Raw genomic sequence first — 115,343 nt, forward strand, 5'->3', positions numbered from 1 at the left:
ATCAATTGAAACAGGCTGCCGCCACGAATGGCCCATGACTGCACGAACAGCGCCAGCCCCAGCAGCAGACCCATCATGCCGATCAGGAAGGGCATGGTGCCGGCGCCATATTTCTGCCCGGGCAGGGCAGGGTAGTCATGGGAGGAAATGATCAGCGCCACCCCGCCAAGCATGACCATCAGCGCAATCGCTAGCCTGTTGATTTTCATGGGTATCACATATCGCGGCTGGAAAGGGGTGCCGGCGACAATCCTGCCGCCGGCGGGCGGTCATTTTGCAAGACCTGCGGCTTCGAGGATCTTGCCAAAGTCCTCGTCGGACTGCGCGATGAAGGCCACGGCATCATCGCTGCCCAACCAGGTCGCGCCCAATCCGCGTTCCTTCATGAAGTCCTGATATTCGTCTGAATTGAAGGCGGTTTCCACGGCTTCGGTCAGGCGCGCGCGCACATCATCGGGCAGACCCTTGGGCGCCATAACGCCACGCCATGAACTCAGCGTCCAGTCAACGCCGGATTCCTTCAGCGTCGGAACGTCAGGATAGGCGGGATTGCGTTCATCGCCCATGCTCGCCAGGGGCTTGATACGCCCGGCGTCGATCATCGAACTGCCTTCGGGCAGCGAGGCGGTCACAAAGTCCAGGCTGCCCGCCACCATCTCGGTGATGGCCGAGGCCGAACCTTCGCTGGGAACCCATTTGACGTGATCGGCCCCCTTGCCCAATGCCATCGTCCAGCCCGCCATGGCAACATGCCAGATGCCGCCCTGGCCGGTGCCCGAAGCAGAGAGCGTGCCGGGTTCGGCTGCGGAAATCGCGGCGTTCAGTTCCTCGATGGTGGTATAGTCGCTGTCGGTCGGCACCATGACCCCGGCGGCGTCCTGGTTCACCAATGCGATGACATCGTAATCCTTGTAGGTCAGATCGGTCAGGCCCTGCCAATGCATCATGGTGACCTCGACGGTGCCAAGACCGATAGTGTAGCCATCGGGATCGGCCGTGGCGATCGCGGAATGGCCGACAACGCCCGAACCACCGGTCCGGTTGACGACATTGACGGGTTGTCCAAGGTCTTCCTGCATCACCGATGCCAGAATCCGCGCCACGGCGTCGGTGCCTCCCCCGGCACCCCATGGCACGATGAACTGGATCGGCCGATCAGGATATTCGGCCATCGCAGGCGCTGCGGCCAGCACCCCGGCAGAGAGCGCGGCGGCGAGTCCGGTTGCAAGTCTGATCATGTTGGTTCCCCCCATTTTGATTCAGTCTGTCTTGATTTGCGTCCTGCGAATTTCTGTTTGGCAGGACCAGAAATGCCAATAGTTCACGTGAACATCTGGCAGAGCGGGTTTCGGCTGTCAAGCTGTCGCCGTCCCGGTGGCCGACGGCTGCGCGCCTTCCTGTTGTGGCGCAACCGCAGGATTCGTCTGTCAGGATCTCTGTTGTCCGGGCCGGATTCCGGATGTCATGTCGGTGTCAGACCTCCTTCAGGTTTACGGGAAAGTGCCGGGCATCAATGTCCGGGGCAGCCACAGGGCCAGATCCGGGAAGACGATGACCAGGATGAGGATCAGCAGCATGGGCACCAGAATGATGACCACATCCCGCATGACCTGCACGACATTCATGCCCCCGATGGCTGCCGATATCAGCAGGCATAAGCCATAGGGTGGCGTGACCAGTCCGAAGGCCAGCGAGATGATCCCGATGATTGCAAAGACGACAGGGTGGATGTCCGCGGCATTGGCGACCGGCAGCAGGACTGTGCCCAGAATGATGATCGTCGGAATGGCATCGATGAACAGGCCGAAGAACAGGAACAGCGCGGCAATCACCAGCGCGGTGCCAAAGCTGCCGAACTCCATCGCCGTCATGAAGCCGACAATCAGGCGAGGCACCTGGAAAAAGGCCAGCATCCAGCCAAAGGCCGACGCTGTACCGATGGCAAACAGCGAAATCGCGGCAAAGCGCCCCGTGTCGTAAAAGACATGCCCCAGATCGCGGATGCTTACGGTGCGATAGACGAACATGCCCAGAAACAGCGCATAGGCGGCGGCGATGATGGCGCTTTCGGTCGGGGTCACGATGCCGCCGACGATGCCGCCAACCACAAGAACCGGGGTCAACAGCGCCAGAAACGAGCCGCGGATCGCCTGCCACAGGTCCAGCAGGGTCGGGCGGCCCTCGGTGGGATAGTCATAGACCCTGGCATAGCCATAGACCGTGCACATCAGTGCCAGTCCGATCATCAGTCCCGGAATTGCGCCGGCCAGGAACAAGGCGCCGACCGAAACCTGCATGACGCCTCCCCAGACGACCATCAGGATGCTGGGCGGAATGATGACCCCCATCACGGATGAGCAGGCTGTCAGGGCAATCGCGAAACGCCGGTCATAGCCTTCCTTGACCATGGCCGGGATCAGGATCTTTCCACAGCCCGCCGCATCTGCGGTCGAGGACCCGGAAATACCGGCAAACAGCATCGAGACGGCGACATTCACATGGCCCAGCCCGCCCGGCATCCAGCCGGTCAGAACGCGCGCCAGCTGAATCAGCCGATCGGTGATCTTGCCCGAATTCATCAGGTTCGCGGCCAGCAGAAAGAAGGGAACGGCCAGCAGGATGAAGGAATTGTAGGATTGGAACATCCGGTCCAGGACGATGAAGGGCGTCAGCCGCAGGTCCATCACGACCAGAGGAACCGTTGCGATGCCCAGGGCAAAGGCAACCGGCACCCGGATCAGCACCAGAAAGATGAAGCTGCCCACCAGAATGGCGCAGGCCAGCGCGGTTGAAACGATCATGATGTCACCTTGGTGCTGTCGCGGTAGACGCCGATGACCTGTTTCAGCCGTACCAGTGCAAAGACGGCCCAGACCGCCCCGGCCAGCGGAACGGAAACAAAGGTTACCAGCTTGTTGGCGCGCATCATGGTGGAATGCTGCAGCGCTCCGAATTTTGCGTATTCGATGCCATACCAGGCAAAGACCAGTGCGAAGGCAATGATCAGGACCAGAACCACACCCTTTTGCAGCAATATGCCCAAGGGGCTGGTGGCATCGGGCAGAACCTGCACATCAAAATGCGTGCCATCCCAGACCGCGACCATCGAGCCGATCATCACGATCCAGACAAAGATGAAGGTCGCAAGCTCTTCGGTCCACAGATAGACTGGCAGGAAACCGGAATATCGCGCAATCACCTGCATGCCGACCGGGATTGCCAGGGCTGCAACCAGCACCCCCAAAGTGACTCTCAGACAGTTGCAAAACGTGTCGATCGCCTTTTCCATCGTCTTTCGCCTTATATGGGGAGCAGACCAGTCACCGGCCGCAGCCGTCCCCTGTCCAGAGGATTTGCGTGAACAGGGGGGCTGTCCGGCCGGGGCTTACTTGGCGCGGATTGCTTCCAGCAGTTCCGTCGCGCCCAACTCGGCGGCATAAGCGTCCTGAACCGGTGCGACCATCTCCAGCAGTTGCTCGCGATTGGCAAATTCATGCACGGTCAGCTGGCCGGCATCGACCATTTCCTGCAGCTTTTGCCCGTCTTCGCGGGATTCCAGCTCGCGTCCGAATGCACCGGCTTCGACGCCAGCCTTCAGAACGGCCTGTTGCAGCGGATCGGGCAGCTTGCGGAAGGTCTTGCCGCTCATGACGATGGGCCGCACCGTAATGGCATGTTTGGTCAGGGTGACATGGGGGGCGACTTCGTAGAACTTGAGGTTCTGGATGCTGGCCGCTTCGTTTTCGAACCCAGCGATCACGCCGGTCTGGATGGCGTTATAGACCTCGTTGTAGGCAATCGCCGAGGGTGCTGCCGTCAGCGCCGAGAAGATCTGTGCCTGTATCGGGGCACCCATGACACGCATCTTGAAACCTGCCAGCTGTTCCAGATTCTCTATGGGCTCCTTCGAGATCACATTGCGCACGCCGCCGCCGGTATAGCCGATCACCATGATGTCTGCCTTTTCGAGCAGTTCATCTTCAAGCGGCTTCAGGACATCGCTGGACAGCGTGGCTTCCCAGTGGTCCTGATCGCGAAACAGGAAGGGCATGTCCATCAACGGTATCGAGGGCGCAAAGGTGGCCATGTTCGAAGGTGCCATGATCGTATAATCGATCGCCACACCTTGCTGCAGGAATGTGACGTAATCGGCTTCGACACCCAGTTCGCCATTCAGGCGGAGGTCAAAGACCACATCGCCGTCATAATATTCATCGACCAGTTCGGCGAATTTTTCCATGGTCTTGGTAAAGGCATGCTGTTCATCGAACATGCTGGCACCGCGAAGGGTGATCTCCTGCGCCGAAACTGCGGTCGTGCCCGCCATGCAAAGGCCGACCAATGTGGCCGCGCGTGTCAGATTCCTTGCCGATTTGAAGATTGTCATATGTTCCTCCCTGAAACATGTCGCTGGCGCGAAATGCATTCGTCACCATTTGTGGAAGGGGCAGGGCACATGTCCTTGGCGGATCGTTGTTGATATGTCCTGCCACCCGGATTGCCGTTCGGATCATCGGCATTCAGTCGCGGAACCGGTCTCTCCTCCCGGTTCCACCCCTTGCAGGTCCTAGCTGAACAGGACGCCGCCATTGATGTCGACATTCACGCCGGTCATGAAGGATGATTCTTCCGAGGCCAGGAACGCGACAAGATTGGCGATGTCTTCAGGGCGTCCCTGACGCTTGACCGGGGCCGAGGCCTCAAAGCCTCTTCTGGCTTCATCCTTGGTGTGGATGTTGTGAAAATCGGTATCGACCATGCCGGGGCACAGCGCATTGACGCGGATATCAGGGCCAAGCTCCTTGGCCAGCCCGCGCGTCATGGTCATGACCGCGCCTTTCGACGTGGCATAGGCCACCGATCCCGGTCCACCGCCGTCGCGACCTGCCTGGCTGGCCAGATTGACGATGGCACCGGTTTTCATATGCGGCAGCACCGCCTGGGTCATCATGAAGACGCTGGTCAGGTTCAGATCCATCACCGCCTGCCAATGCGACAATGGCATTTCCGCTATGGTCTTGCGCGCGATCATGCCGCCCGAATTATTGACCAGGATCTCGATGCTGCCGAAACGTTCCACTGCGGCCCCGACCAGCGCGTCCACACCGTCCTGCGCACTCAGATCAGCCTGCAGGGCAATCGCATTGCCGCCCGCTTCGGTGATCTGGGCAACCGTGGCATCGGCGCCATCGCTGCTGGCGAAATAGCTGATGACGACATTCGCGCCTTCTTGGGCCAACCTAATGGCGCAGGCGCGCCCAATGTCGCGACCGCCACCGGTCACAATCGCTGTCTTGCCGCCCAGTTTCATATGACTTCCCTTTTCCCTGTGCTCCGGATGGAACCCCACCCGAATCGCTCCTCGTCAAACTGGTATACTAGTAATTGAACTGGAATACTAGTCTTTCTTGCATCTTCCATGCTATGGCTGGGGCAGCGGTTGGCTTGCTGGAATTCTTGAGTCCAAGCGCCTATATGTTCGCGACTTTAGAGGATGATGGCATGGAGCAGCTGAAACTGACCGGTGAGCGACGAACCAGTGTCGACGAGATTTTCGAGTATCTGCATGAAGAAATCGTCACGCTGAACCTGCGCCCCGGAGACAAGATTTCCGAAGCCGAGATCGCGGCCAAATTCGGCGTGTCGCGCCAGCCGGTGCGCGACGCATTCAGCCGTCTGTCCAACCTTGACCTGCTGCTGATCCGCCCTCAGCGCGCAACCGAGGTCAAACGCTTTTCGGCCAAGGCAATCCGGAAATCGCGTTTCGTGCGTGCCGCAGTCGAGGCCGAAGTGCTGCGCCGCGCCGCAGCGCTTTGCACCGATGAGGATGCCCGGCTGCTGGATCAGGCCCTGGCGGAACAGCGCAATGCCATGGAGGCAGGTGATTTCGAGACCTTCGGCAATCTGGACTATGCGTTTCACCACCGGCTGTGTCAGATCGCGCAAACCGAATTCGCCTTTGACATCATCTCGACCGAAAAGGCCAAGGTGGATCGGTTGTGCATGCTTGGATTGTCCAAGGAGAACCGGATGCCGCAATTGCTGCGGGACCACCAGGCCATTGCCGATGCGGTCAAGGATGGCGACAGCGAAAGGGCGGTCAAGGCCGCGATGCATCATCTGTCGCGACTGGATTCCACCATCGCCGAAATCTCTGCAACCAACGCCAGCTATTTTGACCACGAGGTCGATTGACCCCGCCCTTCAGTCGCAGCGCTCACAGCTCTGCAAGGGCGTAACGGTTCGAGTGAATGTCCATAGAATGTCAGATATATCGTCCACAATCAAAGAGCTGTCCGATCATCTTGACAATCTGTATGAACAGTCCGGGCGGCATGTCGTCGCCATAGCAGGTGCGCCCGCCAGCGGGAAGTCCACGCTGGCCGAACGTCTGGCCTCGCATCTGAATAGGATGGGCCGCGCCGCCCGTGTTGTGCCAATGGACGGTTTTCATCTGGACAATGCCATCCTTGAAAGGCGTGGCATTCTGGACCGAAAGGGATCTCCGGACAGTTTTGATTCTTGCGGTTTTCTTCATCTTGTCAAAAGATTGAAGAAAGAAACTGATGTGGTTTATCCGATTTTTGACCGCAGCCTTGATCTCTCCATTGCCGGGGCAGGCCATCTTGACGCGGATTGCCGCACGGTAATCGTTGAAGGCAACTACCTGCTGTATGATGCGCCGGTCTGGCGTGATCTGGCGAACTGTTGGGATCTCTCTGTCTTTGTCGATGTCGATCCCGAGATCCTGAAATCCCGGCTGATAGATCGCTGGCTGTCATTCGGGCTTACGCCCGCTCAGGCCATTCGCCGCGCCGAGGGCAATGACATGCCGAATGCCCGGCTGATCCAGCAATACCGACTGCCCGCGGATCTGATCCTTTAAGTCTTGTGCTGCCGGTTTCGACGCTGCGCGAAGCAGGGGCCTCGCGCACGACATTCAGGCGATTCAGCGGCGCTTTCCGGCAGGCTTCATGATCTTGTTGCCGCGCGGGCCTGTTGCGACCGGGGTATTGCTGCGGTTTTCGTCGGCCAGTTTGCGCCAGCGCTCCAGCCGCGCGGGATCCACGGTTTCCGCCGCAATGGCGGCCTGAACCGCACAGCCCGGTTCATGGTCATGGGTGCAGTCATTGAAGCGGCAATGGGGCGCCAGTTCCGAGATTTCCGCAAAGACCATGTCCAGCCCGCTGGAGATGTCGCTCATGTGCAGGGTGCGCATGCCCGGCGTGTCGATCACCCATCCACCACCCTTGATCGGATGCAGTGAGCGTGAGGTGGTCGTGTGCCGGCCCTTGGCGTCATCCTCGCGTATGCTGCCTGTCGGCTGGGCTTCATCGCCTTGCTTGGAGGTCAGGGTGTTCAGCAGGGTCGATTTTCCGACGCCAGAAGAACCGACAAGCGCGACGGTCTGCCCGGTTCCACACCAGGGGGCCAGAACTTGCGCGGCCTCGGGCGACCTGGCGTTGACCCGAACCACCTGCAGCCCGGGCTGCAGGGCAGCCGCCTGATCGGCAAAGGGCTGGGGGTCTGCGGTCTTGTCTATCTTGGTCAGCACGATCACCGGCTTGGTTCCGGCCTCATTCGCGAGCGCCAGATAGCGTTCAAGCCGGGCCGGATTGAAGTCATCATTGCATGAGGTGACAATGAACAGCGTGTCGACATTCGCCGCGATCAACTGCTGAAAACGCGCGCCCTCTGTCCGGCGCTGCAGCAAGGCCTGCCTGTCCAGCCGGCGCACCAGAAGCCGCGTCTCGGGGTCAATGAGAATCCAGTCCCCGACCGCAAAATCCGTCGTCTTGACCTGTGGCGGCAGGGTTGGCCGCAAGGGGCCGACAACGCTTTGGGCCGTCAACTTGGCGCGATGCACGGTCGCCACGCGCGCCGGCATCAACCCTTTCTCGTCCGGGGCGATCTGGTCGCGGAAAAACTCTGACCATCCTAGCGGTGCCAGCAAGGGCGATGTTGTATCTGTATGTGTCACATTTGCCTGAATGGCCGTGACATCGTATCGGTGCAAGCCCTTTTGAGGCCCGGAGGTCGCTTTCCTGAAAAACGCTGCGTGCTTTCGAAGACAGGATACCCTCGAAAATCCTGCCGCGCGGCTTTGACATGGTCGCACGGGTGACGGGTATGGAAAGCAGCAGGATCGGCACAACGCCGACAAGTGATGTCACCCCAATCCTGCCGCCAATGTGGGGGTGCGCCCATGGCTACCCTTTGACAGCCCGCGCTTCCGGAGCAAAATCTCTTGCTTGAAAGCGATATCCCATGCCCCCTGTCAATATGCGAGAATTCCGATTGGCGTTGTCACGGCCTTTGAAGAGGCTGTCATCGGCAATATCGTTGGATGCCAGAAAATGGTCCGCCCAGAGTTGGGGTGGATAGAAACCATCCCGTGCCAGATGAAGCGTCATGCAGATGAATTCCTTGCGGCGCTCGGCAAGAAGTTCCTTCATCCGGGTTGCGGCCAGATGGTCCACATCAATCGCATATCTGAACATGCCTCGGGACACTTCGTCGGGCAATGGTGCGCATCCGATCAGGCAATCGACGGATCTCAGGATCCCCTCGCAGGAGATGACCCCGTAGCAGAGGCGATCAAAAAGGCTGTAGAATTCATGGGCCGTATCCGCAAGACCAAGGTCATCCTGTTTGCAGGCACATCGATGGACCAAGGTAGCTGCATTGGGATAAATGCACTCTCCGTCGCATGTGATGCTCGGGACAAGGTCAGCTTGGCTTCTCGTATCTGTGGATATCATGCATCACCGTCGGACTTGCGTAATCAACGTAAGGGATAAAAATATCAGGAACATTACAACTAATGCGTGTGTAGATGACACCGAAAATTGGGCCTTACGTGCAGTTATTGGGCATCCATGCAGGGATTTGACCGGATTCTGGCCCTAGGCTGACTTTCTGTCAGCGCGTGATCGATGGGGCGGGGTGGCGCATCTTGCGATCCCATCTCACCATGACATGTTTCAGGCGCAGGCTTGATTTTTGATCGCCACAGCGCAAGGTTTTCAAATGCCTTGCCGTTTCAGCAAGCCTCTTGTTGCTGCGGCCAGGGCTATTCCTGCACCGTGCCGCAAGGTTCGGTGGAAAGCCGAGGAGCATTTCCCATGAATGGCAAACCAGAATTCAATACGTCCCGCAGATCCTTCATGGGACTTGTGGCCGGGGGGCTGGCGACAGCCGCCGCGGTCCGTCCCGGACAGGCCCAAAAGATCGCCACAAAGGCGCGCATCGTCATCATCGGCGCGGGGGCGGCGGGCACATCATTGGCCAATCGGCTGGTCGAGCGGCTGGAGGGCGCGGATATCACCATTCTCGATCCCAGCGCCGAGCATCTGTATCAGCCGGGGCTGTCTCTGGTGGCCGCGGGGTTGAAACCGGCCTCATACACGCAGTCACAGACCGCCGACTGGTTGCCCGAGGGTGTCAGGCTGATCACGCTGGCCGCCGCGGCGGTAGACCCCCTGGCAAGAACCGTCGATCTGACGGATGGTCAGACGATCCCCTATGATTTCCTTGTTGTTGCCCCCGGTCTGGTTCTGGACCATGACGCGATCGAAGGGTTCTCGCTGGATCTGGTCGGCACTGGCGGCATCGGTGCGCTATATGCCGGTCCGCTTTACGCGGCCAGAACATGGGAGGCGGCGTCGAAATTCAGCGAAGAGGGTGGTGTCGGTGTGTTTACCCGCCCGGCGACCGAAATGAAATGCGCGGGCGCGCCGCTGAAACATACCTTTCTGATCGAGGATATCGCCACCCGGACCGCCGGGGCGGGCAAGCACAAGATGCATTATGCCGCGCATGACAACACGTTGTTCGGGGTGCCCATCGTTTCTGAAAAGGTCCGCATGCTGTTTCAGGATCGCGGGATCACGCCACATTACAGCCATGTTCTGAAGGCAGTGGACCCTGGGCGCAAGCTGGCCAGATTTGCCACGCCGCAGGGCGAGACCGAAATGGAATATGACTATCTGCATGTCATCCCACCCCAACGCGCCCCGGATTTCGTGCGCCAGTCGGGGCTGAGCTGGGCAAACAAATGGACCGATCAGGGCTGGGTCGAGGTCGACATGCAGAACCTGCGCCATTTGCGCTACCCGGAGATATTTGCCCTGGGAGATGTCGCCGGCGTGCCCAAGGGCAAGACGGCGGCCTCGGTGAAATGGCAGGTGCCGGTGGTCGAGGATCATCTGATTGCCGCCATCGAAGGGGGCGAGGGAACCGCCATCTATGATGGCTATACCTCATGTCCGTTGATCACGCGGGTCGGTCGGGCGATGCTGGTCGAATTCGACTATCACAACAATCTGACCCCGTCCTTCCCCGGTGTGATCGCGCCGCTGGAAGAGCTTTGGATCAGCTGGTTGATGAAAGAGGTGGCGCTGAAGGCCACCTATAACGCCATGCTGCGCGGCAAGGCCTGAGGAGGGATCATCATGGAACAACTGACACCCGAAACGATGATCGCCGTTTTTGAGGAGATTTTTGGCCGGACCTTGTTCTGGATCATGGTCGCCGCAGCGGTTCTTGTCACAATTGCCTATCTGTATGTTCTGATCCGGGATCGCTCGATGTCGATGCGAAAATTCCTGCTGGCACAATTGTCCATGCCATTCGGTGCCGTGGCTGCGGTGGTCTTTGTCATGGCGATGACGCATTCGCATCTGCGCGATATCGGTGGACCCATCGATGTGATCGTTCTGCTGGGGATAGCGGCGATGGGCGCGGTCGGTGCGGCCATTCTGGTTTATACCGTGCAGTCGCTGTTTCGTGGGGGAAAGCATTCGTGACGCGACATCGACATGCATGATTCCGTGATGACAGGGCAGGATGTGGCCGAATGCCAGCGAAAGGAATGATGTCCGAGTGAGCGACCAGAACACCCAGGGATTGCCGCTTGAAATTCCCCTTCAGGGGGAAGGGCGAAAGACAGGAGGACGAAGGTTTCGCAAGGCCTATCTGCTGGTTCTTCTGGTCCCGCTGTTGTTGTTCGCGGGTGCCGTGATCGGCATGTATTTCCAGCCGCCGGGCTTGCAGAAATTCTATGCGCTGACGGGATTGCAGCCCGGCGGGGGATCAAGCTCTCCGATTGCCCTGCCTCCGGAAATGGAACTGCCCCGGGACATGGTCGAGACGATGCGCAAGACCGATGTGCTGGGGTTGGCCCGGCTGATGCCGTTGGGTGATGTTTCGATCGTCGCCGCCCCCTATGGGGCGGGCGACGCCCGCGTGGCCGAGATCTTCGTGAGTGAAGGCGACAAGGTGGAAAAGGGCACCCCGGTCGCGCGGCTGGACAATTACGAGGTTCTGCAAAGCGCCGTATTGCTGGCCGAGGCCAATGTGGCCATCCATGAAGCAACGCTGATGCAGACCCGCGCCGCCGTGCTGAACAGCCGCAACGAGGCTCAGGCCGCACTGGATCAGGCGCTGAGCGCCGCCTCTGAAGCGCGGCTCGAGCTGGATCGCGCGCGCGAGTTGCATGCGCGCGGCGTGACCACCCGGGCCACGCTTGATACGCTGACAGCCGCTGAACAACAGGCGCAACTTGCGGTCACCAAGGCGCAGGCGACGCTTGCGCGTTTTGCCTCGGTCGATGTGGATCAACAGCCTGACGTGCAGGTTGCGTCGCGCAATCTGGATGCAATGAAGGCTGAATTGATCCGGGCGCAGCGCGATCTGGACCGCGCCGATGTGCTGGCGCCCGTGTCGGGAACGATCCTTGAGATCCACGCCACGCCCGGTCAACGCCCGCCATCCGAGGGCATCATGGAGATGGGGAACACCGATCAGATGATGGCCGAGGTCGAGATCTATCAGGACCGCATCATCCAGGTGAAACCCGGCCAGCCGGTCGAGCTTGTCGCAACGGCCTTGGGGCAGACCTTTCAGGGGCGGGTCAGTTTCGTCGGATTGACCGTGGGCCGCCAGGGGCTGGTGTCAGACGATGTGGCGGCAAATACCGATGCGCGGGTGATCCGGGTCATGGTCAGGCTGGACGAGGCATCATCCAGTCTGGCCGCTCGATTTACCAATCTGGAGGTCATTGCGCGCATCGACACTGACGCGGCATCCCAACCATGAAACGCTTTCTGCAAGCGCTGTTGGGAAGACTGCCGATTGGCTGGTTGCAGCTGATCCACAGCCGCCCGCGCTTTGCCGCGGCGCTGGCCGGGGTGGCTTTCGCCAACGTTCTGGTCTTCGTTCAACTGGGGATCATGAACTCGATGGGGACGGCGACGCTGAAACCCTATGGCTTCTTTGACGCCGATATCATGATCTCGGCCCCGGACGCGAATTCCATGACCGAAGGCGGAAATGTCGCGCGGCAATGGCTGCTGCAGGCACTGGCCGATCCCGATGTGATCTCCGGATCAGGTCTTTTCATTGGCAATGTCTCCTGGCAGCGTTCGGACAAGACGCTCAGCCTGACGACCTATGGTCTTGACCCCACCTTGCCCGAATATTTTGCGCCAGAGATTGCCGCGAAGATCGGCATCCTGCAGCTTCAGGGCGCTGCGCTGGTCGACCGCTTCAGCCGCGGCCTGCCGCAAGAGGTCGCGGCCGCGATCCGCCCTCAAACCCCGCTGGATTTCGAAAGCTCGGGCGAGACGCTGACGCTCTATGACACGTTTGCCGGGGGCGGGGGCTTTGGCGGGGACGGCTATATGATCCTCTCTGACCAGACATTTCTGTCGCTCTTCCCGGCGCGCAGTTCTTCGGCACCCGACCACATCCTGCTCAAGACTGCGCCGGGGACGGATCCCGATGTGGTTGCCGCACGTTTGCGCGAGTTGATTTCCGACAAGACATTGCGCATCCGCAGCTATGCCGCCGCAGGGCAAGAGGATCTGTCCTACCAACAGACCAAACGCCCCACCGGCATCATCTTCGGTTTTGGCGTGGTCATCGGCGTTCTGGTGGGCATCGTGATCGTCTATCAGGTGCTGTCGACCGATGTATCCGATCACATGCGCGAATATGCGACCTTCAAGGCGATGGGCTATGATCACATGTTCTTTCTGGGGATCATTCTGGAAGAGGCGCTGATCCTTGCGGTGTTCGGCTTTGTACCCGGCATCATTGTCGCGACGGCGATCCTTGCCGGAATGGCGGCGGCGACGACCTTGCCGCTGCAGATGACGCTTGCCATGGCAGTGATGGTCTTTGTCGGCACGCTGCTGGCCTGTGCCCTGTCGGGGGCGGTGGCGACGCGGCGTCTTGCGGCGGCCGATCCGGCGGATCTGTTCTGATATGGTGGCCGCTATGGATGATCCCATCGTTGCACGGGGACTGAACCATTGGTTCGGAAGCGGAGAGGCCCGCAAACAGGCGTTGTTCGATATCGATCTGACGGTCGCGCGGGGCAGCCTCACGGTTCTGATGGGGCCTTCCGGCTCGGGCAAGACAACGCTTCTGACCCTGTTGGGCTGTCTGCGCGACGTGCAGGAGGGTTCGGTTCGTCTGTTGGGGAATGAATTGCATGGCGCCACGAATGCGACGCTGATCGCCCTGCGACGCAGGCTAGGTTTCATCTTTCAGGCGCATAATCTGCATGAAAGCCTGACCGCGCGGCAGAATGTGATCATGGGGCTGGAGGTGCATGGCAAGATTCCCGCCGCGCTGGCCGAACAGGCCGCAAGCCATGTGTTGAAACTTGTCGGGCTGGGCGATCGTCTGGACTACCTGCCTGCGAATCTGTCAGGCGGGCAGAAACAACGTGTTGCGATTGCGCGGGCATTGGTTGGCAACCCGGATGTGATATTCGCCGATGAGCCGACCGCAGCGCTGGACAAGGAAACCGGCGCAAACGTGGTGGCCCTGATAAAGAGGCTGGGCCGCGAGCGCGGGACGACGACGCTGATGGTGACCCATGACAACCGCATTCTGGATCAGGCAGATCGTATCGTCACGATTGAGGATGGAAGGATCGTCAGCGACAGGAACAAGGGCGCGGGAACCGACGCGGGTTAGGATATCCGGTTTTCATCTCTTGCTGTGATCAGGCCGGGCGGGTCACCCGGAAATCGGCAGCAGGGCAGGGGGCAGTTGCGGAAGAACAGATCGGGAAAGGCGGCTTTTCGTGACGTCTCTTTGTAAGGCTCCGGCGGCGGCCGTCCGATCTCGGGATCGATCCGATGGTAAGTCCGGCCTTATGTCCGACTTTATTGACCGCCCCCAAATCGAAATTCTTTCAGCTTCCGATGGTGATCGCCGCCGGCATTGGTCAGATGATGATAAACTGCGCATTGTGGAGGAGAGCCTTATCGGCCACCGACAAGCGGCAGCCACAGCGCGGGGGCATGGCATTTGCCGGTCGCTCCTGACCACCTGGCGGCGGCAGTATCGAAACGGCGAGCTTGGGTCTTCTCGCCCTGTGTCGTTCGCGCCGGTGACCGTGGCAAAGGGAGCTCCCGCGTCGCAAGCAAATCCGGTTGATCCGTGTCCGCCTTCGGACTGTCAGGTTGAGATAACCCTGCCGATGCGCGGCGTGGAATTGAGGCGGTGGCAAATCGACCTCAAATATCGATTTGTCAGCGCCGTCGCTTCGGTCGAGCGGGGCAGCTACCTTCGCAGCCTGTTGTTGGTGTTCTCGACCGTGCCTTTCTGCCACGGCGCCTGGGGGTCACAAAACCAGCTGTCGGCGCGGTTCCCGTCCTTCAGCTTGCGCCAGGCCGAGAACTCGGTGCCGCGGTCGAAAGTGATCGACTGGCGCGCATCGGCGGGTAGCGGCGCGACCCGGCCGATCGGCAATCTCCGGCACAGGCATTTTCGCGTCATGTCATTGGTCGATCTTGCGACGCTCTTCGAATGTCAGGTGAGAGTAGTGGCTTCCCATTCAGAAATCTCCATGCAAACCTCTGTTTAGATACGGAATTTGCACTTCGTTCGTGAACCTGCTCGGCGCTCTGCTGATTAAACCTGTAATCAGAATTATGGAACATGACTCTATTGGGTGATCATATCAATGGAGCTAGCCACCGGTTTCAAGTTGATCACGACAGTCAGGGCACTGGCATCTCTGTCATGTGTCAGCAGGCATCAAGACGCATGAACCGGTCCTGACAAGCTGTTGTCAGGGCCGGTCTCAACATCCGGGGTGAAAGCTTCGCGGTCTCGGGGTGCTCAACTCAGCGCGGCAAGCACCTCGAGATCGACCTGACGCTCCAATGCGTTACCTTCTTGATCGAACAGATGCACCTTCGATGGCTCGAAGGAGACAGCTACCGTCTGACCCGAACGGATATTGGCGGCACCATCCGCGACCATGCAGAGCGACGTGCCATCCGGCGTGGCGCCATAGATCACCGATTGATTGCCCAGCCGTTCAATGACTTCGGGAATGAAGGATATCTGCGCCGGGCCCTGACCAAGCGCCATGTCGTCGGGCCGCAGCCCCAGAACCAGCGCATCGCCAGCCCGTATGGATCCCGGCGGCACCGGAACGGTCATGGTTCGTTCGCTGGCGGGCAATGTCACCGCAACGCCTTCGGGACCGCATGCCACGCAGGTCACGGGCAGGAAGTTCATGTTGGGATTTCCGATGAACCCGGCGACGAACTGGTTGCGCGGTTTGTGGAACAGTTCCAGCGGCGATCCGACCTGTTCGATGCGACCGGCGCGAAGCACCACGATCTTGTCGGCCATGGTCATCGCCTCGACCTGATCATGGGTGACATAGATCATCGTGTTTTTCAGTTTGCCATGCAGACGCGACAGTTCGACCCGCATTTCGGCACGCAGCGCGGCATCCAGATTGGACAGGGGTTCGTCAAACAGGAAGATTTGTGGCTCGCGCACGATGGCGCGTCCGATGGCCACGCGCTGACGTTGCCCGCCGGACAGTGCACCGGGACGGTGGTCCAGCCGGTCGCGCAACTGCAGGACGTCCGCCGCCTTGTGCACCAGTTCTTCGACCCGGGCCTGGGACATGCGGGCGACGCGCAGGGGAAAGGCGATATTCTCGAAGACGGTCATATGCGGATAGAGCGCATAGGACTGGAACACCATCGAGATGCCCCTTTTGACCGGGGCCAGATCATTCACGACCTGGCCGTCGATCTCGATCGTTCCCGAGGTCACTTCTTCAAGCCCCGCGATCATGCGCAGCATCGTGCTTTTGCCACATCCCGACGGGCCGACAAAGACCGCGAATTCGCCTTCATTGATCGTCAGGTCCGTCGGCCTGATGACATCTGCCGTGCCAAAGCGCTTGGTCACGCCGGTCAGCTTGAGTTGTCCCATGTGTTCTCCTGATGGATGGACGGGGCGGTTCCTGCCGCCCCGCTCCGACGTTCATGCTCAGTCGATCAGATCGTTCAGTTCGTCCGCCACTTCCTCGGCGGCTTCCTGCGGGGTCAGTTCGCCCAGAATGACACCTTGAATGCTCTCATTCATGACATCCTGCAGCGCGTTGTAGTCGACGACCTGGGGCTCCGGACCACCTTCTGCAACCGAGCCAAGGAAATAGGACCAGTTCGGGTCTTTTTCTGGCAAGGCGCGCGTCAGTTCGGTGTCGCGCACCGGCGTCCAGCCACCGACATCGTCAAATTCGGCCTGCCGCTCGGTAGCGGTCAGGTATTTGGCCAGAGACATCGCGGCCTCTTCCACGCCCGAGCCGGAGAAAACCGCAAGGCTGTCAGTGATCAGCAAGGTCGAATGGCCCTCGCCGCTGGGACCGGTGGGCACCCAGGTCACGCCGTAATTCGCATCGCCTGTGCGCGCACGAAAGCCAAAGCTCTGCTGCATCATCGCGATCTTGCCCTCGGCGAAAAGCGGTTCCAGCTTGCCACGGTCATAGGCGACCGGGCCTTCCTGCGCATAGGGGACCATATCGGCGTAAAATTGCAGCGTCTCGATGGTCTCGGGGCTGTTGAACACCACCTCGCCATCGGAATTGATGACCTCGCCGCCATTGGCGTACAGCCAGCTGAGGAACTGGTGCATGGTATTGTCGAAGGAGGCGGCGGCAATGCCCAGACCGCGTGCATCGGTCTTTTCGGTGATGGCCTTGGCGGCGGTCATCACGTCATCCCAGGTCTGTGGCCCGTCGGGCATATCCAGCCCGGCCTGTTCGAACAGATCCTTGTTGTAGAACAGCGCCCGGGTCGAAAAGGCCCGCGGCACGCCCCAGTACTGGCCATTGAAGCTGATCGTGCCAAGAACCGAGGGTTCATAGCTGGCGGCCTCTTCCTCGCTCAACTCGACCGGTTCGATCAGCCCGGCATCCGCCAGTTGCGGCAGGACACGGCTACCCAGATAGGCCAGAGCTGCCGGCGATCCGGCCGAGGCCAGCGTGATCGCCTTCTCCTGGCATTGTCCCCAGGGGACATATTCCATGTTGACCTTGAATTCGGGATTTTCCGCTTCCCAGGCCGCGACATGTTTTGCCTGCACGGCCGCTTCGGCGGCATCATTGCTGCCGCAGTTGATGAAATGCAGGTCTTCCTGTGCCGCTGCGCCCTGTGCCATGCAGGCCATGGCCGCGCCGGCAAGAAGGATTGTTCTGGTTTTCATGTCTTGCTCCTTGTTGGGTGATTTATTCCTTGACCGCACCGGCCGTCAGGCCTGCGACGATGTATCGTTGCAAAAAGATATACAGCAGCAGCACCGGCAGGATGCCCACAAGGCTGGCAGCCATCAACTGATTGTAGACCACCTGCTCACGTCCAAAGAACTGGTAGAGTCCCATGGCCAGCGGGTGGTAATCATCAATCGAATTGAAGGTCAGCGCGAACAGGAATTGTTGCGCATAGGCGGTGATGAAGACCGTGATCGACACCACCACGATGCCCGGTGCGGCGACCGGCAGGATCACCCGCCACAGGGTATACAGCCGCCCTGCACCATCGACGATGGCGGCCTCTTCCAGTTCCCTGGGAATACGCAGGAAGTAGCTGCGCATCAGGAAGATGCCGGTGGGCACTGAAAAGGCCGCGCCGGGAATGATCATCGACCAATAGGTGTTCAGCAGTCCCAATGTCAGCATCAGCTTGTAAAGCGGCACGATCAGCACGGCTGCCCCGATCATGTTGATCGCCAGGAATGTGGTCAGGATGCCATCACGGAATCGATATTCGAAACGTGACACCGAATAGGCCGCCGGAATGATGCACAGCAGCGCCAGCAGCGTCACCGCACATGACATGAAGAACGAGTTGAAGATATAGCGCGGCAATTTCGGCACGCTGCTCCACATCTCGATATAGGCATCAAAGGTCATATCCGGCGTATAGAATCGGTAGGGCGCGCGGAACACGGCATCCAGTGGACGCAGCGAAACCATGATGGCCTCGGCGAAGGGGGCAAGAATGAAGATCAGGAAGACCAGGATTCCTGCGTAAAGCCCCAGCTTTTCCCACCATTTGTATTTGTCGATCATCACTTGCCTCCGGCTTTGCGGCCAGCGCGGGCCATCAGCATCAGGTTCACGGCCGAAAACGCCGTGAGACACAGCAGGATCATCACCGCGCGCGCTGACCCCTCGCCAAAGCGGAACCGGCTGATCGCGGTCTTGTAGGTGTCGATGATCATGGTGGTGGTCGCGCCGCGCGGCCCGCCTTCGGTCAGGATCCAGATGATATCGAACGAGTTGAAGGTCCAGATGGCCGAGAGCAGCCCCATGGTAAAGATCGAGGGTGCCAGAAGCGGCAGGGTGATCCGGCGAAAGCGGTAGAACCGGCTGGCCCCGTCGACCCAGGCGGCTTCATGCAGCTCACGCGGGATCGATTGCATTGCTGCCAGAAGATACAGGGCCACCAGCGGCGTGCCGACCCAGACATCTGTCACGATTGTCGCAAGGAAGGCCGAATTCTTGTGGGCAAGAAACTCGAAGGGACCCGAAAGCAGGCCGATCTTCTGGGCCACGCCCGAGATCATCCCGAACTGGCCGTTATACATCCATGACCACATGAACACCCCGATCGCGATCGGCACGATCCAGGGCGGCATGATCAGGATCCGGAACAGATTGCGCCCCGGCAGCGCGGCATTCAGCAGCACCGCGCCGATCGTGCCCACGATCAGCTTCAGCGCGACCCCGACAAGCATCCATGCAAAGGTGCGCCGGATGACCTCGAAGAAATCATCCTCGAAGATTTCGACATAATTCTTGAGGCCGATATATTCCTCGCCCGGACGCAGCGAGGCATTGGTCAGCGACAGTCGAAATGTCTCGAACAACGGCCATGCCACGATGGTCAGGGTCAGCAGCAGCGCCGGCAGCAGCAGAAGATAGGGAAAGAAGTCGAAACGCCGGGTCATGCCGGCACCCTTGCGGCCAGCGCCTCGTCCAGTTGCGCCCAGATCGGTGACAGATCGACCACGCGGGTTTCGGCCATCGCCTGATCCATGGCCATGGCGGTTAATCCGGCTTCCAGCGCATCCAGGCAGCTCAGCGGCAGGCGGGCAAGCTCGTGCCGCATATAGGCCACCACATCGCGCACCATCGCCCGATCGGCACCGTAATGCCCCTGGCTCGATGTCTCGGCATCGGTGACAGACGCAAGATCGCATATGGTCTTGCCACTGTCCGACAGGGTCACGCGAAAGTTGTTGCGGATGAAGTCACCCTCGGCCATGCCGTCGCGCCCGATCACGGCAAAGCGGCGGAACTCGTCCGGCACGTTCAGATTGGTGTGAAAGGCCATGGTTGCGCCATTTTCATATTGCACAAGCGCGGTCTGGTAGTCGACGATATCGCCCTGCCCGGAAAAGGCGTCATCCGTGCCACCCCAGCGCGGGCTCATTCGCGTCAGATAGTCTGGGTTGCCGGCGGGGCGATGCCGAGGCAGGTATTTCTTGCGTCCGCCGAAGCTGGCCACATGGCTGGGACGGGCGCCGACCACACCTTGATAAAGATCGATGTCGTGGCAGCATTTTTCCAGCATGAAGCCGCCTGACAGTGCCCGGTCGCGCCGCCAGTCGCGCATGAAGAAACTGCCGTGATAGGGCGCGATATGCTCCGAGGCCTCGATCGACATGATCTCGCCCAGATGACCATCCGCCTGCGCCTGCTGCAAGGCGCGGTACAGCGGCGAATAGCGCAGCACCAGTCCCACCATCAAGCGGCGCATTCCGTCATGCTCGGCAATCAGCCGCGCCAGTTCCAGCGATTGCTCGACCGAGATGACCAGCGGCTTCTCGACAAAAATGTAGGGTGTGTCGGATTGCAGCGCGAGGCGCAGATGATCCAGATGCAGGTGATTGGGCGATCCGATCATCAGCATGTCGAACGGTCCTGCCGCCAGCATTCGGGACGCATCCTCATATCGGGCGGGCATCGCGCCGGGAAAGGCCGACATGCGTGCATCCGAGGGATCGGCAACCGCGGAAAATTGCAGATCCGGATCAGCGCCTGCAAATTCGGGCAGCAATGCCGCGATCCGCGCCCCCAGCCCGATAATCCCTACCTTCATCTCGCCGCGCTCCAATCTGCCATGGTTTTCTTCAGTTCCCTGATCCTGTCGGGGGATGTGATGCGGCGCGTCTCGATGCCGATGCCACGACAATCCTGTTGTTCCGCATCCGCGATGCTGCAAGAGGCATGCAGCGCATCGACCCCTGCCCCCAGCAACTGCCCGGCGGATTCTGCGCCAATCCCGCCACCAGCCATGACCTCGATGCGCCCCGCAGCGTGATTGCACAGCGCCGCGATGCGCGAGACACCTTCCGGGGCCGATGGGGCACCCCCCGATGTCAGAACCCGCGCCACGCCCAGCTCGATGGCAAGATCAAGGGCTGCAAATTGATCGCGGCACAGGTCGAAGGCGCGATGAAGGGTAACCTGCATGTTCCCGGCTGCGGCGATCAGTTCGGACAGCGCCGCGGCATCCAGCTTGCGATCTGGCGACATGACGCCAATGACGATCCCGGCCAGCCCCGCATCGTTGGCCGCCAGAATATCGCCCAGCATCGCCTCCATCCCGCCCTCGCGCAGGACAAAGTCCCCGGCTGCGGGCCGGATCATCGCATGACAGGGAACCTGGGCAAGTGCCGCCTGCCGCATCAGCCCCATGGAGGGAGTCAGCCCCCCCAGCGCCAGCGCCGAGCAGAGTTCGATCCGATCCGCACCCCCGGCAACCGCAAGGGATAGCCCGTCGGCACTGTCGACGCATATTTCAAGCTGCTGAGAGTGACGCATCGTCTCCGCCGTGATCCGATTCCTTGAAACTTTAGCAAAGCAAAACTCAAACGCAAGGAATTTTATGTGAACTAAAGCAGTTGCGTTGGTTTGTTTATTTTGCCACAATGATTCCATAGCGTGCATTTAGGTTGACTAAGGTTTTGCGCATATGCCTTCCAGCACCCCACCAGCAGACCTGGTCGCCGCCATTTCCGAACGGCGTGCCACCCTCAGCCCCAAACTGGCAGGGATTGCCGCCTATGCATTGCAGAATCCCGAAGCCTTCATTCGCAAGACCAGCCGGGAAATCTGTGCCGAACTGCAGACCTCAGAGCCGACTCTGATCCGCTTTTGCCAGGTCTTCGGCTATGCGGGCCTGTCGGATTTTCGCATCGACCTTGCGCTGGGGCTGGCGGGCAGCCGGCAGGGATTTGTCGAACCTCTGGCCGGTGACCGAAGGCTGGCCAATGCCGAGGCCAAACAGGCCATTGCCCGACGCGCGGCGCAGCTTGTCAGGGATGACCGCAGCCTGCTGGTCGACAATGGTTCTACCGCCGAGATATTTGCCGCCGCGTTGCGCGACGCACCGGCGATGACGATCATGACGACGGGGATCTGGGTGGCCCAGAATGCCCTGGCCCATGGCCAGCACACGGTGATGCTGACGGGGGGGCGGATTCGCAGCAATGCCATGTCGATGACCGGGCGCATGGTCGAAACCAGCATCGGCCAGATGCATTTCGACACTTTCGTCATGGGCGCCGCCTCGATCGATGCGGATCACGGGTTGTCCACCTTTCAGGAGGATGAGGCCCATAACACCCGCTTCATGCTGGGGGCGGCCCGCCGGGTCATCGTTCTGGCCGACAGCACCAAGTTTCACAAACCAAGCCTGCACCGCATCTGCGGGATGTCCCGGGTCGATATTCTTGTGACCGACCTGCCTGCGGATGATCCGCGATATTCCGCGCTTGAGGCTCAGGGAACCACGATCATAACCACCAGGACATCAGATGACTTCAACGCCGACACTGCCCGAGACCGCGACCTGGGCCGAGATTCACGCCCAGCCTGACATCTGGGCGGCATGGGCTGACAGCCTTGCGACACAAAGCCGCGAGATCCGCGACTGGATTGCCGCGCGCGGCATCGACACGGTCTGGCTGGTCGGTGCGGGAACCTCGGCCTTCATCGGCGGGATCATTGCCGCGGGCCGATCCGATCTGCGCTTTGAAGATCGCGCCAGCACCGATATCGTATCCTGCCCGCAGGATTGCCTGACCGCCTCGGGCCGGATTCTGGTGGTCCAGTTCGGACGTTCGGGCAGCAGCTCGGAATCGATCGGTGTGATGGAGTTGCTGGACAAGCATCGGCCCGATATCGATCGTCTGCACATCACCTGCAATCCCGATGGCGCGCTGGCGACGCGCCCGGCCCCCGGCCCCGGGCAGATGCGGGTTCTGACCCTGCCCGAAGCCACGCATGATCGCGGCTTTGCCATGACATCCAGCTTCACGACGATGTTGCTCTCGGCGCTGGCATGTCTGACCGATTTCGACCCCGCACTGCTTCCACGGCTTGCCGAAGAGGCGCGCGGCCTGATCGGATCTTTGGCTGGGGATACATGTGCCCCGCGCCCGGAACGGGCGGTATTCCTTGGTTCGGGTGCGCTGCGCTCGATGGCGCGGGAAAGCGCGCTCAAGGTTCTGGAGCTGACCGCAGGACGGACAGTGACGCAATGGGACAGCCCGCTTGGCTATCGCCACGGACCCAAGGCGGCAGTCAACGGCCAGACCGAGGTCTATGTCAGCCTGCACCCCGATCCCCAGACGGCGCGCTATGATCTGGATGTCGCCGAGGAAATCCGCAGCCAGTTTCCGCATGTTCGCGTCACGACCATCGGACGTGGTGGTGATATCGCGGTGACCGGAACCGGGGATGCGCGGGTGGATGCGGTCCTGCATGTGCTGCCGGCCCAGATCCGCGCGGCGCAATGGTCAGCGGAACTGGGGCTGCCGGTCGATGATCCCTTCCAGGGCCGCAATCTCAGCCGGGTGGTCTCTGGCGTCACATTGTATGACTGGCAACAATGATCTGTGGTGGCATAGACCTTGGCGGCACCAAGATAGAGGCCCGGCTCTTTGACGGGCCCGGTGCCGAAACGGTGGATCTGCGCCGCATCCCGACGCCCCTTGGCAGCTATGAGGAGATGCTGGTGGGGCTGGAATCCCAGATCGCATGGCTATGTGAGCGCGCCGGCCAGCCCGAACTGCCGATCGGCATTGCGGCACCCGGCATCATCGACCCCGACAGCGGGATCATGTTTACGGCCAATCTGCCGGCATCCGGCCATTCCATTCGCCACAGCCTGATCCGACGCATCGGCCGCGACTGCCCGGTGGTCAATGATTGCATGGCCTTCGCCCTGTCCGAGGCACGCGGCGGTGCCGGTGCGGGCGCGACCAGCGTCATGGGGCTGATTCTGGGCACCGGGGTTGGCGGCGGCTATTGCGTTGACGGGGCCTTTCCCCATCGCCATGGCGGGCTGGCCATCGAGATCGGACATATCGCCCTGCCCGCTTCGGCTCTGGCGCGTCACCAACTGCCGCTGTGGCGCTGCGGCTGCGGTCGCATGGGCTGCATGGAGACCGCCGTGTCGGGCACCGGGCTGAGCAATATCGCCCGACATGTGCTGGGCGAACGCCTCGACGGCCCGGAACTGGTGGCCCGTGATGCGCAACAGGTCTTTGACATCTGGGCCGATATTGCCGGGGAATGCCTGCTGACAATTCAATTGATGCTGGACCCCGACTGCATCGTGCTGGGTGGCGGCCTGTCCAATCTGCCCGATGTCGTCCCGCGTCTGGAACAGGGTCTTGCGCGTCATGCGCTGGCCAATACCCGAAGACCAAAGCTCGTCTGCGCGCAACATGGCGACAGCTCGGGCACAAGAGGAGCCGCCTTGCTGGCGATGAACCAATGACAGCTTTAGACAAGATCATCCGTGCCAATCGCACCCAGAATGGCGCTGCCCTGCCCTCGGTCTGTTCGGCCCATCCAGATGTCCTGACGGCGGCACTGCTGCTGGCCGAAGAACTGGACCGGCCCCTGCTTGTCGAGGCGACATCAAATCAGGTCAATCATCAGGGCGGCTATACCGGCATGACTCCGGCAGATTTCATTGCCGCGCTGCGCCGCCGTGCCACGACCTTGGGAACCGATCCGGACAGGCTGATGTTCGGTGGCGATCATCTTGGCCCGCAAGCCTGGAAAGACCAGCCGCCCGAAAATGCCATGCGCGAGGCGCGCAGCATGATCTCTGCCTATGTCGAGGCGGGATTCACCAAGATCCATCTGGATTGTTCCGAGGGTTGCGCCGGCGAACCGGCGACACTGACCGATGCCCCCGCCGCGGCGCGGGCAGCCGAACTGGCCGGCGTGGCCGAGGCGGCCGCGGCTGATCCCTCACAGCTGCGCTATATCATCGGCACCGAAGTGCCGCCCCCCGGAGGCGCTCGCCATGACGATGAAGGCATCGCTCCGACGCCGCCGGAACGCGCCAACGCGACTCTGATTGCCCATCGTGAGGCATTTGCGGAAGCGGGCCAACAGGCGGCATTCGACCGGGTGCGTGGCCTGGTGGTCCAGCCGGGGCTGGAATTCGCACCGGCGCATGTGGACCGTTTCGACATCTCTGCGCCCGATCATCTGTCTGCGGTTCTCGAGCCATGGCCCGACCTGTGCTTCGAGGCCCATTCGACCGACTATCAATATCCGCAGGTCTTCGAGGAACTGGCGCGGCGCAATTTCGCCATTCTCAAGGTCGGACCGGCCCTGACCTTCGCATGGCGCGAGGCGTTGTATGCGCTGTCACATATCGACCAATGGCTGAACGGCGGCAATCATATCTCGGAGCTTGCCGAGAGCGTGATGACGCAATCCGACGGCTATTGGAAAAGCCATTATCACGGCAGCTCGGACCATCAGCGCCTGATGCGTCATTTCGGCCTGGCCGATCGGATCCGCTATTACTGGGCGCGTCCGGATCTTTCGACCGCGGTGCAGCAACTGCGTGACCGCCTCAACGCCGCCCGACCACCGATGCCACTTGTGACACAGTATCTTGCCGAGGAAACCGTCGCGCGGGCCGAGGCGCTGCCTCTCGACTTTGCAGGGTCACTGTTGGTCGCGCATGTGCAACGGGCCCTGCTGCCCTATTACGGAAAGAGCTGCTGATGTTGTTGGCAACCGACGCGCTGTGGCGCGATGGCGCATTGCTTCGGAACATGGGGCTGGAAATCACCGCAGGGCGGGTCAGCGATATTCGCCCTCTGGGAACCGACACCCCGGATCTGCATGCGGCTCTGGTCGCGCCGCTGTTCACCGACCTGCAGGTGAATGGGGGCGGCGGGGTCATGGTGAACGGCCAGCCGAATGCTGACGGGCTGCGGGCCATTGCGGCGGCGCATCGGCGCTGCGGCACCGGCACGATCCTGCCCACCGTCATCACCGACAGCCATGACGTGATCGAAGCCGCTGCCGAGGCCGCGCTTGAAACCCGGGGTGAGCCGGGGCTTGCGGGGCTTCATATCGAAGGCCCCCATATCGCTCCCGAGCGGCGCGGAACCCATGATGCCAGCAAGATCCGTCCGCTGGACGAGAAAACCGTCATCCTGGTGGAGCGCCTGCGCGGGGCCGGGCTGCCGGTCATGATCACACTGGCCCCCGAACTGGCGGATCCCGCACTGCTGGACCGTCTGGTGGCCAGCAAGGCAGTGGTGTCAGCGGGTCATACCAAGGCAACGGCCGAGGAAACCCGCGCCGCGCTGAAGCGCGGGCTGTCCTGTTTCACGCATCTTTACAATGCCATGCCGCCGATGACCTCGCGCGAACCCGGTGTGCTGGGGGCGGCGCTGAACTCGCATGCCCATGCGGGGATCATTGTCGACGGCATCCATGTCAGCTGGGACATGGTGCGCATTGCCCTGCGTGCCCGCCCTGCCCCCGGCCTGACCTTCGCTGTCTCGGATGCCATGGCCACGGTTGGCGGGCCGGATCACTTCACGCTTTACGGCCAGACGATCACGGTGCGCGACAATGCCCTGATCAATGCCGAGGGATCCCTGGCGGGGGCCCATATCGACCTTGTCCGGACCCTGGCCAATCTGGTGCGCCATGTGGGTCTGCCTTTGTCTGAGGCGCTGGCCATGGTCAGTGACACGCCCCGCAAGGTCATCGGGCTGCCCGCGCCTGCGCTGCACATCGGCTGCGCCCTGACTGATCTGAACATTCTGACCGAGGAATTCGACACATTGGATATCGCATGAGCCTGCATCTGACGCAAAGCTGGTCCTCTGCGCCGCATGGCACGAAGGGCAGCTTTCATTTCCGCCTTGGCAATCTTGGCACCACTCCGGTGAATGTCGCGCGCTTCTGCTACACCTCGCTGGGGCGCATCGACGAAACCTCTGTCGTCACGGGCGGCAAAGTGGCGCGCAATTTCGGCAGCTATGTCGAAATCATTCCTGATCGGGCCATCTTGCCGGCACTGGGCGTCTGGGAACTGCGGCTTTCCGGGTTGATCTATGGGGCCGCAAACCGCAGCCAGGGGATCATCACCGCCTGGGTCGAAACTGACAGCGGCGATATTCTGACCGTAACCATAGAGGATCTTCTGACCGAAGATGTCCTGCCACGCGGCGCAGGAAAGATCTGGCCCGAAGGTCATGCGGAAAGTCCGCTTGGCCTGCTGCCCTGGCCAGCCGAGGCCCGTATTGACGGCTGGTGCGAAATCCTGCCGCGCCTCTATCCCACTCCGACCAGCGATCCGCGTCCCTTCCTGCAGGTTGCCCGGCTTCATGCCCGCCTGTTTCCGACCGCCCCGACCGTCATGGGGCTGCAACCCGCAACTGGAGGAACGGCGGTTGAACTGCGGCAGGATGATACCATCCCCGCCGAGGGCTATCGCCTGACATTCGGCGACCGGATCATCCTGACCCATGGCTGCGACGACGGTCGACGCCACGGATTGATCGCATTGGCGCAGATGGCCCATGCTGCCGGCACCGATCCACGGTATCGCTTTCCCGCGTCGGGCGAGATTTCTGATGCGCCGCGCTTTGGATGGCGCGGTCTGATGTTCGATGTGGCCCGGAATTTCTTTCCGGTGTCTGTCAACCTGCGCCTGATGGATATCATGGCATGGCTGCGGATGAACCGGCTGCATTGGCATCTGACCGATGATGAGGGCTGGCGGATTCCGTCGAAAGCCTATCCTGAACTGGGCACCATTGGCGCAACCCGGGCGCGCGGCGCGCCGATGCCGCCGCAATATGGTGACGGGCCGAACGGGCAAAGCGGCGCCTATAGCGCCAATGACATCGCAACCGTGCTGAAACATGGTCGCGACCTGGGAATCTTCGTCATGCCCGAGGTCGAGATGCCGGGCCATGCGGCCTCATTGCTGGCCTCGGTCCCCGGCCTGCGCGATCCTGACGAGCCCGAATGCAGCTATCGCTCGGTTCAGGGCTTCACGAATAATGCGCTGAATCCCGGCATCGCCAAATCTTATGAGGTTGCCGAAACTCTGTTGGACGAGGCCCGCGCGCTGTTTCCCGGTGACATCATTCATGTTGGCGCCGATGAAGTGGACATTTCGGCATGGGCGCAATCTCCGGCAGCGCAGGATTTTGCCCGGAAACACGGGCTGACCACCACGCATGAACTGCAGGCGCATTTTCTGCGTCACGTGCAGGCACATCTGAAGGCAAAGGGCCGCCGGATCGGTGTCTGGGACGAAGCTGCGGAAGGTGGCGGGATCGCCGCCGACAGCGCGGTGATGTTTGCCTGGCGCACCAAGGAAAAGACCGCCGAACTGATCGAGAAGGGCTATGACGTCGTGGCGACACCCGGGCAGGCCTATTATCTCGACATGGTCGAATCCGAGGGCTGGGATGCGCGCGGCATCTCTTGGGCCGGTGTGTCTACGCCCGAGGCCAGCTATGCCCATGAAGTCAGTGATGGCCTGCCTGATGGCCCCGGACGGCTGCTGGGTGTGCAGGCGGCGATCTGGTGCGAATATCTGCATGATGTCGAACGCATCAATGCCATCGCCTTTCCCCGGCTTGCTGCGGTGGCCGAGTCAGCCTGGACCCCGCCTGCAGAAAAATCCGCGCCGCGCTTCTTTGCGCTCTCGCGGCTGGTGCCGCAGCTATGAAGCGGATCGCGATCGGCGGGCTGCACACCGAATGCTCCAGCTATTCGCCGCTGGAGCAGGTCGCGGCGGATTTTACCCGGACCGAGGGCGAGGCGCTGACACGCTCGGTCCCCTTTGATTTTTCCGGTCACGGGCTGATCGCTCTGCCGCTGTTCCATGATCGCGCGGTTCCGGGCGGACCTGTTGCGGTCGAGACATTCGCCGCAATGCGTGATGAATTCATGCAGCGTCTGCGCGCCGCAATGCCGCTGGACGGGGTCTTGCTGCTGATGCATGGGGCGATGTTCGTGCCGGGGATCGAAGACCCCGAGGGCGAGTTCATCACCGAGATACGGAACATCGTTGGTCCTGATGCGATCATCTCGGCGGCCTTTGACCTGCATGGCCAGATCACCCGGAAGATCTGCGACGGGCTGGATGCCTTCGCGGCCTTTCGCACCGCACCCCATATCGACACCCCCGAAACATGGGCGCGCGCTGCCGGGATGCTGGCCGATGCGCTGAACACGGGCACACGACCCGCCGTCTATCGTGAAGCCGTGCCGATTCTCGTCTCGGGGGAAATGTCTTCGACCTTCGTCGCCCCCTGCGACCGGCTTTATGCCGCCTTGCCAGAGTTCGACCGTCAGCCCGGGATCTGCGATTCCAATCTGATGATCGGCTATGTCTGGGCCGACAGCCCCCGCGCGACCGCCGCCGCAGTGGTGACAGCAACGGATCCGCAGGCCGGGCGCAGGGTGGCCGCAAGGATTGCGGCCTCTTATCGTGCCGCGCGGGACGAGCTGGTCTTTGACAATGAGGCCGCCCCGCTGGAAGAGGCATTGGATCTTGTCGCCGGGCAGCCCGCCATCCTTGCCGACAGCGGCGACAACCCGACCGCTGGCGGGGTCGGGGACCGCGCCGACGTTCTGGCAGCCTTGCAGGGACGTGATCTTGGCCCGGTTCTGGTCGCGGGCATTGCGGATCCTGCCATTCATCGCCAACTGACCGAGGGCGCAACCGAGGTCGCTCTGGGCGGTGGACTGGGTGGCGGCGGACCAAGGGTCACGCTGAAGGTCCATGACTGCAGACTGGTGGATGACTGCGCCGTCATGACCTGCCATGACCTTGCAATCGTCGTGACCCGACGGCGGCGCCCTTTCCACAATCTTGATGACTTCACCGCCTTGGGCCTGTCCCTCGACGGATTCTCGCTGCTGGTGGTCAAATCGGGCTATCTCTCGCCCGATTTGCGTGCCCTGCCGCGTCGGCAGGTCATGGCATTGACAGAGGGAGCAGTCTGCCAGCACCTGTCCCGCTTGCCGAACCTGCACCGCCCGGCTGGTACATGGCCCTTCACGGATCCCGCCTGAGAAGGCGGGGCCGGTTTCATGTCACTGGCAGATCCGAGGACAGCTCCTCGATCGTGCGTGCCAGCCCCTGCCGCATGTGATCCTTCAGATGATCCAGCATTGCCGCAAGGTCATCGCCGCAGGCCAGTCTGACATAGACATCATGTGAGGCACGCAGCGGCCCCTTGCGATCATGGGCCTTCTGATGCAGCGAGAAATAGAAATTCACATGTGGACGCATGCCCTCCCATGTGCGCCGCAACAGATTGTGGCCGCATAGCTCAAAGCACCAATTGTGCAGATACAGCTCCTCCTCGATGGCGCGCAAACTGTCCGCGCCCTCTTCGATGGTGCGGTTCAGCGCGACATGGCGCCGCCGCAGATCATCCAGGGCCTCGGGTGTGCGGAGATCCCACAGCAATTCGAAGGCAAAACTCTCCAGCCTTGTTCGCAGGGAATACAGCTCTTCCAGATCCTGGCGCGAAATGCTGCGCACGAACAGGCCCCGATAAGGAACACTGATCAGCAATCCCAGCTCGGCCAGTTCGCGCACCGCCTCGCGCAGCGGCCCCCGGCTGACCTGCAAGGAGGCCGCCAATTGCTGCTCGGTCAGCTTCTGACCCGGTGAAAAACCACCGCTGACAATATGGTTCGTCAGCTGCTGGGTGATGCGGCGGCGCACCGTGCCGTCATCCACCGGTTTCAGCGACAGGTCTTCGTTCATCAATCGTGCTCCGTTCGCGATCAGCCCTGCCCGAATTTGAACCACTCAAAAAGGAAAGGCAAACATTCATATTATAGGATTGTTGACAATCCGACATTCAAAAAACTATCCTGCGGGGCAGAGGCCGCGATCAGGCTCGAAAGCCTCTCAATGACGCGCCACAGGCGCGACCCGAACCGACAGGAGATTTCATGTTCGTTTCCAGAAAATTCGCAGCGGTTGCGGCCCTGGGCCTTGCGCTGAGCGCACAGTCAGCGGCTGCCGAAGAGTTCATCACGATCGGCACGGCTGGACAGACCGGCATTTACTATGTCGTCGGGCAATCGGTCTGCCAATTGGTCAATCGCAACAGCGCCGACCATGATTTCCGCTGCACCGCCGCGGCAACCGGCGGTTCGATCGCCAATCTCAACGGCATCCGTGAAGGTGATTTCAACTTCGGCGTCGTGCAGTCGGATTGGCAGTTTCACGCCGTGAACGGCAGCAGTGCCTTCGAGGAATACGGTCCGAACGAGAAACTGCGGGCGGTGTTCTCGGCCCATCCCGACGTGGTCACCGTTGTCGCCCGTGCGGATTCCGGAATCCGCACATTGGATGACCTGCCCGGCCATCGCGTGAACATCGGCAACCCGGGATCAGGCTCGCGTGCCACGGCGGAAGTGCTGTTGAGCACCAAGGGCATTGATCCCGACGAATTCTCGCTGACATCCGAGCTGAAATCGAACGAACAATCCGCCGCGCTTTGCGACAACAAGATCGACGCAATGATGTTCTCGGCTGGCCATCCCGTGGGCAATATCACCGAGGCCACCGTCTCATGCGACACGGTCTTCCTGCAGATCGACGGTCCCGAGATCGACAAGCTGGTGGATGAGACCCCCTATTACGAAAAGGCCCAGATCCCGGCCGGCATGTACAAGGGCCAGGATGAGGACATCAACAGCTATGGTCCGCTGGCGACCTTTGTCACCTCGACCGACACCAGCGACGAAGCTGTCTACCAGGTCGTCAAGGCGATCTTCGAGAATTTTGACCGGTTCAAGAAACTGCATCCCGCCTTTGCGCATCTGCAGGAACAGGACATGGTCACCAAGGGCAATATTGCGCCGCTGCATGAAGGGGCCATCCGCTACTACCGCGAACGCGGCTGGATGTAGCATAGAAATCCGGGCGGCGCGACGGTCGGGCCGCCCCAGACCATGATCAGAAGCACAGGTTTCCAGATGAACGCCACGACCCCCAGTCATACGACGCATGAAGCATCCGAAGACGCGCGCAACAATGACATCAAGATCTATGTCAACGGCGAGATCGTGCATCGCGACGAGGCCAAGGTCTCGGTCTATGATTCCGGCTTCATGCTGGGAGACGGCATGTGGGAAGGTCTGCGGCTGTACAATGGCAAATGGGCCTTCTTCGACGAACATATGGACCGGTTCTTCAATTCCTGCAAAACCGTCTCGCTGGACGTCGGGATGACCAAGGAGGAAATCCTGGATGCACTGAACCGGACCGCTGCGGCCAATGGCATGACCACCGATGTGCATTGTCGTCTGATGTGCACCCGCGGCAAGAAGGACAAGCCTTTCCAGCATCCCGGGCTCAGCCGTTCGGGACCGACCGTGGTGATGATCCTGGAGCATTCCAAGCCCGTCGACAGCCTGCAATCGGCCGGCATCCGTCTGGCCACCGTGGCACAGGTGCGCGGTCTGCCGACCAGTCAGGATCCCAAGCTGAACAGCCATTCCAAGCTGAACTGCATCATCGCCTGCCTTCAGGCCGAGGCTGCCGGTGCCGATGAGGCCCTGATGCTGGACCCGCATGGTTTCGTCAACACGACCAATGCCTGCAACTTCTTCATCGTGCGGCGTGGCGAAGTTTGGACCTCGACCGGCGATTACTGCATGAATGGCATCACGCGCCAGAAGGTCATCGACCTGTGCCGCGCCAATGACATTCCGGTGTTCGAAAAGAACTTCTCGCTCTACGAGGCCTATGGTGCCGACGAGGCATTTCTGACCGGCACCTTCGGCGCTCAGACCCCGGTGGCCTCGATTGACGGCAAGACCATCGGCAATGGCGAAAGGCCGATGATCCAGCGCATCCGGCAGCTCTACAAGGAGTTGATCCAGCGCGAGACCGGCGGCAACTGATCATCCGCAGACCGATGGCGGCGCGCGCTTCCCGGCGCATTCGCGGGCTTGGGAACGCGCCGCTAGCGTCCTGATGCCGAAGCCCCTCCGGCCAGATCGTCCAGAATCGGGCAATCGGGCCGGGAATCGCCGTGGCAATGCGTGACCAGATCATTCAGCGTGTCGCGCATCGACAGCAGCTTGGCCACCTTTTCCTCGATGCGCCGGATATGATCCTGCGCCAGCATTTTGACATCGGCACTGGCGCGGGCATGGTCCTCGTAGAGCGACATCAGCGTGCGACAGTCCTCGATCGAGAAACCAAGCGATCTGGCACGAGCCAGAAAGGTCAGCTTGTGCAGATCCCGATCACTGAAATCGCGATAGCCATTGGCCCCCCGCGCCGGGTGGATCAGTCCGATCTCCTCGTAGTAGCGAATGGTCTTGTCGGGCAATCCGCAGGCCCGTGACACTGTGCCGATATTCATCAGGGTTCCTTTCAGACCCTGATGATAAACATTCCAGCAACTGGAAGGTCAAGTCGCCCCCTTAGGCGGTCTGGGCGACCTCCAGCCCCAGTTCCTCGATCATGGCATCGCGCATCACGAATTTCTGCGGCTTGCCCGAAACCGTCATCGGCAGTTCGGACTTGAAGCGGATCACCGCCGGGATCTTGAAATGGGCGATCTGGTCGCGACAGAATTCGCGCAGGTCCTCTTCGGTCGGGGAGCAGCCGGGCCGGGGCACGATCCAGGCGGCGACGATCTCTCCGAACTTCGGATCGGGAATGCCGAAGACCTGCACCTGGCTGACATCGGGATGGGTATAGAGGAATTCCTCGATTTCACGCGGATAGATGTTCTCGCCCCCGCGCAGGATCATGTCCTTCACCCGTCCGGTGATATTGCAATATCCCTCGGCATCGATGCGGGCCAGATCGCCGGTATGCATCCAGCCATCGCCATCAATCGCGGCGGCCGTCTGTTCTTCATCATTCCAATAGCCGGACATGACCGAATAGCCCCGGGTCAGCAGTTGCCCCTGTTCGCCCACATTGGCGGTGGTGCCGTCTTCACGGGCGATCCGCACCTCCAGATGAGGCTGGATCCGTCCGACCGACGCCACACGCTTTTCCAGGGGTGTATCGGTATCGGACTGGAATGACACCGGGCTGGTCTCGGTCATGCCATAGGCGATGGTCACCTCGGACATGTGCATTTTCGACTGCACCTGTTTCATCACCTCGATCGGGCATGGTGCGCCGGCCATGATCCCGGTGCGCAGAGACGACAGGTCATGTCGTGCGAATTCGGAATGCTCCAGCATCGCCACGAACATCGTCGGCACACCATAGAGCGCGGTGCAGCGCTCGGTCGAAACACAGGTCAGGGTCGCGGCGGCATCGAAACCGGCAGCGGGAACGACAATGGTGGCGCCTTTGGTCACGCAGCCAAGCGTGCCCATGACCATGCCAAAGCAATGGTAGAAGGGCACCGGAATGCAGATCCGGTCCTTTTCCGTGGTCTTCATCGCCGCGGTGACGAAGTTTGCGTTGTTGACGATATTGCGATGCGTCAGCGTTGCCCCTTTGGGCGCACCCGTCGTGCCCGAGGTGAACTGGATATTGATCGGATCATTGACGTCAAGCGTCGCGGTGATCGCGTCCAGCTCTGCCCTGTCGCCATCTGTCCCCATCGCCTGCACGCCTTCAAAGCTATGGCAGCCGTCATGGGTTTCTTCGCCAAAGGTGATGACATGGCGCAGATCCGGCAGCTTGTCCGCTTCCAGCTGTCCGGGGCGCGAGGTTGCAAGCTGAGGCAACAGCTGGTTGATCATCCCGACATAGTCGGAATGCTTGAAGCGATCGGCCAGAACCAGCGCGCGACAGCCGGTCTTGCGCAGCGCGTATTCCAGTTCGTGCAGGCGATAGGCGGGATTGATATTGACCAGGATGACCCCGATCCGCGCCGTGGCGAATTGCGACAACAGCCATGCCGAACAATTGGGCGCCCAGATCCCCAACCGGTCGCCATGTCCCAGCCCAAGGCGCAGAAATCCCAGGGCAAGACGGTCGACCTGCGCGGAAAATTCCGTCCAGTTCCAGCGGATTCCCTCGTCGCTGAAGACCACGGCATCGCCTTCGGGCCAGCGTTGAACCGTACTGGCCAGCAACTGGGGGATCGTCTCTTCGATCAGCGGGCTGTCTGTCCTCCCCTTCACATGAGCAAGGCCCCGGACCGGCGCTATACCCAGGGCGTCGCCCCGGTTGATTTCCTCGACCATCATATCCTCCCTCTTCCCATCACCGGCCAGATCGCCAGTGTCCTCCATGGGGTCACATATTAATTGAACATGTGATCAATTGTTGCAAGCGTTTCATCCCCGGACAAGCCCATCCCGGCCAAAAACTGCTTGTATCGCGCGAATGTGCTGACCCGACCAAAGCAGGTCGGGGTCAGTTTCGTCGGAACGGTTCCGGATTGCATGATAATAGCGGCCATTCACGCCTCTGGCGTGAAAGCCGCGCAGCATGAAGGACGCGGGCGTTATTCGCCCGAGCCGGTGATGTCGCGGCGTTGCTTGTCCAGCTCTTCGCTGTATCTGCGCAGCGTATGTGCTTCGCTCAGCTGTCCGATCACGCGCCGTTCGATCCGGTCGCTGACCACTGCAAGGGATTCCGAATGGCTTGCCTCGAACAGCCCCGCCGCCTGTCGGGCGTTCATGCCCGGCAAAAGCACATCGGTCTGATGGTGGAAGAATTCGGACAGGTCCTGTTTGGGTTCCGCTGCATCCTGATCGGCATGAACCTCGGCCACCTGCACCATCGCGCAATAGCCCCCCTTGTCGTCGGTGATGATGACCCGTTGGGTCGAGCCCAGGGGGAATGCAGCCCGGAATTCATCGATGCTCATATCCGCCGACGCCGTGCGGACATCACGCCGCATCAACCGGCCGACGGTCAGGTTGCGGATCCAGCCTACGTCATGGGCGCTGCGGATCGATTGCCCCCGCAGATGAAAGCGCCAGGTCGTGAACGAATAGCCAAAGGTCTGGCGCACCACCATGGAGGAGGTGATCGCCGCCGCCAGCGCAAGGGCGGTAATCGGAAACTCGCCGGTCAGTTCCAATGCCAGAAAGGTCATGGCCAAAGGCCCGCCGATCACCGCCACGCCAAAGGCGGTCATGCCGATCACGGCCATGGCGGTGGGTGACAACATGCCCGGCGCCAGCCATTCCAGCGGCACGGCTGCCGCCTTGCCGATCAGCGCACCCAGCAGCAGCGAGGCAAAGAACAGGCCACCCCGAAAACCCGAGCCAATGGTGATGGCCGAGCCAAGTGCCTTGAGTGCGAACAGGATCAGCAGTGCCGTCCAGGGAATTTCGTTTTCCAGATTGATATGCATGGCGCCATGCCCCGCCGACAGGACCTGTGGCGTGACGAAGGCCAGTCCACCGACCAGAATCCCGCCCAATGCCGGGCGCAGCCATGACGGAATGCCACTGGCCGATGCCAGACGCTCGGTCCGCACGACGGTCATCATCACCAGGATGCCCAACAGGGCACAACAGGCGCCAAGCCCCAGCGCCGGCAGGAAATCACCGGGCGATATGGCCCCGACCTGCCCGATCTCGATGGTAAAGGACTTGCCCGACAGCGCCTGCGAAACAAGGGTCGCGGCAATGGCTGCCGCGATGACCGGTGCCAGAGATACCGCGCTATAGGTTCCGATGATCAACTCGAAGGCATAGAAGGCGCCGGTCAGCGGCGCACCAAAGGCCGCGGCAATGGCCCCCGCCGATCCACAGCCGATCAGCACGCGCATGTCTTCGCGGCGCAGCTTCATCTTCAGGCCCAGTTTCGAGGCCAGTCCCGAGGACAGCTGCGTATAGGCGGCCTCCAGCCCGGCCGACAGGCCAAAGCCGTTCGAGGCCAGATTCTGCAATGTGACCCAGATGCTGTCGGCCAGTGACATCCGCCCGCCATACAGCGCATTCGCCTCGATCGGGTCGACGATCCCGCCGCGTCGCCGCCGCAGGCTGAGGATCAGCGAGGTCAGCAGCCCCCCGGCAACGGGCACCGCTATAAGCAGCCAGTTGCGCCGCAGATCCGAGCCACTCAGCCCTGTCGAAAAGGCGACCCCATACAGCTGGCTGTGCAGCAGATGCGACAGGAAGCGGATCAGACTGACCACGCAGCCCGCCAGCACCCCCGCGGTCACCGCCAACACCAGAAACCCGACTTCGCCGCCACGGGCAAACAGCCTTCGTCGCAGCCAGCCAAGCCGGGCGGGAAAGCTGAGTCCGTGACGTTTATGGGGCATGGCGGCTGGCTCTTGCTGATGAAAGGCCGCGCGCAGGGCGCGTTCCGTGATCGGGATCAGGCGGGCGGGAGGTATTCAGGGCGCCTTCTGGGTCGATCTGCGAGTGAGGTCAAGCCAGCCAAGGGTATTTTCCGTCTTTCCAACCGGCTTGTATTCCGCGCCAAGCGCAAGGTCATAGCCCAATGCCGCAATGGTCGCGAAGATGTCCGCGTAATCGACCTCGCCATGGTCCGGGGCGCCGCGATCTGGGACCGAAGCAAACTGGATGTGGCCGATCAGGGGCTGCAGATCCGTCAGGCGACGGGTCAGGTCGCCCTCCATGATCTGCACGTGATAGCAATCGAACATCAGCCGCAGCGCGGGATGATCCACCTCGGCGATGATTGCCCGTGCCTGCTCGGTGGTTTGCAGGAAGTAGCCCGGCGCGTCATGGCGATTCAGCGGTTCGATCAGGATGGTGATGCCATGGGGTGCGGCCTCGGCGCAGGCAAAGCGCAGGTTCGCGACAAAGCTGGCATGGGCCTCGGGTCCGGCCGAATATCCCGCCATGACATGCACTGCCCGGGTCTGCGTGGCGCGGGCATAGGCGATGGCCTCGGTGATGGCGGCGCGGGCCTCGACCTCGCGCCCGGTCAGGGCCGACAGCCCGTTGTCCCCTGCCCCGACATCGCCCCGCCGGGTGTTCAATCCCAGCATCGGAAGACCTGTTTCCTCCAGTGCCGCGCGAACCTCGGCGGCTGGAACGTCATAGGGCCAATGGCATTCCACCGCATCGAACCCTGCAGCCTTTGCCGCGCGGATGGCGTCAGGCAGGCACAGGTCATTCCACAGAAAGCCCAGATTTGCAGAAAATTTCATCAGTCCCACTCGACATTGAAGGTTGTAACCAGATTCTTGATCTGGTTCTGGGTCAGCATGTTGGGGTTCATGCCACGGGTCATGATGGCCAGGCGGGCGGTGTCTTCCAGTTCTTCGATGGCATTGCAGGCGGCCTCGACATCGCGGGCGGCGACGACCGGGCCGTGATTGGCCAGCATCACGGCTGAACGCTTGCCCGCCAGGCCGCGCACCGCCTGCCCCATGGCCGGATCGCCGGGCAGGAAGAAGGGCAGCAGCTTCACCTTGCCCAGCTTCATGATCCCATAGGGCGTCATCGGTGGCAGGAAATTGTCAGGGTCCACTTCGGGCAACATCGACAGGGCGACCGAATGGCAGCTGTGCAGATGCACGACCGCCCCCGCCGTGGACCGCGTGTCGTAAAAGGCGCTGTGCAGCGGCATCTCCTTGGTCGGCGGATCGCCCCCGATCTGGCGGCCCGTGGCGTCGAACCGGCTCAGCCGTGCGGGATCCAGCCGGCCGAAGCTGGTGCCGGTCGGGCTGACCAGCAGCCCGCCATCCTCGGTGCGGGCCGAGACATTACCCGAAGAACCTCCGGTAAGTCCGCGATCAAACATGGATTTTGCCAATAGACAGATTTGCTCTCGCAGCGCATTCTCGCTCATGGCTGCAACCTTTCCAGCGCATCGGAAAAGAAGCTCTCCGCGCCGAAATTTCCCGATTTCAGCGTCAGTGCAACATCCTGTCCGGCCGAGCGACCAAAGCACCAGGGCACCCCCGGCGCGATTTCCGCCCCGACGTCCATGCGCGACACGCCAAGCGCGCGCGTCACCGCACCCGAGGTTTCACCCCCCGCCACGACGATGCGCTGCGCCCCGCGATCACGCGCCGCGACCGCACAGGCGGCCAGCGCCTCTTCCACGATCTCGCCGGCGCGGGCCACGCCCAGATGCTCTTGCGCGGCGCGGACAGACTGCGGATCGGCCGTCGCATAAAGGATCGGCGCGCGCGACAGGTCCTGCGCCCCCAGCCAGTCAAGCGCCGCCCTTGGGCCGTTTTGCGCCAACTCCAGCGGGTCCAAGCGCAGCCCCGGCGCGCCGCCTTGCAGATAGTGCGCCACCTGTCGGTTGGTCATGGCCGAGCAACTGCCCGAGAGCACCACCGCCCCCTTGTCCAGTTGCGGCGGCACCAGCCGGGGTGCATCTGCCGCCAGCGTGCCATTGGCCAGATACAGCCCCGGCAGTGCCATTGCCAGCGCCGAGCCGCCGCTGATCAGCGCCATGTCGCGACAGGCCGTGGCAATGGCCGTCAGGTCACCATCGCGGATAGCATCGATTACCACATGCGCCCGGCCTGCCTCGGCCAGGGCGACCAAGGCCGCACGGATCGCCTGCGGGCCAGCTTCTACCACCGGATGTTCGACCAGCCCGACCGGCCCCGCGACCTGAGGGGCCAGCAGCCGCGTCAGATCGCTGTCGCGCATCGGAGTCAGCGGGTGGTCACGCATCGGGCTTTCTGCCAGCGGCTGACGCCCCACGAACAGATTGCCCATGAATACCCGCCGGCCGTTTTCCGGGAAAGCCGGGCAATAGATCGTCTGCGACGCGCCCAGATCGGCCATCAGCGCCTGGGCCACGGGGCCGATATTGCCCTGCGGCGTGGAATCGAAGGTCGAACAGTATTTCCAGAAGAACCGCTGCGCCCCCGCCGCGCGCAGCCAGTCCGCCGCCGCCCGCGCCTGCTCGACGGCTTCACCCACCGGCAGGGTTCGTGTCTTCAGCGCAATCACCTCGAATGGCGCGACATCTCCGCCCGCCTCTTCCGATGGCAGACCCATATGCAGACGCACCCGCACCCCAGAGCGTGCCAACAAGCCGGCAAGATCCGTCGCCCCCGTGAAATCATCCGCTATGCAACCAAGTACAACTGTCATCCGTCGATATCCTTTGTTTCCCGCACTCCTGGCGCCGGGTCGTTCCGGGCTAGCCTTCGCCCGGCAGGGTCAGACCGGCATTGCGGGCATAGACCTTGGCAACGGCGGCATCGTCTTCGCCGCCCAGCCCCATTCCGGCTGCAGCGAGGAACTGCTGCAATGCCGCCGCGGTCAGAGGCGCGCTGAAGCTGGAAGATCTGGCAATATCCAGCACGATACCCAGATCCTTGGGCCAGATATTGACCGAGCTGTGGGGTGTATAATCGCCTGCAACGACATGGGGCGCGCGGTTTTCCAGCATCCAGCTGGTGCCCGCGCATTTGCTGATCACCTCGACGAATTTTTCCGGTGCGACGCCCTGGGTCATGCCGAAGGTCAGGGCCTCGGCCATGGCAGCGATATGGACCCCGGCCAGAAGCTGGTTCACCGCCTTCATCGCCGATCCGGCTCCGACCTGGTCGCCCAATTCGAACACGGTTTCGGCGATGGCCTCCAGCAGGGGGCGGGCGGCATCAAAAGCAGCGGCGCTGCCCGACGCCATGATCGACAGCTGTCCATTCGCAGCCTTCACCGACCCGCCCGAGATCGGGGCGTCCAGATACAGAACCTCGGCTTCGGCGCAACGCGCGGCCATCTTCCTTGCAAATTCCGGCGGCACCGTGGCGCAGGACAGCACCACCGCCCCGGGACGCAGATGCGGCACAATGCCATTTTCGCCAAACAGCACGGCCTCGGTCTGGGCGGCGTTCAGCACCACCACGGCCACCGCGTCCAGCGCGGCCTCGGCCATGTCAGAAGCTTCTGCTCCTTCCCCACGCAGACGTTCCACCTGGGTCTGATTGATATCCGCGCCCCAGACCCGCAGACCGGCGCGCAATGCCGAAGCCGCAATTCCATATCCCATCGAGCCAAGCCCGATCACTCCAATATTCCTGGACATGCTGTCTTTCTCCATTCTGTGTGTGATGATCGGGGCGCCGCAGAAGCCGCGCCACCGCAATCAGTTTCGTGCGGCGCGCGCCTTGGCGATCAGCGGCCAGACAATCACCGCCAGCGTGATTGCAAAGAACAGATCGACAATCGGGCTGGCCAGAAAACGCAGCGGCTGCATGTCGGTGATGATCAGCCCCTTGCGCAGGCTCTCCTCGAAGGGCTGTCCAAGGATGAAGCCGATCACGATGGGCGCCAGCGGCACATGGGCAAAGCGCAGCAACAGCCCAAGGACACCGGCAAGCAGGGTCACCCACAGATCAATCATGCTGAAGCGCGTGACATAGGACCCCGCCAATGCCAGCGCCAGAACGCCGCCCATGATCAGCGCATGGGGCAGTTTCAACACCCGGCTGAACATCTGCGCGGCCAGAGCCCCCACGATCAGCATCATCACGTTCGCAACGAGCAGGGCCACGAAGACGAAATTCACCAGATCCGGGCTGCCCTGGAACAGGTTCACGCCCGGCGTGATGCCATGCACGACCAGGGCGCCCAGCATGACCGCTGTGGCTGCATCACCAGGAATGCCCAGGGCCAGCGTCGGCACCAGCGCACCACCGGTGACAGCGTTATTGGCGGCCTCGGAGGCCACGATGCCTTCCGGATTGCCCTTGCCGAAGGTTTCGGGAGTTCTGGCCGAGGAACGCGCCTGCGCATATCCGATCAGCGACGCGGCTGTCGCCCCGACGCCGGGCAGAATGCCCAGGAACGTCCCGATCAGCGAACTGCGCAGCATTGTCTTGCGCACGGCCTTCCATTCCCGCCATGGCGCAACCTTGAAACCGGCCGAGATCACCTTTCCCGTGACCCCCGCGACCGGTTGCGCAGCGGCTGCAAAGACCTCGGACAGGGCGAACAGCCCGATCAGGATCGGCACCACATGCAGGCCTGCGGACAATTCGAAGTTGCCAAATGTGAAACGCTCGGCCCCGCTGAGCGCATCGATCCCGACCGTCGACAGAACGATCCCGATCAGCCCCGCCAGCAGCCCCTTGAGCGGATTGCCGGCCGAAACCCAGGCGATGGTGGTCAGCGAAAAGACGATCAGGGCGAAGGTCTCGATCGAGCCGAATTTGACCGCGACCTGGGCCAGCTGCGGGGCCAGGAACATCAGCACCACCATCGAGAAGACGCCGCCGATGGCAGAGGAAACCGTCACCCAGCCCAGTGCCTCGGCCGCCTTGCCCGATTGCGCCATTGGATAGCCGTCCAGCACCGTTGCCGCCGATTGCGGGGTTCCCGGCACATTGATCAGAATGGCGGGGATCGATCCGCCATAGACCGAGCTGACATAGATCGCGGTCAGCATCCCGATGGCCTGTGTCGGGCCGAGAACAAAGGTAAAGGGCAGGACGATGGCCAATGCCGTCACCGTGCCCAGTCCTGGCAGAGCCCCCACGATCATGCCAAGGAAGGTCGCCAGAAACATGATTGCAAGCGTGGTCAGATCGGCCTGCATACCGAATGCTGCGGCAAGAGACGTAAAATCCATGACTCAGAACTCCAGCCCGGGAATGGTCGGCAAGGGCAGCGCGGCGAATTTGACCAACAGCAGATAGGTTGCCACCGGCACGCCCATGGCCAATCCGATCAACGGCACTGGCTTGCGATATCCAAGGATCAGGCAGCACAGCAGAACCGCCAGTGGTACGATCAGCAGATAGCCTGCGGCCTGAAACAACAGCACCGTCACCACCAGCAACAGCACCATCAGGCAAGCCGGACCCCATCTCGTTTCGCCGATCTGAACACCACCGCGCAGGATGCCCTTGATCAGGATTGCCAGTGAGAGCGCCAGAGCCGCATAGAGGGCCAGCTGCGCCACCAGAAAGGGCGGGGCATCCCCGGGCAGCAGGAATACATTGCTGCTGCTATGATAGCTGTTGCGCAGCAGGATCACTGCTGCCAGCGCAAAGAAACCGCCCAGCAGCGTGTCCGAATTCACCAACCGTTTCATGGATGCCCTCCCCCGTGTTGCTTTTGCTCAGTCCCTGGCTTTGACCCCGATGGTGGGCAGCAATTCGCGGCTGCGCGCGTATTCCTGTTCATAGAAGTCGGCGAAGGCAGTGCGATCCAGATAGCGCAGGGTGTAATTGGCTGCAGTCATGCCCTTGACGAAATCCGGGTCCTCGACCGCGCGCCCGCAGGCGCTGGACAGCTGGTCCAGCACTTCAACCGGCGTGTCCTTTGGCGCGAACAACCCGAACCAGACCGACAGCGATACATCGTGGCCCAGTTCCGCCAGGGTCGGCACATCGGGCAGCATGTCCGTCCGTTCAGCCGAGGCGATTGCCAGGGCCTTCAGATCATATTGCGACACCATGGCCGCCGCATCCGCCGCAAGCGTGGCCTCGCCGCCCAATAATGCCGTGGCCGCCTTGCCGCCACCACCTGCGGGCAGATAGGTGAATGTCACGCCATAGGCATTTGCCAGCGCCGCCTGGGTGATATGGGGCATGGATCCGGGGGCACCACCCACCGCGATGATCTGTTCCCCGGCCCTGGCCGCGTCTATCAGCTCCTGAATCGAGTTGTATGGGCTGTCCGGGGCCACCGAAATTGCGGTCGGATTGTCCGCCACCATGCAAACCGGTGCCAGGCTGGTCTCGTCATAAGGCAGCGGGCGCAGGTTGGGTTGAACCGTCACCGTGGCAATCGGCGCATAGCCGATGCGGTATCCATCCGGTTTCGACCGCGCCATCTGGGCAATCCCGATGGTGCCGCCGGCCCCATCCACGTTGATCGGCACCAGATCGGCATCCATCGCCTTGCGCATGGCGTTGATCAGCAACCGACCCGACGTGTCCGAATTGCTGCCAGCCCCGAAAGGCACGATGACCTCGATGGGCTTTTCCGGATATTCGGCCAGTGCCGCGGTTCCTGCGGTGGCGGCAATCAATGCCGCGCCGCTCAGAAGCCTTGAAATCTTCATTCCCGTTCCTCCCTGAAGTTTCAGTTGTTTGTCACTTCGTCGCGTTCGCGCGACCATTCGATCTGGATGATGTCCACCTTGGGCGATGGCGGCCATCCGTCGCCGCGCTGCGAATTCAGGCTGCGATGAGGGGCCCATTTGTATTCACGATCGGGCTTGCCAATCAGTGCGCCGTCCCTGATCCAATCCAGATCGACGCCATACATCTGGCCGATCAGCAGATCCTGCAGCCGTTTCAACGTTGCGGCATGGGCCGGATCGGTCGCCAGATCGGTCATCTCATGGGGGTCGTCGATCAGGTCGAACAGCTGGCTGTGATTGCCCGTCGGGTAGTAGACCAGCTTGTAGCGCTCATCGCGGATCATCCGGCTGGCGTGGTCATCCTCGCCACATTCGCCATAGATGAAGTCGCGCTTTTCATCACCCACCATGGATATCCCGTCCACGGTCTCGGGAACCGGAATGTCGCACAGATCCAGAAGCGTCGGCATGACATCGGCAAAGCCGACGAGGCGGTCATCCACCACGCCTTCGCGGGCCTTGGGGTTGCCCTTGTTTGCCATCAGGATCATCGGAATATTGGCGCTGCTTTCATAGAAGATGCGCTTGGCTGCCATATCGTGATTGCCCAGCATGTCACCGTGATCCGAGGTGAACATGATGATGGTGTCGTCCAGAATGCCCTCAAGCCGCAGCGTGCCGATCAGATAGCGGATCTGATAGTCGATCTGTGTGCACAGCGCGTAGAAAGCCTTTTTCGCGGCCAGCAACTGCTGTTCCGAATACAGGTTGGTGCGGCTGAGCTGAGCCTGGATCGCAAAGGGACGCCGCGCCGGATCGCGAGCCCAGTCCCCGACATAGGGCGGGTCGATCTCGACATCGCGATACAGATCGACAAAGGCCTGCGGCGGCACCAGCGGCGGATGCGGATGGCGGAAGCCCAGATACCAGAAAGCCGGTTTCGTGGGGTCACGCCGCTTGATCGTGCGTGCCATCATCCGGCCCGCCCAGGATGTCGCGTGATGCTGTTCGTCCAGATGCCAGGGCCGCCAGTTATACTGGTTGTTGGACATGCCATGGTCGAACTGACGTCCGGCAAGCCCTTGATCGCCAAGATAGATATCGTAGTCGTCCAATGTGCCCCACTGCGGACGACCCTCATCGTCCAGCAGAACGGAATCAAAGCCGATACGGTCGCGCTGCGGATGAACATGCAGCTTGCCCACGGCATCGGCCTGATAGCCGGCATCGCGGAAGGCCTGGGCCATGGTGGTCACATCAGGCATGTTCAACTGGTCATTGAACACCCTGTCGCCATGGCTGCGCGGCACCTGCCCCGTCATCAGCGTGCGTCGCGCCGGGATGCAGACCGGGCATTCGGAATAGGCATTGGAAAAGCGCGTGCCGACGGCGGAAATCTCGTTCAGCCCCGGCGTGATGATCGCAGGATTGCCCGCAAAGCCCAAATGCTCGGCCGCCCAGTGATCGGTGCAAATCAGCAGTACGTTCGGTTTCTTGGCTGTCATCCGTGCCTCCTGTTCGTGGTTGCAGGTCTCTAGCGCGAATTGCAGTCATGCCTATAATGATATATTTGCGCTTATAATTTCTGTTTTGGAAACTTTGAGGGCAAAGATGAGCAATCGTGTCGGCCTGCGCCAGCTTCGCGCCTTTCATGCCGTGATGATGGGAGGCAGCCTGACAGCCGCGTCAGAGCGGCTGAACCTCAGCCAGCCGACCATCAGCAAGCAGTTGACGGCGCTGGAAAACGCCTTGCAGATCAAGCTGTTTGACCGACGCAGCGGCACGCCGGTCAGTCCGACGCCAAACGGAGTGGAATTTTTCAAGGCGATCGAGGCGACGATTTCCGGGCTGGACAACCTGGGGGCAATCGCGCGCGACATTGCAGGTCATGGACGCCGGCGCATTCGCATTGCCGCGACGCCGCCGGTGCTGAACAGCCTGCCCTTCACCTCGGGGCTGTCGCGATTCACGCTGAAAAACCCCGACATCCAGATCGCGCTGGAGGCGCGTTCGCGGGTCGAAATCGAGGATTGGGCTGCCAGGCAAGAGATTGACCTGGCCTTTGCACTCTTGCCGTCATCCAACTCGGCCCTGCTGGCCGAACCCCTTCTGGACACCCGCGCCGTGGCCGTCATGCATCGCGACCACCCGCTGGCAGGGAAGCCCATGATCAGCCCCGCAGACCTGACCGGTCAGCGCCTGATCCTGCCCAGCCGGCAATTGCTGCGCTCGCGTATCGACACGATTCTGGAACGTGAAGGCCATCAGATCGCGGCGGACATCGAATCGTCTTCGGCCAACACCTGCTGCCGGCTGGCCCTGGCGGGAGCCGGAGTCGCCATTTGCGACCCTTTCAGCCCGACGGCCTATCCCACCGAAGATCTTGTCGTGCGGAACTGGGAACCGGCGGTGCGCCTGACTTATGGCGTCATCCGCCATAAAGGCAGCGAGCAGGAACCAACGACCCAGTCGCTGCTGGCCATCATGCGCTGTGCATTGGGCAATTTCGCCCTGCCCCTGTCCGGCTGAAACCTCGCAGGACTACGCCACGCCGCTTGGCGGATCAAAGCTTGTCAGCTCGACACCCGGACGCGCCCTCAGCAGGGCGACAAGCCGCGCCTGCAGATCTGCGGCGGCAGGATCATCCCACAGGTTGTTCATCTCGTCGGGATCATTCGTCAGGTCATACATTTCACCGGCGCCGGATTGCAGTTCGACCGTCAGCTTGCTGTCGCCGGTATGGACGCTGCGCAGATCCAGCCTGACCCCGCAACGCGAAGGCGAGACGTCCCATTCGGCATAGACAGCCTCATGCGCGCCGCCCTGCCCCTCCAGCGCGCCGCGCATCGAAACGCTTTGCGCATCGTCGGGCATCTGCGTGCCCGCATAGTCGCAAAAGGTCGCGGCCAGATCCAGCGTCGTGGCCACATCGGTCACCGTGCTGCCCGGCGCAATCCCCGGTCCGCGCGCGATCATGCCGACATTCAGCAGGGAATCGTAAAGGATAGGGCCTTTCAGATACAGCCCGTGATCGCCCATGTAATCGCCGTGATCCGAGGTGTAGATCACGATGGTATCCTCGGCGAGTCCCTCATCCGCCAGGGCCGCCATGATCCGCCCGACATTATGGTCGATCAGGGAAATCATGCCGTAATAATTGGCCGTCATGTCGCGCAATTGCTCGTCGCTCTGATCGGGAATCCGCGTGCCCTGCTTGCGGAATTTCTTGAACAGCGGATCGTCAAGCTGCGGCTCGCCCTCCAGCGAGGCCCTGTGCCACCATGGCCGCCGGTCCAGATCCTTGGTCCGATGCGCGGGAAGATCGACCTCATCCCTGTCGTGCAGGCGGCTCCAGGGTTCGGGGCAGTCAAAGGGATGATGCGGATCCGGCAAGGACAGCCACAGGCAGAAGGGCTTGCTCTCATCGCGTTTGTGCAGCCAGCGCAGCGCCCGGTCCGTCGCCCATGTTGAACTGTGCCAGGCCACTGGCAGCGCCGAGCTCCATGTCTGGGCCGCACCCGTACCGGGGCGGGTCTCGTCCTTCCACAGGTCAAAGGCATCTTTACCGCCGACCGTATCAAAGAACCATTTTTCGTAGTGCTGGCCGTTTGGCGGCGTGATCGGGGGGCGAAACTTGTGCCAATGCCCCTGCGTGACCAGTTCGACATGGTCAAACCCCATGTAAGGGCCATGCCAATCGGCGGGGTAATCTGCCGAACCCGATTTGCATTCGGGGTTCTGGCGTGGTGCGAAAGTCTGGGTCGAGGCAAAATGCGCCTTGCCGATCAGCGCCGTTGCATAGCCCGCCTCGGACAATTGCCGGGCGAAGCTGCGATTTCCGATCTCGGGGCGCAGATCGATGCCATTGTCCTTGACGCCATGGGTCTTGGGCAGCTTGCCGGTCAGGATCGAGGCCCGCGCGGGCTGGCAGACCGGCGCCGGGGTGATGCAGGTCGGCGCATGGACGCCTTCGGCCCGCAGCCGGTCCAGATGGGGTGTCTTGACCCGCCTCCCGGCGAACCCATAGCAATCGGCGCGCTGCTGGTCAGAGGTAATGAAGACGATATTGGGACGCTTGGACACTTAACTTGCCTCTTGGATTGAGCTTGTTGTCTCGCGGCGCAGCGAACGGGCGCGGAAGAACATCGCCAGCACACCCAGCAGCAGGAAGCCCGCCGCAATCGGCCGTTCGAGGAAAATCATCAGCCCGCTGTCGGACAGGCGCAAAGACTGGCGCAGGGCCTCTTCGGCACCACCGGCCAGCACGAAGGAAATCACCAGCGCGGGCGGGTTGAAATCGAATTTCCGCATCAGCCAGCCCAGGATGCCCGCCGCGATCATCACCGCGACATCGAACAGGCTGCCATTGGCCGAATAGGCCGAGACAAAGGCCGTCAGGAAAATCAGCGGGTAAAGGACACGGGTCGGCACTTTCAGGATCAGATGGCCGACACGCGCCGCGCCGAAATATCCGATCAGCCCATAGCTGGCGATGCCGAACAGACCGGCAGCGAACAGGCTGTAGACCAGCTCGCGCGAGGTCAGGAACAGGGTCGGCCCGATCTGAATGCCGTGGATCAGGAAAACCCCGATCAGGATGGCGCCAATGGTCGAACCGGGGATGCCCAGAGTCAGCAGCGGTGCCATGGACGGTCCCGACACCGCGTTATTGGCAGCCTCGGGCGCGGCAACGCCTTCCAGCGCGCCTCGGCCCCATTCCTCGGGGTTGCTGGCCCGCCGTTTGCCCTCGCCATAGGCCACAAAGGAGGCAATGGCCGAACCCAGTCCGGGCAGCATGCCGATAAAGGCCCCGATGAAGGAAGAGCGCACGATATGGGGCAGACAGCGGCGGAATTCGGGCCAGCTGAGATGATTTCGGGTTTCGGCGGCAGCGTCATGTTCTTCGGGGAAGGCCTCGATCTTGCCGGGCTTGCTTTCAAGCTGCGTGAAGACCTCACCCAGCACGAATATCCCGATCATCAGCGGTACAAGGGAAACCCCGCCGGACAGGTCGAACAACCCCAGCGTCATGCGATCCTGCGAGGTAATCGGGTCCAGCCCCACGGTCGCCAGAACGATCCCCAGAGCCGCGCTGGCCAGCCCTCGCGTGACGGATTTGCCAATGACCGATCCGATGACGACGAACGCCGCGAAATAGACTGCAAACAGCTCGGGCGGCCCCATGGTCAGTGCGATCCTGGCGATATAGCCGACAAAGACGATCAGCAGCAGATCACCGATGAAATCACCGATGACGGATGAAATCGTGGCGATTTTCATCGCCTTGCCCGACATGCCCCTTTGTGACAGCGGATAGCCGTCCAGTTGGGTGGCTGCGCTGGCGGCCGTTCCCGGCGTGTTGAACAGGATCGCCGCGACCGATCCGCCGTAACGTCCTGATTTGCCAATGACATACAGGAAGGCCAGGGCGCTGAGCGGGTCCATGTAATAGGTCACCGGCAACAGCATCGCGATGGCTGCAGCGGCGGTCAGACCCGGAATGGCCCCCACCACCATGCCGATCAGAGCGGCCGCGACAATCCAGAACAACAGCGCCGGTGACGTTGCCACCGTCGCAATTCCTGCAAAGATATCCATGGGTCAGAATCCCTGAATGACGTCCAGCAGGTCGAACCACGCGCCATAAGGCGGGAACACCCCAAGCCCGACAAAGAAGACAAGATGATAGATCAGCGGACACAGCACCGCCGCGACAAGCATCGCAACGGGCGAGCGGACCCCGAACAGCATCAGGGTCAATGGCGCACAAGCCGCCGTACCGATCAGGTAACCGAACAGCGTGATCGCGATCAGATACAGAATGGCCAGACCGCACAGCAGCAGCACCGGCAGCATGTCACGCAACCGTGGCAGATCGCGTTGCGCCAGCGGAATGCGGATCGCATTCACGGTTTGAACAAGGCCAAGCCCGAAGATGGCCCCGCCACCAGCAAGCGGAAAGACCCGCGGCCCGATTCCGCCCTGTTCGGTGATCTCGATGTCCAGTGCGAATTTCAGCACCAGCGCGCCGATCACGATCATCGCCAGCCCCGACACGGAATCCCGCGTCATCAGGCCCTTCGCCGCGCCCGTCATTTCAGCGACTGGATGACCGGCATCACGGCATCCCGCAGTTCGGTCAGGCGTCCCACGCTGGCAGGACCGTCCAGATAGGCCGGCAACAGTCCCTGCACGGCCATGTCCTTGGCAAATTCGGGACTGCTGACGGTCTCATGCAAGGCCGCCATCAACGTCCGGGAGGTTTCATCCTTCAGGCCGTTGGGGGCGTGCAGCGTGATGGGGGTATCAATGAATTCATAGTTATAGCCCTGCTCGGCCACGGTCGGCACATCGGTCTGCAGCGCATAGCGTTGCGGTGCCACCAGCCCCAGGACGCGCATCTGCTGTTCAAAGCCCGCGGCCTGGTGGATTCCGATCACCGCGAAATCGACCTGCGAGCCGATCAGCGCGGCGCGCACCTTGCCGCCTCCGGCAAAGGGGACATCCGTCGCCGCAAGTTCATTGGCGTCCAGCAGGCTTTGGCCGGCGACATGCAGAAAGGCTCCGCGTCCGGTATGTGCCCAACGCAGGCTGCCCGGTGCCGCGCGGGTCGCGTCGAACAGATCCGCCAGGGTCTGATAGGGGCTGTCGAAGGGCACCGCCACCGCAGCCTGCAGGCTGCCGGCCTGCCCCAGAGTGGCGATATCGTCGAATGGATCTACCGGAATGGATTTGAACAGGGCACCCATGACCAGCGCACCACCTGTCGTTACCATCAGTGTCAGGCCGTCAGGGCGCGCTCTGGCAAGCTCGGCCGCGCCATTCACGCCCCCGCCGCCAGGTTTGTTCACGACATTGACCGGCACGCCCAGCCGTTCGCGCAGGCCCGTCGCCACGGCACGGCCATAGGCATCGGTGCCGCCACCGGTGGGGAAAGGCACGATCAATGTGACGGGTCGCCGCGGACGCCATTGCGCCTGCGCCACACCCGGAGCCGCGGCGATGCCTGCCAGCGCGGCAGCCGCTTTCAGAAAATTCCTGCGTTCCATGCCTCTCCTCCCCATAAGGCCCCGATACCCTCTCAGGGTATCCGGCTTGAGGGATGTTATTGCCAGAACCCGACATGTTCGTATATTTCAAAGTAACGATCATATGTTGCTTATTTTCGAACAAAGGCGGATGGCATGAACATCAAGGGGCTGCGCGCCTTCAATCTGGTGATGCAATTGGGCACCCTGCGGGTCGCCGCCGAGAAGATGAACACCAGCAATTCCGCGCTCAGCCGGCAACTGTCGGTTCTGGAGCACGAGCTGGGCCTGCAATTGTTCCATCGCAACAAGCAGCGCCTGATCCCGACGCGCGAAGGGCTGGCCTTCTATCGCGAAGCGCAGGTGATGCTGGAAAACCTGGAACGCGTGCCCGAGATCGTCCAGCATGTGCGTGAAGGCACCCATCACCAGATCAAGGTGAATGCAATCCCGCGGCTGGGCACGGTGATCGCGATTCCGGCCACCGCCCAGTTTCTGAAACAGCATCCCGAAATGCATGTTGTGGTGAATGCCGACACCCGTCGGGTGATGGAACGATCCGTCGCGGGCAATCAGTTCGATCTGGGCGTCGGACCCCTGCCCGCCAGCAATCCCGATCTGCGCACCGAGGTTCTTGGTCGCATTCCGCCCATGGTCGTCATGTCGCCCGATCACCGGCTGGCCAGATTCGACCGCGTGCCACCCGCAGAACTGCAGGGCGAGCAATTCGTGCGGATCACCTCGAACCTGCTGATCGGAGAGCAGGTCGAAGAGCTGTTCGCCGCCTATGATCTGGCACCGCCCAGCCAGGTCAAAGTCGCCAATACCATGCTGGCCTGCGCGCTGGTGGCCGAGGGCTATGGCATTACCATTGCCGATGCGCTCAGCCCCTTGATCTTTCGCGACGAGGTGCTGTGCCGCCCGCTGGACACCGACGAATGGCTAAGTTTCGGGTTGTTGTTTCCCCCAGCGCAGGAACGCAGTGATGCGGTGGACAATCTGGTGACGATCTTCAGGAAGACCGCCGAGGTAATGCTGGCCCAACTGCAGCAGAAAATCGGGTAGCCGTCAGAGTGATTGCAGCGCCCGGGCGCTGTCGGGCATGCGGCCAAGGCTTTCATCCATCTGTGCACGCCAACGCGGGCCACGCGCGCGGGCATCTTCATAGGCCTCCAGCAGATCATCGGGCCGGTCCTGCGCCAGCGCCTTGATCAGGAATGCCGCCTGGGCACGATCCTTGTGGGATTTCAGCCGGTCCTCATCGCGCCGCCGCGCGGCGACGATCAGCTTGTGGATCGCATAGCGCTCCGGGCGCGGGATCTGCACCAGAACTCCGCTGCGATAGGGAATGGCCGCCTGTATCGGTTCCGCGATCAGATAGTTCAGGTGATGCAGGGCCTGCGCCTGAACACCCAGCGCGGGCAGATCGCGCAGACCCTCATGCTGAAAGGCCGGTGTCAGAAATTCGACCAGGGCCGTTCCCGATGTCTGACGCCAGCGCCATGTCCGCCCCGGCTCCAGACTGGGGGCAGGCGCAAAGGCGAAATCCGACAGAACCTGCTGAACCGGTGGTGCGGCCACATCCTCCAGCACAAGAGACAGCCGTTCAAAGCTGGCGATGTCCAGATCATCGGTCTGCGCCGCCTGCGTCAGATCATAACGCAGGTTCAGCTCGCCCTCATACAACCGGAAGGCATGAGTGCCCACCACCGTTCCGCCCAGTCGAAACACGCCCGCCCCGGCCAGCGCGGCCATCAGGCTGCCGGTCGTCGGATCAAGACCCAGATATCCCTCGGCGCGCAACAACCGCACCAGCCGCGCCCGCGCCCGGCGCCTGTCGCGCGCGGGTTCGCGCATTTCGCGATGACGAGCCAGCCGCTCTGCCAGTTCGGGACTGTCCTCGCCAATGTAATGTTTGCGGACCTGATTGCCGAGGCGAAAGCTGTCATACCAATAGACCCGCCCGTTGCGTTCGACCCGGGTCGGGGTGCCGCGCAGCTCGCTGACGGCTTCATCCTTCAGCGCATGCAGCAGATCATGATAGGCCGCATGCGCCAATGCGCTGTGTCGTGATGCCATGTTCAACAGTCCTTACAACTGTTGAATACAGCGATGTTCAACAAAAGAAAAGTTTGTTGAACATCGTGGGATCACTCTGCCGCCTTCAGCCCGTAGTCCGAGAATTTCGCCAGAGCCTCGTCAATCTCTGCCTCGCTCAGCATCACGGGTTCGCCAATGGTCAGCGACAGGCAGTATTGCCTTGCGATGGCCTCCAGTTCGACGGCGCGCCACATGGCCTTTTCCAGACTTTCGCCCAGTGCGATCATGCCGTGATTGGCCATCAGGCATGCCGTCCGGTCCTGCAGCGCCTCCAGCGCAAGCGTGGAAAGTTCCGCCGTGCCGAATGTCGCATATCCCGAACAGCGCACATCCATCCCCCCGAAAGAGGCGATCATGTAATGTACCGGCGGGATCGGTCTGCGCGCGATCGCCAGCGTGGTGCAATAGGTCGGATGGGCATGGACGACCGCGGACATGTCCGGGCGCGCCCGAAGGATATCATAGTGAAAGCGCCATTCGGTCGAGGGTTTAAGCGGTCCCGACCACGCGCCATATTCCCCGTCCAAGGGCATTTCGGCGATCATTTCGGGTGTCATGTCCTCATAGGGGGTCGCCGAGGGCGTGATCAGCACCTTGTCGCCGCAGCGGACCGAGATATTCCCCGATGTCCCCTGATTGATGCCAAGGCTGTTCATGTTCTGACAAGCGGTCACAATCGCCTGGCGCAGCTGCATTTCGCTTTGTTGCATGGGTATTCCTCAGCTCGGGTTCACAGGGGGTTCGCCGTCCAGCCAGCGGCGGATTTCTTCGGCAGCCTTGCCCGCCGCAACCCGGACAGTGCGCAATGAGGCCCCGGCAATATGCGGGGTCAGGGTGACATTGGGCAATGTCAGCAGCGGAGAATCCTCCGGCACCGGCTCGAAGGCAAAGGTTTCCAGCATGGCACCGCGCAGATGCCCGCTTTGCAGGGCCTCGACCACGGCATCGTAATCCATCAGCGGACCGCGTGCCGTATTGATGACATAGGCGCCCTTCTTCATCTTGGCGAAGGCTTCGGCATTCATCATGCCGGTGGTTTCCTCGGTCACGCGTGGATGCAGCGACACCACATCCGATTGCGCCAGCAATGTATCCAGCGACACTTGCTCGACCCCGTCCTTCAGATCATCGACCGACAGTTGCACATAGGGGTCCGAGACCAGAATTCGGCAGCCAAAGGCCCGCAGAATGCTGACCACCCGGGAACCGATATGGCCATAGCCGATCACGCCCACGGTCATGTCGCAAAGCTCGTCCCCGATCACATCGGCGCGATACAGATCGGTGCGGTAATTTCCGGCCTTCATGGCCTCATGCCCGCGGCTGAGATTGCGGATCTCGGCGATCATGGCCCCAATCGTGAATTCGGCCACCGCGCTGGCATTGCGCCCCGGCGTATTGACGACGGTGATACCGCGTTCCCGCGCGGCGGCGATATCGACATTGACCGGCCCCCCACGGGCAACTGCAATCAGCCTGAGCTGAGGCATCCGGTCCATCATTGCCGCCGAGACCGGCGCGTGATGCGTCACCAGCACGGGGGCGTCACCGATATGCTCGATGACCACCTCGGGATCGCCCTGGTATTCTCGCAGCCCTTCGATGCGGGGTTCGGTATAGCCCTGTTCGATCGGCTCATCCGGCCAGCCGAAGTCCAGCTTGCGGCATTGCACACGGTCGCCGCATGCTTCGAGAATGGCCTTCTCGAAAATATCGGACAACATGAACTGATCGCCGATGATTGCTATGTCCTTGGTCATTTCCTGCCCTCGCGCATATGTGCCTGTGTCTGCCAAACGGGTCGCATGGCAAGGCGTGTTTCCTGAAAAATGTCAAAAAGCCGGTCATAGGTCTGCACCAGCGCCGGATCGGGCTGCACGACATCGCGCAACAACGGCGTGACCCATGCCGCGGCAGCCGCACCGATATCGTCGAAAAGCCCGACCCTTACGGCGGCGGTCATTGCAGCCCCTGCAGCGCCTGCCTCGTCCTGCGCGACATTGCGCACGGGCCGGTTCAGCACCGAGGCAAGGATCGTCTTGACCGCCGTCGAGCGCGCCGCGCCGCCAGTGATGCGGATCTCGCGCGGGATGCCGCCCATGGCCTGATAACAATCGCGCCCCGCAAGGGCGAGCCCGTCATAGACCGCCCGCATCATGTCGAACCATCCGGTGGTGGCATCCAGCCCGCTGAAGCTGGCCCGCGCCGCAGGGTCCAGAAACGGCCCGCGTTCGCCGCCCGGCAGGATATAGGGGTGATACATCGCCCGACCCGGTGTTGCCGCCATGACCTTCTCATCCAGCCCCGCCAGGATCTGCGCCGGACTGCGCGCCACCCCTTCGGCGGCCAGCATCTCGCAGGCGATACGGGTCATCCAGTCGATATTGACCGTAGCCCCCATATTGGTCTGGAACTGTGCAAATGCCTGCCCGGGAAAACCCACCGTATAGCCGGTGCGGGCCTCGTTCAGCACCACGGTTGCGGCATTTTCGACAAAGCGCATATGGACTCCGGTCGAGCCCATGATGGTCAGCCCCGGTTGCAGTTCTGCATCATACAACCCGGCGGCCATGGCCGAACACATGATGTCGATCGCGCCCAGGCAAACCGGCAAGCCCGCCGGCAGGCCGGTGCGTGCCGCCGCCTGCGTGGACAGGCCGTGATCCTGACACGCACCATCCACGATCGGCGGCAGCAATCTGCGCAACCCCGACAACCCGCAGGCCTCGATCACCTCATTGGAATAGTCACGCTGCCGCATGTCACCGAAATTCAGCACCGCTTCGCTGGGATCAGTCGCGATTTCTCCGGTCAGGCAGAAATACAGCCAGTCCTTGCAATGCAGCGCCGCAGCCGAGCGGGCCAGAAGATCGGGCGCATGGCTTTGCATCCACAACAACTGCGACCGCATCTGACAGGGGTTCACACCCGTGCCTGTGCTGTCATAGATCAGCGGATAGCTGGCGCTGTCGGTCAGGGCCAATGCCTGGGCTGCCGCCCGCGCATCGACCCAAAGCATCGCATCATGGGCCGGGGCACCATCGTGATCCACCAGCCAGGTGCCGTCGCCCTGACCGGTCACGCCAATCGCCACCGCGCGACGCGCAAGGTCGGGGATCTGATCATTCAGCTCGCTCAGCACCGCTGCCGCGTCATCCCAGGTGCGGGCCATATCCTGCTCTGCCGCGCCCGAAGGCAGGCTGCGATAGCTGTTCTTCCGGCTGGATGCGGCGATCTGGTTGCCATTGGGATCGAAAGCGACTGCCTTGATGACCGAAGTCCCCGCGTCCAGACCGATGATGATTGCATCTGTCATGACGCCCCCCTTTTGAAGGCCATGGCCGAGGTTGCAGTGATTTGCAAAGTCTTCAACGCATCATATTGTTTTATGGCAATGTTTGCCAGGCATTGGACAGCACCGCCAAACGGTATTGGAGCTTTGCGGACTGCAGATGCGCGACCCCGCGCATCTGCATTTTTCGCGCCGGGATCAGTCCTGACTTTCATAGTCATGCGGTCCGGCGATGTCATTGCCAAGGGTGATGCGCACGTGATCGATCTCTCCCTCGAAGGCGAAGCCCCCACGATCCGCATAGGCCGGGCTGACCGGTGAGCCATCGTCCTTGCCCAGGCTCAGACCTTCCCATTCCATGAAATAGCGGTAGGTCTTGGGAATGCTGACGGTGCTGACCTCTTGCCCGTTCAGGGACAGATGGCCGATGCCTTCGCAGATGCCGGTCTTCTCGAAACGATACAGGACATCAATCCAGTCGCCACCTTCGGGAACCGGCGCAGCGGCGCGGAACATCTCTTCATAGAAGTTATAGTCGTGCACGATCTTGCCGTCCTGCACATAGAGACTGTAGCCGCCACATAATCCGCCACAGGCCAGAATGACCCCTTCCGATCCCTGTGGAATGCGCACCCGCGCCTGGATCTGGTAAGAGCGATCCATGATGAAGGGTGCCGCACCGCCCGGAATGGGCGACATGCCCGGATAGAAGACATATTCCTGCTGGATACGCGGGGAATCCGTACGCGGTCTGGCCATGGCCCGGCGCTCGGCAAAGCCCCGGTCGTCCAGCGGCAGAATGTCATAGCGTCCTGCCTCGGCCCACCACATCTCGATCATCTTGCGCAGGCGCTCTGGCTCCTTGTCCGCAAGATCATGCTGTTCTGCGAAGTCCTCGGCGACATTATACAGTTCCCACTGGTCGTCGTCGTAATCGGAATAGCGCTTGTGATAGGCCACCGCCTTCCAGCCGTCATGCCAGATCGCCCGATGGCCGAACATTTCAAAGACCTGCGTGCGCTTGTGCGTGGGCTGATCCTTGTCATTGAAGGAATAGAGCATGCTCGTGCCATGGATGTTCATCTGCGGAACACCGCGGATCATGCTGGGGGCCTCGGTGCCGATGGCCTCCAGAATGGTGGGCACGATATCCATCACATGATGAAACTGGTTGCGCACACCGCCCTTTTCGCCAATTCCCCTGGGCCAGGACACGATCATCGGATCCTGAACACCGCCGGCATGGGTGTTCTGCTTGTAGCGGCGCAACGGGGTGTTTTCGACCTGCGCCCAACCGATCGGATAGTTGTTCTTGGCGCGCATGGTGCCGATATTGTCGATCCGTTCGAGGTTGAAGTCGAAATTCTCGGCATCCATGTTTTCGTAAAAGGTCGTGCTGGTCGAGCCGTGGGTCTGACCTTCCTGGCTGGCACCATTGTCCGACAGCAGGAAGATCATCGTGTTGTCTTTCTTCCCCAGCTTTTCCAGATGCGCCAGAAGTCGCCCGATTTCCTTGTCAGTATGGTCGAGGAAAGCCGCGTAAGCCTCTTCAAACTTGCAATAAAGTCGCTTCTGATCATCCGACAGGCTATCCCAGGCTTCGACCCCGTCGTTGCGCGGCACAAGGCCGGTGCCTTCGGGAACGATGCCCATCTCGATCTGGCGGGCAAGACGCTGTTCGCGGATCTTGTCCCAGCCTTCGTCGAAGCGGCCCTTGTATTTGTCCAGAAATTCCTGCGGCGCCTGATGCGGCGAATGCATCGCGCCGGGGGCGAAATACATGAAAAAGGGTTTCTTCGGCGCAAGCGACACGTGGTCGGTCAGGAACTGGCAGGCATTGTCGACCAGATCCGCGTTCAGCGTATAGCCCTCTTCGGGGGTGCAGGGCGGCGATACATGCTGGTTGTCGCGCACCAATGCAGGCCGGAACTGATCGGACAGGGCTTCGAGGAAGCCGTAGTATTTCGAGAAGCCGCGCCCCAGGGGCCATTGATCGAACGGCCCGACCGCCGAGGTCTGATCGACCGGTGCCAGATGCCATTTGCCGACCGCATAGCTGTTGTAGCCATGGGACGCCAGCATTTCGGCAAGGGTTCCGGCATTGGGCCGGATGGCGCCGCGCTTGCTGGGAAAGCCGCTGTCGGCATTGGCGATGATCGACATGCCGACAGCGTGGTGGTCGCGCCCGGTCAGAAGCGAGGCACGCGTCGGAGAACACAGGGCGGTGGTATGAAAGTTGTTGTACCGCAATCCGCCCTGCGCCAGAGCATCGATGTTCGAGGTATCGATTTCGCTGCCGAAACATCCAAGGCTGCCAAAGCCCATGTCGTCAAACAGTATCACCAGAACGTTCGGGCTGTCTTCGTCGGGCGTTTCGGGTTCGGGCCACCAAGGGGTCGAATCCTTGTAGGTCCGCCCGACATATCCCCTGAAGAGCTCGTGTGTGTTGTTTTGAGTGATACTCATGGTTCAATGACCTCCGTTACGGATAGTTATTCTTGTCTCAGGGCTTTGGCGGCCTGCAGGATGGGCAGCGCGCTGTCCCTCATTGCGGGCAGATCCGGCACTTCGTCATAGGCGCCGGCCGCAACCAGAACCTCGGCGCTGGCGATCAGCGTATCGATGGTCGCGCCGCTTTCCATGTCGGCAATCGCTTCGTCCAGGGTCTGGAAATCGCGCAGGCCAAAGGCATAGGCTGCGGTTTCCGGAGTGCCTTCGATCCCGGCATCCTTGAAGAATTCCAGCGCCAGTTCTACGGTTTCCTGGGGGTGTTCGCGGGTGTATTCATTGCCGCGATAGACGGCCTCGACAAAACGCGCGGCGGCATCGGGATCATCGCCCCAGAAACGGCTGGTGACGATCAGCGGCACGATGATCGAGGTGCCCGCCACCTGCCCGTCGCAGACGACCGTGTAGTTTTCCTTGTCCATGACAATGTCGAAATCGGCCGAAGCGGCGGTGGTCCCCGCGCCGATTTCGCCATTCAGCAGGGATTGCCGCGTCACCGGAGGATCAAGCGGCACGATCTCCAGTTCACCCTGGGCCACGCCGAAATGATCGGCGCAGGCGTATAGCAACTGGCTCCAGGTCGAATTGGGCACGGTGCCGATGCGGGTGTTGCGCAGCGCATCAGCCGGTGTCCCATCACCCAGCACATCATTGCGCATGATCAGCTTGATGTTGCGATCTTCCTTCAGCATCGTGCCGACCGAGATCAGCTTGAACTTGTCCCAGCCCGAGATCGCGGGCGGGCCGCCCGTCCATCCAGCCTGCCAGTCCCCCGACACGCCCGATGCAAGGGCCGCGCCGCCATTGGGGAAATAGGTGATCTCGACCTCAAGATCGTTATCGGCGAAATAGCCCAGATGATCAGCCAGCCACAGCGGGAAGCCGGTTTCATTCGGCTGGCTGTTCAGATTCAGTTGCACCGGCTGCGCCCAGACGGCACCCGCCATCAGGGCACAGCTTGCCGTTGCCAGAATCATGTTCTTGATTTTCATTGATCTTTCCTCCCTATGAAAACAGTTCTGCCCGCTACTGGGCGATGATTTCTTCACGAACCAGCGCCCAGATCTCGCGCCGCGCGGCAATGAAATCGGGATGTTCGGCGGCAACCTCGATATCGCCGCGCTTCCACACGACATCGCGGGGCAGCGAGATCTCTTTCTTGATGCGGCCCGGCCGACGGCTCATGACGATCACGCGGTCACCCAGATAGACCGCCTCTTCGACGGAATGGGTGATGAACAGCACCGTATAGTGATGTTCGCGGTGCAGACGCTGCACCTCTTCCTGCAGAATTGTGCGGGTCTGCGCATCCAGTGCACCGAAGGGTTCATCCATCAGCAGGATTTCGGGCTGCATCACCAATGAACGGGCAATCGCCACGCGCTGCTGCATGCCGCCGGACAATTCACTGGGATAGGCGTCGCGGAACTGTTCAAGCTTCATGATCTGCAGCTGCTCGACCAGTCGGCGCTCTTGCTCGGCGGCAGACACGCCACACATCTGCAATCCGAACTTGATGTTCTGCGCCACGGTTTCCGAAGGGAACAAGGCGAATTTCTGGAACACGACGCTGCGCTGCGGCCCCGGAGGTCCGGCGGGCTTGCCGTCAACCAGGATTTCGCCATCGGTCGGCTTTTCCAGTCCGGCCCCGACCGTCATCAGCGTGGATTTTCCGCAGCCTGACGGCCCGACCACGCAGATGAATTCGCCTTTCTGAACACTGAGCGAACAATCATCGACCGCACAGACCCCCGTGTCTTTGGGGCCAAACCACTTGGTGATATTGCGCAGTTCAAGCTTGGGAGTGGATTGTTGATTTTGCATGATTTTTCCTATTATCCGTCGCGCTGCGCACGTGGTTTGCGCCAGGGAAGAAGCAGGGTCTCCGAGCGTTGCAGAAGGCCGTCGATCAGAACGCCAAGGGTGCCGATCGCGATGATCCCGACAAAGATGGTCGAAACCGAGTCATTGTTCTGACCCTGCGAGATCAGGAACCCCAGGCCGACCTTGCCGACGACCAGCTCGGCGCCGACCAGCGCCATCCAGCCATTGCTGATGGCGATGCGCAGGCCGGTGAATATGGCAGGTGCGGCGACCGGCACGACGACACGGCGCAGCATGGCCCCCTGCCCGGCACCCAGCACTTTCGCGGCCCGCACAAGGATCGGGTCAACCTGCTGCACACCGAGTTGCGCGTTGATGACGCAGGCCGGAAAGGCCGCGATGAAGACCACCATCGCCTGTGTCGCGGTCGAAGCGCCGAACCACAGGATGGCGATCGGAACCCAGGCAAAGGGCGGAATGTAGCGCAGCACCTCGAAGATCGGGTTGAATACGGCGCGGAAGGCCGGCACCCATGCAAACAGGATGCCCACCGGCACACCCAGCAGGATCGCGGCCCCGACGCCCAATGCCCAACGATACAGAGAGGCACCGACATGTCCGATCAGGGTCGATCCACTGAATGGCTCGACAACCAGGTTGAGGAACCGCCCGATGACCTCAACCGGCGAAGGCAATGTCCGCGCATCGACCAGGTCGAGAACGCTGGTCGACAGCACCCATAGCGCCAAAAGGGTCAGCAGCGAGGCCGCACCGTAAAGGAATGGCAGGCGCGGGCTTTCGGACAGGCCTAGCTTGTTCAGGAAATTGATACGCATGGCTCTATCCTCCGTTCCGGTCATTCTTGACCCATGGGGCAAAGACCCGCGCCGCCAGCCCCATCAGCGCCGAAAGCATGACGCCCAGCAGGCCGATCAGCAGCATCGCGACGACCAGCACATCCGTGTCCAGCATCCGCGAGGCATTCAGCGCGACATATCCAAGCCCCGCAGTTGCAGCCAGAAGCTCGGCCGCGACCAGCGTTGTCCAGGCATTGCCAAGCGCGATCCGCGCACCGGCCAGCAAGGTCGGAATGGCCGAGCGAATGACGATCCGGGTCAATATCTTGCGGTCGCTGGCTCCCAGCGTGCGTCCTGCGTCGATCAGCAGCTTGTCGACCGAATGCACGGCATGCATCGAGTTCATCACCCAGGGCACCAGCGCGGCGATGAAAACCACGAAGATCCGCGCCGCATCGCCAATACCGATCCACAGCAGCGTCAGGGGAATCCATGCCAGCGGCGGCACCGGACGGATCAGCTGAAAGACCGGAAAGACGATCCATTTCAACCGCGTCCACCACGCCATTGCGATGCCGAGTGGAACTCCGATCACGCCGCCCAGAATCCAGCCTGCCAGCACGATGGACAGAGAGCTGAAGATATGCCCCATCAGCGTGCTGCCGATATAGGGCCGCGACCAGAACATGATCAGCCGGTCCAGCACATCTGCAGGTGATGGAAAGAACAGCTCGGGCACCGGCCCTCCGTCCCGCGTCAACCAGGCCCAGATGGCCAGCCAGAGCAAAGTCGCCCCGCCGCCAATCAATGCCACTCTATTGGATGTCAAACCGTCCCCTCCCTGTCGCGACTGACGCTCGCAGGTCATGCCGTGCGTCTTGCCGAGGGACGGTAACGAATTAAACGTTTAACTGTCAATCAACCTTTCTGGATAAATCTGAACGATGAATGCGCTGTTCAATTTTAATCGTTTATTTACAAACTACTAACTTTAGAAAAAATTCTAGAGCCACTTAGAAATCCGGCAATCGGAAGAGATGACTCACCGCGATTTCGAGAAGAATTTTCTTGAATTCCACCCTCATTTTGTTAAACGTTATACGCAACCATTTACGGCTGAGGGGCCTTGCCGAAGGCGAAACAGATGAAGAACAAGACAGCCATGCCAGGGCGGCCGCGCCGCGCCTCGATCAAGGATGTTGCAGAACGCGCAGGCGTCTCGACAGCTACCGTCTCGCATGTCTTCTCGGGCAAGAAACACGTCAATGAGGCCCTTGAGACCCGCGTGCGGGCCGCCGCGAAAGAGCTGGGCTATTCGGTTGATCGCGTCGCGTCGCGGCTGAGGTCGGGCAAGGCCAAGGTCATCGCTGTCATGGTCCCCGATCTTGAGGATCTGTTCCTCAGCCGTTTCGTGTCACGGATCGAAGCACAGGCCGAGGATTCCGGCTTCGAGGTCATCCTGTCCTGTTCGCGCAACGACCCCGAGCTTGAACGCACAAGGTTGCAGGCCATGCTGGCATGGCGCCCCACCGGGCTGATATTTGTGCCCTGCCGTGATCAACTGCCAATGGACATCCTGCGCAATCACCCCGATCTTCCGATCATTGGCGCGGACCGCGTCAATCCCAGCCTGACCCCTTTCGACACGGTGACCGTGGACAATTACGGTTCGGGCTGGACGGTGACGGACAATCTGATCACCAAGGGCGCGACATCCATCCTGATGGTCACCTCGGTGACCGGGATCGCGACAATTCGCGAACGGATCCGTGGCGCACAGGAACGTGTCAGCCGCGAAACCGGCGTCACTTTGCAGGTGCTGGAAATCGGCTCCGACCCGACGACCGGCGCCGCGCGCCTGGGCGAATGGCTGGGAGAGAAGGGGCTGCCTGATGCAGTGGTCTGCCTGACAAATGTCATGACGCTGGCCGCCCTGGCAAGCTTTGCCCATATCGGGATCGAGGCCCCCGAGGACCTGATGCTGATCGGCTATCACGATTCACTGTGGATGACCGCGCGCAGGGTCCCGATCACCACGGTCTCGCTGCCCATTGACGATGTAGCCCGGGCCGTGTGGCAGCAGCTGGAAAGCCGCGTTTCGGGCGATGACTCGCCCTGTCGCAACACCGTTCTGTCAACCAGCCTGATCGAACGGGATACGACAAGGGCGCGCGCGATCGGCCGCTAGAGGTGGCGCTTCACCGCATGGATGACCCCGCGAACTTCGGCCAGCCCGCGCAATCGACCGATTGCCGGATAGCCCGGCGCGCCGCCCGGACGGTGGTGGTCATCCAGCAGCTTGTGCCCGTGGTCGGGGCGAAATGGCAGGGTGATGCCTCGGGCTTTCTGAATCTCCAGTGCCGCGCGGACGATCTCGACCATATCCACATCGCCGTCCAGATGGTCGGCCTCGTGAAATGACAGCCCGTCCGCCTCGCGGCGCGTCGCCCGCAGATGCAGGAAATGCACCCGTTCGCCATGCGCGCGCAGCATCGCCGGAAGATCGTTGTCTGCCCGCACCCCGTAAGAGCCGGTGCAGAAGGTGAACCCGTTGCTGTGGCTATCCGAAATACCTGCGATGAACTGCATGTCATTCGCCGTCGACACCACGCGCGGCAGACCGAACAGGGGCCGGGGCGGATCATCGGGGTGGATTGCCAGCACGATGCCCGCCTCTTCCGCGGCGGGCAGCACATGGCGCAGGAAGGCCGCGAGGTTCTGACGAAGCTGCGCGGCATCAATGCTGTCATAGCGCGCCAGATGGGTGCGGAACTGATCCAGTGTATAGCTTTCCTCGGCCCCCGGCAGACCGGCCAGAATCGTGTCGGTCAGCGCCTGCCGATCGGCATCCGACATCGCTTTGGATCGCGCATCGATCTGGGCAACAATCTCGGCCGGGTGATCATTTATCGCATCCTTGCGCCCAAGGATCTCGATATCGAAAAGCGCGAAATCCACGGCATCAAAACGCAGGCAATGCGCCCCGTTGGGCAGCGGATAGGACAGATTCGTGCGCGTCCAGTCCAGCACCGGCATGAAGTTGTAACAGACCGTGCGGATTCCGCAGGCCCCCAGATTGCGCAACGATTGCGCCCATGCGTCCGCATAGCGCTGCCATCCCGGCGCGCCGGTCTTGATGTCCTCATGCACCGGGATGCTTTCGACCACATCCCAGTCCAGACCGGCGGCCTCGATCATCCGCTTGAGCGCCTGAATCTCATCGACCGGCCAAACCGTGCCATTGGGCAGATGATGCAGGGCCGAGACAATTCCCTCGGCCCCCGCCTGGCGAACCTGCGAAAGGGTGATCGCGTCATTGGGCCCAAACCAGCGCCATGTCTGCTTCACATCATGCTCCTGTCTAACTTAAAATGCCTGCGCGCTGCGGGCGTTGGAAAACAGATGGCCGTCGAAATCCGGATCGTCGGAATCGGACAGTTGCATCAGCGTATCCCGGACGTGCTCCAGGTGGTCGCGCATCGCCTGACGCGCCCGCTGACCATCGCGCGCGCGCAGGGCATCCAGAATCGCCTGGTGATCGTCCAGCCAGCGGTTGCGATAGGTGTCGTCGAAGATCCGGCTGTGCAACTGCGCCCACATTCGGCTGCGATTGCGCAGATCCCACAGATCGCTGACCATCTTGACCAGCACGCCATTCTGCGTGGCCTCGGCAATCAACAGGTGAAAGCGTTGATCGCTTTGGTAATCGTCGCGGCCTTCGGTGATGCTGTGGCGCTCATCCTCCAGCGTATCGCGCATCGCGATGATGTCGGACTTGGTAACCGTTGCCGCCGCCAGTCCAGCCACCGCGCTTTCCAGGACCATACGCGCCTCAAGCAGTTCGAAGGGGCCGATATCATCCTCGACCGGTTCCGAAACGATGGCCGCGGCATCCTCTTGCAGATAGACGCCCGAGCCCTGACGCACCTGAACCAGCCCTTCGACCTCCAGCATGATGATCGCATCGCGCACAAGACTGCGCCCGACGCCAAGGCGCAATGCGATCTGGCGCTCGGTCAGAATGCGGTCGCCCGGCTGCAGCCCCTCGGCCCGGATCAACTCGCGCAGTTCGGCGGCGACGTCCTGATAGCGGCGTTGATGAGCATCGGTCATGACCCTGTTTCCTTGGCTTCCTTGGCGCGTTCGGCGTAAAATGCGGCCAGAATGTCGAATGCCGCCTTGCGCGTCGTCTTGTCTGCGGCGATCAGTCCCTTGCGGTTCCAGCCACGCTGGTAAATGCCCTGCCGACGCTCGGTCCTGAAATCATAGAGGATCCATGGCGACATGCCCTTGACGTAATCCAACCCGGCCAATGTGGCGGTCTGCTTGCGATAGATTTCGGCCTGATATGCCTCGGAGAACAGCCCCTCGGCAGGGCCCTCCGGACTGATATCGGCATCGGCTCCTGTTTCGGAGATCACCACCGGCCTGTCCGGGCTGGAGTTCTTGCCGATCCGCCCAAGATCATCGAAATCTTCGTCATACCAGCCATAATATTCATTGATTCCAATGATATCCAGATGCTCGGTCAGGCGGTCCTCGATCCGCAGGGTCTGGTGATTGACCAGACATGCCGCCGCGATCAGCCGGGTCGGGTCCATGGCGCGGGCATGGGCAGCGAGGCCGGACATGAAATCAAGCCGCGCGTCGGTATCGGCATTTTCGTTGCCTATCGACCAGATCACCACCGAGGCCCGGTTGCGGTCGCGCCTGATCAGTTCGGCCAGTTGGTTTTCGGCATCGGCTCGCGTTGCAGGATTGGGGAAGTCGATGGCCCAATAGACCGGAATTTCTGCCCAGATCAGGATGCCACGTTCGTCAGCCAGTTGTGCTGCGCGTTCGTGATGCGGATAATGCGCCAGACGCATGAAGTTGCAGTTGAGATCACGCGCATGGTCGAACCGGCGGATCAGATCCTCTTCCGTCGTGACCTTGCCCAGATCGCGATCATCCTCATGCACCGCGATACCGCGCAGCCAGATCGGGCTGCCGTTCAGCAGAATTTCGGTCCCGCGCCGCTGGATCTGGCGAAAGCCGACACGGTCGCGCACCTGATCGGCACCGGCCGTCAGGGTCACATCGTAAAGATGGGGGTCTTCAGGTGACCACAGGCGCGGAGATGCCGCAATCTCGATCTCTCCGACGCCATCGGTCAGGGGGATTTCGACCTCGGCCAGACCTTCAATCTGCAACCGGGCGCTGTCCGCGCCCTCGATCTCGACCCGCGCGGTGATCCGATCATAGGAATCGGGCGCAAGAGACAGTACAAGATCCCGGATCACCGTCCGCGGTGTGCGATACAGCGACACTTCGCGGTAGACACCGCCATAGTTGAACCAGTCGGTGTTCTGCATGGGCACGCGATCGGCCTGCCGGCGATTGTCCACGAACAGCATCAGCCAGTTGCGACCCGGCCGGACATGATCGGTCAGTTCCACGAAGAAAGGCGTCGATGCGCCAAGATGATTGCCAAGATAGGTTCCGTTCAGGAACACCTTGCAGTCATAGCTTGCCGCCCCGACACGCAGGAACAGGCGTCCGTCAGGATCAGGTTCCAGATCCAGCGGGCGCGTGTACCATGACCCACCTTCAAAGAAATACCACTTGTCCTGCAGCATCTGCCAGTTCGAGGGCACCGGCACGACCTCTCCCATGAAGGGATCGTAATCCCATGGCTCACTACGCTCGGACGGGGGCTGTGGCTGCATCGCGAACCATTTCTGACGCAGTCCCGTATCCAGCAGATCGACGCAGAAATTCCACTCTCCGTCCAGCGATTGCGCCACGCGACCGCCGGTGAAGATCATCCCGCGATGGGTCAGGTTGCGCGCATCATAGGCGCGCGCGTAGCCCTCGTCGTGAAGGGCCGCCAAGGCATTTTCAGCAAGCTCGGAACGTTCCAGCATGACGGCCCCTTCCGTTTATTGCGCCGCAGCGCGGATTTGATCGATCAATTCGGCCAGCTCGGGATTGCCTTCGGTGGCCTCGTCGTACATCGGCTGAACGGCCTCGATGAAGGGCGTCTTGTCCACCTGATGGATCTCGACACCCATCTCGCTTTGCGCTTCGGCAATCGCTGCGTCCGAGGCTTTCTTCCATTCGGCACTGTGGAAGGTCATCGAGTTGCGGGCCGCGGTCGAAAGCGCGGTCTTTTCCTCTTCGGTCAGGCCATCCCAGGCGCAGTTCGAAATGAACACGACCGAGGGAATCATCGTGTGCTCGTCCAGCGAGAAATGCTTGGATACTTCGCCATGACGCGCGGTGGTCAATGCGGTGGGATTGTTTTCGGCGCCATCCACGACGCCCTGTTGCAGCGCGGAATACAGCTCTCCCCAGCCGATCGGGGTGGGATTGGCACCCAGCAGTTCGACCATCCGCACTGCCGAGGGGCTGGGCTGGACGCGGATTTTCATGCCTTGCAGGTCTGCGGGGCTGAGAATCGGCTTGTTGGTATAAAAAGATCTTGCGCCTTCAGTATAATAGGCCAGACCACGAATGCCGGATTCAGCAGCCTTGTCCAGGATGGACTGGCCAATCTCGCCGGTGATGATCTTGTTGAAATGCTTCTCGCTCTGGAACATGTAGGGCAGGTTGAAGGCGGCATAGACCGGGGCAAAGGCCTCCAGCTCCGACGTATTCGATTTCGCCATGTCCAACGAGCAGTTCTGGACCTGTTCGGTCGATTCGCGCTGCGAACCCAGCTGACCGTTGGGGTAGATGCGGATCTTCAGCGCGCCATCCGTTGCCGCTTCGACCTCATCGGCCATTTTCTGCATCGAGATATGGACCGGGTGATCCTTGGGATTGTTGTGGTTGAGACGCAGTGTTTTCGCGTCAGCCGATGCGGCCATTGCCAGCATGGACAGCGCGGTGGTGGCGGCCAGCGTTTTTGCCGTGGTCATGAAGTTCCTCCCAGAAGATTCGCGACGAGAACCCGTCGGTCTGATGTAAAGCCGGTTGCAGAATAAATTCCGGGGTAATTTGGGCCACCAATTTTCCTCGGTGTCAACCAATTTTGCAAAATTGGTTGACCACTTCTTGCAACCCCTGCATTCTGCGCCCGACTCGCAGGGGTGATCGCGCCCCGCTTCGGGAGGAAGGATTGCCATGCCACATGAAATGATCGCAGGGGCACACCCATGAGACGTATCGCCGACGCCATGCTGCGTTTCGGAATCATCGCAGTGTTCCTGGTCTTGCTGATCTGCGTGACGTGGCAGGTTGTCAGCCGCTACCTGCTGGGCACACCATCAACCATCACCGACGAACTGGCACGGTTCCTGTTCATGTGGCTGGCCCTGGTCGGCGGCGCCTATACCTATGGCCAGGGCCGCCATCTGGCCATCGATCTGCTGCCCCAGAGCCTGTCCGGGCGCAAACGCCTGATGATCGAGACCCTGATCACCCTGCTGATCGGGCTCTTTGCCGCGCTGATCATGGTCTGGGGCGGCGGTCAACTGATGCAGCGCACCCTGGCATCGGGTCAGATTTCCCCGGCCCTGCAATTGCCCATGGGCTGGGTCTATGGCGCCATTCCGCTGTCGGGGCTGATCATCATGGCCTATGCGGCCGGAAATCTGGCGCAGATCCGGCGCGGAAACTCGATTCTCGGCCAGCCCGAAGAAGTGCCACTTGAACATAAGGAAGCCGGGCTATGAACTGGGCCGCTGTCGTTCTGTTTTCCTCTTTCGCGACGCTGATGGTCATTGGCGTCCCGATTGCATTTTCCATCGGCATCGCGGCTGCGCTGACATTTCTGCTGTTCATGACCTTTGACCAGACGATCTTCATCGTCGCACAGCAGATGGCATCCGGACTGGACAGTTTTACGCTTTTGGCGATTCCCTTCTTCATCCTTGCCGGGAACATCATGAACCGCGGCGGCATCGCCCTGCGGCTGATCGAATTCGCCAAGGTCCTGGGTGGCCGCCTGCCCGGCGCGCTGGCGCATTGCAATGTGATTGCCAACATGATGTTCGGCTCGATCTCGGGGTCAGCCGTGGCCTCGGCGGCGGCGGTCGGCGGTGTCATGGCACCGCTGCAGCGCAAGGAAGGCTATGACCCGGCCTATTCCGCCGCCGTCAACATCGCCTCCAGCCCGACCGGCCTGCTGATCCCGCCTTCGACGACATTGATCGTCTATTCGCTGATCACCGGTGGCACGTCCATCTCGGCACTGTTCGTGGCGGGCTATCTGCCCGGTGCCCTGCTGGGTCTGTCGCTGATGCTGGTTGCCGGCGTCATTGCCAAGCGGCGCGGCTATCCCGTGTCCCAGCGCCCCAGCTGGGCGGAAGTCCGGCATCGCACGCTGGATGCGATTCTGCCGCTGGGTCTGGTTCTGGTCATCATGGGGGGGATCATTGGCGGCGTATTCACCGCCACCGAGGCCTCGGCAGCCGCTGTCGTCTATTCGCTGGTTCTGGCGCTGTTCTGGTATCGCGAAATCGGGCTGAAGGACCTGCCCTCGATCCTGCTGGAAAGCGCCGTCACGACCACCATCGTGCTGTTCATGATCGGCACATCCATCGCCATGTCGCGCGCCATGGCCTATGGCGACATCCCCTTCGCACTGTCGGATTATCTGCTGATGCTGTCGGACAACCCGCTGGTGATCCTGCTGGTCATCAATCTGGCGCTGCTGGTCGTGGGCACCTTCATGGACATGACGCCCGCGCTGCTGATCTTCACCCCGATCTTCCTGCCGGTGGTGAGCGATCTGGGCATGGACCCGGTGCATTTCGGGATCATGATGACCTTCAACCTGTCGATCGGCATCTGCACGCCGCCGGTGGGATCGGCGCTGTTCATCGGCTGTTCGGTCGGCCAGGTCCCCATCGCCCGGGTGATCCGCCCGCTGCTGCCCTTTTACGCCGTCATGATCGGCCTGCTGCTCTTGGTGACCTTCGTGCCCGAGATCAGCCTGATCCTTCCGCAATGGCTTCTGAACTACGGTTGATTGAATGAAAACGCTGAAAAACTGGGGCTTTCACAGCCGCGATGACGCCACCGTCACCCTGGACCTCGAAGCCGGTCGCCGCCTGCGCGTGGCGGTGCTGGAACAGGACCTGTTCCGGGTCTCGCTGATCGGGGCCAACGGCTGGCGGCAGGGGCGGACATGGTCCATTGCCCCCGACGCAGATGTGCCCTTCGAGGGCCGCGACCGCGATCTGAACTGCGGCTTTAGCTGCCCCGGCTATCAGTTTGCCGAAGAAGATGGCGCGCTGATCATTCAGACAGAGGCATTGCGCCTTCTCATTCGCGCACCGCTGCAGCTGATCTGGCAGGCTCGCATCGATGGCGAATGGCGCGTCTTTGCCACCGACCGCCCGACGGGGGCCTATATGGCTGGCACCCGCGATCACAGTCACGCCCATTTCCTGCTGCGCGAGTCCTCGGAACAGGTTTACGGTCTGGGCGAAAAGACCGGCGATCTGGAACGTTCCGGGCGCCGCTTTGAAATGCGCAATCTGGACGCCATGGGCTATGACGCGGAAAGCACCGATCCGCTTTACAAGCATATCCCCTTTACCATGACGCGCACCCGGAACGCCGGATCATGGTCGATCTTCTACGACAATCTTGCCAGTTGCTGGTTCGATCTGGGCAATGAGCTGGACAACTATCACCGTCCCTATCGCGCCTATCGCGCACAGGATGGCGATCTGGATTACTATATGAGCTGGTCTCCCGATCTGGCCGGTCTGACACGGCGTCAGGCCTGGCTGACCGGCGGCACGGCCTTCCCGCCGCGCTGGTCCCTGGGCTATTCCGGATCGACCATGAGCTATACCGACGCGCCGGATGCACAGGATCAGGTCAGCGGCTTTCTGGACAGGATCACCGAACATGACCTGCCCTGCGACAGCTTCCAGATGTCGTCGGGCTATACCTCGATTGGCGACAAGCGCTATGTGTTCAACTGGAACACCGAGAAATTCCCCGACATTGACGCCATGGCGGCGCAATATGGCGAACGTCAGGTTCATCTGATTGCCAATATCAAGCCCTGTCTGCTGCAGGATCATCCCCGCTACGCCGAGGCTATGGAGGCAGGGCTGTTCGTGCGCGACAGTGAAAGCGATGCGCCCGAACGTTCGGTCTTCTGGGATGACGAAGGGTCGCATCTGGATTTCACCAATCCCGATACGGTCGAATGGTGGAAATCGAATATTGCAACGCAATTGCTGGCCCATGGCATCGGCTCCACCTGGAATGACAACAATGAATACGAAATCTGGGACGGCGCGGCGCGCTGTCACGGCTTTGGCGATCCCATCGAGATCGGGCTGATCCGACCGCTGATGCCGGTGCTGATGACCCGCGCCTCGCGCGATGCGCAGATCGCCCATGCGCCCGCCACGCGGCCCTATCTGATCAGCCGTTCCGGCGCACCGGGCATTCAGCGCTATGCCCAGACATGGACCGGCGACAATCGCACCGACTGGAAGACCATCCGCTACAACACCCGGATGGGGCTGGGGCTGTCCATGTCGGGTATCTTCAATATCGGCCATGACGTTGGCGGATTTTCCGGACCGCGCCCCGAACCCGAGCTGTTCCTGCGCTGGGTGCAGAACGGCATTTTCCACCCGCGTTTCACCATCCATTCCTGGAATGATGATGGCACGGTGAACGAACCGTGGATGTATCCTGAAATCCTGCCGCAGATCAGGGCCGCGCTCGATCTGCGCTATCGCCTGATCCCTTATCTTTATTCTGCATTGTATCAGGCGGTGGTGGATCATCAGCCGATGCTGCGCCCGACATTGATGGACCATGAAAACGATCCGCGCTGCTTCGAGGAAAGCGACGACTTCCTTCTGGGGCGCGATCTGCTTGTGGCCACGGTGATGGAACGCGGCGCGACAGAGCGCAGGGTCTGGCTGCCCGACAATGGCACCGGCTGGTATGACTTTCACAGTCAGACCTGGCACGCACCGGGGCAGAGCATCACCTTGCCGGTCACCCTTGACACCATACCGCTGTTCGTGCGCGCCGGCGCGGTGCTGCCCCTGTCGGCAGGCGCCAAACGCGCCGCAAGCGAGGCCGATCCAAACCGCAGTCTGGCCATTTTCCCTGCCCAGGGCACCTTCTGCGATCACGCCCTGCTGTATGAAGATGACGGTGTCGATGCAAGGGCCCTCGATGGGGCACATTGGCTGCTGGATGTTCAGGTGAATGGCAGCGAGGATGCAATTGACCTGACACTGACGGCCTCGGGTGACTGGCTACCCCAATGGCAGAAATTGACGGTCACCCTGCCCGCATCAGAGACCCGTGTCCTGCGGATCAATGGCGTCGAAACGGATCATATTCTTGCAAGCAAGGTGCCCCATGCAGAGCATTGACCATATCGCCTTCTCATATGATCGCGCAGCCCTGCGGCCCCGCATCCTGCATATCGGCTTTGGAGCTTTCGCGCGCGCCCATCAACTGGTCTATCTGAACGAAGCCCTTGCCAAGGGGGGCGATTGGGGTGTTGTCGCCTGCCGTCTGAATTCAGGTCAGGCCGAACTGGACGCGCTGGACGCGGCGGATCACCTGTATCACGTGATCGAGGCCGATGACCACGGCATCACCGCGCGCCAGATCGGCGCAGTTTGCGCGACGCTGCACCCCAAACGCGACGGGACAGACCGTCTGCTGGCGCAGATTGCCCAGCCGGATCTGGCCATCATCTCGCTGACCATCACTGAAAAGGGCTATACGCTGCGCGACGGGCATCTTGATCTGCAACATCCCGGAGTTGCCGCCGATCTTGCCGCGCCCGAAGCGCCGAGCACCGCCATCGGCGTGATCGTCGCCGGACTGGCGCAGCGTCGCGCGGCCGGGCTTGGCGGGCTGGCGATCATGTCATGCGACAACCTTCCCCATAACGGTGCATTGGCCCGCCGCGCGGTGATGGAATTCGCGCGCCAACGCGACAGCGGGCTGGCCGATTGGATTGACAGCAAGGTTACCTTCCCATCGACCATGATCGACCGGATCGTTCCCGCGCTGGACTCCGACGCGCTGGACCTGATCGAACGGGCAACCGGGAAACGCGATGAAAACAGCATCGTCGCAGAACCCTTCCGCCAATGGGTTATCGAGGACAGTTTCGCCGCTGGTCGTCCCGCATGGGAAGAAGCCGGCGCGCAGATTGTCCCCGATGTCGGCCCCTATGAGGACATGAAGCTGCGCATGCTGAATGGCGCGCATAGCTTTCTGGCCTGTCTGGGGACGCTCTCGGGGCATCGCACCATCGCCGATTGCATGAATGATGCCGGACTGAAACGTGCCGCACGCAGGCTGATGGTCGGGGAACAAGCCCCCACCCTGCGCCCGGTGGCGGGGATCGATCTGTCCGGATATGCCGATGACCTGATCGCCCGTTTCGGCAATTCGCGCCTGCATCATCAGACCCGCCAGATTGCCACCGACAGCAGTGCGAAACTGCCCCAGAGGCTGATCGCTCCCGCCGCGCAGCATCTTGCTGCAGACGAGGGCTGCCCGCTGACATTTCTGGGGATCGCCGCATGGCTGCGCCATGTCCGTGTGACGGTCGAGGCAGGGGATCCCCTGCCCGATCCGCTGGAGCGCGAGTTGCGCCAGATCGTTCAGGACCACGCTGATGGTTCCGAATTCGTCGCCGCCATGCTTGCGTTGTCACAGGTCTTCCCCGCCGAACTGGCCAATGATCCCCGCTTCGCCCGCCCGGTCGCCGCCGCCTATGCGGTCCTGAGTCAGGGCAACATCAGCAACGCCATCGCGCAAACCTGCGAGTAACCCATGACAACATTCCTTGGCCCGGACTTTCTGCTGGACACCCCCGAGGCGCAGCGCCTGTATCATGAGGTCGCGGCCGATCTGCCGATCGTCGATTACCACAACCACCTGCCCCCGGCCGAAATCGCCGAAGACCGGCATTGGGACAACCTGGGACAGCTTTGGTTGGGCCATGACCACTACAAGTGGCGCGTCATGCGGTGGGCGGGCATTCCCGAAGATCGGATCACCGCTCCGGCCACGGATCGCGAGAAATTCGATGCCTTTGCCGAGGCCATGCCCCGATTGGTGATGAACCCCGTGCACCATTGGTCGCATCTGGAGCTTTGGCGCTATTTCGGTCTGGAGGGCACGGTTCTGTCCCCCGACACGGCAGATCAGGTCTGGGACCATGTGAATGCGATGCTGCCCGGCAAGGAATTCGGCGCGCGCGGATTGTTGCGCCAGATGAATGTGAAATTCCTGGGCACGACCGATGACCCGCTGGACGATCTGGCCCACCACAAGAAATTGCAGGGCGATCCCGAGCTTGTCGTCGCACCCAGTTTCCGACCCGATCGGGTCTTCCAGATCGAGGCCGCGGGGTTCGTGCCCTATATTCAGGCCCTGGCAACCCTGACCGGAAGCGAAATCCGCGATTTCGATGGTCTGGCCGAGGCGCTGTTGCAGCGTCTGGACCATTTCGTCGCGCATGGCTGTCGGGCGGCCGATCACGGCATCGAACTGCTTGATTGCGGGGCCGAATATCCGTCCAGCCAGCTGGACGACGTGCTGCGCCGCCGTCTTGACGGAGAGGTTCTGGACAGCGCCGATGCAGCAGCCCTGCGCGCGGCGCTTTTCGTGACCTTGGGGCGGGCCTATGCGGCACGCGGCATCGTCATGCAGCTGCATATCGGTCCGCTGCGCAATAACAGCAGCCGCCTGCTGGAACGGATCGGGCGCGATGCCGGCACCGATTCCATGAATGATTTTGCCATTGCCGCGCCCTTGAACGCCTTGCTGGACCGGCTGGATCGCAGCGACGAGCTGCCCGCGATGGTGCTGTATTCGGTGAACCCGGCTCATAACGCGATTCTGGCCACCACTGCCGGGAATTTTCAGGATGGCAGTCGCCCCGGCAAGATTCAGGCCGGAACCGCCTGGTGGTTCAATGACCAGTTGGACGGCATGCAGCGCCAGATGAACGATCTGGCGCAAATGGGGCTGATTTCTACCTTCCTTGGAATGCTGACCGACAGCCGCTCGTTCCTGTCCTTCACACGGCATGAATATTTCCGGCGACTGCTGTGCCGGATGATAGGTCAATGGCACAAGGACGGCCTGCTGCCCGGTGACCAGACGGCGCTGAACGATCTGGTGCGCGACATCAGCTATCGCAATGCCGCGAAATGGTTTCTGGACTGAGCATGACAGGCCCCCGCATCTTTGATGCAGGGGCCGGAATGCGGATCAGTCGCGCACCTGAATCGCGATCTTGCCGATATGCGCCTTTGACAGGAACGCCTCTTGTGCGCTGCGCAGATCGCGCAAGGGATAGCTGGCGGCGACAACCGGGCGGATCTCACCAGCTTCGATATAGCTGACAAGATCGGTGAAGATATTGTCGGGCTGGAAGGTGCTGCCAAACAGCGACAGGTCACGCAGATAGAGGGTGCGCAGATCCAGTTCGACGATCGGACCTGCAATCGCTCCGGCGGTGACATAGCGGCCACCGGCCCGCAGTGTATCTATCAGCTCGCCCCAGCGTGCGCCGCCAACGAGGTCGATGACCATGTCGAATTCCTGCGCGGGAAACGGCCCGTCGCGGTCCAGGGTTTCATCGGCCCCCAGTTCCAGCAACGCCCCCGCCTTTTGCGGCACTGTCAGCGCGGTGACATGCGCCCCGCGTCTTTTGGCCAACTGGATCGCGGCCGAGCCGACCCCGCCCGAAGCCCCGGTGATCAGCACACGCTCGGCCCCCAGAGCAGCGCGCTGGATCATGCCCTCGGCGGTGGAAAAGGCGCAGGGAAAAGTCGCCAGTTCGGCGTCCGACAGGTCCGATTTCACCGCGATCGCGTGGCGCGCCGGCATGGTGACATATTCGGCAAATCCGCCGTCACATTCCGAACCCAGGGTCTCGAAGTCCAGACCATCACCCCGCCCCGGACCGGTGGCATACATCGCCCGCAGCAGCACCCGCTCGCCAATACGCGACGGCGGGACATCGGCCCCTGTCGCGACGATCTCTCCGCAGCAATCAGCACCCTGGACGCGGGGAAATTTCAACGCGGCGCCCGACCATGCGCCATCGGCCTCGGTCGCCCCGCCATAGCCTTCGCTGGCACCCGAGGCCGTATCGCCGCGCACGCTCCTGGAATACCAGCCGGTCCGCGTGTTCACGTCGGTATTGTTCAGCGCCGCCGCGCCCACACGCAGCAAGACTTCATCCGCTGCGGGCTGGGGCACCGGCAGATCCTCGCGCCACTGCAGCTTGTCCAGACCGCCATGGCCGGTCAGAACCACGCCCTTCATGGTTTCGGGAACAGTCATCGCGATCACCTCGTCTTGGTAGAATGTTTGCTCTACTTGCTCGGGTAGAGCAAACATTCTACATGGTCAAGCATGAGCGATATGATGACCAGAATTTCAGCCGGGCTTGAGCGCGCATTCGCCACGGGTGGCTTTGCACAACCAAGCGTCGAGGATTTGCGCGATGCCGCCGGGGTCAGCCTGCGCACGCTGTACAAATACACCCCCTCGCGCAGCGACATGGTCTATGCCGCGCTGGAGTATCGGCACCGGCGCTATCTGGCGCATGTCCTTGATGATCTGCCTCGGGATCCGCGCCGGGCCGTGCTGGACCTGATGGATCGGGTCGGCGGTTGGATGATCGCCGAGGCCTCGCACGGCTGCCTGTTTCACGCCGCCGTTGCTGCCGCCCCCGGCGACGCAAGATTGCGCGACCTGCTGGAGCGCCACAAATCCGAGGTCGCTGCGCGTGCCGCAGCCGCAACCGGGCTGGAAGGTCGGGAAGTGGCCCTGTTGCTGATCGTGGAAGGTCTGACCCAGACCTGGCCTCTGCATCGGGAAAAGGCCGTCAGCAGTGCGAAGCTGTTGGCGCAGGGCTTGCTTGGCTCATAGATCGCAACCACGGGGAAACCCGCTTGCCTGCAGAGCGGCAAGGCCGCACCTTGCAAAACGGCCACAGCCGCCATCGGGCAGATCGGCCACGACTGGAACCGGACGCAATTCAGAGTCTTGATCAGGAATGTTATACATCCATATCGGCACCCAGAAGACCGGATCATCCTCCATTCAGCACGTTCTGAATATGAATGCGCCGTTTCTGGAAAAGCACTCGCTGCGCTATCTGCATGCGGGCCGCCAGAAGCCGGCTGACATGCGCATCCACCACAATCCGGTGGCGGCCATGCTGCTGTCGGGGGATGGCGCGCGTTTCGGCCGCGAACTGCACAGGGAACTGGCACGATCCCGGTGTCGCGATGCCATCCTCAGCGGCGAATTGCTCTCTCAGCCCGGCGTGGCGACACGCCTGCATGACATCCTGCCCGAACCCTTGCAGGATCAAACCAGGATCGTGGTCTATCTCAGACGCCCCGATCTTTACGTCGAGAGCCTGTTCAAACAGCGGGTCAAGGCCGATGCCACAACATCCACGGCCCGACAATTTCTGCGTCAGCATCACGCCAGGCTGCTGCACAGCCAGATCATCGACGAATATGCGGACAGTTTCGGAGAGCAGAGCATCATCCTGCGCCCCTATGACCCTTGTCACCTGCTGAATGGCAATGCTGTTGATGACTTTCTCAATGTCCTTGGCATCACCGAAACCGCCGATCTGATCACGCCGGCCGAGCCCGCCAATACTTCCTTTTCGCTGGCCTTCAGCCAGATGTCCGGGCTGGCCGTCCGACAACTGCAGCTGACCGCTCCGGCGATCACGAGCGCGGCCCAGAAACTGGCGCCGGCAGGAATTTCCAGATCGCGCGATGTCTATCATCTGGACAGACGCCGCTGGATCGTGTCGCAGCACGCCGATCAGATCGAAGCCCTGCGACGCCGGTTCCGACCCGATCTGGAGGCGCTGTTCGATCTGTCCGATCTGAGCGAAGGTGCCAAGGATCCCTTTCCGACCGAGAAAGAGCAGATCAAGTTGATGCGCGACGCCAGCGCCGCAATATTCAGGATATTGCCCTATCTGCAGGAAGAGCGGAAACCGCCATCGCTGCGCCGCGCAATCTCGCAATATTTGCCGGGATCGCCATTTCGGCACGGCTTCGCGTTTCGACGCCGCCCGGACGCTTGACAGCAGCATGCCATTGCCCGATGTTGCGCGCCATAAACGGGGGTGCTCACAGCGGGGCTGAGATGCGCATTGCAGCGCGAACCCTTCACAGCTGATCCGGGTAATGCCGGCGGAGCGAGGATCGCATGTTCATTGGCGCACAAGTGTCTCTTTATCCGATGACCTCGGATTTCGTTCAGGTCATCATGTCCGGGCTGAAGGCCCTGGACCCCTATCGTGACGATCTGCGCATCGAGACTGATGACATGTCCACGCTGATGGTCGGCGCGCCCGGTCCGCTGATTGATGCGATCCGCGACCTGTTCGCGACGACGGCACGCAATCCTGCCCATTCGACCATGCATGTCACCCTGTCGCGCGGCTGCCCCGGTGAACCCGATGATCCATCCTGCCGTTGCGACATTCTGGCCATAGCCCAGAATACACCGCTGGCGCAGCGACAGCTTCAGGCACAAGAGGCCGTGGCTGAAGCCCCGGATATGGGCGTGCAGATCGATGTGCAGTTTTCCCTGTATGTGCTGGGCCAGGATCGGCATATGGACGAAATCTACGGCTGCATCGAGTTCCTGAAATCCTCGGGCACCTTCCTGCGTTCCAAGAACTTCTGCACCCGCCTGCGCGGCGATGCCGGCGCGGTCTTCGAAACGCTGCGGCAGGCATTCCTGCGCTTTGGTCCAGCCGAGGGACATGTGACCATCGATCTGACCGCCTCGGCCAACAGCCCCAGCAAAGATTGAGGCTGCAGCGCAAGGAAAGCCTCATGCTGACCCGCGTCCTGCCGACCTTGATCCTTGCCGTCCTGCTGCTGGCGGGATGGGAGGTCTATTGCCACATGGCGGATGTCTCGCCGCTGATCCTGCCGCCGCCTTCCGGGGTATTCCGGGCGCTGATGCAGAACCGCGCCGAGATCGGCATGCATGCCGGTGTGACGCTGGCGGTGGCGACGCTGGGTTTTTCGCTGTCGGTGGGCTTTGCCTTTGTCACCTCGGTGCTGCTGCATTTCAATGGCTGGGCCGAACGAGGGCTGATGCCGCTGTTCGTGGCCAGCCAGACCGTGCCGCTGGTCGCGCTGGCGCCGCTGATGATCCTGTGGTTCGGCTTTGGCCTGCTGCCCAAGGTCCTGCTGGTGATCCTTGTCACTTTCTTTCCGATGCTGCTCAGCCTGTTGTCGGGCTATCGTCAAACCCCGCCTGCTTTCCGTGAATTGCTGGGGTCTATGGGCGCGGGCCGCTGGAGCGTATTTCGCCGCGCCACGCTTCCCTCGGCGCGTGCGGCATTTCTGGCGGGCCTGCGGATTTCGGCCACCTATGCGATCGTCGCGACGATCTTTGCCGAATATGCCGGGGCACGGCGCGGGCTGGGCATCTATATCCTGTCGGCCAAGAACAATTTCCGGGCCGATCTGGTGTTGGCCGCAGTGGTCGTATCGGCCTGCCTGACCCTGACCCTGCTGGGCGTGCTGCGGCTGATAGACCGGCTGACCGCCAAGGGGCCAGAGGCCCGCAGCCATGCTTGAGATCCGCAAGCTGTCGATCCGCACCAGAGAACGCGAATTGCTGTCAGAGCTGTCGCTTTCGCTGGCCGACGGGACCATGACCGCGCTGATCGGCCCCTCGGGCTGCGGCAAGACCTCGGTGCTGAAATGGCTGGCCGGCATCCTGCCCGATGCCATGCAGGAAAGTGGACAGTTGCTTCTGGATGGCGTCCCCGTGACACGCCCGCATCCGGCCCTGTGCTATCAACCGCAAAGCGATGCGCTGTTTCCATGGCTGACCATCATCCAGAATGCGGCCATCGGGCTGGAAATTGCCGGACTTTCGCGCGATCATGCCCGCCAGCAAGTGGCCCCGCTTTTTGCAACCTTCGGTCTGGAAGGCTGCGAGCAGATGTTCCCCGCTCAGTTGTCCGGCGGAATGCGCCAACGCGCAGCCTTCCTGCGCACCGTCGTTCAGGAAGGCCGCTTCATCCTGCTGGACGAGCCGTTCTCGGCGCTGGACGCCGTGACCCGCCTGCGCATGCAGGACTGGCTGCTGCAAAGATTGCACGAACGCCCGCGCGGAGTTCTGCTGGTCACGCATGATCTGCATGAGGCCGCGACGCTGGCAGACCGGATCATCGTCATGTCATCCGGTCCCGGCCGCATCATTGCCGATATCCCGGTAACCACCCCGCGCGACCAACGCGACGAAGCAACGCTTGCGCCCCTGCGTGACCGATTGAAATCCCTGCTGCTGAAGGAGACCACGACTTGATCCGCCCTCTTATATTTGCCGCGACCCTGATCGCGCCCCTGTCGGCCCTGGCCGAAACGCCGGTGACCATCGCGTTGGACTGGACGCTGAACACCAATCATATCGGCCTTGTCGTCGCGCAGGATCGTGGATTCTACGAAGACGCCGGGCTGGATGTCGAGATTCTGCCCTATTCCGACACCAGTTCTTCGGCACTGCTGGCGGCGGGTGCGACAGATTTCGCCTATCTGACCTCGCTGGGTTTCATGAGTGCCAAGGCCGCCGATGCCGATCTGGTTGCGCTTTGGGCGACGATGCAGCACGAAAACGGGCGGCTCGTCTATAACAGCGACAATACCGAAATCACCCGCCCCGCCGATCTGTCGGGCAAGACCTATGCCGGTTTCGGCAGCGCATGGGAAGCCGCGCTGATCGGCACGATGATCGCAAATGATGGCGGGGAACCGGTCTGGGACACGGTCACGCTTGGCACCGGCGCCTATGAAGCGCTGGCCTCTGGCGCGGTGGATTTCACGCTGGAAGTCGCCACATGGGAGGGCGTCAACGGCGAGCTTCTGGGCCGCAAACAGTCATCCTTCACCTATGCCGACTATGGCATTCCCGACCAGCAGAACGGCTATATCGGCACCCGTAGCGAGGTTCTGGCCGAACACCCGGACATGGTGCGCGATTTCATGCTGGCAACCCAGAAAGGCTATGAATGGGCCGCCGACCATCCCCGCGCCGCCGCGCAGATCCTGATCCAGTCGGGCGATTTTCCCAATCAGGCGCTGGTCCATGCCTCGATGGTCGCCATTGCGGCTGGCGGCTATCTGCGCGACGGGGACACGCCGGTGGGCAAGATCGACGGCGAACGCTTTGCAAACATGGCGCACTTCCTGTTCGACAGCGGCGTTCTGAAGGACAGCGATGGCGATGTTCTGACATGGCCGGGAGATGTTTCCGACTGGTATGACCAAAGCTGGATGATCAACTGACGCCAGCCCCGCAACCGTTTTGAATTGAGCAGGCCGCCCTCTCTGGGCGGCCTTTGCTTTCGGACCATACCAGACTGGATACGTGTGGGATCACTCCATTTATTGTTCAACAATTTTTATTTCTAGTAGACTTATTTTTCAAAATCACCCTCTTGATTTATGTTTTTTGCGGTGGCTTTAATGAATTCGCGCGTCATGCATGCCGTGCAAATGACTTGAACTGAAACATGCGGCGAAAAAGCACGCTCCGGTCTCAGAGGGCACAGATGAAAGACATGCATCCCACCTCGATTCTCTCGATCCAGGGGCTGTCCGTCTCCTTTGGCACCAGTCAGGTCATTCGGGATCTCAGCTTTGACGTGCCGCAGGGCCGGACCGTCGCCGTCGTCGGTGAAAGCGGCTCGGGCAAGAGCGTGACCTCACTGTCGATCATGCGTCTCGCCGATCTGAATGGCGCCCGATATGACAGCGGCGCGATCATCCTGCATGACAAGGACGACTCCACCGATCTGCTGGCACTCGGCCAGGAAGATGTCCGCAGCATCCGCGGCAAGGACATCGCGATGATCTTTCAAGAGCCGATGACCTCTTTGAACCCGGTCTATACGATCGGCGATCAGATCGCCGAGGTCCTGATGCTGCACGAAAACATGTCGCGTCAGGATGCCCTTGCCGAGGCCGTGCGCCTGCTGTCTCTGGTGCGCCTGCCCGATGCGCAGGGCGTGATCCACCGCTACCCACATCAGCTGTCCGGAGGCATGCGCCAGCGCGTCATGATCGCCATGGCGGTCGCCTGTCGCCCCCGCCTGCTGATCGCTGATGAGCCGACAACCGCGCTGGATGTGACGATTCAGGCACAGATTCTGGATATCCTGCGTGACCTTCAGGCCGAACTGGGCATGTCGATCATCTTCATCACCCATGACATGGGCGTGGTCGCCGAAATTGCCGATGATGTGGTGGTCATGTGCAGGGGCGAAAAGGTCGAGGAAGGGCCGGTAGAGCGCATCTTTGCCGATCCCCGTCATCCCTATACCCGCAGCCTGCTGTCCGCGGTGCCGAAACTGGGCGAGATGACAGGTCAGGACTTTCCCTGCAAGACCCCGCTGACCATGCTGGTTGACGGCGAACCCCGGCTAGTCGGGGAGCGCCGGATTCAGGACACCGCGCAAACGGCGGGCGGCCCCTTGCTGAAAGTGCAGGATCTGTCGGTTCGCTTTGCCCTGAAAAAGACCTGGTATGGCAAGGTCACCCATGTCTGCCCCGCCGTCACCAATGCGCAGTTCGAGATCTATCCGGGCGAGACGCTGTCGCTTGTCGGGGAAAGCGGGTCGGGCAAATCGACCATCGCACGCGCGATCATGCAACTGAATTCGCCTAGTGCAGGCGATATCGCCTTTGATGGGAAACCGATGTCGCAAATGAACCTGGGCGAAAGGCAAAGGCTGCGACAGGAGATCCAGTATATCTTCCAGGATCCTTTTGCATCGCTGGATCCGCGCAGGACCGTCGGCTGGTCCATCGCCGAGCCTGTGCGCACCCATGGCCTGCTGGACAATGACCGCGATATCGCGCGGCGGACCGGAGAATTGCTTGAACGGGTCGGCCTGCCTGCCAGTGTCGCTTCGCGCTATCCCCATCAGTTCTCGGGCGGTCAGCGACAGCGGATCTGCATCGCCCGCGCCCTTGCCAGCAAGCCCCGCCTGATCATCGCCGATGAGGCGCTGTCGGCGCTGGATGTATCGATTCAGGCGCAGATCATCAATCTGTTCATGGATCTGCAAAAGGATGACGGGCTGGCCTATCTGTTCGTCAGCCACGACATGGCCGTGGTCGAGAAGATGAGCCATCGCGTCGCGGTCCTGTATCTGGGGCAGATCGTCGAGATGGGCAGCCGTCGGCAGATTTTCGAAGAAACCGCGCACCCCTATACCCGCCGCCTGCTGTCCGCCGTGCCCCATCCCGACCCGACGGTGCGTCGCATGCGCAGCACGCTTGAAGGCGAAATTCCCTCGACGACCCGCCGCATCGGGGAAGAACCCGCCCCCGCAACCTATACCGAAGTCTCGCCCGGACATCTCGTGGCCGGTTGCTAGTCTCGACACCCAATTCAGAACAGTCACCAACAGGAAGCTCGGAATGAAACAGACATTGACCGCGATGGCCATTGCCCTGGCCGCTCTGACCGCCGGACAGCCCAGCACGGCCCAGGCCGAGGGCAAGCTGATCGTATCATCGCCGCAGGATCCCGGCAGTTGGGACCCGATCGACACCTTTCTGGTGAACTGGGCCTCGCTGGCCACCAATGTCTTCGAGGGACTGACCTATCGGGGTCCCGACATGAAGCTGGTGCCCGGACTCGCGACCTCATGGGAGGTTCTGGATGACGGCCTGCGCATCCGCTTTTCGCTGCGCGAAGGCGTGACCTTCCACAATGGCGAACCCTTCGATGCCGAGGCAGTGAAATTCACCTTTGATCGCCTGCTGGGCAATGAAGGCGCAAAAGGCCCGCAACAGGCCAATTACTCTGCCATCGATTCAGTCGAGATCATCGACGCGCATACCGTCGATTTCCATCTGTCGCAGCCCGATGCAGTTCTGCTGACCAAGCTGGCCGGATATGGTGCGATGATCGTGCCGCCAAGATATATCACCGAAATGGGCGACGATGTTTTCAACATCAGACCGGTGGGAACAGGCCCGTTCCGGATGACCTCATACGAGCCGAAAATCGGCGTCAAGCTGGAAGCCTTCGAGGATTACTGGGGCGGCGCACCGGAACTGTCCGAACTGGAATACCGCTTTATCACCGAACCTGCGACCGCGCTGGCGGAACTGCAATCGGGCGGTGTCGATCTGGTCATTCCGCCGACCATCCCGGTGGGCATGATCCCGACCATCGAGGCCGCCGACAATCTGGAACTGGTGACAACCGCCGGACCGACTGTCACCGCGCTGCGCTTTGATACCAGCCGCGGCATCACCGCCGATGCGGATGTCCGCAAGGCACTGATCATGGCAGTCGATCGCGAGACCATCGTCAATACGGTTCTGGGCGGTCAGGCCTCGGTCATCGCCTCATTCCAGGGCGAACGGTCCTTCGGTTACGACCCCGAAATGAAGCCCCTGCCCTATGATCCCGAAGCGGCCAAGGACTTGCTGAAAAAGGCAGGCGTCGCGCCCGGTGCCAGTGTCGAGATCAACACCCGCGGCAATGATGCGACTTTCAACGAGGTCGCGCAGGCCGTCGCCGCCTATCTGAGCATGGTCGGCGTGAACGCGACGATCAAACCCTATGAAACCAATGTCTTGCTGAACGACATCATTCCCCAGGGCAAGACCGGCGAGATGTTCCAGCAAAGCTGGGGCGGCTGGACCTTCGATTTCGACAACACCGCCTATGCGATGTATCACACGGGCCAGAAATGGAACCCTTATGACAGCGATCCCAAGCTGGATGAGATGCTGGAGACGCAGCGCCCGCTGGCCGACCCGGCCGAGCGTGAGCGCCTGTTGCAGGAGATTGCGGCCTATGCCGCGGATCGCGCGCTCGAGATGCCGCTTTACAATCTGAACGCCATCTATGCGATCAACAAGCGGGTCAAGAACTTCGAGCCCGCACCTGACAGCCGCCTGAAGCTGAACCACGTCAGCGTCGAATAGGCGCCCTTGCAGCGGCGGCGCCAGATTCGGTGCCGCCGCGCCTTTGTTCCGTAACTTTGAAAGGCCCGTCCATGGCAGCCTTCCTGCTGAAACGTCTGGCGCAAGCCGTGTTCGTGGTGATGGTCGTCACCCTGATTGTCTCGGTCGCGGTGCGGATGACCGGTGATCCGGCAATGATGATCGCGCAGGGTGCAACCGACATCACCGAGGCCGATCTGGAGCGCATTCGTGAGGGTCTGGGACTGAACGAACCCTTCCTGTCACAATATCTCGCGACATTGTCCGGGCTGTTCACCTGGGATTTCGGCCGCAGTTTCCTGGGCGGGACACCGGTTTCGACATTGATCGGAAACGCCCTGCCCGCAACGCTGCTGCTGGCTTTCACCTCGTTGCTGGTGTCGATCATCCTTTCGATCCCGCTTGGCATCCGTGCGGCGATCCGGCGCGGGAAATGGGAGGACCAGCTGATCCGCATCCTGTCTCTTGTCGGGTTGTCATTCCCGAATTTCTGGCTGGCGACGATGCTGGTGCTGCTGTTTTCGATCACATTGCAATGGCTGCCACCCAGCGGCATGAACGGGATCGCCTCTTTCGTGATGCCTGCCGTGACCATGGGCGTCATCCTGACCGCGACCAATGTCCGGCTGGTGCGCACGGCCATGCTGGACGTGATGCAATCGCAATATATCATGGTGGCCCGCGCCAAAGGGCTGTCCGAGCGTACGGTGCTGTACAAGCACGCGCTGCGCAATTGCGCGATTCCTCTGATCACCTTTCTGGGCCTGCAGTTCGGAGGCCTGCTGGGCGGGATCGTGGTGGTCGAGCGCGTCTTCAACTGGCCCGGCATGGGCAGCCTGGCCTTTGATGCCGTGGCCGGGCGCGACTATCCGGTTCTGCAATCGGTCATCATGATCCTTTCCACGCTGATCGTGCTGGTCAATCTGCTGGTCGATATCGCCTATGGGTTGATCGATCCGCGGATCAGGACGGAGTAACCCCGATGACCGCTTTTCTGAAATCACGCTACTTCTCTCTGGAATTCATTCTTGGTCTTGGGCTGACCCTGGGCATCACGCTTTGCGTGCTGTTGTCGGGCTGGTTGTTTCCCGGAGCCGGCGATATCGACCTGACCGCGCGACTGATCCCTCCCTTTGCGCAGCCGGCCCATCCTTTCGGAACCGATCCTCTGGGTCGCGATGTGATGGCCCGTGTCTTTGCCGGCGGCTGGATATCTTTGCAGGTCGGCTTTGTCTCGGTTCTGGGATCGGTCCTGGTCGGCGTCACGGTCGGCCTGATCGCCGGATATTACCGCGGGCTTTGGGATATCGTCGTGATGCGTTCGGCCGATATTCAGCTGGCGCTGCCCTTCATCCTGCTGGCCATTACCATCATCGCCATTGTCGGGGGCAGCCTGACCAATACCATCATCCTGCTGATCGTCTCGCAATGGGTGCAATATGCAAGACTGGTGCGGGCGCAGGTTCTGGCATTGCGCGAGCGCGAATTCGTGCTGGCCGCGCAGGCCATGGGGGTCAAGGGGCGCAAGATCATCCTGCAACATCTGCTGCCCAATCTTCTGGGACCGGTGATCGTCCTGATGACTCTGAATGTCGCCAACAACATCCTGCTGGAAAGCAGCCTGACCTTTCTTGGGTTGGGCGTGGACCCGACCATCCCCAGCTGGGGCGGCATGCTGGCCGATGGCCGAACCTATCTGCAAACCGCCTGGTGGGTCAGCGTCTTTCCCGGTCTTGCCATTCTGCTGACAGTGCTTGGCCTCAACCTGCTGGGCGACTGGCTGCGCGATACTCTGGACCCGACGGGAAGGACCGAAAGATGAATTTCCACGCCAGACCGCAACCCACGCTGGATTGGCTGGTCGCCACCGCGACCGACGCCTTCGAAGCATGGACCTTCGACGACCGGGCGGCGCGTCAGCGGGCCCGCGAAGCGCTGGCGGCCAAGGGCATCCAGGCCCGCATCCACAGTGCCTACAAGCCGCTGCTGCATTTCTTTCTGGAAGATGTCAGGCCCGGCCTGCTGGCCGCAACCATTCGCTGGCCATTCCATCCCGCTGCCGAGCCGAACCGATTTCTGCTCGAGACCTACCCGCTGGCGGCCCTGTTCCCCCAGGCCCAGCTGCGCTTTGAAAAAGGTGCCGAAGGCTGCGTCTATCAGGTCGAACTGACCTATCCGGACGGGACAGAAAGCCATGAGGTGCTGGCCCCAAACCATGTCCATGTCGATCACATTGGTGAAACGGTCCTGTCTCCGACAGGCTGGCTGATCGACGCCCAGGGCGCGCGGCGTCTGGAAACCGATTACGAACAGATTTTCCGGGGTGCCATCTCGGCCATTGCCGGTCACGACTGGGGCGACAGCGAACCTCTCTTCGAAGAGCTGAACATTGCCGCCGCCGTGCCCGCGCGGGATCTGGATCTGGGCCGTGGCGATGAGATTGTCAGCCTTGCCGAGGCCCTGCATGAGGATCTCTATTTCTCATGTCTGGAACTGTTCCAGAAACGCTCTGGCAGACCTTTGGGGGACCGGCATTTGCAACCCGGCCAGATCGTGCCCGAGGTCCGCCATGGTCCGCTATGCGAGATCCGCGTCAGCCTGAAGTCTTTTGACCGGCAGGATCGCGGCGGCCCATTGCAATCTCTGGATCGCGCGACCGAGCCGCTGTCCGTTGCGCAGATCCGCGCTGAACTCGACAGGATCGGCGGCACCCCCCTTGCCGCGCAAAGCCGTGCCGCACGGCAGGTCGAAGCTCGCCACCACAGGGGGCAGGGCAAACCGGTCATGATTTCCGCCGGGCAGCATGCCAATGAAACCACCCCGGTGGTCGGTGCCCTGCGTGCAGCGCACCGGCTGGCGCTTCAGGACGCGGACTTCGTGATCTCGCCCCTGGAAAACCCTGATGGCTATGCCTTGCACGGGCGGCTTTGCGAACTGACTCCCCGCCACATGCTGCATGCGGCGCGCTATACGGCACTTGGCGATGACCTTGAATACCGCGAGGCCGCCGGTGCGCTTTTCGAAAAAGAGATCCGCAGGCAGGCCGAGGCGGTCTCGGGGGCGCGGCTGCACATCAACCTGCATGGCTATCCGGCCCATGAATGGACCCGCCCGCTGACCGGCTACATTCCCCGCAATTTCGCCATGTGGACCCTGCCCAAGGGTTTCTTCCTGATCCTGCGGTATCGCGAAGGCTGGAAAGCCACGGCGCAGGAACTGATGGAGCGCGTCACCACTGCGCTGCTGGAGGTCGAGGGACTGGCTGAACTCAATGCCCGCCAGATCGCCCTGTACAGGATCCATGCGGGTGAAACCGGATTCGAGATGATCAACGGCTTTCCCTGCTATCTGCAACAGGACGACCGTCACTCGGTGCCGCTGACCCTGATCACCGAATACCCGGACGAAACCATTTATGGTCCGCAATTCGTCGCAGGCCATCAGGCACAGATGCAGGTGGTGCTGGCGGCCCACGCCGCCTGGCAAGAGATCGGCACAGGCTGAGGGTTGCGGGCAGGATCAGCCCCTGCCGCCCTGCCCCGACAAGGCTGCAAGAACGGCACGTTCGGATTGCGACAGATAGCGGTCAAGCTGGCGCGCGGCAGCCTCATACTGACCCTCCTGAACCATTGCCAGCAGATCGGCATTCATCCCGATATAGGGCTCATGCAGGTCTTGCGGCACCTTCAGCAATCCAAAGGCCAGACGCAATTCCGCTGCAAGATTGCCGTAAAATGTCGTCAGCTTGGGGCTGTCGGCCAGTTCGACAATGGCGGCGTGGAAATCCATGTTGGCATTGCCGACGGCGCGCCAATCCTGTCTTGCCTGTGCATCCTGCGCCGCCGCCACGGCCTGCGCCATGCGCGCTACCGCCGGATGACGGCCGTGCGTCATGCGCAGGGCCTGGCATTCGATGATCCGGCGGATGTGATAGATGTCGATAATCGCACCCATCGACGGCGTGGCCACAAAGACGCCGCGATTGGTCTTGTGCTCAAGCAGCCCGTCCTTGGTGAGCAGGCGGAACGCCTCGCGCAGGGTATTGCGCGATACGCCCATATCCCGTGCCAGAGCGGCCTCGGACAGTCGCTGACCCGGTGTCAGTTCGCCAAATGTCAGGCGCGCCCGAATGCGGTCGGCAACCTGTTCGGCAAGGGTAAGCGCGGGATTGACCACGGGCTGGAACTCCGGAAACGACATGGCAGAAGAGCCACCCGGCCATTGTATTACGGGCCAGGCATTTTGTTCAACATTCCATGTCGTTTGTCATAAAATCAGACAGCCACCCGCCTCTTCCGGGCCGGGTGGCTGTCCAGAGCGCCCTAGCTCCGCACCGTTCCGTCGCCGGTGACCAGATATTTGAAGCTGGTCAGTTGCTCGGCCCCGACGGGTCCGCGGGCGTGCATCTTGCCGGTCGCAATGCCGATTTCGGCCCCCATGCCGAATTCACCGCCATCGGCGAACTGGGTCGAAGCGTTGCGCATCAGGATGGCGCTGTCCAGCCCGGCACAGAATCGCGCGGCGGTCGCATCATTTTCGGTCAGGATCGATTCGGTGTGCTGGCTGCCGTATTGGCGGATATGGGCAATCGCGCCCTCGACGCCGTCAACCAGCCTGGCCGCGATCACCATGTCCAGAAATTCCTTGCCGAAATCCTCGGGGCTGGCGGGCACGGTTCCGGCAATCTGGGCCAGATCGCCATCGGCACGGACCTCGACCCCGGCGGCAAGCAGATCGGCAATCAACGTTTCGCGCAACAGGGGATCGGCCTTGCTGTCGATCAGCAGGCATTCCGCCGCTCCGCATATGCCCGTTCTGCGCGTCTTGGCATTCAGAACCACCCGCCGCGCCTTGGCGGCATCGGCGTCGTGATCCACATAGACGTGGCAGATGCCTTCCAGATGCGCGAAAACCGGAACGCGGGCTTCACGCTGCACCAGCCCGACCAACCCTTTGCCGCCACGGGGAATGATCACATCGATCAGGCCCTGCGCCTGCAACATCGCGGTGACGGCCTCGCGGTCGCGTGTGGGCACCAGTTGAATGGCGGCTTCGGGCAGACCGGCCTGCCGCAACCCCTGCACCATGCAATCATGGATGGCCTGGCTGCTGTGCAGGCTTTCCGAGCCTCCGCGCAGGATCACCGCATTGCCGGACTTCAGCGCCAGCGCCCCGGCATCGGCGGTTACATTGGGGCGACTTTCATAGATGACGCCAATAACCCCGATCGGTGTACGCACCTGCTGGATATGCAATCCGTTCGGGCGGTCCCATTCGGCAATCACCGCACCGACGGGGTCGCGCTGTTCGGCCACGGCGCGCAAACCGTCCTCGATCCCGCGCAGCCGGTCGGTGTCCAGAGTCAGACGATCCATCATGGCATCGCTCAGGCCCTTGGCCCGGCCAAAGTCCAGATCCTGCGCATTCGCCGCCAGAATCGCCTCGGCATTCGTCCGGATTGCGTCGGCCGCGCCGATCAATGCGGCATGTTTGCGCTCGGCAGAGGCCGTCGCAAGGTCGACCGCCGCCGCCCGCGCCGCTTCGCCCATATTCGTTACCAGCGCCTTTGCGTCACCCATGTCCTTCATCGTCCTGCAATCCTGCCCCTCTGGATATCCTGCTCCTGCATAGCCAGTTCAGCCGGAAAACAGGAGTCCCGAAATCAACGGCAAAGGCAGCAGATCACTGAATTTCAAAGGGGGATGGAGGAAATGGCGCGGTTGACGGGACTCGAACCCGCGACCCCCGGCGTGACAGGCCGGTACTCTAACCAACTGAGCTACAACCGCGCATATATCCGGGCGAAAGGTGCAAGTGGCGCGGTTGACGGGACTCGAACCCGCGACCCCCGGCGTGACAGGCCGGTACTCTAACCAACTGAGCTACAACCGCACACTCACCTTACCCCAGCTAATCGCCCGCTGGGGTGAGCGGGGTTTACGCAGCCCGCTCGCGCTCGTCAAGAGATCACAGAATAAAAAATGACATTACGCGCAACTTCTTTTCGGATGGCTGATCCTGCCACCGCAAACGGGGCCCGCAACGCCAGTCGTCATTGGGCCCGAGCAGGGCAATCCCTTCAGAACGCGCACCGCCAGCCAGGCGAAAGCCTGGGCCTCCAGCATGTCGCCATCCAGCCCGGCGGCCTCGACGGGGCGGACATTTGCTGGCAGTTGAGCGCCCAGGGCCGACATGATCGATTCGTTGTGCCGTCCGCCACCACATACCAGCACGGTCGAAGGCGCCGAGGGCAGCCAGCGCCAGCCCGCCGCGACCGCAGCCGCCAGCGCCGCCACCAATGTCGCGGCCGCATCTGCATCGGAAAGTGCTTCGACCGCGGCGGACAATTCGACGAACTGATCGCGATCCAGGGATTTCGGCGCAGGCCGTTCGAAATAAGGATGGGCCAGAAACCGTTGAAGAACCGACTGATTCGTCCGCCCCCGTGCAGCCAGCCTGCCGCCACTGTCATGGCTTTGACGCAGGCGCTTGCGCATCAGATCATTGATCGGCGCATTCGCAGGCCCCGTATCAAAGGCCAGACAGGCGCCATTCTCTTCAGGCGTGTCACAAGAGGGATCAACCCAGGTGATATTGCCGACACCGCCCAGATTCAGAAAGGCGACCGGCGCGGCGGGCAACAGACCGGCCCCGACAGCCCAACGCGCGCAAGCCCAATGGAAAAACGGCGCAAGAGGCGCACCCTCGCCTCCCTGCCGCACGTCTTCGCTGCGAAAATCCCAAACCACAGGGCGGCCCGTCTTGTGTGCCAGCGCCACCCCGTCGCCCGCCTGATGGGTGCCGCGCCCGTGCGGATCATGCGCAAGGGTCTGCCCGTGATAGCCGATCACCTCGACATCGGGAAATTCGCCGGCCAGATCGGCGTGGCAGGCAACGGAAATCCCGGCGGCCTCATCCACGCCCGCCTCGCCGGGCCAGCGGCCAAGGGCACCATGCAGAACCGCGGCCTCATTGTCCGAATAGCTGCGGAAGCGACTGTCGCCGAAGCTGGCGATGGTGATGCCGTCCGTCTCGATCTCTGCCGCGTCCACCCCGTCAAGCGAGGTTCCCGACATCATTCCCAAAGCCCGGATCATCGCGCCTTTTCCTTTGACATTTCCGCCGGTATATCCGCTTCGATCAGAAGGAAACAGCCCATGACCTACAGCCCCAAGTCCGATTTCCTGCAAATCATGTCCGAGCGCGGCTATATCGCCGATTGCACCGATTATGAAAATCTGGACAAGGCCCTGCTTGCCGGGCCGGTCACGGCCTATATCGGTTATGATGCCACGGCGGCATCGCTGCATGTCGGTCACCTGCTGAACATCATGATGTTGCGCTGGTTCCAGAAAACCGGCAACCGCCCCATCACCCTGATGGGTGGTGGCACGACCAAGGTCGGCGATCCGTCCTTCCGCTCGGATGAACGCCCCCTGCTGGACCAGCAGGCGATCCAGTCCAATATCGACGGCATGCAGGCCGTCTTTTCGCGCTATCTTGATTACAAGGATGGTGCCGCGCTGATGCTGAACAACGCGGAATGGCTGGACCACCTGAACTATCTGGAATTCCTGCGCGACATCGGCCGGCACTTCAGCGTGAACCGCATGTTGTCCTTTGAATCGGTCAAATCGCGTCTGGACCGGGAACAGTCGCTGTCCTTCCTGGAATTCAACTACATGATCCTGCAGGCCTATGACTTTCTGGAGCTGCACCGCCGCTATGGCTGTCAGCTGCAGATGGGCGGATCGGATCAATGGGGCAATATCGTCAATGGCATCGACCTGACGCGGCGCGTCGATGACGCGACGATCTGGGGACTGACCTCGCCGCTGATGACCACCAGCGACGGGCGCAAGATGGGCAAGTCGCAAGGCGGTGCGATCTGGCTGAATGGCGCGATGCTCAGCCCCTATGACTTCTGGCAATTCTGGCGCAACATGGCCGATGCCGATGTCGGGCGCTTCCTGCGTCTGTATACCGAGCTGCCCCTTGACGAATGCGCCCGCCTTGGCGCCCTGCAGGGATCCGAGATCAACGAGGCCAAGATCCTGCTGGCCAATGAGGTCACCACCCTGCTGCACGGGGCCGAAGCCGCCGCCAGCGCCGAGGCCACGGCCCGCGAAGTCTTTGAACAGGGCGGTGCCGGTGGCGATCTGGAGGTCGCGATTCTGGCTGCTGACGCGCTGACGCAGGGCATTTCCCTTGTCCAGATGCTGGTGCAAACCGGAATCACCAGCAGCGGCAAGGAAGCCAAGCGTCTTTTGGCCGAGGGCGGATTGCGCCTGAACAACGAAGTCGTCAGGGATCCGCAAACACCTGTAAATGCAGAATTGATCGGCGAGGGGCTGAAGGTCTCGGTCGGCAAGAAGAAGCATCGCATAGTGAAAATCGGCTAAGGCGGCCACTGCATGACAGGGTTGCGATGCAGGGTTCCGCTGCGTCGCAGCACTGGAAGAACAGGCCTTGCGGTGCTATTTTGATTCTCGGTGGAGGAACCAACTTTGACCTGAGATATCATTATGGCACAAAGCACACCCCTACCCGCCGCGGCACCGCGCAACCCGAATTCCGAGATAGACGCTGTTCTGGAACAGATGTTCGGCTACTTCAGCCGCGATCTGCCCAAACGCCCTGCGCCCGCCGCACCGAACAGGCAATAACCGCGGCTTCTCCTGCCTGTCCAAGAGCCGAAAGCTTGCTGACAGGCAGGAACCGCCGCAGCCCATCGCCCGCGACGGTCATATCGCGGATCAGGACTTCTGAAACTCCAGATCGCGATCCCATGGTGGAGGCGATCCAAAGCGTGTGGCCATGAATTCGATAAAGGCCCGCACCTTTGCCGGCGCGCGTCGTGTTGCCGGATAGGCGGCGTAGACGCCGGGTATCTCTGCCGGCGGATGATCCAGCCGCAGAGCCACCAGACGCCCCGCACGAAGGTGTTCACCCAGCAGGAAACTGGGCTGATAGATCACCCCCTGCCCGGCCAGCGCCGCAGCGACCAGGATATCACCATTGCCGGCACGCAGCCTGCCCGATACCGGCACCGTGATCCTGCCATCCTTCCCGAACCGCCAGCGCCCCCGTTCCAGATGGCTGGACAGAGTATAGCTGAGACATTCATGTTCGCTCAACGCGGCCACTGTTCGTGGTATGCCACGGGCCGCCAGATAGGATGGCGCGGCCGCCACCAGCAACCGACAGGGTGCCAGCTTGCGCGCGACCGAGGTGTCATCCGGATTGTGCCCGATGCGCACCGCCACATCCCAGCCCTCGGCCACCATATCGACCTTGGCATCGCTGATACCCAGATCGATCGTCAGGCGTGGATAAAGATCTGCCAGTTCGGGCAGCAGCGGCGCAATCTCGCGAATGCCGAATGACACCGGGACGGTAACGCGCAGGACGCCCTCGACCTCGTCCCGCTCGGCGGCGGCGCTGGCATCGGCCCGGGCCAGATCGGCCAGCACCTTTTCCACGCTGTCCAGATAGCGGCGGCCTGCATCCGTCAGGGTAATCTGGCGCGTCGTGCGATGGACCAGCTTGACGCCCAGTCGGTCCTCCAGAGCATTGACATGTTTGGTCGCCATCGTCGGCGAAATGCCGACCACGCGCGCCGCGCCGGACAGGCTTCCACATCGCACCGCCTGCGCAAAGACCTCCATGCTTGTCAGCCTGTCCAGCATTTACCTAACACCTGTGGTTCAAGCTCTATGAATTATATCTTATATTATAAATTGGGGCCGTAAAATGCATATGGATCGGAACAACGAAACAGGAGTTCTTCCGATGACCGACCCCCGCACTGCCCCCTATGCTGCCCTGCTGCTGCGCGTCGCGCTTGGCGTGCTGTTCCTTGCCCATGCCGGATTGAAAGTCATGGTCTTCACACCCGCTGGCACCGCGAGCTTCTTTGAAAGTCTGGGCCTGCCCGGCGCGCTGGCTCATGTCACCATCCTGCTCGAGACATTCGGCGGCCTTGCCCTCATTGCAGGCGTCTACAGCCGCGTCGTCGCGCTGCTTCTGATCCCCGTGCTGCTGGGCGCGATTGCAACTGTTCATGGCGCGGCAGGGTTCTTCTTCAACAATGCTGGCGGCGGCTGGGAATATCCGGCCTTCTGGATCGTCGCCCTGCTGACCTCGGCGCTGCTGGGTGACGGCGCCCATGCGTTGCGCCCGACGCCGAATCTGCGCAAGGCAGGCCACTGAAGCGGAGGCGCCATCATGTCTCATGCCAATATCCGGGTCGGATCGGTCACACTGATCGTCAATGACCTGAAGGCCATGACAGCATTTTACCGCAAGGTGATCGGCCTTTCCGTCATCGAGATCACGCGCCGCAGCGTCCGGCTTGGCGTGGGACAGACGCTGCTTCTAGAACTGATCCACGATCCGCACGCTCCCCTTGCCGACCGGCACGGTGCCGGATTGTTCCATATTGCCTTTTTGCTGCCTGATCGCGCCAGCCTGGGACAATGGCTTCGCCATGCTGTCGAAAGCGACATTCCCCTGACCGGGGCAGCGGATCATCTGGTCAGCGAGGCGCTGTATCTTGCTGATCCGGAAGGCAATGGCATCGAAATCTATCGCGACCGGCCCCGGGAGGAATGGTCATGGCATGACGGTATGGTTCAGATGGCAAACCGCCGTCTTGACCTGCAGGAACTGGCAACATCCGGCAGCCCCCGACCATGGACGGGCCTGCCTGACGGCAGCAGCATCGGCCATGTTCACTTGCAGGTCGGAGATCTGCAGCACGCAGACGCCTTCTATCAGGGGACGTTGCAGCTGGACATTGTCAGCCGCCGACCCCAAGCCAGTTTTTATTCCAGCGGCGGCTATCATCACCATCTTGCCGTCAACACGTGGAACAGTGCCGGGGCGGGAATGCGCCCTGCCTTGACGACCGGGCTGGCCGTGGTGGAACTTCTGGTGGATGACAATGCCCTGCCTGTCCCGCAGACGCTGACTGACCCTTGGGGAACCATCATCCGGCTGCAAGGCGCATAAGAATGGCAGGGCCGCCGCGACAAGACTTCGCAGCGGCCACATCATGTCAGGCTCAGTTCACGAGCGCTGGTTGGAAGTTTTCCAGAACCTCGACACCCTGCGCCAGATCCTCGGTAAAGGCGCGGTCTTCATCGACGAAGGGCACCTTCTGTCGATAGGCATCATGCAGTTGCGAGGTCATCTCGCCCAACTGTGCAGGCGCACGCAGATCGGCAGCCTGCGCGGCATGCAGCAACTGCATCGAGGAAATGCGGTAGCCAAGCTCGATCATCTTTTCCAGATTCGCGACGGCCAGCGGCCCGTTGCTGGCCACATCCTCGATGCCCGCCGAGGTTCCCAACCCATCCAGAGACACCGGCAGCGACAATTGCCGCGCCTCGATTGCCAGCGCGCTCATGGGAACCTGCAAGGCTCCGAAGGCAAGGCCCTGATTGTCGTCAGCCGCCAGAAAACGTGACAGTTTGGTCAATGCCGGATTTTCATAGCGAATGGTCTGCATCACCATGGACCGGGTCATGCGTGCCAATGCAAGATTCAGGGCCTCGACCTTGTCGGCGACGGGCAGCAGATCGAAATTCGCGGTCGGATAAATCGCGCCGCCATCCGTGACCTGATATGATGCGACCTGCGAGGACTCTCCGTCATAGCTGTGCTCTGCCAGAACCGCCGGGTTGTCATCGCTGTGGTTGATCTGAATGGTCAGGGCATCCTGCAACGCGCTGTTGGCCTCGATGGCGGACCCCATCACATAGGCCATGGTCCGATAGGACAGCGGATCCTGCAAACCGCGCGTGTCCGAATTCTGCCACAGATAGCTGTCCTGCAAGGCCGCACGAATCTGCGTTGCTGCCTCGACCATACCGGGAAAAGGACGGATTTCGGTGGTTTCGGCCAGGAAGGGCGCGACATTGCCGTTAAAGCCTTCCAGCGCCAGTGCAAATACCACGATCTGGCGTTCCAGATAAAGCCCCGCATCATGCGACAGCAACGCCGCCTGCCCTGCGGTCAGCGCATTCGAACTGATGATCGACAGGAAGTCCTTGCCCACCGGACGCACCGGGGTCAGCCCGGCATCGGCCAGGGCCTCGGCTGCGGGCATGCGCTGGCCCTTGTAGTCGACCTGCCACTCTCCGATCATCGCCAAAGCCGGCCCCATGGGCGCGCAACTGGCTGAGGTTGAAGGCACGGGACAGATCCAGAAGCTGGTCGTCCAGAACGCGTTTGCCATCTTCGACCTTGAAGGCCGGGCGGTCCTTGTTCCAGCCGACGCCGACCGTCAGTCCGTAGACGGCAACCCCCTGCGCGGCGGCACCCATGACCAGATCGAAGCCTGCTTGCAGCCTTTCGCGGGCGTCATCGTCAATGGCGACCTCGGTCTGGGGATCGCGGGCTGCGGCCACCACCTGGTCGATGCTCAGCGACGCCCCGTCCAGCACCACGCGATCGGCAATGGCGGCACCGGCCATCAGGCCACCCATGGCCACGCCAGCGAACAGGCGCAAAAATTTCGTCGAACTCATCCGACTCTCCCTTTGTTGAAACATGCAGGCAAAAAGATCGACAGCCGCAACAGGGCGGCTGTCATGGAAATCACATCGCGATTGGCGCAAGATGCGCGGCCAGAACACCAAGAGGTATGCTGAGAAACACGCGGATGGCCCAGATCAGCACAAGATGCGGCACCCTGATCGGGATCTCGGTCGCAAGAATGCAGGGGATCGAGCCTGCGAAGAACAGGATCCCCGATACCGAAGTCACGCCGAACAGATAGCGTGACATCATCGGCGCGTCGGTCAGCATTCCGGTCGGGAAGAACATCTCGGCCAGGGCTGCGGCCATCGCCTTGGCGGTCACCATCGCCTCGGGCACCTGCAACAGCGACAGCAGCGGGTAAAAGATCAGCCCAAGCCAGTCGAAGACCGGCGTATAGGCGCTGAGCAGCAGGCCCAGCAGCCCCACCGACACACCCGTGGGCAGGATCACCGAGGTCATCTTGAGGCCATCCTTGACGTTTTCCCACAGCAGACGCAGGAAAGCGGGGTTTTCCTCGACACGCATCAAGGCCGCATCCACCGCCGATTTGAGATAGCCGTGACGGGCGACCGCGTCGTCCTGCGGGGTCTCGGTGCTGTCATCATACCAGGTGATCGGGGGAATTCTGGCGGTGATGGCGGTGACGGCAAAGGTCACGATCAGCGTTGACCAGAAATAGTAATTCCAGATCGGCAACAGCCCCAGCACCTTGGCCACCACCACCATGAAGGTAACCGAGATCGTCGAGAAGCCGGTGGCGATGATCACCGCCTGCCGGAAGGAATAGGATCTGGTCAGATACATCCGGTTGGTGATCAGCAGTCCGATGGAATAGCTGCCGACAAAGGATGCCACCGCGTCCACTGCCGAATAGCCGGGCGTGCGCCAGATCCGGCGCATCACGGGTTCCAGGAACACGCTGCAGAATTCGATCAGCCCGTAGCAGATCAGGAAGCTGAGCCCGACTGCACCGATCGGCACGATAAGCCCCAGGTTCATCACCAGCTTTTCAAACAGGAAGGGCATCATGCCGGGCGTGGTGATCACCGCAGGGGCGACACCGGCCAGATAGGCGACCGTGGCGACCAGCCCCAGAATCTTGAAGCCGGAAAAGACCATATCGCCCCAGGACCGGCGCCACGAGCCATCGACTACCGGGCTCAGCGCACCGTAGAGGATCAACACCAGCACAAAGGCGATTGCGGCCGGTCTTGCATGCTGCGCCACCGCATCGGCAGGATGGTCGATTTTCCGCCCAGGGGCAGCTCGACAAAAAAGATGACGATGCCGACAAGGCTCAGACTGATCATCTTGAGCAGGGCAATGCCCTTGCCGGGCCTTTTCTCTACTGCTTGTTCCATGAGTTCTCCCGTTTCCGGAATGCTGCTGCATCCGGATTGTTGGCTTGTTGTTGGTTTTCGTTTGGGTGTGCGTCAGCAGACGCGGGTTATTCGGTCAGCAGATAGTCCGCGATCTTGGCGTCAAAGATGTCCCGTGTCGCCTCCAGCACCGCCAGATGCGCGGGATGGGCGCTGTAACGGGCCAGACCTTCGGCATCATGGAATTTCCACAATGTCGCGTAATCCAGCGAATGAGGTTTGCGCGATGTGTCCCAGCCCAGTTCCGCCTCTACGACGCTGTCGATCTGGTCTGGCAATGCCGCGATCATCCGAACAGCCTTGTCGACGCGCGGATCATCGCGCGCGACGCCGTCTTTCAGATTGAACATGACGATATGTCGAAGCATCAGTTTTGTCCTTTGCCGTTCTGACGGCGCGACAAACTGGCGCCGATCACATTGCAGATCAGCCGCGTGATGGCGACCGACGTAATCCTGTGGTTGTCGAATTCCGGGTAATGTTCGGCAAAGCCGATGCCACGAAGATTGCAGCGGGATACAAGGTCGTGAATCATGTCCACGCCGTCATAGAATTGCAGCCCCCCGGGCAGCGGCACGCTGGTCCCCGGCATCACCGACGGGTCAAAGCCGTCACAATCGATGCTGATATAGACATTCGCGCCATCCGGGAAATGTGACAGTGCCGCCGCGACGCCATCACGGGCGACTTCCCGTGCGGTGATGATGGCATTTCCGGCGGCCAGCGTGTCTTCATGATCATTGCCATAGGCGCTGCCGATTCCGCGCGCGCCGACATGGACGATCTTGGCGAAATGCGGCATCTCGCGGATTCGGCGCATCGGGCTGGAATAGCCGAAGCGATGACCATTGACCTCATCGCGGTAATCCAGATGCGCGTCGATCTGCAGCAGATGGATGTCGGACCAGCCATCCAGCCCCGCGCAAATCGGGATCGGGGTCGAATCATCGCCCCCCAGCACGATGGGCACCGCCGATCTGGAGGCCACGCCGCGCACGGCATCCTCGATCACGTCAACATGACGCGAGGGATCATGCACCGGACCGATGCAATCGCCCAGATCGACCAGGCCGATATTGTCAGGGTCGAAGAATGGCCCCCCTAGATCGAAATCATAGCGCCCCGCAAATGCGTGATAGCGCGCCGAGGCTGATCTGATCGCATGCGGTGCCTGTGATGCGCCGGGCGCAATGCCCTGCACGGTATAGGGGTTGCCGAATGGCGCACCGATCACCGCGAATCCAGCGGGTTGCACATCCTGAATCTGTCCCGTCGGAGCGCCCAGAAAGCTTGGGCCGGGTTGCGCGGTGACATGGCTGTTCATCAGTTTTCCTCGCCTCAGATCTTGGCTTCGATTTTCGCGGCTTCGTCCCGCAGCAGGACGGCCATGTGGTCCACATCCTCATCGGTAATGCGAAAGGACGGGCCGGTGATATTGATGCCGCCCAGCACGGTGCCGTCCTGCGCATGGATCGGCACGGCCACCGCGGTGACATCGGGCTCAAGGGTCGTGCGCGAGCTGAGCACCTGCCCCTTCTCACAGCTTCCGGTCAGCACCGAGCCAATGACTGTCCCGGCGACAGGCACCCGCTCGCCAACCCATCTGACATGGCGGATCGCCTGCGGGCTGTCGCATTGTTCCAGATAGACAACCTCGTCGGGGCTGGCCAATTGCGCGAAACAGACGGTTTCCTTGGTCACATCCCGCAGGTGCTGCAGATGCGGGCGGACCAGATCCCCCAGATTTGCGCATTGCGCCAGCGACAGGGCGATCCGCAGGATGCGGCCGCCCGGCGCGTAAAGGCCGTCTTCGCATTTGCGGATGTAATGTTCGCCTTCCAGAGTCTGGACCAGGCGGACCGTGGTGCTGGAGGGCAATTCCAGCGCCTCCGAGATTTCCTTCATCGACAGCCGCTGGCGCTGCGGCGTGAACAGCTCGATGATCGAAAAGGCGCGCAGGGCCGAGCGGACGCTGTCCTTGCCGCGCCTCTCTGCCGGCTTTGCGGTTGATGGCGATATCTTCGTCATTCTCGCTCCACTTGACTTCTTGCCTGCAATCTATACGACAGGTTTCAATTCTGCAATACGGAGTTTAACTCCGCTATACGGAGCTTTGAGCCATGCAAGAGCCTGTCGACCTGATCATTTCAAATGCAGGAGAACTGATAACCTGCGCGGGTCCGGTGACCGGAGTCGCCGGTGCAGCGCTGTCTGACCTGCCCGTCATTGCCAATGGCGCGGTCGCGATCCGGGACGGGAAAATTCTGGCCACCGGCACCACGGAACAGGTTCTGGCGCAATATCATCCCGGGCAATTGGTCGATGCCCAAGGGGCGCTGGTCTCGCCGGCGCTGGTCGATCCGCATACGCATCTGGTCCATATGGGCAGCCGAGAGGCCGAGCTTGATGCCCGCGCCACCGGCAACAGCCCTGGCAAGGGCATTTCGACAGGCGGAATCCGCACCACCATCCAGCAGACCTGCGCAGCCAGCGATCAGGAATTGACGCAGCGCGCGCTGGGGGCCCTGGACCAGATGCTGCTGAACGGAACTGCCACTGTCGAGGCCAAGACCGGTTACGGCGCCGACATGTCACAAGAATTGCGTCTTCTTGGATTGACCCGCGCGCTGGACAAGCGACACCCTGTCAAGGTCATCCCGACCTTTCTGGGCGCGCATATTCCGCCCGCCGACGAGCGCGAAGCCTTCGTGCAATCCGTCATAGACGCGCTGCCAGCCGCTGCGAAACTGTCGGAATTCTGTGATATTGCCTGTGACTCGGTCTGTTTCACCTTCGAAGAGAGCGACCGCATCGCCGAGGTCGCCACGCGGCTTGGCATGAGGCTGCGGGTCCATGCCAATCAGGCCTCGCCCTGGCGCGGACTGGAGCTTGCCGCCAAATGGAAAGCCGCCAGCGCCGATCATGGCGACTACGCAACGCCGGACGAACTGCACGCCATGGCCCGCGCCGGGGTCACGCTGATCCTGCTGCCGGGGGCCAATTTCCACATGCTCGAGGCCACTTCGGGGCTGGAAGGTGACAATATTCTGCCCGCCCCCAAGCCGCATCTGCCGCAAACGGCCGCGCGGCTGATGCAATCGGATTGCGTGCCCTCGGTGGGGACGAATTTCAATCCGGGCTCATCCCCCTGCCTCTCCATGCAGATGATGATGCAATTGTTGCCCCGGATGTTCCGGATCGGCTTTGCGGCCTCGTGGTATATGGCCACGCTGAATGCCGCCGCCTCGCTTGGACGAGCCGACCGGATCGGCAGCCTTGAGCCGGGCAAGGAGGCCAATCTGGTGATCTGGGATGTCGCCAGACATGGGCAGGTCATCAATCAGTTCGGCGGCAACCATGTCCGCGATGTCTGGATCGGCGGGCGACAGGTGGTCGCGCGGTGCAATCTTGTCAATCATACAGCAGGGTAAGTCATGACAGATCAAATCAAACCTATCGTTGCCGCCCGCGGGCTGGATCTGCGCTGCAAGGGATGGCGTCAGGAAGCCATTCTGCGCATGCTGGAAAACAATATCGAGAATGCCGAGCGCCCCGAAGATCTGCTGATCTATATGTCGCGGGCAAAGGCAGCGCGCGACTGGCAGGCCTATGACCGTATCTGCAAGGCGCTGAAGGTCATGGAGACTGATCAGACCCTGGTCATGCAATCGGGCAAGCCGGTTGGCCTGTTTCCCACACAGGATTGCACGCCCATCGTCATCATGGCCAATGGGAATCTGGTCGGTCGCTGGACCGAGGTCGGCAAGCGGCGCGTGCTGGAAAACAAGGGACTGACGATCTTTCCCGGGATGACGGCCGCAGCCTGGCAATACATCGGCAGCCAGGGAATTCTTCAGGGCACCTATGAAACCTTCAAGACCGTAGGCCGCGACCATTTCGGGGGTGACCTGTCCGGACGCTGGATCATCACCTCGGGCTGTGGCGGCATGGGCGGGGCGCAGGCTCTGGCCGGCAAGCTGGCGGGTGCCGTGACCCTGGTCATCGATGTCAGCCGTCAGGCGCTGGAGCGGCGACTGAACAGCGGCTATCTGGACCTGATCCTTGACGATCTCGACACGGCCCTGCAGGTCTGCGCCCAAAAGCGCGCCGAAGGCAGCGGCGCGGCGATCGGACTTTGCGCCAATGCCGCCACCATCCTTACCACGCTGATCGAGCGCGACATCACCCCCGATGTGATCACCGACCAGACCGAGCCGGACGCCTATCGCGGATATGTCCCCGAAGGGATGAGCGTGCAGGAATGTCAGCGCGCCCGTGAAGAGGCCCCCGAGGCACTGGCCGAGGCCGCGAACCGCACGATGCTGAAGCATTTCCGCGCCATGCTGACCCTGCGCGATCGCGGTGCCATCTGCTTCGAATACGGCAACAATTTCCGCAGTGTCGTTTCCCAGTTGGGAGAGGATCGCGCCTTCGAGATCGACTCATTCGTCAAGGCCTATATCCGCCCACTCTTCTGTCAGGGCATCGGACCGTTCCGCTGGATCGCGGCCTCCGGCGATCCGAAAGACATCGACCTGATCGACGATCTGATCCTTGAAAATTTCGACCCGGAGTCACCAATCGCGCAATGGATCGCCGTGGCGCGTGAAAATGTCCAGCATACCGGTCTGCCCGCGCGGATCGGCTGGCTGGGCTTTGGCGAGCGCGCCAAACTGGCCACATTGGTCAATGAGGCGGTGGCTGATGGCCGGATTTCCGGACCGGTCTGTTTCACCCGCGACCACCTCGATTCCGGTTCGGCGGCATTGCCGTTTCGGGAAACCGACGGCATGCAGGACGGATCGGACGCGGTGGCCGACTGGCCGTTGCTGAATGCGCTGCTCAATGCCAGTGCCGGTGCCGATCTGGTGGCAATCCACGAAATGGATGACTGGGCCAGATGTGCCGGTGTCACCCTGATTGCCGATGGCAGCGAAAGCGCCGCGAAGCGGATCCGGAATGTGCTGGATTGCGACCCCGGCATCGGCATCGCACGCCATGCCGATGCAGGCTATGACCGGGCGCTGGAGGCATTGATGTCCCCCGCCTATACCCGACGCATTACTCCGGCCAGCACGCTGGACTGACAAATCATTTGCGCCCTCGCGGTTCGCTGCGGGGGCGCGCCAGACCGGGCATTGGGCGAAAGCGACTTGTTTCCTAGTCGTTCAGGAACTCGGTGATATCTGATCCGACCTGCTCGGGAATTTCCCAGAACATGTTGTGCCCATGACCTTCATAGGTGATGCGCTTGGCGTCAGGCATGATGTCGTGCATATGCGCCTGACTTTCCGCGCCGAAGAACCCGTCCTGATCGCCCCAGAGGATCAATGTCGGTGCCTTGATCTGGCTGGCCATCTTCGACCAGTCGGTCAGGGTCAGGCCACGCAGAACGCCCATCCAGGTGGCTTCACTTGCAGCGGCGCTTTCCGCGCGCTCGCGGCCAAGAAAATCCTCGTCGACCGGGGTCGGATTCCAATACCAGTTCATCATGAACTCGCTTTCGGGATCAACCGGTCGCGTCATCGCCGGCACGTTCTCCCACAACCAGCTCGTTGCCTCCTCGGGCATATAGGCCGAGGTTGAAACCAGCACGAGTTCATCGACACGTTCGGGATAATAGGCCGCCAGCGTCGCAGCGGTCATCGAACCCAATGAGTGACCGACGACATCGGCTTTGTCCAATCCGATCTTGCCCATGAAATCGTTGACGTCATCCGCAAGCACATCCAGCCCATAGCAGCAGTCGGATGCCCCCGAGTTACCATGCCCGCGCAGATCCATGGCGACGAGGTGACGACCTCCAAGATAGGGGGCAAGCAAGGACCAGCTTCGCGAATTGTCGGTATAGCCGTGCAACAGCAACACGGGCTGTTCATCCGAATTTCCAATCTCGACATAGGCGACCTCAAGTCCGCTATCGAGCGTGACGGTCTGCTTTGCACCGACCCAACCCTCTTGCGACGGAATCCCCGCGTCCTGAGCCAGAACCGGTGACCCCAGGACCGCAAGAACCGCCGCTATCGACATCCCTGGCTGACAATGCATCTATACCTGCCCCTGAATTTATTGATTGATCAGCCAAACAGATGCGAAGGAACGATTCGACACAAGCCAATTCGCGCGATTCACCGCCCCCGCCGGATCATGCGTCGACAGTCCCCTGATCCTGACCGCCATAAATGCCGGTATGAATCTGCCCGTCCCGCCCGCACCAGGCGCGATACATGCCCGGACTGTTGAAGGGCAGCGTCAGGTTTCCGTGACGATCCACGGCCACCAGACCGCCCGAACCGCCGCGCCCGCCCAGTTCGGCGACGACATCTCCCGCAGCCTGTTTCAGCGACTGGCCGGCCCAACGCATCCGCGCGTCGATCTCATGTCCGGCTGCCCATCGGATGAAATATTCGCCATGCCCGGTGGCGGACATTGCCAGGGTCTCGTCATCGGCCCATGTGCCCGCACCGATCACCGGGCTGTCGCCGACCCGCCCCGGAAGCTTGGCGGTCATGCCCCCGGTCGAGGTCGCCGCGGCCAGATGGCCCCGGCTGTCACAGGCGACGGCACCGACCGTGCCATGCTTGCGGGCCGGATCGCCGTCATCGGGCAGGTTCAGGCGGCGACGTTCCAGCTCGGCCTCGGCAGCCGCACGACGGTTGTCGGTGCCGAACCAGGCGGCGGGCTTCATTTCCAGATCAGCGGTGGCACAAAACCGTGCCGCCCCATTGCCGGTCAGCAGGACATGTTCGCTTTTCTCCATCACCGCACGGGCCGCCAGAACCGGATGGCGAGGGCCGCAGATCCCGGCGATCGCCCCGCAGTCACGTGTCGCGCCATCCATGACGGCAGCGTCCATTTCATGCGTCAGGTCCGAGGTGAACACCGCGCCACGACCGGCATTGAACAGTGGATCATCCTCCAACGCCGTGACGCTGGCCGTCACCGCATCCAGTGCCGACGCACCCTGTTGCAGCAGATCAAGGCCCGCCTTCAGACAGGCATGCAGTGCCGCATGCAGCGCGGTCTCTTGTTCAGGCGTGATCTTGCTGGGCAGGATGGTGCCGGCTCCACCGTGAAGCGCAATGACGGGAATATGGGATTGGGGCAAGGTCAACCTCTGAAATCTGGGTTAGCGAACGGCGAAGCTCATCGCGGAAAGCGCCGTCATCCAACCGATGACTTCGGCCATCGTGGCGCAATCGAAGGCAACGGTCATCGGGTCGACGCGAATGGCGGGCGGCAGCACCTCGAACTGATCGGCCAGCACCGCGCGCGAGACGACGAATTCGGCACGAAACGGACCTTGCGGGACCGGGGGGGCCGCATAGTCACCGCGGCTGGCGGCAACCCGCGCGGATTCGCGCAGCAACGCGCGCGCACGAGCAACCGAAAGCTGGCGCGCCGCGCGTTCGCCAATCGCATGTTTCACGACGGCGAATTGCGCCTGGGGGAACAGCGACCGGTTTTCGCTTTGCGTGCGGTCATCGCCCGAGATCAGGCCGACCGGCACGCCAAGCTCGGCCGCATAGGCACCATAAATTGCCGGCTCGCCACTGGGGACGCCATTGATGCGGATCTCGTGAAAGGCAAAACCATTGGTGGTGTGTGACAGGACGCCACCACCACTGGCGCGCGAATGATGGCCGATCATGCAGAACAGATCAAAGCCCGCATCCAGCCCGCAGGCCATATTCATCGGCTTGGGCTTGCCCAGAACAAGATCCGCCGCCGGATGCAGCAGATCAGGCAGCAAATTGGTCATCGGCCCGTGAGAGTCATTGACCAGAATCTCCGCGGCTCCGCCCTCGAGCAGGCCTTCGACGACGGCATTGACCTCATGGGTCATCAGCACCCGCGCCTTTTCATATTCGGCATGGCCCGCCTGACATTGCGCCGGAGAGACCACGCCGGCGACGCCTTCGATATCGGCGGAAATGTAAACGCGCATCGTCACCTCCTATAGTGAGCGCAGCTTGGGATCCAGCGCGTCGCGCAACCCGTCGCCCAGCAGATTGAAGCCCAGGACCGTCAGGAAGATCGCAAGACCGGGAAACAGGGTCAGGTGATCGGCCACGCCCATATAGGTGCGTCCGTCGGCCAGCATGGCGCCCCATTCAGGCGAGGGAGGCTGCGCGCCCAGCCCGATGAAGGACAGTGCTGCCGCCGTCAGGATCGAGGTGCCGATCCGCATCGAAAAATAAACGATCACATTGGGCAGCGTGCCAGGCAGGATATGACGGATCATGATGACACGATCAGCCACGCCCACCGCGCGGGCCGCATCCACATAGACCGCCTGCTTCAGCTGCAGCGTCGTCCCCCGCGCCAGTCGCGCGAAGACCGGAACCGAGAAGATCGCCACCGCATAGATGACATTGGTGATCCCCGGCCCCAGAATGGCAATGACCGCAATGGCCAACAAGATTCCGGGGAAGGCCAGCAGCAGGTCGCTGATCCGCATCACCACACTGTCGACCCAGCCGCCATAGAAACCCGCGATGATGCCAAGGCCGACTCCGCCGATCGCGCCCAGTGTCACCGACAGGAAGCCGACCGCCAGCGAAATCCGCGCGCCCCAGATGATCCGGCTGAAGATGTCGCGTCCATAGGTATCGGTGCCCGCCCAATGCTGCGCACTGGGGCCTTGCAGGACATTGACGTAATCGGGCGCTGACGGGTCATAGGGCGCAATCCATGGCGCAAAGACCGCCGCCCCGATCAGCAGGATGAGGAATCCCAGCGCGACCAGCGCCACCTTCTGGCGCAGGAAGCGGCGCCAGAACTCGGCCAGAGGCTTGCGTGTCTTGCCGACCGTATCCGTGTTCGTGCTGAGCGTGCTCATTGGTAGCGGATCTCCGGATTGGCAAAAACATAAAGGATATCAACCAGCAAGTTGATAAAGATGAACTGAAGCGAGAACATCAGAACCAGCGCCTGAATCACCGGATAGTCGCGATAGCTGACGGAATCGACCAGCAGGCGTCCCACACCCGGCCAGGCGAACACGCTTTCGATGACGATCGAGCCGCCCAACAAGAAGCCGAACTGCAGGCCGACCATGGTGATGATAGGGATCAGCGCATTGCGCAGGGAATGACGCCAGATGACCGAGCGTTCCGGCACGCCCTTGGCGCGCGCCGTTCGGACGTAATCTTCGCGGGCAATTTCGATAAAGGCCGAACGGGTAAAGCGCGCCATTACAGCCGCCACCCCAAGACCAAGTGTGAATGAGGGCATGAGGAAATGCTGCCAGGTGCCATAGCCGCCCGTCGGCAACCAGCCCAGCCGTACCGAGAACAGGTTGATCAGCAACAGCCCCAGCCAGAAGGGCGGGAAGGAAATTCCCGACACCGCCAGGATCATGCCTCCGTAATCGGGCCATCGTCCGCGCTTCACCGCCGAGACCACCCCGATCAACAGTCCGATGGCGACCGACCAGATCATGGCGAACAGTGTCAGCCAGACCGTCGGCATCAGCCGCATGCCGATCTCTTCGACCACCGGGCGGCGGGTTTTCAGCGAGAGGCCGAAATCCCCATGAATGGTATTGTTCACATAGGTCAGGAATTGTTGCGGCAGAGGCTTGTCCAACCCCAGCGCACTGCGCACGGCGGCGACATCCTGCGCTGTCGCTTCGGGACCGGCCACCAGCCGCGCGGGATCACCGGGCAACATGTGCACAAAGGCAAAGACGGCGACCATCACCATCAGCACCACAGGGATCATGCCCAGCAATCGTTTGATCAGAAAGGATAGCATATGATTTTCTCAACCAGGCCGGATCTAACCCCGGGAAAGTTGCCCCGACCGGCCCGGACCGGACGGTGGCGCGCCAAGGGCGGGGACGGTGCTGGACCGTCCCCGCGATGGATCATTCGGTGAAGGCTGCATCTTCCAGCAGGAAGCCGCGGTCGGGCAGCATATGTACCCCGGTCACATCCGCCGTCTGCGCGGCAACCAGATCCGCAACCCCGAGGAAGATCCACGGAGCGCCATCCCAGGCCAGCTTCTGCGCGGTTTCATAGTATTTCGCGCGCTCGGTGGGATCGGCCGTGCCAATCGCGCCGGTAATGGCAGCGTCCAGTTCTTCATCGGCATAGTAAGCCACGTTGAACATCGAGGGCGGGGCGTTCTCGCCCAGCAGCAGGGGACGAATGCCCCAGTCGGCATCCCCGGTCGAAGAGGACCAGCCACCGTAATACATCTGGACTTCGGCATCCTCGGCGGATTCGATCGACCAGATGCGCTGAGCGGCAACACCTGCCTCCAGCGGAACGACATTCACATCGACATTGATCTGCGCCAACTGCTGCTGAAGGAACTGCATCGCACGCAGGGATTCCGTGTTGGAATTTGCCCAGATCTCGGTCTCGAAACCATCCGCATAGCCGGCCTCGGCCATCAGTTCGCGGGCACGCTCCAGATCGAATTCATATTCCCCCGCGGTCACGTGGAAAGACAGATCCTTCGGGATGATCGAATCCGCTGGCGAGCACAGGCCGCTGAAGACGATCTGGCAGAAGGCATCCTTGTCGACCGCATGGTTCAGCGCCTGCCGGACCTTCTGGTTGCCGAAGGGTTCCTTGTTGTTGTTCATGGCAACATAATATTCGACGATCGAGGGCGAGATATCGACCTTCAGATCGGGGTTCTTCTCGATCACCTGCATCAGCTCGGGCGGGAAGTTCGGCACGAACTGCGCCTCGCCGGTCTGCAGCATGGCCATCCGTGCCCCCGATTCGGGAACCGAGCGGATGACGACCCGATCGACCTTGGCCGGACCTTTCCAATAGTCATCATTGCGCGTGACAGTCAGCGTATCGGCCGCCCAGTTGTCAAAGACAAAGGCGCCGGTGCCGACCGGATGGCGGTTGATCTCATCGCCATATTTCTCAAGTGCCGCAGGAGAGATGATCATGGCCCCGGGATGGGCCAGCGATGCGATCATGGCACCGAAGGGCGCATCCAGCACCAGCCTGACCGTGAGATCATCGACGACCTCGACCATATTGATCATCGATACCAGGCTGCGGCGCGACAGGTTGTTGTCGGGATTGCGCAGGCGGTCCAGGTTGATCTTCACCGCTTCGGCGTTGAAATCGGTGCCGTCGTGGAACTTGACCCCTTCGCGCAGCTTGATGGTGAATTCCGTCGCGTCGGCATTGCTTTCATAGCTTTCGGCCAGAAGCGGGACCAGTTTCATGTCCTTGTCGAAGCCGAACAGCCCCTGATAGATCAGCCGCAGCGAGGTTTGCGACAGCGTGTCATTGACATTGGTCGGATCCAGTCCGGTCAGGTTGTTCTGGATCGCGACGGTCAGATCCTTGGCCGACGCGAGGCCGGGCACAAGCATTGCCACGCCAAGCGCGGACGAAAGCAGCAGGGATTTCAGAGTCATTTACCTCTCCTTGGTTTTATCTTGTCAGGCCGCCGCGAAACTGCCGATCGCATGTCGGGCCACGAAATGTCCGGGGGCGACCTGAACCAGCGGGGCGACTTCGGGCGGATCGTCCACGCGCCGCATGGCGCTGGGGATTTCTCCCTCGATCAGCGGGCGCTGGCGGTCACGGGCATCGGGCGATGCCACCGGCACCGCCGCCAGAAGGCGTCGCGTATAGGGATGCTGCGGGTTTTCAAAGATCTGCCGGCGCGGGCCGATTTCGACGATCTGCCCCAGATACATGACCGCGACCCGATGGCTGACCCGTTCGACCACCGCCATGTCATGGCTGATGAAGACATAGGACAGGCCGCGCTTGCGTTGCAGATCCATCAGCAGATTGATGACCTGCGCCTGGATCGACACATCCAGCGCGGCGACGGCCTCATCGGTGATCAGCACGTCTGGCTCTCCGGCCAGGGCACGCGCAATACAGATGCGCTGGCGCTGGCCGCCCGAGAATTCATAGGGATAACGCTGCGCATGTTCGGGGCGAAGCCCGACATCCCTGAGCAGTTCAGCGACCCGATCATCAATGCCACGCCCCGAGGCCAGACCATGGGTGATCAGCGGCTCGGCAATCGAGAAGCCCACCGTCAGGCGCGGGTCCAGAGAAGCGAAGGGATCCTGAAAGACATATTGGATCTTGCGGCGCACCGCCTTGCGTTCCTGAGCGGGCAGCCGAAAAATGTCCTTGCCATGATATTGCACCGAGCCCGATGTCGCCTCTTGCAACATCATCAAGGTGCGTCCGGTCGTCGACTTTCCGCAGCCGGATTCCCCCACCAGGGCCAGCGTCTCGCCCTTGCGCAGATCGAAGCTGACGTTTTCCACCGCATGCACCCGCCCCGACACGCGCGAGAACAGTCCGCGGCGGATGTCGAAACGCGTCACCAGATTGCGCGCCTCGAGAACCGGCGGACCCGGCTCGACCGTATTCTGCGAAGGATATTGGTCGAATCCCTCTGCCGTTCGATAGTCGCCCCCCTCGCGCAGTTGCGGGAAGGGACGCGGCAGATCCTGTCCGTTCAATTCGCCCAGCTTTGGCACTGCGGCCAGCAACGCGCGGGTATAGGGATGCTGTGGAGCCTCGAAGATCTGGCGAACATCACCCTCTTCGACCTTTTCGCCGTGACGCATCACCAGGACACGGTCGGCGACCTCGGCCACCACGCCCATGTCATGGGTGATGAACAGCACCGCCATGCCCATCTCTTCCTGCAACAGGCGGATCAGTTGCAGGATCTGTGCCTGAATGGTCACATCCAGCGCGGTTGTCGGCTCATCCGCGATCAGCAGGCGCGGCTTGCAGGACAGTGCCATGGCAATCATCACCCGCTGGCGCATGCCGCCCGACAGTTGGTGGGGATGACGGTCCAGAATCTTCGCGGCGTCGGGGATGCGGACCTTTTCCAGCATCCGCAATGCCTCCTCACGGGCCATGGCCGGGGTGCAATCCTGATGCAGCCGCACCGCCTCGGCGATCTGTTCACCGACGGTAAAGACCGGGTTCAGCGAGGTCATCGGCTCCTGAAAGATCATGGCGACATCATTGCCGCGGATTGCTTCCATCTCCTTGAGAGAAGTCGACGTCAGATCGCGCGCTGTTCCGTCGCGCCCGACCAGGCGGACCTCGCCGCTGGAAATGCGTCCGCCTCCGAATTCGATCAGGCGCATTACCGACAGCGAACTGACCGATTTCCCCGAGCCGGATTCTCCGACCACGGCCAGGGTCTCTCCGGCATGGATATGAAATGACAGATCCTTGACCGCCTGAAAGACGCCGTTCTCGCCCCGGAACTCGACGTTCAGCCCGCTGACGTTGATTGTGGGGACCGGGCCGTCCTGTGGTGCTGTCGTCATCGCGAATCCTCGGGAGGGGTCTGGGACGAATCCTCGTCCGTATAGAGATAGGGAAAGATCAGCCGCGTCATGGCCGTGGCCTCTGACGGGCTTTGATAACGGGCAGTGAACAGCGCCCCGACCAGTTCGAACAGGCCAAAGCCGGCCAGCGCCGAGCTGTTCAGAACCGGATGGGCGGCGGGCAGCAGGATCGTCTCGTCACATAGCGGGCAGATCGGCGATTGCGCCCTGTCGGTAATGCCAATGCAGGGCACGCCCGAGGCCCGCGCCAGGCGCAGGAATTCCACCGTGGCAATCGAATAGCGTGGCAGCGCCATTGCGATCAACAGGTCCCCCGGCCCCATCCGGCCAATGATCCGGGCCATCCGCTCGTGTCCGCCACTGCCATCCAGCAGGACCTGATTGCGCAGGAACCCCTCGGTCAGACCGCGCAGATAGGTCAGGCACAGCGCACTGCTGCCAAAGCCCAGCAAGCCGACCTGGCGGGCACCGGCCATCCGGTCGACCAGCGCATCGCATTGACCCGGCAGCAGTTGCGACAGCCCGTCCAGATTGTCATGCGCCGAGGCAAGCGCAGCTTCGGTCAGTTCGGCGCTGGAGGCCTGCTGCGCGCGGCTGACATTGTCGATGGGCCGCAGAAGATCCTGATAGCGACGGACCGCGATGGCGCGAAACTCGGCGTAGTTCTTCAGCCCCAGCTGCCGCACGAAACGTGTGATCGTGGCTGCCGATACCGCCGCGGCCTCGGCCAGGTCCTCGATGCCCATGGTCGCGACAAGGAACGGATTTGACAGGGCATATTCACCGACGCGCTGCTGGTTGGGCGTCAACTCTGCCCAATGCGCCTCGATAAGATCCCTCAGATCAGCCATCCGTCCCGTCGTCCCCTTGTGTTGCCCAAAACCTAGATGAGAATCCGCCGTGTTGTGAAATTATTTTTTCATCATAACGACTATTTTTACTTTTTATTTTCAAATTTCGCAGTTGATGCCTGTTTATCAGGCAGTTCGCGCAACCAATCGACAAGCAAGGGGCGCGTTGCACCGCCCCGGCCCTGAACTGCTGTCGCTGCCGTCATCGCGTTCAGAATGGCCTCTTCTGTGGCCTCGCAGGCGGCACGGAATGCCCGGTCAATCCGGTTGTCGGACATGCGTTCGATGGTCTGAACATCGGTTTCGGGTTGCTGCGGAATCCGGTTGCAGGTGGTGAAACCCAGAACGATGTCACCACTGCCATGCCCGTAATAGGCCCCCAACCGCGCGATCCCCGCACCTGCGCGACGGCAGATGCGCGACAACTGCCGTTGATCCACCGGCAGATCGGTGGCCAGGACCACGATGATCGAGCCTTTCTCCGCCTCGCGGGGCACCCGGGGGTCTGGCCTGCGTCCGTCCGGCAGGACCAGATCGCCGGCCTTGCCGAAATTCGATAGCACCAGCGCCCCCAGCATGTGTTTGCGCCCCTGCAGGGATACCCTGCGCGAGGCAGTGCCGATGCCACCCTTGAACCCAAAGGTGATCATCCCCCTGCCCGCACCGACCGAACCTTCGGCCACCTCGGATTGGGCGGCCTCGATGGCCTGCAATGCGTCGGCCTCGGTCACTGCCATGGCCTGAATGTCCGACAGCACGCCGTCATTGCATTCGCAGACGACCGGATTGACCGTCGAGGCCGAACGACCAATCGCCGGATTCTGCGCGATCGCATGGCGGATCAAAGCATTGGCACAGGTGCCGACCCCGAAGGTATTTGTCAGCAGGATCGGCGTTTCCAGACTGCCCAGTTCGGCAACCTGCACCAGCCCGGTGCTCTTGCCAAAGCCGTTGATCACCTCGACCGCGGCGGTCAGCTTGTTCTGGAACAGATCGCCGGGCTGGGGCACGATGGCCGTGACCCCGGTATTGACCTCTCCAGAGGATAGCGTGACATGGCCCACCTGCACGCCAGGCACATCGGTGATGGCATTGCGCGGTCCCGGCGGCATTGTCCCCGGCGTGATGGCAAAGTGACGTATTCTGGCCATGTCTGTCCTGTCTAGGTGACGCGTTCGCCGCGGCGCGCGGCATCAAGATACAAGTGCTGCAGGCGCCGGGTCACGGGCCCCGGCACGCCGTCGCCGATCCGGTCCTGTCCCACACGGACGACCGGTTGCACCAGGCTGGAGGCACTGGTCAGAAAGGCCTCGGCCACCCCTGAAATTTCTTCCAGCGCGATTTCCCGCTCCTCGACCCGCATGCCATGCGCGGTGGCCAGCGCCATGACCGACTGACGCGTGCAGCCGGGCAGGATCGCCGTCGAATTGGGGCGGGTGACAATCGTTCCGTCCTGCGTGACGATGAATGCGCTTGACGAGGCCCCTTCCGTCACGCATCCATCCTCGAACATCCAGACATCGTCGAAACCGTCCAGCCGGGCCTGCTGCTTGACGCGCACCTGACCCAGCAGCATCACCGTCTTGATATCGCGGCGATCCCAGCGCGGATCGGGATACAGCGCCACCTGCACGCCGTGTTCCTGCGCCGGGTTCTCGTCCAGCTTCTTGGGCTGCGTGAAGGCGAGAAAGCCAGGCTTCAAACCAGCCGAAGGCAGAAAGTTGCGCTCTTCGACGCCACGGGAGACCTGCATGTAGATGGTGCCATCCCTCATCGCATTGCGGCGCACCAGCTCGACCTGCATCTTGGCAATCTGGTCCAGCGGCATGGGCATGGCGATCTCGACTTCCGACAGCGAGCGTTGCAGCCGCGCCAGATGCAGATCATTGTCGATCATCCGACCATCCAGCATTGCCGTGACCTCGTAGATCGCGTCGCCCAGCAGCAAGCCACGATCCATGACGGGAACACGGGCCTCATGTTCCGCAACGAAGGTTCCATTCAAGAAAATCTGCCGCGCCATTGTCCATTCCTGTCAAGTTCCGCACAAGGTAAAAGCAGGCCGCACGCAAGGCCAATGCTGGATACGGCAAGGGTTATGCAAGATTTGCATAAGACTTCGGGCCGGAA

Annotated in this window: 105 protein-coding genes, 2 tRNA genes, 3 pseudogenes and 1 riboswitch (1 of these 111 only partly in view); of the genes and pseudogenes, 41 read left to right on the forward strand and 69 right to left on the reverse strand. The window is 61.5% G+C overall.

Annotated elements, in window-relative coordinates; genetic code table 11:
• The 6 genes from JHW44_RS18725 to JHW44_RS18750 form a co-directional block, all read right to left on the reverse strand.
• On the reverse strand, positions 1 to 209 hold the beginning of the coding sequence (locus tag JHW44_RS18725; protein ID WP_143811448.1) for a tripartite tricarboxylate transporter TctB family protein. 274 nt of this gene lie to the left of the window's left edge; 209 of the gene's 483 nt are visible here — the first part of the coding sequence; its start codon is at positions 207 to 209; its stop codon lies off the left edge, out of view.
• A 60-nt stretch (positions 210 to 269) separates the two neighbouring features.
• A complete protein-coding gene (locus JHW44_RS18730; protein ID WP_089344184.1) occupies positions 270 to 1,238 on the reverse strand; it encodes a Bug family tripartite tricarboxylate transporter substrate binding protein in 969 nt (322 codons plus the stop codon).
• Positions 1,239 to 1,490: 252 nt separating this feature from the next.
• The gene (locus JHW44_RS18735) at positions 1,491 to 2,801 is read right to left on the reverse strand and encodes a TRAP transporter large permease (protein ID WP_089344033.1); all 1,311 of its coding nucleotides are present in this window, start codon (positions 2,799 to 2,801) and stop codon (positions 1,491 to 1,493) included.
• Positions 2,798 to 3,289: a TRAP transporter small permease gene (locus JHW44_RS18740; protein WP_089344034.1), complete on the reverse strand. Its 492-nt coding sequence runs from the start codon at positions 3,287 to 3,289 to the stop codon at positions 2,798 to 2,800. The genes JHW44_RS18735 and JHW44_RS18740 overlap by 4 nt, the downstream gene beginning before the upstream one ends.
• 96 nt (positions 3,290 to 3,385) lie before the next feature.
• Positions 3,386 to 4,387, reverse strand: a complete 1,002-nt coding sequence (locus JHW44_RS18745; protein WP_089344185.1) for a TRAP transporter substrate-binding protein — start codon at positions 4,385 to 4,387, stop codon at positions 3,386 to 3,388.
• Positions 4,388 to 4,567: 180 nt separating this feature from the next.
• Positions 4,568 to 5,311 carry an SDR family NAD(P)-dependent oxidoreductase gene (locus tag JHW44_RS18750; RefSeq protein ID WP_089344035.1) on the reverse strand — a complete coding sequence of 248 codons (744 nt, stop codon included), beginning with the start codon at positions 5,309 to 5,311 and terminating at the stop codon, positions 4,568 to 4,570.
• 191 nt (positions 5,312 to 5,502) lie between these two features.
• Here JHW44_RS18750 and JHW44_RS18755 point away from each other — a divergent pair, with 191 nt between their 5' ends.
• Together JHW44_RS18755 and JHW44_RS18760 are read left to right on the forward strand one after the other, a co-directional pair.
• Positions 5,503 to 6,195 carry a GntR family transcriptional regulator gene (locus JHW44_RS18755; RefSeq protein ID WP_089344036.1) on the forward strand — a complete coding sequence of 231 codons (693 nt, stop codon included), beginning with the start codon at positions 5,503 to 5,505 and terminating at the stop codon, positions 6,193 to 6,195.
• Positions 6,196 to 6,262: 67 nt separating this feature from the next.
• A complete protein-coding gene (locus tag JHW44_RS18760) occupies positions 6,263 to 6,886 on the forward strand; it encodes a nucleoside triphosphate hydrolase (RefSeq protein ID WP_089344037.1) in 624 nt (207 codons plus the stop codon).
• Between the two features lie 63 nt (positions 6,887 to 6,949).
• Here the strand turns inward: JHW44_RS18760 and rsgA are convergent, their stop codons facing one another.
• Positions 6,950 to 7,981 (reverse strand): ribosome small subunit-dependent GTPase A, encoded by a 1,032-nt coding sequence (gene rsgA, locus JHW44_RS18765; RefSeq protein WP_245847020.1) that lies wholly within the window; start codon positions 7,979 to 7,981, stop codon positions 6,950 to 6,952.
• 229 nt (positions 7,982 to 8,210) lie between these two features.
• A complete protein-coding gene (locus JHW44_RS18770; protein ID WP_272850370.1) occupies positions 8,211 to 8,501 on the reverse strand; it encodes a hypothetical protein in 291 nt (96 codons plus the stop codon).
• 624 nt (positions 8,502 to 9,125) lie between these two features.
• Here JHW44_RS18770 and JHW44_RS18775 point away from each other — a divergent pair.
• The 6 genes and pseudogenes from JHW44_RS18775 to tnpA all read left to right on the forward strand — a co-directional run.
• Positions 9,126 to 10,442 (forward strand): NAD(P)/FAD-dependent oxidoreductase, encoded by a 1,317-nt coding sequence (locus tag JHW44_RS18775; protein ID WP_089344040.1) that lies wholly within the window; start codon positions 9,126 to 9,128, stop codon positions 10,440 to 10,442.
• Between the two features lie 12 nt (positions 10,443 to 10,454).
• Positions 10,455 to 10,808, forward strand: coding sequence for a DUF5368 domain-containing protein (locus tag JHW44_RS18780; protein WP_089344041.1), 354 nt, complete (start codon positions 10,455 to 10,457; stop codon positions 10,806 to 10,808).
• Between the two features lie 76 nt (positions 10,809 to 10,884).
• The gene (locus tag JHW44_RS18785; protein ID WP_179217688.1) at positions 10,885 to 12,099 is read left to right on the forward strand and encodes an HlyD family efflux transporter periplasmic adaptor subunit; all 1,215 of its coding nucleotides are present in this window, start codon (positions 10,885 to 10,887) and stop codon (positions 12,097 to 12,099) included.
• Positions 12,096 to 13,268 carry an FtsX-like permease family protein gene (locus tag JHW44_RS18790; RefSeq protein ID WP_089344043.1) on the forward strand — a complete coding sequence of 391 codons (1,173 nt, stop codon included), beginning with the start codon at positions 12,096 to 12,098 and terminating at the stop codon, positions 13,266 to 13,268. Before JHW44_RS18785 ends, JHW44_RS18790 begins: the two co-directional genes overlap by 4 nt.
• Positions 13,269 to 13,281: 13 nt before the next feature.
• On the forward strand, positions 13,282 to 13,989 hold the full coding sequence (locus JHW44_RS18795; RefSeq protein WP_089344186.1) for an ATP-binding cassette domain-containing protein: 708 nt from the start codon (positions 13,282 to 13,284) through the stop codon (positions 13,987 to 13,989).
• 181 nt (positions 13,990 to 14,170) lie between these two features.
• Positions 14,171 to 14,455, forward strand: a pseudogene (gene tnpA, locus JHW44_RS20505) (IS66-like element accessory protein TnpA); the annotation flags it as partial.
• 20 nt (positions 14,456 to 14,475) lie between these two features.
• Here tnpA and JHW44_RS18805 read toward each other — a convergent pair.
• From JHW44_RS18805 to JHW44_RS18835, 7 genes and pseudogenes are all read right to left on the reverse strand, one after another.
• Positions 14,476 to 14,763: pseudogene (locus tag JHW44_RS18805) on the reverse strand (IS30 family transposase); the annotation flags it as partial.
• A 378-nt stretch (positions 14,764 to 15,141) separates the two neighbouring features.
• Positions 15,142 to 16,260 (reverse strand): ABC transporter ATP-binding protein, encoded by a 1,119-nt coding sequence (locus JHW44_RS18810; protein ID WP_089344044.1) that lies wholly within the window; start codon positions 16,258 to 16,260, stop codon positions 15,142 to 15,144.
• Between the two features lie 57 nt (positions 16,261 to 16,317).
• Positions 16,318 to 17,532 (reverse strand): ABC transporter substrate-binding protein, encoded by a 1,215-nt coding sequence (locus JHW44_RS18815; RefSeq protein ID WP_089344045.1) that lies wholly within the window; start codon positions 17,530 to 17,532, stop codon positions 16,318 to 16,320.
• Between the two features lie 22 nt (positions 17,533 to 17,554).
• A complete protein-coding gene (locus JHW44_RS18820; protein ID WP_089344046.1) occupies positions 17,555 to 18,397 on the reverse strand; it encodes a carbohydrate ABC transporter permease in 843 nt (280 codons plus the stop codon).
• Positions 18,397 to 19,278 carry a carbohydrate ABC transporter permease gene (locus JHW44_RS18825; protein WP_089344047.1) on the reverse strand — a complete coding sequence of 294 codons (882 nt, stop codon included), beginning with the start codon at positions 19,276 to 19,278 and terminating at the stop codon, positions 18,397 to 18,399. The genes JHW44_RS18820 and JHW44_RS18825 overlap by 1 nt, the downstream gene beginning before the upstream one ends.
• On the reverse strand, positions 19,275 to 20,432 hold the full coding sequence (locus JHW44_RS18830) for a Gfo/Idh/MocA family protein (protein ID WP_089344187.1): 1,158 nt from the start codon (positions 20,430 to 20,432) through the stop codon (positions 19,275 to 19,277). Before JHW44_RS18830 ends, JHW44_RS18825 begins: the two co-directional genes overlap by 4 nt.
• Positions 20,429 to 21,157, reverse strand: coding sequence for a copper homeostasis protein CutC (locus JHW44_RS18835; RefSeq protein ID WP_089344048.1), 729 nt, complete (start codon positions 21,155 to 21,157; stop codon positions 20,429 to 20,431). The genes JHW44_RS18830 and JHW44_RS18835 overlap by 4 nt, the downstream gene beginning before the upstream one ends.
• 151 nt (positions 21,158 to 21,308) lie before the next feature.
• Here JHW44_RS18835 and JHW44_RS18840 point away from each other — a divergent pair, with 151 nt between their 5' ends.
• The 7 genes from JHW44_RS18840 to JHW44_RS18870 are packed head-to-tail and all read left to right on the forward strand — an operon-like array spanning position 21,309 to position 29,707.
• The gene (locus JHW44_RS18840; protein ID WP_089344049.1) at positions 21,309 to 22,214 is read left to right on the forward strand and encodes a transcriptional regulator; all 906 of its coding nucleotides are present in this window, start codon (positions 21,309 to 21,311) and stop codon (positions 22,212 to 22,214) included.
• On the forward strand, positions 22,153 to 23,232 hold the full coding sequence (locus tag JHW44_RS18845; protein ID WP_089344050.1) for an SIS domain-containing protein: 1,080 nt from the start codon (positions 22,153 to 22,155) through the stop codon (positions 23,230 to 23,232). Before JHW44_RS18840 ends, JHW44_RS18845 begins: the two co-directional genes overlap by 62 nt.
• A complete protein-coding gene (locus JHW44_RS18850) occupies positions 23,229 to 24,122 on the forward strand; it encodes an ROK family protein (protein WP_179217689.1) in 894 nt (297 codons plus the stop codon). The genes JHW44_RS18845 and JHW44_RS18850 overlap by 4 nt, the downstream gene beginning before the upstream one ends.
• A complete protein-coding gene (locus JHW44_RS18855; protein ID WP_089344052.1) occupies positions 24,119 to 25,375 on the forward strand; it encodes a class II D-tagatose-bisphosphate aldolase non-catalytic subunit in 1,257 nt (418 codons plus the stop codon). Before JHW44_RS18850 ends, JHW44_RS18855 begins: the two co-directional genes overlap by 4 nt.
• A complete protein-coding gene (locus JHW44_RS18860) occupies positions 25,375 to 26,466 on the forward strand; it encodes an N-acetylglucosamine-6-phosphate deacetylase (protein WP_089344053.1) in 1,092 nt (363 codons plus the stop codon). Before JHW44_RS18855 ends, JHW44_RS18860 begins: the two co-directional genes overlap by 1 nt.
• A complete protein-coding gene (locus JHW44_RS18865) occupies positions 26,463 to 28,355 on the forward strand; it encodes a beta-N-acetylhexosaminidase (RefSeq protein WP_089344054.1) in 1,893 nt (630 codons plus the stop codon). Before JHW44_RS18860 ends, JHW44_RS18865 begins: the two co-directional genes overlap by 4 nt.
• Positions 28,352 to 29,707, forward strand: coding sequence for a M81 family metallopeptidase (locus JHW44_RS18870; protein ID WP_089344055.1), 1,356 nt, complete (start codon positions 28,352 to 28,354; stop codon positions 29,705 to 29,707). The genes JHW44_RS18865 and JHW44_RS18870 overlap by 4 nt, the downstream gene beginning before the upstream one ends.
• A 16-nt stretch (positions 29,708 to 29,723) precedes the next feature.
• On the opposite strand, the gene JHW44_RS18875 is transcribed toward JHW44_RS18870, so the two are convergent.
• Positions 29,724 to 30,410, reverse strand: a complete 687-nt coding sequence (locus JHW44_RS18875) for a GntR family transcriptional regulator (RefSeq protein ID WP_089344056.1) — start codon at positions 30,408 to 30,410, stop codon at positions 29,724 to 29,726.
• Between the two features lie 191 nt (positions 30,411 to 30,601).
• Here JHW44_RS18875 and JHW44_RS18880 point away from each other — a divergent pair, with 191 nt between their 5' ends.
• On the forward strand, positions 30,602 to 31,567 hold the full coding sequence (locus JHW44_RS18880) for a TAXI family TRAP transporter solute-binding subunit (protein ID WP_089344057.1): 966 nt from the start codon (positions 30,602 to 30,604) through the stop codon (positions 31,565 to 31,567).
• Positions 31,568 to 31,633: 66 nt separating this feature from the next.
• Positions 31,634 to 32,563, forward strand: coding sequence for a D-amino acid aminotransferase (locus tag JHW44_RS18885; RefSeq protein WP_089344058.1), 930 nt, complete (start codon positions 31,634 to 31,636; stop codon positions 32,561 to 32,563).
• 62 nt (positions 32,564 to 32,625) lie between these two features.
• Here JHW44_RS18885 and cueR read toward each other — a convergent pair whose 3' ends face one another.
• From cueR to JHW44_RS18945, 12 genes are all read right to left on the reverse strand, one after another.
• On the reverse strand, positions 32,626 to 33,030 hold the full coding sequence (cueR, locus tag JHW44_RS18890) for a Cu(I)-responsive transcriptional regulator (protein WP_089344059.1): 405 nt from the start codon (positions 33,028 to 33,030) through the stop codon (positions 32,626 to 32,628).
• A 61-nt stretch (positions 33,031 to 33,091) separates the two neighbouring features.
• Entirely contained in the window at positions 33,092 to 34,828 is a 1,737-nt protein-coding gene (locus JHW44_RS18895; protein ID WP_089344188.1) for an AMP-binding protein, read from the reverse strand.
• A 56-nt stretch (positions 34,829 to 34,884) separates the two neighbouring features.
• Positions 34,885 to 35,043 (reverse strand): hypothetical protein, encoded by a 159-nt coding sequence (locus JHW44_RS18900; RefSeq protein ID WP_272850371.1) that lies wholly within the window; start codon positions 35,041 to 35,043, stop codon positions 34,885 to 34,887.
• Between the two features lie 45 nt (positions 35,044 to 35,088).
• Positions 35,089 to 36,864, reverse strand: coding sequence for a chloride channel protein (locus JHW44_RS18905; protein ID WP_089344060.1), 1,776 nt, complete (start codon positions 36,862 to 36,864; stop codon positions 35,089 to 35,091).
• Between the two features lie 75 nt (positions 36,865 to 36,939).
• Entirely contained in the window at positions 36,940 to 37,722 is a 783-nt protein-coding gene (locus JHW44_RS18910; protein ID WP_089344061.1) for a hydroxypyruvate isomerase family protein, read from the reverse strand.
• Positions 37,722 to 38,366 (reverse strand): 3-oxo-tetronate 4-phosphate decarboxylase, encoded by a 645-nt coding sequence (gene otnC / locus JHW44_RS18915; RefSeq protein ID WP_089344062.1) that lies wholly within the window; start codon positions 38,364 to 38,366, stop codon positions 37,722 to 37,724. The genes JHW44_RS18910 and otnC overlap by 1 nt, the downstream gene beginning before the upstream one ends.
• Positions 38,363 to 39,634 (reverse strand): 3-oxo-tetronate kinase, encoded by a 1,272-nt coding sequence (gene otnK / locus JHW44_RS18920; protein WP_089344063.1) that lies wholly within the window; start codon positions 39,632 to 39,634, stop codon positions 38,363 to 38,365. Before otnK ends, otnC begins: the two co-directional genes overlap by 4 nt.
• A 49-nt stretch (positions 39,635 to 39,683) precedes the next feature.
• Positions 39,684 to 40,574 (reverse strand): L-threonate dehydrogenase, encoded by an 891-nt coding sequence (gene ltnD / locus JHW44_RS18925; protein WP_089344189.1) that lies wholly within the window; start codon positions 40,572 to 40,574, stop codon positions 39,684 to 39,686.
• A gap of 60 nt (positions 40,575 to 40,634) precedes the next feature.
• Positions 40,635 to 42,119 (reverse strand): tripartite tricarboxylate transporter permease, encoded by a 1,485-nt coding sequence (locus JHW44_RS18930; protein ID WP_089344064.1) that lies wholly within the window; start codon positions 42,117 to 42,119, stop codon positions 40,635 to 40,637.
• A 3-nt stretch (positions 42,120 to 42,122) separates the two neighbouring features.
• Positions 42,123 to 42,584 carry a hypothetical protein gene (locus JHW44_RS18935; protein WP_089344065.1) on the reverse strand — a complete coding sequence of 154 codons (462 nt, stop codon included), beginning with the start codon at positions 42,582 to 42,584 and terminating at the stop codon, positions 42,123 to 42,125.
• 27 nt (positions 42,585 to 42,611) lie between these two features.
• Entirely contained in the window at positions 42,612 to 43,559 is a 948-nt protein-coding gene (locus JHW44_RS18940) for a tripartite tricarboxylate transporter substrate binding protein (protein WP_179217690.1), read from the reverse strand.
• 20 nt (positions 43,560 to 43,579) lie between these two features.
• Positions 43,580 to 45,085 carry a sulfatase-like hydrolase/transferase gene (locus JHW44_RS18945; RefSeq protein WP_089344067.1) on the reverse strand — a complete coding sequence of 502 codons (1,506 nt, stop codon included), beginning with the start codon at positions 45,083 to 45,085 and terminating at the stop codon, positions 43,580 to 43,582.
• Between the two features lie 106 nt (positions 45,086 to 45,191).
• On the opposite strand from JHW44_RS18945, the gene JHW44_RS18950 reads away from it, so the two are divergent.
• Positions 45,192 to 46,109: a LysR family transcriptional regulator gene (locus JHW44_RS18950; RefSeq protein ID WP_089344068.1), complete on the forward strand. Its 918-nt coding sequence runs from the start codon at positions 45,192 to 45,194 to the stop codon at positions 46,107 to 46,109.
• 12 nt (positions 46,110 to 46,121) lie between these two features.
• Here JHW44_RS18950 and JHW44_RS18955 read toward each other — a convergent pair whose 3' ends face one another.
• The 4 genes from JHW44_RS18955 to JHW44_RS18970 are packed head-to-tail and all read right to left on the reverse strand — an operon-like array spanning position 46,122 to position 50,629.
• Positions 46,122 to 47,663 carry a sulfatase family protein gene (locus JHW44_RS18955; RefSeq protein ID WP_089344069.1) on the reverse strand — a complete coding sequence of 514 codons (1,542 nt, stop codon included), beginning with the start codon at positions 47,661 to 47,663 and terminating at the stop codon, positions 46,122 to 46,124.
• Positions 47,664 to 49,178 (reverse strand): tripartite tricarboxylate transporter permease, encoded by a 1,515-nt coding sequence (locus JHW44_RS18960; RefSeq protein WP_089344070.1) that lies wholly within the window; start codon positions 49,176 to 49,178, stop codon positions 47,664 to 47,666.
• A 3-nt stretch (positions 49,179 to 49,181) separates the two neighbouring features.
• Positions 49,182 to 49,652 carry a tripartite tricarboxylate transporter TctB family protein gene (locus tag JHW44_RS18965; RefSeq protein WP_245847022.1) on the reverse strand — a complete coding sequence of 157 codons (471 nt, stop codon included), beginning with the start codon at positions 49,650 to 49,652 and terminating at the stop codon, positions 49,182 to 49,184.
• Positions 49,653 to 49,672: 20 nt separating this feature from the next.
• A complete protein-coding gene (locus JHW44_RS18970; RefSeq protein ID WP_089344071.1) occupies positions 49,673 to 50,629 on the reverse strand; it encodes a Bug family tripartite tricarboxylate transporter substrate binding protein in 957 nt (318 codons plus the stop codon).
• A 135-nt stretch (positions 50,630 to 50,764) separates the two neighbouring features.
• On the opposite strand from JHW44_RS18970, the gene JHW44_RS18975 reads away from it, so the two are divergent.
• Complete coding sequence (locus tag JHW44_RS18975) at positions 50,765 to 51,673, forward strand: LysR family transcriptional regulator (RefSeq protein WP_089344072.1); 909 nt, start codon at positions 50,765 to 50,767, stop codon at positions 51,671 to 51,673.
• Positions 51,674 to 51,676: 3 nt separating this feature from the next.
• Here the strand turns inward: JHW44_RS18975 and JHW44_RS18980 are convergent, their stop codons facing one another.
• From JHW44_RS18980 to JHW44_RS19020, 9 genes are all read right to left on the reverse strand, one after another.
• Positions 51,677 to 52,687: a nucleotidyltransferase family protein gene (locus JHW44_RS18980; protein ID WP_089344073.1), complete on the reverse strand. Its 1,011-nt coding sequence runs from the start codon at positions 52,685 to 52,687 to the stop codon at positions 51,677 to 51,679.
• 71 nt (positions 52,688 to 52,758) lie between these two features.
• Entirely contained in the window at positions 52,759 to 53,418 is a 660-nt protein-coding gene (locus tag JHW44_RS18985; protein ID WP_089344074.1) for a class II aldolase/adducin family protein, read from the reverse strand.
• Between the two features lie 9 nt (positions 53,419 to 53,427).
• Entirely contained in the window at positions 53,428 to 54,468 is a 1,041-nt protein-coding gene (locus JHW44_RS18990) for a 2-hydroxyacid dehydrogenase (protein WP_089344075.1), read from the reverse strand.
• A complete protein-coding gene (locus tag JHW44_RS18995; RefSeq protein ID WP_089344076.1) occupies positions 54,465 to 56,024 on the reverse strand; it encodes an FGGY-family carbohydrate kinase in 1,560 nt (519 codons plus the stop codon). The genes JHW44_RS18990 and JHW44_RS18995 overlap by 4 nt, the downstream gene beginning before the upstream one ends.
• A gap of 174 nt (positions 56,025 to 56,198) precedes the next feature.
• Positions 56,199 to 58,466 carry an arylsulfatase gene (locus tag JHW44_RS19000; RefSeq protein WP_089344077.1) on the reverse strand — a complete coding sequence of 756 codons (2,268 nt, stop codon included), beginning with the start codon at positions 58,464 to 58,466 and terminating at the stop codon, positions 56,199 to 56,201.
• A gap of 26 nt (positions 58,467 to 58,492) precedes the next feature.
• Entirely contained in the window at positions 58,493 to 59,500 is a 1,008-nt protein-coding gene (locus tag JHW44_RS19005) for an ABC transporter substrate-binding protein (protein ID WP_179217691.1), read from the reverse strand.
• A gap of 34 nt (positions 59,501 to 59,534) precedes the next feature.
• Positions 59,535 to 60,332: an ABC transporter ATP-binding protein gene (locus JHW44_RS19010; RefSeq protein WP_089344079.1), complete on the reverse strand. Its 798-nt coding sequence runs from the start codon at positions 60,330 to 60,332 to the stop codon at positions 59,535 to 59,537.
• Positions 60,333 to 60,343: 11 nt separating this feature from the next.
• Positions 60,344 to 61,168, reverse strand: coding sequence for an ABC transporter permease (locus tag JHW44_RS19015; RefSeq protein ID WP_179217692.1), 825 nt, complete (start codon positions 61,166 to 61,168; stop codon positions 60,344 to 60,346).
• Between the two features lie 4 nt (positions 61,169 to 61,172).
• Entirely contained in the window at positions 61,173 to 61,958 is a 786-nt protein-coding gene (locus JHW44_RS19020; RefSeq protein WP_179217693.1) for an ABC transporter permease, read from the reverse strand.
• Positions 61,959 to 62,273: 315 nt separating this feature from the next.
• On the opposite strand from JHW44_RS19020, the gene JHW44_RS19025 reads away from it, so the two are divergent.
• Positions 62,274 to 63,317 (forward strand): LacI family DNA-binding transcriptional regulator, encoded by a 1,044-nt coding sequence (locus JHW44_RS19025; RefSeq protein WP_089344082.1) that lies wholly within the window; start codon positions 62,274 to 62,276, stop codon positions 63,315 to 63,317.
• Here the strand turns inward: JHW44_RS19025 and uxuA are convergent.
• From uxuA to JHW44_RS19045, 4 genes are read right to left on the reverse strand one after another with little or no spacing between them, the layout of a single operon-like run.
• A complete protein-coding gene (gene uxuA / locus JHW44_RS19030) occupies positions 63,314 to 64,477 on the reverse strand; it encodes a mannonate dehydratase (protein WP_089344083.1) in 1,164 nt (387 codons plus the stop codon). The two genes, JHW44_RS19025 and uxuA, sit on opposite strands and share 4 nt — an antisense overlap.
• An 18-nt stretch (positions 64,478 to 64,495) precedes the next feature.
• Positions 64,496 to 65,242, reverse strand: a complete 747-nt coding sequence (locus JHW44_RS19035) for an FCD domain-containing protein (protein WP_089344084.1) — start codon at positions 65,240 to 65,242, stop codon at positions 64,496 to 64,498.
• The gene (locus JHW44_RS19040) at positions 65,239 to 67,035 is read right to left on the reverse strand and encodes a glycoside hydrolase family 2 protein (protein ID WP_089344085.1); all 1,797 of its coding nucleotides are present in this window, start codon (positions 67,033 to 67,035) and stop codon (positions 65,239 to 65,241) included. Before JHW44_RS19040 ends, JHW44_RS19035 begins: the two co-directional genes overlap by 4 nt.
• A 15-nt stretch (positions 67,036 to 67,050) precedes the next feature.
• Complete coding sequence (locus tag JHW44_RS19045) at positions 67,051 to 68,031, reverse strand: TRAP transporter substrate-binding protein (protein ID WP_089344086.1); 981 nt, start codon at positions 68,029 to 68,031, stop codon at positions 67,051 to 67,053.
• Between the two features lie 237 nt (positions 68,032 to 68,268).
• Between JHW44_RS19045 and JHW44_RS19050 the strand changes: the two genes are divergently transcribed.
• The 5 genes from JHW44_RS19050 to uxaC are packed head-to-tail and all read left to right on the forward strand — an operon-like array spanning position 68,269 to position 75,301.
• Complete coding sequence (locus JHW44_RS19050; RefSeq protein ID WP_089344087.1) at positions 68,269 to 68,787, forward strand: TRAP transporter small permease; 519 nt, start codon at positions 68,269 to 68,271, stop codon at positions 68,785 to 68,787.
• Positions 68,784 to 70,085, forward strand: coding sequence for a TRAP transporter large permease (locus JHW44_RS19055; RefSeq protein WP_089344088.1), 1,302 nt, complete (start codon positions 68,784 to 68,786; stop codon positions 70,083 to 70,085). The genes JHW44_RS19050 and JHW44_RS19055 overlap by 4 nt, the downstream gene beginning before the upstream one ends.
• Before the next feature lie 4 nt (positions 70,086 to 70,089).
• Entirely contained in the window at positions 70,090 to 72,477 is a 2,388-nt protein-coding gene (locus tag JHW44_RS19060; protein WP_089344089.1) for a glycoside hydrolase family 31 protein, read from the forward strand.
• Complete coding sequence (locus JHW44_RS19065) at positions 72,464 to 73,897, forward strand: mannitol dehydrogenase family protein (protein WP_089344090.1); 1,434 nt, start codon at positions 72,464 to 72,466, stop codon at positions 73,895 to 73,897. The genes JHW44_RS19060 and JHW44_RS19065 overlap by 14 nt, the downstream gene beginning before the upstream one ends.
• A gap of 3 nt (positions 73,898 to 73,900) precedes the next feature.
• Positions 73,901 to 75,301, forward strand: a complete 1,401-nt coding sequence (uxaC, locus tag JHW44_RS19070) for a glucuronate isomerase (RefSeq protein WP_089344091.1) — start codon at positions 73,901 to 73,903, stop codon at positions 75,299 to 75,301.
• 45 nt (positions 75,302 to 75,346) lie between these two features.
• Here the strand turns inward: uxaC and JHW44_RS19075 are convergent, their stop codons facing one another.
• On the reverse strand, positions 75,347 to 76,426 hold the full coding sequence (locus tag JHW44_RS19075; protein ID WP_089344092.1) for an alcohol dehydrogenase family protein: 1,080 nt from the start codon (positions 76,424 to 76,426) through the stop codon (positions 75,347 to 75,349).
• A gap of 72 nt (positions 76,427 to 76,498) precedes the next feature.
• Between JHW44_RS19075 and JHW44_RS19080 the strand changes: the two genes are divergently transcribed.
• From JHW44_RS19080 to JHW44_RS19130, 11 genes are all read left to right on the forward strand, one after another.
• A complete protein-coding gene (locus JHW44_RS19080; RefSeq protein WP_089344093.1) occupies positions 76,499 to 77,017 on the forward strand; it encodes a TetR/AcrR family transcriptional regulator in 519 nt (172 codons plus the stop codon).
• A 127-nt stretch (positions 77,018 to 77,144) separates the two neighbouring features.
• The gene (locus tag JHW44_RS19085; protein WP_089344094.1) at positions 77,145 to 78,203 is read left to right on the forward strand and encodes a hypothetical protein; all 1,059 of its coding nucleotides are present in this window, start codon (positions 77,145 to 77,147) and stop codon (positions 78,201 to 78,203) included.
• A 28-nt stretch (positions 78,204 to 78,231) separates the two neighbouring features.
• Positions 78,232 to 78,338, forward strand: a riboswitch (TPP riboswitch).
• On the forward strand, positions 78,329 to 78,940 hold the full coding sequence (locus tag JHW44_RS19090) for a YkoF family thiamine/hydroxymethylpyrimidine-binding protein (RefSeq protein WP_089344095.1): 612 nt from the start codon (positions 78,329 to 78,331) through the stop codon (positions 78,938 to 78,940). (Overlaps the previous riboswitch by 10 nt.)
• 23 nt (positions 78,941 to 78,963) lie before the next feature.
• Positions 78,964 to 79,719, forward strand: coding sequence for an ABC transporter permease (locus JHW44_RS19095; RefSeq protein ID WP_089344096.1), 756 nt, complete (start codon positions 78,964 to 78,966; stop codon positions 79,717 to 79,719).
• A complete protein-coding gene (locus JHW44_RS19100) occupies positions 79,712 to 80,455 on the forward strand; it encodes an ABC transporter ATP-binding protein (protein WP_089344097.1) in 744 nt (247 codons plus the stop codon). Before JHW44_RS19095 ends, JHW44_RS19100 begins: the two co-directional genes overlap by 8 nt.
• Positions 80,452 to 81,432 (forward strand): ABC transporter substrate-binding protein, encoded by a 981-nt coding sequence (locus JHW44_RS19105; RefSeq protein ID WP_089344098.1) that lies wholly within the window; start codon positions 80,452 to 80,454, stop codon positions 81,430 to 81,432. Before JHW44_RS19100 ends, JHW44_RS19105 begins: the two co-directional genes overlap by 4 nt.
• Before the next feature lie 266 nt (positions 81,433 to 81,698).
• Positions 81,699 to 83,528: an ABC transporter ATP-binding protein gene (locus JHW44_RS19110; RefSeq protein ID WP_089344099.1), complete on the forward strand. Its 1,830-nt coding sequence runs from the start codon at positions 81,699 to 81,701 to the stop codon at positions 83,526 to 83,528.
• A gap of 43 nt (positions 83,529 to 83,571) precedes the next feature.
• The gene (locus JHW44_RS19115) at positions 83,572 to 85,095 is read left to right on the forward strand and encodes an ABC transporter substrate-binding protein (RefSeq protein ID WP_218822555.1); all 1,524 of its coding nucleotides are present in this window, start codon (positions 83,572 to 83,574) and stop codon (positions 85,093 to 85,095) included.
• A 71-nt stretch (positions 85,096 to 85,166) separates the two neighbouring features.
• The gene (locus JHW44_RS19120) at positions 85,167 to 86,090 is read left to right on the forward strand and encodes an ABC transporter permease (protein WP_089344100.1); all 924 of its coding nucleotides are present in this window, start codon (positions 85,167 to 85,169) and stop codon (positions 86,088 to 86,090) included.
• A gap of 5 nt (positions 86,091 to 86,095) precedes the next feature.
• A complete protein-coding gene (locus JHW44_RS19125) occupies positions 86,096 to 86,935 on the forward strand; it encodes an ABC transporter permease (RefSeq protein WP_089344101.1) in 840 nt (279 codons plus the stop codon).
• Complete coding sequence (locus tag JHW44_RS19130; protein ID WP_089344102.1) at positions 86,932 to 88,617, forward strand: M14 family metallopeptidase; 1,686 nt, start codon at positions 86,932 to 86,934, stop codon at positions 88,615 to 88,617. Before JHW44_RS19125 ends, JHW44_RS19130 begins: the two co-directional genes overlap by 4 nt.
• Positions 88,618 to 88,632: 15 nt before the next feature.
• On the opposite strand, the gene JHW44_RS19135 is transcribed toward JHW44_RS19130, so the two are convergent.
• The 5 genes from JHW44_RS19135 to JHW44_RS19155 all read right to left on the reverse strand — a co-directional run bounded on the left by JHW44_RS19135 (position 88,633) and on the right by JHW44_RS19155 (position 92,210).
• Positions 88,633 to 89,313, reverse strand: coding sequence for a GntR family transcriptional regulator (locus JHW44_RS19135; protein WP_089344103.1), 681 nt, complete (start codon positions 89,311 to 89,313; stop codon positions 88,633 to 88,635).
• A 122-nt stretch (positions 89,314 to 89,435) separates the two neighbouring features.
• Complete coding sequence (locus tag JHW44_RS19140) at positions 89,436 to 90,701, reverse strand: glutamate-5-semialdehyde dehydrogenase (protein ID WP_089344104.1); 1,266 nt, start codon at positions 90,699 to 90,701, stop codon at positions 89,436 to 89,438.
• A gap of 124 nt (positions 90,702 to 90,825) precedes the next feature.
• Positions 90,826 to 90,902: transfer RNA gene (locus JHW44_RS19145), tRNA-Asp, on the reverse strand.
• A 26-nt stretch (positions 90,903 to 90,928) separates the two neighbouring features.
• Positions 90,929 to 91,005: transfer RNA gene (locus JHW44_RS19150), tRNA-Asp, on the reverse strand.
• A 95-nt stretch (positions 91,006 to 91,100) separates the two neighbouring features.
• Positions 91,101 to 92,210: an anhydro-N-acetylmuramic acid kinase gene (locus JHW44_RS19155; protein ID WP_089344105.1), complete on the reverse strand. Its 1,110-nt coding sequence runs from the start codon at positions 92,208 to 92,210 to the stop codon at positions 91,101 to 91,103.
• A gap of 60 nt (positions 92,211 to 92,270) precedes the next feature.
• Here JHW44_RS19155 and tyrS point away from each other — a divergent pair, with 60 nt between their 5' ends.
• The gene (gene tyrS / locus JHW44_RS19160; protein ID WP_089344106.1) at positions 92,271 to 93,515 is read left to right on the forward strand and encodes a tyrosine--tRNA ligase; all 1,245 of its coding nucleotides are present in this window, start codon (positions 92,271 to 92,273) and stop codon (positions 93,513 to 93,515) included.
• 354 nt (positions 93,516 to 93,869) lie between these two features.
• Here tyrS and JHW44_RS19165 read toward each other — a convergent pair whose 3' ends face one another.
• A complete protein-coding gene (locus JHW44_RS19165) occupies positions 93,870 to 94,802 on the reverse strand; it encodes a LysR family transcriptional regulator (protein WP_089344107.1) in 933 nt (310 codons plus the stop codon).
• Positions 94,803 to 94,905: 103 nt separating this feature from the next.
• Here JHW44_RS19165 and JHW44_RS19170 point away from each other — a divergent pair, with 103 nt between their 5' ends.
• Both JHW44_RS19170 and JHW44_RS19175 read left to right on the forward strand, forming a co-directional pair.
• Positions 94,906 to 95,325 (forward strand): DoxX family protein, encoded by a 420-nt coding sequence (locus JHW44_RS19170; RefSeq protein ID WP_089344108.1) that lies wholly within the window; start codon positions 94,906 to 94,908, stop codon positions 95,323 to 95,325.
• A 15-nt stretch (positions 95,326 to 95,340) separates the two neighbouring features.
• Positions 95,341 to 96,126 (forward strand): VOC family protein, encoded by a 786-nt coding sequence (locus tag JHW44_RS19175; RefSeq protein ID WP_089344109.1) that lies wholly within the window; start codon positions 95,341 to 95,343, stop codon positions 96,124 to 96,126.
• Positions 96,127 to 96,178: 52 nt separating this feature from the next.
• Here JHW44_RS19175 and JHW44_RS19180 read toward each other — a convergent pair whose 3' ends face one another.
• The 7 genes and pseudogenes from JHW44_RS19180 to JHW44_RS19210 all read right to left on the reverse strand — a co-directional run bounded on the left by JHW44_RS19180 (position 96,179) and on the right by JHW44_RS19210 (position 101,066).
• Positions 96,179 to 97,282, reverse strand: a complete 1,104-nt coding sequence (locus JHW44_RS19180; RefSeq protein WP_245847025.1) for an aromatic amino acid lyase — start codon at positions 97,280 to 97,282, stop codon at positions 96,179 to 96,181.
• Positions 97,283 to 97,322: 40 nt separating this feature from the next.
• A pseudogene (locus tag JHW44_RS19185) lies at positions 97,323 to 97,670 on the reverse strand (aromatic amino acid lyase); the annotation flags it as partial.
• A 46-nt stretch (positions 97,671 to 97,716) separates the two neighbouring features.
• Entirely contained in the window at positions 97,717 to 98,850 is a 1,134-nt protein-coding gene (locus JHW44_RS19190) for a YjiH family protein (RefSeq protein ID WP_272850372.1), read from the reverse strand.
• Positions 98,838 to 99,020, reverse strand: a complete 183-nt coding sequence (locus JHW44_RS19195) for a hypothetical protein (protein ID WP_218822558.1) — start codon at positions 99,018 to 99,020, stop codon at positions 98,838 to 98,840. The genes JHW44_RS19190 and JHW44_RS19195 overlap by 13 nt, the downstream gene beginning before the upstream one ends.
• An 86-nt stretch (positions 99,021 to 99,106) precedes the next feature.
• Positions 99,107 to 99,406 carry a Dabb family protein gene (locus JHW44_RS19200; RefSeq protein ID WP_089344110.1) on the reverse strand — a complete coding sequence of 100 codons (300 nt, stop codon included), beginning with the start codon at positions 99,404 to 99,406 and terminating at the stop codon, positions 99,107 to 99,109.
• Positions 99,406 to 100,362: an arginase family protein gene (locus JHW44_RS19205; protein ID WP_089344111.1), complete on the reverse strand. Its 957-nt coding sequence runs from the start codon at positions 100,360 to 100,362 to the stop codon at positions 99,406 to 99,408. The genes JHW44_RS19200 and JHW44_RS19205 overlap by 1 nt, the downstream gene beginning before the upstream one ends.
• A gap of 14 nt (positions 100,363 to 100,376) precedes the next feature.
• Positions 100,377 to 101,066: an IclR family transcriptional regulator gene (locus JHW44_RS19210; RefSeq protein WP_089344112.1), complete on the reverse strand. Its 690-nt coding sequence runs from the start codon at positions 101,064 to 101,066 to the stop codon at positions 100,377 to 100,379.
• A 92-nt stretch (positions 101,067 to 101,158) separates the two neighbouring features.
• Between JHW44_RS19210 and JHW44_RS19215 the strand changes: the two genes are divergently transcribed.
• Together JHW44_RS19215 and JHW44_RS19220 are read left to right on the forward strand one after the other, a co-directional pair.
• Complete coding sequence (locus tag JHW44_RS19215) at positions 101,159 to 102,469, forward strand: amidohydrolase family protein (RefSeq protein ID WP_089344113.1); 1,311 nt, start codon at positions 101,159 to 101,161, stop codon at positions 102,467 to 102,469.
• Positions 102,470 to 102,472: 3 nt separating this feature from the next.
• On the forward strand, positions 102,473 to 104,125 hold the full coding sequence (locus tag JHW44_RS19220; RefSeq protein WP_089344114.1) for a urocanate hydratase: 1,653 nt from the start codon (positions 102,473 to 102,475) through the stop codon (positions 104,123 to 104,125).
• 73 nt (positions 104,126 to 104,198) lie between these two features.
• On the opposite strand, the gene JHW44_RS19225 is transcribed toward JHW44_RS19220, so the two are convergent.
• The 10 genes from JHW44_RS19225 to JHW44_RS19270 all read right to left on the reverse strand — a co-directional run bounded on the left by JHW44_RS19225 (position 104,199) and on the right by JHW44_RS19270 (position 115,236).
• Positions 104,199 to 105,068 (reverse strand): alpha/beta fold hydrolase, encoded by an 870-nt coding sequence (locus JHW44_RS19225; protein ID WP_179217695.1) that lies wholly within the window; start codon positions 105,066 to 105,068, stop codon positions 104,199 to 104,201.
• A 115-nt stretch (positions 105,069 to 105,183) separates the two neighbouring features.
• Positions 105,184 to 106,146 (reverse strand): isoaspartyl peptidase/L-asparaginase family protein, encoded by a 963-nt coding sequence (locus JHW44_RS19230; protein WP_245847026.1) that lies wholly within the window; start codon positions 106,144 to 106,146, stop codon positions 105,184 to 105,186.
• A 21-nt stretch (positions 106,147 to 106,167) separates the two neighbouring features.
• A complete protein-coding gene (locus tag JHW44_RS19235) occupies positions 106,168 to 106,986 on the reverse strand; it encodes a M55 family metallopeptidase (protein WP_089344116.1) in 819 nt (272 codons plus the stop codon).
• A 9-nt stretch (positions 106,987 to 106,995) separates the two neighbouring features.
• A complete protein-coding gene (locus JHW44_RS19240) occupies positions 106,996 to 107,880 on the reverse strand; it encodes an ABC transporter permease subunit (RefSeq protein ID WP_089344117.1) in 885 nt (294 codons plus the stop codon).
• Positions 107,877 to 108,797, reverse strand: coding sequence for a glutathione ABC transporter permease GsiC (gene gsiC, locus JHW44_RS19245; RefSeq protein WP_089344118.1), 921 nt, complete (start codon positions 108,795 to 108,797; stop codon positions 107,877 to 107,879). Before gsiC ends, JHW44_RS19240 begins: the two co-directional genes overlap by 4 nt.
• Before the next feature lie 112 nt (positions 108,798 to 108,909).
• Entirely contained in the window at positions 108,910 to 110,436 is a 1,527-nt protein-coding gene (locus JHW44_RS19250) for a glutathione ABC transporter substrate-binding protein (protein WP_089344119.1), read from the reverse strand.
• A 24-nt stretch (positions 110,437 to 110,460) separates the two neighbouring features.
• On the reverse strand, positions 110,461 to 112,341 hold the full coding sequence (locus tag JHW44_RS19255) for an ABC transporter ATP-binding protein (protein ID WP_089344120.1): 1,881 nt from the start codon (positions 112,339 to 112,341) through the stop codon (positions 110,461 to 110,463).
• Positions 112,338 to 113,213 (reverse strand): MurR/RpiR family transcriptional regulator, encoded by an 876-nt coding sequence (locus JHW44_RS19260; protein WP_089344121.1) that lies wholly within the window; start codon positions 113,211 to 113,213, stop codon positions 112,338 to 112,340. Before JHW44_RS19260 ends, JHW44_RS19255 begins: the two co-directional genes overlap by 4 nt.
• 86 nt (positions 113,214 to 113,299) lie before the next feature.
• A complete protein-coding gene (locus tag JHW44_RS19265) occupies positions 113,300 to 114,364 on the reverse strand; it encodes a DmpA family aminopeptidase (RefSeq protein ID WP_089344122.1) in 1,065 nt (354 codons plus the stop codon).
• A gap of 11 nt (positions 114,365 to 114,375) precedes the next feature.
• Positions 114,376 to 115,236, reverse strand: coding sequence for a D-amino-acid transaminase (locus JHW44_RS19270; protein ID WP_089344123.1), 861 nt, complete (start codon positions 115,234 to 115,236; stop codon positions 114,376 to 114,378).
• Positions 115,237 to 115,343 lie beyond the last annotated feature (107 nt).

It is taken from the genome of Paracoccus seriniphilus, from assembly GCF_028553745.1.
Lineage (GTDB): Bacteria > Pseudomonadota > Alphaproteobacteria > Rhodobacterales > Rhodobacteraceae > Paracoccus > Paracoccus seriniphilus.

Coding starts and splice junctions, on each gene's coding strand:
- JHW44_RS18730 (WP_089344184.1), bottom strand. CDS start 1,238: ATGATCAGACTTGCAACCGGACTCGCCGCCGCGCTCTCTGCCGGGGTG.
- JHW44_RS18735 (WP_089344033.1), bottom strand. CDS start 2,801: ATGATCGTTTCAACCGCGCTGGCCTGCGCCATTCTGGTGGGCAGCTTC.
- JHW44_RS18740 (WP_089344034.1), bottom strand. CDS start 3,289: ATGGAAAAGGCGATCGACACGTTTTGCAACTGTCTGAGAGTCACTTTG.
- JHW44_RS18745 (WP_089344185.1), bottom strand. CDS start 4,387: ATGACAATCTTCAAATCGGCAAGGAATCTGACACGCGCGGCCACATTG.
- JHW44_RS18750 (WP_089344035.1), bottom strand. CDS start 5,311: ATGAAACTGGGCGGCAAGACAGCGATTGTGACCGGTGGCGGTCGCGAC.
- JHW44_RS18755 (WP_089344036.1), top strand. CDS start 5,503: ATGGAGCAGCTGAAACTGACCGGTGAGCGACGAACCAGTGTCGACGAG.
- JHW44_RS18760 (WP_089344037.1), top strand. CDS start 6,263: ATGTCAGATATATCGTCCACAATCAAAGAGCTGTCCGATCATCTTGAC.
- JHW44_RS18770 (WP_272850370.1), bottom strand. CDS start 8,501: ATGTTCAGATATGCGATTGATGTGGACCATCTGGCCGCAACCCGGATG.
- JHW44_RS18775 (WP_089344040.1), top strand. CDS start 9,126: ATGAATGGCAAACCAGAATTCAATACGTCCCGCAGATCCTTCATGGGA.
- JHW44_RS18780 (WP_089344041.1), top strand. CDS start 10,455: ATGGAACAACTGACACCCGAAACGATGATCGCCGTTTTTGAGGAGATT.
- JHW44_RS18790 (WP_089344043.1), top strand. CDS start 12,096: ATGAAACGCTTTCTGCAAGCGCTGTTGGGAAGACTGCCGATTGGCTGG.
- JHW44_RS18795 (WP_089344186.1), top strand. CDS start 13,282: ATGGATGATCCCATCGTTGCACGGGGACTGAACCATTGGTTCGGAAGC.
- JHW44_RS18810 (WP_089344044.1), bottom strand. CDS start 16,260: ATGGGACAACTCAAGCTGACCGGCGTGACCAAGCGCTTTGGCACGGCA.
- JHW44_RS18815 (WP_089344045.1), bottom strand. CDS start 17,532: ATGAAAACCAGAACAATCCTTCTTGCCGGCGCGGCCATGGCCTGCATG.
- JHW44_RS18820 (WP_089344046.1), bottom strand. CDS start 18,397: ATGATCGACAAATACAAATGGTGGGAAAAGCTGGGGCTTTACGCAGGA.
- JHW44_RS18825 (WP_089344047.1), bottom strand. CDS start 19,278: ATGACCCGGCGTTTCGACTTCTTTCCCTATCTTCTGCTGCTGCCGGCG.
- JHW44_RS18830 (WP_089344187.1), bottom strand. CDS start 20,432: ATGAAGGTAGGGATTATCGGGCTGGGGGCGCGGATCGCGGCATTGCTG.
- JHW44_RS18835 (WP_089344048.1), bottom strand. CDS start 21,157: ATGCGTCACTCTCAGCAGCTTGAAATATGCGTCGACAGTGCCGACGGG.
- JHW44_RS18840 (WP_089344049.1), top strand. CDS start 21,309: ATGCCTTCCAGCACCCCACCAGCAGACCTGGTCGCCGCCATTTCCGAA.
- JHW44_RS18845 (WP_089344050.1), top strand. CDS start 22,153: ATGACTTCAACGCCGACACTGCCCGAGACCGCGACCTGGGCCGAGATT.
- JHW44_RS18850 (WP_179217689.1), top strand. CDS start 23,229: ATGATCTGTGGTGGCATAGACCTTGGCGGCACCAAGATAGAGGCCCGG.
- JHW44_RS18855 (WP_089344052.1), top strand. CDS start 24,119: ATGACAGCTTTAGACAAGATCATCCGTGCCAATCGCACCCAGAATGGC.
- JHW44_RS18860 (WP_089344053.1), top strand. CDS start 25,375: ATGTTGTTGGCAACCGACGCGCTGTGGCGCGATGGCGCATTGCTTCGG.
- JHW44_RS18865 (WP_089344054.1), top strand. CDS start 26,463: ATGAGCCTGCATCTGACGCAAAGCTGGTCCTCTGCGCCGCATGGCACG.
- JHW44_RS18870 (WP_089344055.1), top strand. CDS start 28,352: ATGAAGCGGATCGCGATCGGCGGGCTGCACACCGAATGCTCCAGCTAT.
- JHW44_RS18875 (WP_089344056.1), bottom strand. CDS start 30,410: ATGAACGAAGACCTGTCGCTGAAACCGGTGGATGACGGCACGGTGCGC.
- JHW44_RS18880 (WP_089344057.1), top strand. CDS start 30,602: ATGTTCGTTTCCAGAAAATTCGCAGCGGTTGCGGCCCTGGGCCTTGCG.
- JHW44_RS18885 (WP_089344058.1), top strand. CDS start 31,634: ATGAACGCCACGACCCCCAGTCATACGACGCATGAAGCATCCGAAGAC.
- cueR (WP_089344059.1), bottom strand. CDS start 33,030: ATGAATATCGGCACAGTGTCACGGGCCTGCGGATTGCCCGACAAGACC.
- JHW44_RS18895 (WP_089344188.1), bottom strand. CDS start 34,828: ATGATGGTCGAGGAAATCAACCGGGGCGACGCCCTGGGTATAGCGCCG.
- JHW44_RS18900 (WP_272850371.1), bottom strand. CDS start 35,043: ATGGCCGCTATTATCATGCAATCCGGAACCGTTCCGACGAAACTGACC.
- JHW44_RS18905 (WP_089344060.1), bottom strand. CDS start 36,864: ATGCCCCATAAACGTCACGGACTCAGCTTTCCCGCCCGGCTTGGCTGG.
- JHW44_RS18910 (WP_089344061.1), bottom strand. CDS start 37,722: ATGAAATTTTCTGCAAATCTGGGCTTTCTGTGGAATGACCTGTGCCTG.
- otnC (WP_089344062.1), bottom strand. CDS start 38,366: ATGAGCGAGAATGCGCTGCGAGAGCAAATCTGTCTATTGGCAAAATCC.
- otnK (WP_089344063.1), bottom strand. CDS start 39,634: ATGACAGTTGTACTTGGTTGCATAGCGGATGATTTCACGGGGGCGACG.
- ltnD (WP_089344189.1), bottom strand. CDS start 40,574: ATGTCCAGGAATATTGGAGTGATCGGGCTTGGCTCGATGGGATATGGA.
- JHW44_RS18930 (WP_089344064.1), bottom strand. CDS start 42,119: ATGGATTTTACGTCTCTTGCCGCAGCATTCGGTATGCAGGCCGATCTG.
- JHW44_RS18935 (WP_089344065.1), bottom strand. CDS start 42,584: ATGAAACGGTTGGTGAATTCGGACACGCTGCTGGGCGGTTTCTTTGCG.
- JHW44_RS18940 (WP_179217690.1), bottom strand. CDS start 43,559: ATGAAGATTTCAAGGCTTCTGAGCGGCGCGGCATTGATTGCCGCCACC.
- JHW44_RS18945 (WP_089344067.1), bottom strand. CDS start 45,085: ATGACAGCCAAGAAACCGAACGTACTGCTGATTTGCACCGATCACTGG.
- JHW44_RS18950 (WP_089344068.1), top strand. CDS start 45,192: ATGAGCAATCGTGTCGGCCTGCGCCAGCTTCGCGCCTTTCATGCCGTG.
- JHW44_RS18960 (WP_089344070.1), bottom strand. CDS start 49,178: ATGGATATCTTTGCAGGAATTGCGACGGTGGCAACGTCACCGGCGCTG.
- JHW44_RS18965 (WP_245847022.1), bottom strand. CDS start 49,652: ATGACGCGGGATTCCGTGTCGGGGCTGGCGATGATCGTGATCGGCGCG.
- JHW44_RS18970 (WP_089344071.1), bottom strand. CDS start 50,629: ATGGAACGCAGGAATTTTCTGAAAGCGGCTGCCGCGCTGGCAGGCATC.
- JHW44_RS18975 (WP_089344072.1), top strand. CDS start 50,765: ATGAACATCAAGGGGCTGCGCGCCTTCAATCTGGTGATGCAATTGGGC.
- JHW44_RS18980 (WP_089344073.1), bottom strand. CDS start 52,687: ATGGCATCACGACACAGCGCATTGGCGCATGCGGCCTATCATGATCTG.
- JHW44_RS18985 (WP_089344074.1), bottom strand. CDS start 53,418: ATGCAACAAAGCGAAATGCAGCTGCGCCAGGCGATTGTGACCGCTTGT.
- JHW44_RS18990 (WP_089344075.1), bottom strand. CDS start 54,468: ATGACCAAGGACATAGCAATCATCGGCGATCAGTTCATGTTGTCCGAT.
- JHW44_RS18995 (WP_089344076.1), bottom strand. CDS start 56,024: ATGACAGATGCAATCATCATCGGTCTGGACGCGGGGACTTCGGTCATC.
- JHW44_RS19000 (WP_089344077.1), bottom strand. CDS start 58,466: ATGAGTATCACTCAAAACAACACACACGAGCTCTTCAGGGGATATGTC.
- JHW44_RS19005 (WP_179217691.1), bottom strand. CDS start 59,500: ATGAAAATCAAGAACATGATTCTGGCAACGGCAAGCTGTGCCCTGATG.
- JHW44_RS19010 (WP_089344079.1), bottom strand. CDS start 60,332: ATGCAAAATCAACAATCCACTCCCAAGCTTGAACTGCGCAATATCACC.
- JHW44_RS19015 (WP_179217692.1), bottom strand. CDS start 61,168: ATGCGTATCAATTTCCTGAACAAGCTAGGCCTGTCCGAAAGCCCGCGC.
- JHW44_RS19025 (WP_089344082.1), top strand. CDS start 62,274: ATGAAGAACAAGACAGCCATGCCAGGGCGGCCGCGCCGCGCCTCGATC.
- JHW44_RS19035 (WP_089344084.1), bottom strand. CDS start 65,242: ATGACCGATGCTCATCAACGCCGCTATCAGGACGTCGCCGCCGAACTG.
- JHW44_RS19040 (WP_089344085.1), bottom strand. CDS start 67,035: ATGCTGGAACGTTCCGAGCTTGCTGAAAATGCCTTGGCGGCCCTTCAC.
- JHW44_RS19045 (WP_089344086.1), bottom strand. CDS start 68,031: ATGACCACGGCAAAAACGCTGGCCGCCACCACCGCGCTGTCCATGCTG.
- JHW44_RS19050 (WP_089344087.1), top strand. CDS start 68,269: ATGAGACGTATCGCCGACGCCATGCTGCGTTTCGGAATCATCGCAGTG.
- JHW44_RS19055 (WP_089344088.1), top strand. CDS start 68,784: ATGAACTGGGCCGCTGTCGTTCTGTTTTCCTCTTTCGCGACGCTGATG.
- JHW44_RS19060 (WP_089344089.1), top strand. CDS start 70,090: ATGAAAACGCTGAAAAACTGGGGCTTTCACAGCCGCGATGACGCCACC.
- JHW44_RS19065 (WP_089344090.1), top strand. CDS start 72,464: ATGCAGAGCATTGACCATATCGCCTTCTCATATGATCGCGCAGCCCTG.
- uxaC (WP_089344091.1), top strand. CDS start 73,901: ATGACAACATTCCTTGGCCCGGACTTTCTGCTGGACACCCCCGAGGCG.
- JHW44_RS19075 (WP_089344092.1), bottom strand. CDS start 76,426: ATGACTGTTCCCGAAACCATGAAGGGCGTGGTTCTGACCGGCCATGGC.
- JHW44_RS19080 (WP_089344093.1), top strand. CDS start 76,499: ATGAGCGATATGATGACCAGAATTTCAGCCGGGCTTGAGCGCGCATTC.
- JHW44_RS19085 (WP_089344094.1), top strand. CDS start 77,145: ATGTTATACATCCATATCGGCACCCAGAAGACCGGATCATCCTCCATT.
- JHW44_RS19090 (WP_089344095.1), top strand. CDS start 78,329: ATGTTCATTGGCGCACAAGTGTCTCTTTATCCGATGACCTCGGATTTC.
- JHW44_RS19095 (WP_089344096.1), top strand. CDS start 78,964: ATGCTGACCCGCGTCCTGCCGACCTTGATCCTTGCCGTCCTGCTGCTG.
- JHW44_RS19100 (WP_089344097.1), top strand. CDS start 79,712: ATGCTTGAGATCCGCAAGCTGTCGATCCGCACCAGAGAACGCGAATTG.
- JHW44_RS19110 (WP_089344099.1), top strand. CDS start 81,699: ATGAAAGACATGCATCCCACCTCGATTCTCTCGATCCAGGGGCTGTCC.
- JHW44_RS19115 (WP_218822555.1), top strand. CDS start 83,572: ATGAAACAGACATTGACCGCGATGGCCATTGCCCTGGCCGCTCTGACC.
- JHW44_RS19120 (WP_089344100.1), top strand. CDS start 85,167: ATGGCAGCCTTCCTGCTGAAACGTCTGGCGCAAGCCGTGTTCGTGGTG.
- JHW44_RS19125 (WP_089344101.1), top strand. CDS start 86,096: ATGACCGCTTTTCTGAAATCACGCTACTTCTCTCTGGAATTCATTCTT.
- JHW44_RS19130 (WP_089344102.1), top strand. CDS start 86,932: ATGAATTTCCACGCCAGACCGCAACCCACGCTGGATTGGCTGGTCGCC.
- JHW44_RS19135 (WP_089344103.1), bottom strand. CDS start 89,313: ATGTCGTTTCCGGAGTTCCAGCCCGTGGTCAATCCCGCGCTTACCCTT.
- JHW44_RS19140 (WP_089344104.1), bottom strand. CDS start 90,701: ATGAAGGACATGGGTGACGCAAAGGCGCTGGTAACGAATATGGGCGAA.
- JHW44_RS19155 (WP_089344105.1), bottom strand. CDS start 92,210: ATGATCCGGGCTTTGGGAATGATGTCGGGAACCTCGCTTGACGGGGTG.
- tyrS (WP_089344106.1), top strand. CDS start 92,271: ATGACCTACAGCCCCAAGTCCGATTTCCTGCAAATCATGTCCGAGCGC.
- JHW44_RS19165 (WP_089344107.1), bottom strand. CDS start 94,802: ATGCTGGACAGGCTGACAAGCATGGAGGTCTTTGCGCAGGCGGTGCGA.
- JHW44_RS19170 (WP_089344108.1), top strand. CDS start 94,906: ATGACCGACCCCCGCACTGCCCCCTATGCTGCCCTGCTGCTGCGCGTC.
- JHW44_RS19175 (WP_089344109.1), top strand. CDS start 95,341: ATGTCTCATGCCAATATCCGGGTCGGATCGGTCACACTGATCGTCAAT.
- JHW44_RS19180 (WP_245847025.1), bottom strand. CDS start 97,282: ATGGGGCCGGCTTTGGCGATGATCGGAGAGTGGCAGGTCGACTACAAG.
- JHW44_RS19195 (WP_218822558.1), bottom strand. CDS start 99,020: ATGGAACAAGCAGTAGAGAAAAGGCCCGGCAAGGGCATTGCCCTGCTC.
- JHW44_RS19200 (WP_089344110.1), bottom strand. CDS start 99,406: ATGCTTCGACATATCGTCATGTTCAATCTGAAAGACGGCGTCGCGCGC.
- JHW44_RS19205 (WP_089344111.1), bottom strand. CDS start 100,362: ATGAACAGCCATGTCACCGCGCAACCCGGCCCAAGCTTTCTGGGCGCT.
- JHW44_RS19210 (WP_089344112.1), bottom strand. CDS start 101,066: ATGACGAAGATATCGCCATCAACCGCAAAGCCGGCAGAGAGGCGCGGC.
- JHW44_RS19215 (WP_089344113.1), top strand. CDS start 101,159: ATGCAAGAGCCTGTCGACCTGATCATTTCAAATGCAGGAGAACTGATA.
- JHW44_RS19220 (WP_089344114.1), top strand. CDS start 102,473: ATGACAGATCAAATCAAACCTATCGTTGCCGCCCGCGGGCTGGATCTG.
- JHW44_RS19225 (WP_179217695.1), bottom strand. CDS start 105,068: ATGTCGATAGCGGCGGTTCTTGCGGTCCTGGGGTCACCGGTTCTGGCT.
- JHW44_RS19235 (WP_089344116.1), bottom strand. CDS start 106,986: ATGCGCGTTTACATTTCCGCCGATATCGAAGGCGTCGCCGGCGTGGTC.
- JHW44_RS19240 (WP_089344117.1), bottom strand. CDS start 107,880: ATGAGCACGCTCAGCACGAACACGGATACGGTCGGCAAGACACGCAAG.
- gsiC (WP_089344118.1), bottom strand. CDS start 108,797: ATGCTATCCTTTCTGATCAAACGATTGCTGGGCATGATCCCTGTGGTG.
- JHW44_RS19250 (WP_089344119.1), bottom strand. CDS start 110,436: ATGACTCTGAAATCCCTGCTGCTTTCGTCCGCGCTTGGCGTGGCAATG.
- JHW44_RS19255 (WP_089344120.1), bottom strand. CDS start 112,341: ATGACGACAGCACCACAGGACGGCCCGGTCCCCACAATCAACGTCAGC.
- JHW44_RS19260 (WP_089344121.1), bottom strand. CDS start 113,213: ATGGCTGATCTGAGGGATCTTATCGAGGCGCATTGGGCAGAGTTGACG.
- JHW44_RS19265 (WP_089344122.1), bottom strand. CDS start 114,364: ATGGCCAGAATACGTCACTTTGCCATCACGCCGGGGACAATGCCGCCG.
- JHW44_RS19270 (WP_089344123.1), bottom strand. CDS start 115,236: ATGGCGCGGCAGATTTTCTTGAATGGAACCTTCGTTGCGGAACATGAG.